Here is a 113684-nt window from a genome sequence, read left to right as displayed (position 1 = left end):
GTAGCGGTTGCAGCCGGAAAAGCCGCTTGCGTGGCGCTGTCCCGTTGCCGTCGAAAGGTCGAGCGTGATGGGCTTGGCGCCTTCGCCCTGCGGAATGTCGCGTGCCGTGCCGTCCGCGTTCTTCCAGCTCGCGAGTTCCCACTGGGTGTCGTCGAGCAGTTGCGTTGCCGCAGGGTTGAACGGATCGGGCGCGGGTGCGGATGCATCGGGATGTTTGGGCAACGCGCAGGCCGCGAGCGCGACGCACACGACAGCGGCGAGCGCCGCCCTGCGCGACACGGTGGCCTGAACGGCCAGGCGCGCAACGCTTCGCGCGCGGAACATGGGGACCATGAAGCTGTTCCTCTTCGAACGGACGAAGGTGTAAGAGTACCCTGGCGGCCTCGCGGCACGCGAGCCGCACCCGTGCCGGAGCAGCGCGGGCGCCGCGCCGGACGGGCCAGCGCCGTGCCGCGCGGCAGACCATCGCACGGGTTTCGTGCGGGGCGCGCATGTTAACATCGGTGGCACTTTCTTTCACATCCGCTTCACACTCTCTGGAGACTTCATGCAGATCGGTCAACGGATCGGCACGCCGCTTTCGGCAACGGCCACGCGCGTCATGCTGCTCGGCGCGGGCGAACTCGGCAAGGAAGTGATCATCGCGCTGCAGCGGCTCGGCGTGGAGGTGATCGCGGTCGACCGTTATCCCAATGCGCCGGGGCATCAGGTCGCGCACCGCGCGCACGTGATCGACATGACGGACCCGCAGGCGCTGCGCGCACTGATCGAGCGGGAAAGGCCGCATCTCGTGGTGCCGGAAATCGAAGCCATTGCCACCGATGCGCTCGCCGCCGTCGAAGCCGACGGTCTCGCGGAAGTCATTCCCACCGCGCGCGCCACCCAGCTCACCATGAACCGCGAGGGCATCCGCCGCCTCGCCGCCGAGGAACTCGGCCTGCCCACGTCGCCGTACGCCTTCGCCGACTCGCTCGAAGAACTGCGCGCCGGCATCGCGAAGGTCGGCTACCCGTGCGTCGTGAAGCCGGTGATGTCGTCGTCGGGCAAGGGGCAGTCGGTGCTGAGGAGCGACGCCGACGTGGAACCGGCCTGGCAGTACGCGCTGGCGGGCGGGCGCGTGAACCGGGGCCGGGTGATCGTCGAAGGCTTCATCGACTTCGAGTACGAGATCACGCAACTGACCGTGCGCGCCGTGGACTCGGCGACGCAAGCCGTCAGCACGTATTTCTGCGACCCGATCGGTCACGTCCAGGTGGCGGGCGACTACGTGGAATCGTGGCAGCCGCAGCCGATGAGCGAAAAGGCGCTGGCGCGCTCGCGCGAGATCGCGCAGAAGGTGACGACAGCGCTCGGCGGCCGGGGCATCTTCGGTGTCGAGCTGTTCGTGCGCGGCGACGAGGTGTGGTTCTCCGAGGTGAGTCCGCGTCCGCACGACACGGGGCTCGTGACGCTCGCCTCGCAGCGCTTCTCGGAGTTCGAGCTGCATGCGCGGGCCATTCTCGGGCTGCCCGTGGATACGGCGCTGCGCGCGCCGGGCGCCTCGGCCGTGATCTACGGCGGGCTCGAAGAGCCGGGCATTGCGTTCGAGGGCGTTGCCGATGCGCTTGCTGTGCCGGGCACGGACCTGCGCCTCTTCGGCAAACCCGAGAGCTTCGTGAAACGCCGTATGGGCGTGGCGCTGGCGACGGGCGCCGATATCGGCGAGGCGCTCGAACGCGCCAAAGAGGCTGCGGCGCGCGTGCGGCCGGTGTCGGGAGAGAGCGGTCAGTAAGCGGCTGCGCGCGGCGAACGAATGAGGCAGCAAGGCGGCCGTGCCCGCCAGGGCTAGGGACGAGGAGGGGAATCGATGAAGCAGGCATCCTGCAACGCCGGCGGCTATAGCCAACCAGCTCGCCAAACAACTCGCCAAATGACCCGCCGAACAGCTCCCCACGCGCCTCGCGTCCTGCGTTTTCTTCGCCTCGCCGGGCGCGCTGTGGCCTGTGCGGCGCTCGGCTTCGGGCTTGCGGCTGGGCTGGGTGGATGCGGACTCGCGGCGGCGCCGTGCCGCATCGCGTCCGCGGGTTTGAAAATCGTACCGGTGGTGGGGCATGCCGCAGCCGCGCCCACCGACGCATGCGCCGACGTCATCGATCCGTAACGATGGATGGCCACGGCAGACAGGCGCCGCATTGGCGCGAGCGGGCGGAGAACGACATGAAGAAGAACCACAAGCCATCTGTAGCACGGGCCGCAGCGCTCGCGACCACGCTGGTGCTGGCCGCCGCGAGCGGCAACGCCGTGGCCGGGCCGCTCAACATCGGCGAGATCCAGACCCAGGCACGTCATACGTTCCGCTACACCTGCTCGAGCGGGCGCACCTTCAAGGTCTCGTATCTGAGCGCGGCCAACGGACAAAGCTTCGCGGTTTTGCCGGTCAACGGCCGCGCCATGCTGTTCGTCAACACGCTCGCCGCTTCGGGCGCGAAGTACCAGGCCGATCGCTACACCTGGTGGACCAAGGGTCGGCGCGCCGATCTCTACGACGCCACGGCGGGCGAGAACGCGCCGCCCATACTCGCCGACTGCGTCACGATCCAGCGCTGACCTGCGCGGCCTGGAGGTTCGGCCTGGAGGTTCGGCCTGGAGGTTTCGGCCGAGAGGTACCACCAGGCGGTACCGCCAGGAAGCTTGCCGCCCAACGCGCACCATTTCCCGCCCGGTAGTAATCTGTGACGCGCCGCGTGCCGATGCCAACCCGCATCGGCACGCGGTGCTGCACGGTTTTCTCCTTTTTCGATCGTCCGGTTGCGGACTCCCGGCGCGGGCATGGGCACGTGGACTGCTGCCTCCTGCGGGCGAACGCGCCGTCACTGACGCGAGACTCCCCATGAAAGCATCGGATCTGTTCGTCAAGGCACTGGAAGCAGAAGGCGTCGAGTACGTGTTCGGCATTCCCGGCGAGGAAAACCTCGACCTGCTCGAATCGCTGCGCCGCTCGAAAATCAGGCTCGTCGTGACGCGCCACGAGCAGGCGGCGGGCTTTATGGCGGCCACTTACGGGCGCCTCACCGGCCGCACGGGCGTGTGTCTCGCGACGCTCGGCCCCGGGGCCACGAACTTCGTGACCGCGGCCGCGTACGCCCAGCTGGGCGGCATGCCCATGCTGATGGTCACGGGCCAGAAGCCGATCAAGACCAGCAAGCAGGGGCATTTCCAGATCGTCGACGTGGTGCGCATGATGGAGCCGCTCACCAAATACACGCGGCAGATCGTTTCCATCGGCAATATTCCAGCGCTCGTGCGCGAAGCGTTCCGGCGCGCCGAGGAAGAACGTCCGGGCGCCGTGCATCTCGAGCTGCCAGAAGACGTGGCCGACGAGGAAGGCGACGGCAAGCCCATTCCGAAGAGCTTCAGCCGCCGCCCGGTTGCCGAGGAAAAAGCGGTGTCGCACGCGGTGAGCGCCATTGCGCAGGCGCGTCATCCGCTGCTGATGATCGGCGCGGGCGGCAACCGCAAGACCACGCGCAAGCAGTTGCGCGAGTTCGTCGACCAGATCGGCATTCCGTTTTTCACGACGCAGATGGGCAAGGGCGTGATCGACGAATCGCATCCGCTGTGGCTCGGCAACGCCACGCTCTCGGACGGCGATTTCGTGCACCGCGCAATCGATCACGCCGACTGCATCATCAACGTCGGGCACGACGTGATCGAGAAGCCGCCGTTCTTCATGCGCAGCGTGGACGCGGGCGAGAAGACGGTGATCCACGTGAACTTCCTCGGCGCCGAAGTTGACCCGGTGTATTTCCCGCAGATCGAGGTGGTGGGCGACATCGCCAACACGCTGTGGCAGATGAAGGAGAACCTGAAGGCGCGGCTGGAACGCGGCGAGCCGCACTGGGACTTCGCGCGCTTCGCCGAGATCAAGCAGCACTTCGAGGAACACCTCGTGCGCGGCCAGCACGACGAGCGTTTTCCGATGTACCCGGTGCGCGTGGTGCACGACGTCTACGAGACGATGCCGGTGGACGGCATCATCTGTCTCGACAACGGCATGTACAAGATCTGGTTTGCGCGCTACTACCGCGCGCACGAACCGAATTCGCTCCTGCTCGACAACGCGCTCGCGTCGATGGGCGCGGGGCTGCCCTCGGCCATCGCGACGAAGATCGTCCACCCCGAACGCAACGTGATGGCCGTGTGCGGCGACGGCGGCTTCATGATGAATTCGCAGGAACTCGAAACGGCGGTGCGGCTGAAGCTCGACCTCGTCGTACTGATCCTGCGCGACGACGCGTTCGGGATGATCCGCTGGAAGCAGGAGAACATGAATTTCCCCGACTACGGCATGACGCTGCACAACCCCGATTTCGTCGAGTACGCGAAGAGCTACGGCGCGCTCGGCCATCGCATCGCATCCGCGGACGAACTCGCGCCGCTCGTGCGCGAGTGCTTTGCGGCGCCGGGCGTGCACGTAATCGACGTGCCGATCGACTACTCGGACAACGAGCGCGTGCTGAACCGCGAGATCAAGCGGCTGTCGGCACAGATCTAGGTGCAGATCAAGGCGTGGGGGCATCCCCACGCTGCTCCTTCAACCCAGGCGTCAAGGAGACATCGACCATGCTGAAACCGACTTATCCGTATTACCTCGCCAACGAGGCGGTGGCGGCCAACACCGACCTCGAAGTCACCGACAAATACAGCGGCGAAGTCGCCACGCGCGTCGCGCTTGCGGATGCGAAGGCGATCGACGCGGCCATCGGCGCCGCTGTCGCCGCGATGCCCGCGCTGCGCGCGTATGCGCCGTTCAAGCGCCAGGCGGTGCTCGAACATTGCGCGAAGCGTTTTCGCGAGCGCTTCGACGAACTCGCGATGGCGTTGTGCATCGAGGCCGGCAAGCCGATCAACGACTCACGCGGCGAAGTGACGCGGCTCATCGATACCTTCAAGGTGGCCGCCGAAGAGTCGGTGCGTATCGACGGCGAGATCGTGAACCTCGAAATCTCGCCGCGCGCGAAGGGCTACCGCGGCTACGTGAAGCGCGTGCCGATCGGTCCGTGCTCGTTCATTTCGCCGTTTAACTTTCCGCTGAATCTCGCCGCGCACAAGGTGGCGCCCGCGCTTGCCGCGGGCGTGCCGTTCGTGCTCAAGCCCGCGAGCCGCACGCCGGTGGGCGCGCTCATCATCGGCGAAGTGCTGGCTGAAACGGATTTGCCGAAAGGCACGTTTTCGATCCTGCCCGCGCATCGCGACGGCGCGGACCTCTTCACCACGGACGAACGGTTCCGCCTGCTGTCGTTCACGGGCTCGCCGGCGGTGGGCTGGGACCTGAAGCGCCGGGCGGGCAAGAAGAAGGTGATCCTGGAGCTGGGCGGCAACGCGGCGGCCATCGTGGATGCCGACCAGCGCGACAAGCTCGACTATGTCGTTGAGCGGCTCGCCTTCGGCGCGTTCTACCAGTCCGGCCAGAGCTGCATCGGCGTGCAGCGCATCCTCGCGCACGAGGCGATTTACGACGCACTGCGCGAGAAGCTGATCGCGAAGACGAAGTCGCTCAAGATGGGCGACCCGAAGGACGAGCAGACCTTCGTCGGGCCGATGATCTCGGAATCCGAGGCGCGGCGCCTCGCGGGCTGGATGGACGCGGCCGTGAAGGGCGGCGCGAAGATCGTGGCGGGCGGGCGCGTGGACGGCGCGATGTTCGAGGCGACGCTGCTCGAGAACGTGGCGCGCGCAAGCGACCTCTACCGCAAGGAGGCGTTCGGGCCGGTCGCGATTCTGGAGCGCTTCCAGGACTTCGGCGAGGCGCTGGATACCGTGAACGACAGCGATTTCGGTCTGCAGGCCGGCGTGTTCACCGATTCGCTCGCCCATGCTCACCGCGCGTGGGACGCGCTCGAAGTGGGCGGCGTGGTGATCAACGACGTGCCGTCGTTTCGCGTCGACAACATGCCGTATGGCGGGGTGAAAGATTCGGGGCTGGGTCGAGAGGGTGTGCGCTATGCCATCGAAGACATGACCGAACTGCGGCTGATGGTGATGCGCGAGACGTGGTAAGGGCGGCGAGAGCGGTGAGCGCTGGAGAGGGCGGCAAGAGTATGGCAAGTGGGTGGCAAGCGCGCGGTGATTGCGGCATGGGCGCCGTCCGGGTGCACACGGGGCACCCCGAGCCGTAGGCGGACGGCTCGGCGCGACGATCGTGGGCCGGCGCCGCGCCCGCCGCCACAGCCGCCTCCCTTGGCCATCCGGCCAGGCGGTGGCACGCGCGCTGCGGTGCTACAATGTCGGCCTTTGAGCGTGCCTGCCGGGATCCTGGGGCCCCGGAGCCTCAGGCTCCGCAGAAAGGCCGCCGCCCGGAGCTTTCGGGCCACGCATGCGCGCTTCACATCCGATTCATGCCTGATTGGCCCGCGCGGGAATTTCGCGGCAGCGAACGGTTCCACCTTCATTCCGATGCTTCGAGCGGCTTCATGCCGCCACGTAGCGGCCGAGGCCCGAGCGGCCGCCGCGCGCCCAAAAGGGGCGCCTTTTTAGCGAAAGCCACCATGTCCGACACAGCTGTCCAGCCCAGCACCTCGACCTTCGACCAGTTCGGCCTTGCGCCCGACATCCTCAAGGCGATTGCCGACCAGGGCTACACGACACCCACGCCCATCCAGGCGCAGGCGATTCCGGTCGTGCTCGCCGGGCGGGACGTCATGGGCGCGGCGCAGACCGGCACCGGCAAGACCGCCAGCTTTTCGCTGCCCATCATCCAGCGGCTGCTGCCGTCGGCCAGCACGAGCGCGTCGCCGGCGCGCCATCCGGTGCGCGCGCTGATCCTCACGCCCACCCGCGAACTCGCCGACCAGGTGGCCGCCAACGTGCGCGCCTACGCCCAGCACACGCCGCTGCGCAGCGCCGTGGTGTTTGGCGGCGTGGACATGAATCCGCAGTCGGCCGAGCTGCGGCGCGGCGTGGAAATCCTGATCGCGACGCCCGGGCGCCTGCTCGACCACGTGCAGCAGAAGACCGCCAACCTGGGCCAGGTGCAGATGCTCGTGCTCGACGAAGCCGACCGCATGCTCGACATGGGCTTCCTGCCGGACCTGCAGCGCATCCTGAACCTGCTGCCGAAGGAGCGCCAGACGCTGCTCTTCTCCGCCACGTTCTCGCCCGAAATCAAGAAGTTGGCGGCCACTTACCTGCGCAACCCGCAGACCATCGAGGTGGCGCGCAGCAATTCGACGGCCACGAACGTCACGCAGATCGTCTACGAGGTCGCCGAGGGCGACAAGACGGGCGCGGTGGTCCAGCTGATCCGCGAGCGCGGCCTCAAGCAGGTGATCGTGTTCTGCAACAGCAAGATCGGCGCGAGCCGCCTTGCGCGCCAGTTGGAGCGCAGCGGCGTGGTGGCCACGGCCATTCACGGCGATCGCACGCAGAGCGAGCGCATGCAGGCGCTTGACGCCTTCAAGCGCGGCGAGATTGAAGCGCTCGTGGCCACGGACGTCGCGGCGCGGGGGCTCGACATCGCGGAACTGCCAGCCGTAATCAACTTTGACCTGCCGTTCAACGCCGAAGACTACGTACACCGCATCGGCCGCACGGGCCGCGCGGGCGCGTCGGGCGATGCCCTGTCGCTGTGCAGCCCGAACGAGCGCAAGCAGCTGGCCGACATCGAAAAGCTCATCAAGCGGCCCATCGAGGTGCAGCGTCTGACCGTGGACGTGCCGGTTGCGCATCATGAGGAACGCGGCGGCCGGCGCGAGCGCGATGGCCGCGGCGAACGGACGGGGCATCGACGTACCGCGTCGTTCGACCGGCCTCACCATCGGCAGGCGGCGCCCGTCGATGACTTCTTCCTCAAGCCTTACGAGCCGCCGGCCTCTGCGAGCCAGCCCGAAGAGAAGCCGGCCCCGGCGCCGCAGAAGAGCGCGTCGAAGCAGCCGCTCGCCGCGCTGCTGGGCGGCTTCGGCATGGCGCGCAAGGGTTCTTCGTCCTGATTCTGAGATAGGGCAAAGCCGGATCACGTCGGCTCGCCCTGGTTTTTGCCGGCTTCATTCGTCGTGTGGTCCGGTCGTCACGCCGTTTACCAGCCACATGCGACGCGGCCGGCCCGAGAGCCGTCACGAGATCTTCATCAGCCGCGCCCACGCTGCCGTGGCGCCGGCCAGAAACGCCGCTGTCGATGCATAGCGCGTCTCGTCCAGATCCAGTCCCAGATGGTTTGCCGCCGCGTGCAGCGCGTCGAGCGGCCGGCTTGCGTCCAGCGCGGTGGCGCCGGTCTGCTTGCTGAGCTTTTCGCCTTCGTCGTTCGTGACGACCGGCACGTGCAGATACGCGGGCGTCGGCACGCCCAGGCACCGCTGCAGGTAGATCTGCCGCGCGGTGGAGTCGAGCAGGTCGGCGCCGCGCACGATGTGCGTGATGCCCGCGTCGGCGTCGTCCACCACCACCGCGAGCTGATACGCCCATTGCCCGTCCGCGCGCAGCAGCACGAAGTCGCCGACTTCCGTCGCCAGATTCTGCGTTTGCAGCCCTTGCCAGCGGTCCACGAACGAGATCACGGCGGGGTCGTCCGCCATGCTTTTTTCATTCGCGACGCTGGGTGCGCCGTCCGGCACACGCAGGCGCCACGCGCGCGGCGTCTTGCCGTGCAAACCTTGGCGGCAGGTGCCCGGGTAGATCAGCGTGGTGTGACGCGTGTGGGCATGCAGCTGCGAGTCGGCAATTTCCTTGCGCGTGCAGCCGCACGGGTAGACGAGTCCGGCTGCCTGCAACTGATCGAACGCCTGCTGGTAGCGCGCCGTGCGCTGGCTTTGCCAGACGGGCGGTTCGTCGGCGCGCATGCCGAATTGCGCGAGCGTGTCGAGGATGTCATCGGCCGCGCCCGGCACGGTGCGCGGCCCGTCCACGTCTTCGATGCGCACGAGCCAGGCGCCGCCGTGCGCACGCGCATCCGCCCAGCTCGCGAGTGCTGCCACGAGGGAGCCGAAGTGCAGCGGTCCGGTGGGCGACGGGGCGAAGCGGCCGCGGTAGGCCATGGTGCGGGCCGCTGTGGTGGGTTGTGGGCGGGTGCTCAACGCGCGGAAGGGGCTTGGCGGTTTAACGGACTCGACCGGCTAGACGGGCTCGGCTGGCTCGATAGGCTCAAGCAGCCTGCGAACGCTCACCGGCAGTCGCCGCCGTGTGCGCCCCGGCTTGAGCGCCGCCGTTGGCACGCGCCGGATGGCATGCGGGACAGCTCTTGCCCGGCGTATAGAGCGGCGAGCGCTGGTCCTCGGCGCTCACCACGGCGCGGCACGCGAAGCATTGCGCGATGTCGGCGGGCTTGAGCGCGGGGTCGAGCGCCGTGCGATGGTCGAACACGAAGCAGGCGCCGTGATAGTGCGCGCCGCCCACTTCCTCGAAGTACTTGAGGATGCCGCCTTCGAGCTGATAGACATGCTCGATGCCCGCTTCCTTCATGTGGATGGCCGCCTTCTCGCAGCGGATGCCGCCCGTGCAGAACGACACCACCGTCTTGCCTTCCAGGTCCGCGCGATGCGCCTCGATCACCGCGGGGAATTCGCTGAACTTCGCGATGCGGTAGTCGAGCGCGTCGTCGAACGTGCCCACGTCCACTTCGAACGCGTTGCGCGTGTCGAGCATCACGACCGGGCGGCCTTCGTCGTCGTGGCCGCGGTCGAGCCATGCCTTCAACGTACGGGCGTCCACGGCGGGCGCGCGGCCCAGCTCGGGCTGGATCGCGGGCTTCTTCATCGTGATGATCTCGCGCTTGAGGCGCACGAGCATGCGGTTGAACGGCCGGTCCTCCGAGAAGCTTTCCTTGAACTGCAGGCTCGCGAACTTGCCTTCGAAGAGCGGGTCGTGGCGCAGGTAATCCATGAACGCGCGGGCGTTGTCGGGCGTGCCGGCGACGAACAGGTTGATGCCTTCGGGCGCGAGCAGGATGGTGCCGCGCAGGTCGAGCGCCTTGCAGCGTTCGAGCATGAGCGGGCGCCATTCGGCGGTCTTGTCGAGCGTGACGAAGTAGTAGGAAGCGAGATTCAGGATGGACATGGCGTTCTGCGATAAGACAGGCCTGCGCAGCGGTGCGGCGGCGAGGTTGCCGCGACGGCGTGACAGCCGCCGGACGCAAGCGGCGCGGGCGCAAACCGCTATTATCCCTCAACTGCGAAGGGGCTCTTCTGCATCGGCCTGGATGCTCCGGGAGCACCTCGTGAGGCCCCTCCGGCACGCAGCTTTTCGCCTCTCTCTCCGTCCCAAATTAGCCGAAGGCCGCAGGCGCCCGGTTGTACAATGTCGCGCATGTCAGATCCCCGCTTCGTTCACCTCCGCGTCCACTCGGAATTCTCGATTGCCGACGGCATCGTGCGCCTCGACGACATCGTCGCGGCGGCGGCCAAAGACGGTCAGGGCGCACTCGCGCTCACCGATCTCGGCAACGCATTCGGTCTCGTTCGTTTCTACAAGGAAGCCCGTGGCAAAGGGGTCAAACCCATTGCTGGCTGCGACGTCTGGATCATGAATCCGGACGACCGCGACAAGCCTTCGCGTCTTTTGCTGCTCGTGAAGGACCGGCGCGGTTACCTGAATCTCTGCGAGCTGCTCACGAAAGCGTGGCTCACGAACCAGTACCGCGGCCGCGCCGAAGTGGATGCGGCGTGGCTCGAAGGCGAGCTTGCCGAAGGGCTGCTCGCGCTGTCGGGCGCGCAGCACGGCGACATCGGTCTTGCGCTTGCCGCCGGCAACGAGGAAGCGGCGAAGCGCCATGCCGAGCGTTGGGCCAAGGTCTTTCCGAACGGGTTCTACATCGAGTTGCAACGTGGCGGCCATCCCGGCGCGGAAGCCTATGTGCAACAGGTGGTGACGATCGCGGCGCAACTGAAGCTGCCGGTGGTTGCCACGCACGCCGTGCAGTTCATGACGCCCGACGACTTCACGGCACACGAGGCGCGCGTCTGTATTTCGGAAGGCGATATCCTTGCCAATCCGCGTCGCCCGAAACGCTTCACCACCGAGCAGTACTTCCGCACCCAGGACGAGATGGCGAAGCTCTTCGCCGACATTCCGTCCGCGCTCGCCAACACCGTTGAAATCGCGAAGCGCTGCAATCTCACGCTCGAACTCGGCAAGCCCAAGCTGCCGCTCTTTCCGACGCCGGACGGCCTCTCCCTCGACGACTACCTCGTGCAGCTCTCGAAAGAAGGGCTCGAGAAGCGCCTCGTGCAGCTCTATCCAAACGAGGCCGAGCGCGAGCAGGAACGCGAGCGCTACTACCAGCGGCTCGACTTCGAGTGCGGAACCATCATCAAGATGGGCTTTCCGGGTTACTTCCTGATCGTTGCGGACTTCATCAACTGGGCCAAGAACAACGGCGTGCCGGTGGGGCCGGGCCGGGGCTCGGGCGCGGGTTCGCTCGTCGCTTACGCGCTCGGTATTACCGACCTCGATCCGCTGCGCTACAACCTGCTGTTCGAACGCTTCCTGAACCCGGAACGCGTGTCGATGCCCGACTTCGACATCGACTTCTGTCAGCACGGCCGCGACCGCGTGATCCAGTACGTGAAGGAAAAGTACGGCGCGGACGCCGTCTCGCAGATCGCCACCTTCGGCACCATGGCGGCGAAGGCGGCGGTGCGCGACATCGGCCGCGTGCTCGACCTCGGCTACAACTTCACGGACGGTGTGGCGAAGCTCATTCCGTTCAAGCCCGGCAAGCACGTCACGATTGCCGACGCGATGAAGGAAGAGCCGCTGCTGCAGGAGCGCAACGACAACGAAGACGAAGTACGCCAGTTGCTCGAACTCGCGCAGCGCGTGGAAGGCTTGACGCGTAACGTCGGCATGCACGCGGGCGGCGTGCTGATTGCGCCCGGCAAGCTCACCGACTTCTGTCCGCTCTACACGCAGGGCGACGAAAGCGGCGTGGTGAGCCAGTACGACAAGGACGACGTGGAAGCCGTCGGCCTCGTGAAGTTCGACTTTCTGGGTCTCACGACGCTGACCATTCTCGACTGGGCGGAGCGCTACATTCGCCGGCTCGATCCGTCGAAGGAGAACTGGTCGCTCGCGCAGGTGCCGCTCGACGACCCGGCGTCGTTCTCGATCCTCAAAAAGGCCAACACGGTTGCCGTGTTCCAGCTGGAAAGCCGCGGCATGCAAGGCATGCTGAAAGACGCCCAGCCCGACCGCTTCGAGGACATCATCGCGCTCGTGGCGCTGTACCGTCCCGGCCCGATGGACCTGATCCCCAGCTTCTGCGCGCGCAAGCACGGCCGCGAGATGGTGGAGTACCCGGACCCGCGCGTCGAGCCCGTCCTGAAAGAGACCTACGGGATCATGGTCTATCAGGAGCAGGTGATGCAGATGGCGCAGATCATCGGCGGCTACTCGCTGGGCGGCGCCGACCTGCTGCGTCGCGCGATGGGCAAGAAGAAGCCCGAAGAGATGGCGCAGCACCGCGAAATCTTCGCCGAGGGCGCGGCGAAGAACGGCCTCTCGCGGGCGAAGTCCGACGAAATCTTCGACTTGATGGAGAAGTTCGCGGGCTACGGCTTCAACAAGTCGCACGCCGCGGCCTACGCGCTGCTCGCGTACTACACCGCGTGGCTGAAGGCGCACCATCCCGCCGAATTCATGGCGGCCAACATGTCGCTCGCGATGGACGACACGGACAAGGTCAAGATCCTGTTCGAAGACTGCATCGCCAACGGCATGACGGTGCTGCCGCCCGACGTCAACCGCTCGGCCTATCGCTTCGAGCCGGTGGGCGAGCCCGACGGCAAGCGCGCGAAGACCATCCGCTACGGCCTTGGCGCCATCAAGGGCAGCGGCCAGAACGCGATCGAGGAAATTCTGCGGGCGCGCGAAGACGGTCCCTTCACGGACCTGTTCGATTTCTGCGCGCGCGTGGATCGCCGCATCGTCAACCGCCGCACCGTCGAAGCCATGATCCGCGCCGGCGCGTTCGACGCGCTGCACGCCAATCGCGCGCAGCTCATCGCGTCGGTGCCGCTCGCCATGGAAGCGGCTGAGCAGGCCGCCGCGAACGCCTTGCAGGCCGGCCTCTTCGACATGGGCGACGCGCCCTCGCAAGGCCACGAACTCGTGGATGAGCCCGCGTGGCCCGAAAAGCGCAAGCTTCAGGAAGAGAAGGGCGCGCTAGGCTTCTATCTCTCGGGCCACCTCTTCGATGCCTACAAGGACGAGGTGCGCCGCTTCGTGCGGCTCAAGATCGGCGAACTGAAGGAGGGCCGCGACCGACTGATTGCGGGCGTGATCGCGTCACTGCGCACGCAGATGACGCAGCGCGGCAAGATGCTGATCGCACTCGTGGACGACGGCACAGGCCAGTGCGAAGTGACCGTTTTCAACGAACAGTTCGAAGCGCACAAGCACCTGTTCAAGGAAGACGAACTGCTCGTCGTGCAGGGCCAGGCGCGCAACGACGCGTTCACGGGCGGCATCCGCTTCACGGCGGAGACGGTGATGGACCTCGAGCGCGCGCGCAGCCGCTATGCCCAGGCGGTGAAGGTACAGATGAACGGCAACGCTGACGCGCTTGCGCTGCGCCGCGTGCTGGAGGCGCATTGCGCCCGTGCCGACGAGGCGCAGGCCGCGGCTGCGCAGGCATCGGCGCCCGCGGGCAGGGGCGGCAACGGCGGGTATGGCCGCAATGGGGCAAACGGCGGAGGCTATGGAGGCAACGGTGGCGGCCACTCCCGCTCAGCACCGGCGCCGATTCCCAACGGCCTCGCGGTGCAGATCGTCTATCGCAGCGACAACGCCGAAGGCGAAGTGCGCTTAGGCGACGCGTGGCGCGTGAAGCCTACCGACGAACTGCTCTCGGCGTTGCGCGGCGAGTTCGCGGGAAGCTCGATCGAAATCGTTTATTGAACGGACTTGCCGGCGTCCTGCGGGGCGGGCCGGCGGTCCGCTTCGTCCAGATGGGCGAGCTTGAGGAAGCGGTAGTAGACCGTTTCCGCATTGAAGACGGCGATCATGAAACCCGCGCGGCCGTCGAGGAACCCTCGCCGCAGAATCCAGGTACGCACGAAGGCCCACAGGCCGCGCGCCACCGCCTTGCCGAAGCTGCCGCGCTGCCCCGCTGCGTGCCGCTGGGCAGCGCCGGCGCTGGAGTAGGCGTCGAGCTTGCGCAGCACGCTCTCGAAGTCTTCGTACGAGTAGTGCAGTAGCCGGCCGTCGAGCCGTTGCGTCGGTCCTTCGAAGACGAGCCGCTCGTGTACGAGGTCGCCGGAAAAGCGCGCCGCGCCGCGCCGGAACAGGCGCGGAATCCAGTCCGGATACCAGCCGCTGTGGCGTACCCACTGGCCGCAGAAGCTCGACAGCCGGTCGATTTCGTAGACGTCCGCGCGCGGCTTTGCGATTGCGGCGCGTATCGAGTCGGCCAGTTGCGGCGAGACGATCTCGTCGGCGTCGATGGAAAGCACCCAGGTCGTGGCAAGCGCATCGAGCGCGCGGTTCTTCTGCGGGCCGAAGCCGGGCCAGTCGAGGTGCTCGATGACGCGGGCGCCGTGGGCGCGGGCGATCTCGAGCGTGGTATCGGTGCTGCCGCTGTCCACCACGACGATCTCTTCGGCGAAGGCCACGGAGGCAAGGCACTCGGCGAGCCGCGCGGCGGCATTGCGGGTGATGATGGCGACGCCGAGCGTAGGCGGGTTCATGCGTGAGTAGCGGGCGGTAGAGGTGAGTGGAGAAGGCGTCGGAAAAGCTCGCGAAAGTATACACAGCGCGCGCGGCCGAGCCGTCGGCACGGTTGAACCCTGATGCCGCAATGCGCACGAAACGCGCGCAAAACGCGAACAGAACGCGAACAGAACGCGAACAGAACGCGAACAGAACGCGAACAGAACGCGTGCAAGCGAATGTATCGGCACTGCTGTGCGGTGCCCCGTGGCCGGCGGTTTACAATGCTGGTCTTTCCGATCGGTCCGCGGCGCAACTGCCCCGGACGCCTGTTTGTCCGTATTTCCCGAGGAACTCTTGAGCGCGAAGCCCACGTTAAGCAAGCCCATAGGCGGTTCCGGCGACGCTTCTTCGCCCGTCGTCGTGTTGCGGCGGTTGCTGCCGTACCTGAAGCCGTTGTGGTGGGTGTTGATTGCCGGCATCGCGGCCATGGCCGTCAGCTCGGCCACCGACGCCGGCATCCCCGCGCTCTTGAAGCCGCTGCTCGACCACGGCTTCGGCGCCAAGGGCAGCCCCAGCGCGAAGTGGTACGTCCCGGCTGCCGTGATCGGCCTCGCATTCGTGCGCGGCGTCTCGCAGTATGCGTCCGGCTACCTGCTGCAGTACGTGTCGAACCGCGTCCTGCTCGAACTGCGCATGAAGATGTTCGACCGGATGATCCATACGAGCGTCGCATTCTTCCAGCGCGAGACCGCGAGTACCGTCATCAACGCCATCGTGTTCGAGGTCAACCAGATCCTCAACGTGCTGGTGAGCGTGATGGTGACGCTCGTGCGCGACTCGCTCACCGTGCTGTTCCTGCTCGCGTACCTGTTCTATCTCAACTGGCGCCTGACGCTGATCGTGGCCGTGCTGCTGCCGGGCATCGGCTGGCTGGTGGGCAAGATCAACCGGCGCCTGCGTCGCCTGAACCGCGAGCACCAGGCGCTCACCAACGAACTGTCGTACATCGTCGAAGAGACCGTGGGCGGCTACAAGGTCGTGAAGGTCCACAACGGCGAGCGATACGAGACCGACCGCTTCAACGCGCTGAGCCGCCGGCTGCGCGGCTACTCGATGCGGATGACCATCTCGGGCGGGCTCGCGCAGCCGCTCACGCAGTTCCTGTCGTCCATTGCGCTCGCGGTGGTCATCACGATCGCCGTGGTGCAGTCGTCGCACGACCAGACCACGGTGGGAGGCTTCGTCGCGTTCGTCACGTCGATGCTGCTCATCATTTCGCCGCTCAAGCATCTGATGGACGTGAACCAGCCGCTGCAACGCGGCATGACCGCGGCCGAGCTGATCTTCGGTCTGATCGACGAGCCGCCCGAGCCCGAAGGCGGCGGGCTGCCGCTCGAACGCGCGACCGGCGAGGTCGAGTTTCGCGACGTGTCGTTCACCTATGGCCTCGCCGGTCAGCCCACGCTCGACCGCGTGTCGTTCAAGGTGGCGCCGGGCGAGATGGTGGCGCTCGCGGGGCCGTCGGGCAGCGGCAAGACCACGCTCGTGAACCTGCTGCCGCGCTTCTTCGACCCGACGGGCGGCGAGATTCTCGTGGATGGCGTCGCGCTGCCCGACTACAACGTGCACGGGCTGCGCAGCCAGATCGCGATGGTGAGCCAGGACGTGACGCTCTTCAACGACACGATCGCGAGCAACGTGGCCTACGGCGAGACCCCCGACCGCGAGCGCGTGGCCGCGGCACTGAAGGCGGCGAACCTGTGGGATACCGTCACGGCGATGCCGGACGGCATCGATACGCTCGTGGGCGACAACGGCATGCGGCTGTCGGGCGGACAGCGGCAGCGCCTCGCCATCGCGCGGGCCATCTACAAGGACGCGCCGATCCTGATTCTCGACGAAGCCACCTCGGCGCTGGACTCCGAATCGGAGCGCCACGTACAGGCCGCGCTGGAAACGCTGATGCGCGGGCGCACGACGCTCGTGATCGCGCACCGGCTTTCCACCATCGAGCGCGCCGACCGGATTCTCGTGATGGAAGCAGGGCGCATCGTCGAGCGCGGCAGCCATCAGCAATTGCTGGCGCAGGGCGGGCTTTACGCGCATCTGCACCGGATCCAGTTTCAGCAGGCGGCGGCGTAGGGCAGGGGGCGGTGTTCCCGCCGGGCCTCTCCGCCGCCCGCAAGTGCGCCGACGCCACAATTGATCGCCCGAATTGTAACGAATTGTTGCAATTTTCGAATCTGTCCCTCATGCTGCGCGCTGGTCTGTGCAACGATGCGGCGCGAGACGCCGCGGCTTCCCGGCATGCTCGCTCACACACGCTTTCCGCTCGTTTCAGTCGCGCTCGCAACCTATAACGGCACACCGCATTTGCCCGAGTTCCTGGCCTCCCTCGAAGCCCAGACCTGGCCCAATCTCGAAGTCGTCGTCTCCGACGACGGCTCCACCGACGGAACCCCCGATCTGCTCCAATCCTACCGCGGCCCGCTTCGCATCCGGGTCGTGGCGGCCGGCGAGCGCGTGGGCATTGCGCGCAACTTCGAACGGGCGATGGCCGGTTGCGAAGGCGAGTTCATCACGCTAGCCGACCAGGACGACGTCTGGGCGCCGGAAAAAATCGCCGACGCCGTTGCGGCGCTGCAGGCCGTGGCCGCGCGGCGCGGCGCCGACACCCCCGCGCTGGCCTTCTGCGACATCGAACTGGTCGATGCGCGTCTTGCCTGCCTGTCCAGGTCGCTGTTTCACATCACGACGAAGTCGGCCAACGCCGCGCGGCTGCGCGACTTCCTTCTGAGCAACCACATTCCCGGCTGCTCGATGCTGCTGAATCGGGCTGCGGTCGAACGCGCGTTGCCGATGCCGCCACAGGTCGTGATGCACGACTGGTGGCTGGCGATGGTGGCGGCTGCGTTCGGCGAGATCGTGCATGTTGCGAAGCCGCATCTGAAGTACCGGCAGCATGGGGGCAACGCGGTGGGGGCAGCCGCCACGGGCAGCTGCCAGGCCGTACGCGACCCGGCTCTCGCGGCGCTCTCATCGGCCGAGCGGCGCGAGCGCGGCCGCCGCCGGCAGATCAATGGCGTGGCGGCGCAGTTGCAGGCATTCGCCTTCCGTTTCGGCGATGAACTGCCGCCGCGCGCTCAGGCCGACATGGCCGCGCTTTCGCGGGGCCTTGCGAACATGGCGGGCGCGTTGTGGTTCGTCACAAATACGCACACCGGCGAGACCTTCCTGCGTTCCCTCAAGATGCTGCGACGCCTGCGGCTCAGCGTGCTGCGCTTCGGCATGGACGCCGGCCGCCGGCGCGGCGGACGTACTGCCGCCGGACTGTCCCGCGTCTGAGCCGGCTTCGCGCTATCCCTTTCTGAAGGTGCGCTTGGCCCAGAGGAGCGGCGCGTAGACGGCGGGGCAGGTGGTGTGGAGGAACATCCTGATCCTGAGCCCCCACTTGACGTCCCGTTGACCAAAGACGAGCGCAAGACGCTCGCCGGTACCCCGCGCCTCGAACATCGCGCGGATGAACTGTTCACGGGCGATCTTCGGCGCGAGCGTGCGCCGCATCCGGTCGCCAAGACCCGCCACCTCCGCATCTCGCTGCAACTGCGCCGCCTCCGATAGCGCGAAGCGATTGCTTTGCTGCACGCGCGCGAGCATCTCTGCCACCGAGCGGTAGCGCCGCTTGCCCGAAAGGCCGCCGCGCCGGTAGCGCACGAGCGGCTCGTGCAAGCTCATGGCGCCGCCCGTGGCGATGGCGCGGAACGTCATGACCTGGTCCTCGGCGGCCGTGCCTGGCTGCATCGGGCCGAAGCGCTCGAAAAGACGACGCGACCACGTGTGTGCCGCGCCCACCAGGAAGGGCCGCTTCTCGAACCAGTCGTCGATGCGGTAGCGGCCGAGGTCGTCGGGCGTGACGCGCCCGTGCGCATCGCCGGCGTCGTCGATGCTCGTGAGATCCGTTGCGATCAGGTCCGGTTGGCGGCCGTGCTCGAGCCAGAACTGCACGACGCGCTCGCAGCGGTCGGGGGCCGAAAGATCGTCGCCGGCGGCAACGAACAGCAGTTCGCCGTGAGCCATGCCGGTGAGGCGCGAAAGGTGCGCGCTGATGCCTTCGTTGACCGTATTGCGGCGCGTGATGACGCGATGCGGGCCGGTGTAGTCGCGCACCGTCGCTTCGATGGCGGCGTACGTCCCGTCGCGCGAGCAGTCGTCGGAAATGATGATCTCGATCGGCTGCCAGGTCTGCGCCAGCACGCTGCGCACGGCATCGGCAATCACGCGTTCCTGGTTGTAGGCGATCAACAGGACGGAGACAAGCGGTCGCGCAGCGGATGCTGTCGTGCCGGCGTCTGCGGGGGCGGCGGGCGATGCCTCAGGTGTGTTCATAAGCGGGTGTCGAAAGGCGAACCGGCAGATTCTACTGGGTCGAGCGTCTCGCGGTTCCATTACAATCGCGCTGGTTCGCCGCGGCGCTTCCACGCGCTCGCGTGACCATTCAATTCATCCCGAACGAGATGCCGTCCTTGCCTGAATCCTCGTCAGATCCCCGCGCCGATGCCCTGACGCATGCGCCCAACGATTCCTTGCGGCTGACCGACATCGCGCTCACGGCTCAGGCGTTGAAAGCGAGCGGCGGAGCGGAGCGTTACACGCGTGACGTCATCGCGGGCTTTCATCGCATGGGGCTGCGGCCCACGCTCTACGCACGCGAGATTGACCGCGCGATGGAGGAAGCTCGCTGGATCGACGCCCAGCCGCTCAACGTGCGCTGGGCGCCGCGCAAGCTGCGCAATCTGGCATTCAACTGGCGGCTCGCGCGGCGGCTGCGGCAACACCGGCCGCAGTGCCTCTTCGCGATCAACCATTCGCCATTCGCCGACGTGGCGTTGTGCGGCGGCACCCACCCGGGCTCGCTGGAAGCGGCAGGACGCAGCGAGCGGCGCAGCGACCGCTGGCAGATCGAACTGGAGCGACGCACCTACACGAACGCGCGGGCGATCGTGGCGCACTCGAAACTGATGGGCCGTGAGTTGCAGCGGTTCTATGGCATTGCGCCCGGGAAGATCTCGGTGATCTATCCGCCCGTCGATACGGGCCGTTTCAAGCCGCTCGCGAACGACGCGCGCATGGAGGCGCGGCGCCGTTTCGGCTTGCCCGAAGACCGCGTGGTTTTCGTGTTCTCGTCCACGAGCCACGAACGCAAAGGGTATGACCTGCTCGAAGCGTTCTTTGCCCAGACGACATTGCCGGTGTGCCTTGCCGTGGCGGGGCGTCCGGTGCCTCGCACGAGCGACACGATTCGCTACGTGGGCTACTGCCGCGACATCGAGACGTTGTTCGCGGCGGCGGACTATACCGTGGTGGCGTCGGCTTATGAGCCCTTCGGCCTCGTGGGCGTGGAGTCGGTGATGTGCGGCACGCCGCTCGTCATCGCGGATAACGTCGGGTCGGCCGAAGCCGTCGCGCAGGGCGGGAAGATCGAGTTCTCGCGCACCACGCCCGGCAGCTTCGAGCACGCGATTCAGGCGGCCATCGAGCAGGTGCGCGCAGGCCATGCGCGTCTCGAACGTCCACTGGAGAACCTCGTCTACGACCCGGGCGTGGATGCGCACGTGGCCGCGCTTTATCGCCTGATGTCAGCCGTTTGAGCCGCGGTGGTGGGTGAAGGATAGGTACCGGCCGCTTCAGTTGCCCGACGCAATCTCCCGGCCGCGCACCTCGATCATGGCAAGCAGCGTCGCCGTGAGCAGCGCAAGGAGCACCGTCACCATGATGGGCACGAGTACGTCGATGGTGAGCCCGAAGATGATGGTGCTGAACGACACGGCGAGCCCTGCATGGGCGGCGGCCCGGATGGTGGGGTCTGCGGCGCGGCGATGACGCCAGAAGTAGACCAGGGTGCCGGAATAGTAGAGCGCGAGGCAGAGCACGCCGACCGTTCCCATCTCCGCGAGCGTCGAGAAGAAGTCGCTGTGGGCGCGTTCATTGACGATCTCGCTCTTCACTTCGCCGCGTTTGGCCATCTCACCGAGCGCATCGACCAGCCGGCCTTTACCCACGCCGTAGACCGGGTGCTGCGAGAAAATCCGCAGTGACGCCTGCCAGAGTTGCAGCCGCAAGCCGACTGAGGTGTCGTCGTTGCCGCGCTGCATGAGTGTGACGTCGGTCGTGGCTTCGTCGAAGCGATGCCGCATGCGCTCCGTCGACAGCAGCGCCGCGGCACAGGCCACCACCACCACCGTGGCGATCGCGAGCCGCTTCCAGTGGGCAAACCAGCCGTATTGCGCGCCGAGCAGTACGACGAAGATCGGCACGGCGAGCCAGCCGCCGCGCGTCCCCGAAAGGTAAGAGACAAACCCGCCGGCCACGAGCGCGAGCAGCTTGATGGAAAGCGTGCGCCAGTCGCGCCGCGGGTCCCAGCCGAAAGTAAAAATGGAGAGGAAAGCGAGCAGCAGCGCGGTGTCGCCGAACGGAATCGCATTCGTGTAAGAGTTGTTGAGGCGCGTTGCGTCGGTCCAGCCGCCGGGCGGGCGCGCCACGATGGCCCACACCGCAACGGCGAGTGCCCCCGCCACGCAGCCCCAGCCCACGGCGCGCAGATACCGCGGCGGCATGCGACACAGCATGAGGAACAGCGGCAGCGCCAGCGCGAAACGCGAAAGGGCGTCGAACTGGCGAGGCAGCCAGTAATGTTCGACCGCTTGCTGGAGCGCGATGGCGAGCGTGAACACCAGCATGCTCGCCGTGTACCACGGGTACTTGCGCAGCGGCGCGAAGTACTCGCGGGAATGCCGGTTGGCGAACGCGACGTACAGCGAGATCGCGACGAGGAGGAAGAAGCAGTAACCAGTGCCGCCACGCCAGACGAGATTCACCGCGGGGGCGAGAAACAGCAGGGCGCCGACAAGCCGCACAAGGCGAGGCGATAAAGTCATAGGGACGAATCAGGGCGGCCACGCCGGCCGGTTTGCGAGCGATGAATCGACGGGTGGCGTGGCGTCAATTTTGATATACGAAGGCGAGCGGCATTATAACCGGCCCTCTACGGGCCACCGCGCTTAGAGCGGGTGGAGGGGAAAGTGCGGCGCCTGGGCAATCCGCACCGACTGGCGGCGGCGGGTACGAGCGCCAGGGACAGAAGGGACGGTATGCACGGGTACAATCGCACCTTCAGTGCGAGGCACGTGCCGCCGATGCGGCGCAACACAAGGATTCCCACTCCCGATGTTCTCCATCATCATCCCCACCTGGAACAACCTGCCCTACCTGCAACTCGTGATCGCAAGCCTGCGGCGGCATTCCGCCCACGCGCACCAGATCATCGTCCACGTCAACGACGGGTCGGACGGCACGCTGGCCTGGGTGCGGGAGCAGGGCATCGAGCACACCGCATCGCCCGCCAACATCGGGATCTGCCATGCCGTGAATCTTGCGGCGGCGCGCGCCAGAGAAGACTACGTCGTCTACATGAACGACGACATGTATTGCTGCCCGGGCTGGGACGTGGCGCTTGCCCGCCGGATCGCGCAGATGCCGTCCGACCTTTTCCTGCTCTCGGGCACGATGATCGAGCCTGTCGATACGGGCAATCCGTGCGTCGTGGTGCGCGACTTCGGCCGCGAGGCCGCAAGCTTCGACGCGCACGCCCTGGTGGAAGCCGCTCCCACGCTCGTGCGCGGCGACTGGCGCGGCGCCACGTGGCCGCCGACGCTCGTTCATCGTGACTGGTGGTTCAAGGTGGGCGGTTACAGCAGCGAGCTGAGTCCGGGCATGAGCAGCGACAACGATTTCTCGATGAAGCTGTGGGATGCCGGGTGCCGGATTTTCCTCGGCGTGGGCGACAGTCTCGTCTATCACTTCCAGCAGAAGAGCACCGGCAAGGTCGTCAAGAACGACGGACGCCGCCAGTTCCTGCACAAATGGGGCATGACCCAGGCGACCTTCGACCGCTTCTATCTGCGGCGCGGTCAGCCCGTCGAGGGCGCGGTTGCGGTGGAGGAACCGCAGCCTGGCGCGAAGCTCAGCCGCGCGCTGTTGAAGTCGCGCATCAAACGCGCGCTGAGCTAGGACGTCCTTCTGCCGGCCGCGCTGCCGGCTAAATTTGCTGGCCTGGCCGCCGGCGGATGAGCGCCTCACACCCCGCTCGTCACGAGGCCCAGCACCGAAAGATCGGGATGCGAGCCTTCCACGATGCTGCGTCCCACGTGCAGGGCTTCGTGCAGCGCATCATCGGTGCTTGCGAACCACTCTTCGCCGTCTGCGTGGAACGGCACCGTGTGTCCGGGCAGCGCCGGATCCGCGCCGGGATGGCAGACGTAGCCCTCATAGGTGTATCGCGCGGGCCGCGCCACGGTGCCGGGCGTCACTTGCTGGACGTCTTCCGGTACGGGACGCACGTGAATTTCGAAGCCCTCGTAATCGGCCTGATGCCAGGCCTCGCGGGCGCGGGGTAGATCGGACATGATCGCCTCCGTGGGTTGCATCGTCGATTACCGTCGTTCAACCTGCATTCGACTGTTCAGTGACGATGCCGCTCGCGTTCCCACCAGCGGTGTCCATCCATGCGGCTCAGCATCCGCTCCCGGTGAATATCGTGCCGGTACCGCGAGGTGAGCATGATGGCAACCAGCGCCAGCACCAGCAACCCGACAACGACGCTTACCATCGACTCAGCCATGGCAGCCTCCGTAGTGTTCAACCCGATAGTTCGATTCTAGGCGATGGGGCGGGAGAAGCAGGTTCGCGCTTTGGATTCGCGCTTTCGGGCCGTGCTTTGGTTTCGCGTTTTTTGGCTCGCGTTTTGCTGCCGCGCGCAGGAGAGCCGCGAAGCGGCTATGCCGACAGATTGCGGGTGGGCTGCCGTTCGCGTGGCGCCGGGAGGCATAGAGCCGTGACGCGGCTTACATCAGCACGATGTCGTACTGCTCCTGGCTCAGATTCGATTCGACCTGCAGCGACACCGGCTTGCCGATGAAATCGATCAGCATCGCCAGATGCTGCGACTCCTCTTCGAGGAACAGGTCGATCACCTGCTGCGATGCCACTACGCGGAATTCGCGCGGATTGAACTGGCGCGACTCGCGCAGAATTTCGCGCAGCACGTCGTAGCAGACGGTACGCGAGGTCTTCACCTGGCCCTTGCCCTGGCACACCGGGCACGGCTCGCACAGCACGTGCGCAAGCGATTCGCGCGTGCGCTTGCGGGTCATTTCCACGAGCCCCAACTGCGAGAAGCCGTTGACCGTCACGCGCGTGCGGTCGCGCGAGAGCGCCTTCTTGAGTTCGCCGAGCACGGCGTCGCGATGCTCGGCGTTTTCCATGTCGATGAAGTCGATGATGATCACGCCGCCCAGGTTGCGCAGGCGCAGTTGCCGCGCGATGGTGTGCGCCGCTTCCAGGTTCGTCTTGAAGATCGTGTCGTCGAAGTTGCGCGCGCCGACGTAGCCGCCGGTGTTCACGTCGATCGTCGTCATCGCCTCGGTCTGGTCGATCACGAGATAGCCGCCCGACTTCAGGTCCACGCGCCGCGACAGCGCCCGCTGGATTTCGGCCTCGATGTTGTAGAGGTCGAAGAGCGGCCGCTCGCCCGTGTAGTGATGGAGTTTCGACGACACCGCCGGCGTGAATTCCGCGGCGAACTCGGTAAGCATCTGGAACGTTTCGCGCGAGTCCACCTGGATACGCGTCGTTTCGTCGTTCACGAAGTCGCGCAGCACGCGCTGCGCGAGGTTGAGGTCCTGGTAGAGCAGGCTCGTGGCCGGCATGCGCTGCGCCTGCGCGAGAATGGTCGCCCACGTTTTGCGCAGATAGGCGACGTCGCCGGCCAGTTCCTCGCTCGTGGCGTCTTCGGCGATGGTGCGCACGATGTAGCCGCCTTTCTCGTCCGCGGGCAGCACGGAGGTGAGCCGTGCGCGCACCGCTTCGCGCTCCGCTTCGCTTTCGATCTTCTGCGAGATGCCGATGTGCGGCTCCTGCGGCAGATACACCAGCGTGCGGCCCGCAATGCTCACCTGGGTGGAAAGCCGCGCGCCCTTGGTGCCGATGGGGTCTTTGACGACCTGCACCATCAACGTCTGCCCCTCGAACACGATCTTCTCGATGGGTTGATGCGGCACGGGCTGCTGCGGCTCGCCCGCTACGCGCGGATGCCAGATGTCGGCGACGTGAAGGAACGCGGCGCGTTCAAGCCCGATGTCGATGAAGGCCGACTGCATGCCCGGCAGCACGCGCACCACCTTGCCGAGATAGATGTTGCCGACGCGCCCGCGCGACAGCGTGCGTTCGACGTGAAGCTCCTGCACTGCGCCCTGCTGGACCAGCGCAACGCGCGTCTCCTGCGGCGTGACGTTGATCAGGATCTCTTCGTTCATGGTGTTGTTCTAGATGTTCTAGAAATCGAGGCGCGCCGTGCGCAACAGCGCGGCGGTTTCGTAAAGCGGCAAACCCATGATACCCGAATAGGACCCTTCGATATGCTCGATGAACTCGGCGGCGCGTCCCTGGATGCCGTACGCGCCGGCCTTGCCGAACGGTTCGCCGTTCGATACGTAGCGCGCCAGCGCCTCGGCCGTCGACGCGGCGAAGCGCACGCGCGAGCGCGAGAGCGCCGTGGGCAGCAACGCACCGCCTGCGTCGATCACGGTCACGGCGGTGAGCACTTCGTGCTCGCGGCCGGCGAGGCGCGCGAGCATGGCGAGCGCGTCGTCGGCGTCGGCGGGCTTGCCGAGAATCGCGCCGTCGATCGTGACGGTTGTATCGGCAACGAGGACCGGCGCCGCGGCATGGCCGCCCCGTTCGAGGCGCAGACGGGCGGCCTCGGCCTTAGCCTCGCAGACGCGCACGACGTAGGCGTCGGCGGCTTCGCCTTCTAGTGTGGCTTCGAGCGCTTCGGCATCTTCATCGGGACGCGGCAGCAGCAGCTCGAAACGCACGCCGAGTTGCTGGAGCAGTTCCTGGCGGCGCGGGCTTTGCGAGGCGAGATAGACGAAGGGCCAGGCAGGTGTGGAAAGCGTGGATGGCGTGCGTGACGTGGACGGCAATGTCATGAACAGATTCCGGGAAGTAGGCGGGGGCGTTCGGTGTTTGCGGCTGAGGTTGGCGCCGACTTTGACGCCGACGTTGCCCGCTGATTCGGACGCTTCGGATGGGGCGCGAGTCGCGTGGGGCGTGTTACATAGCCACTTCACCACCCGCAGCATCGCCGGCGAGCGCCCTGTCACGCAGCGACCGCGAGTCATCGGCATCCGGCTCATCGGCATCCAGCGCGCACCGCGCGTTCGCGCCGACGAGCGCGTCATTCACGCGCGATGATACGGGTGATTCTGCGTGATGGTCCATGCGCGGTAGAGCTGCTCGGCGAGCAGCACGCGCACCATGGCGTGCGGCAGCGTGAGGCTCGAGAGGCGCAGCAGCAGATCGGCACGGGCCTTGAGCGCCGGGTCCAGCCCGTCTGCACCGCCGATCAGGAAGGCCACGTCGCGGCCGTCGCGCTGCCAGTCGGGCAGGGCGGTGGCGAGCTGCATCGTGGTCCAGTCCTTGCCGCGTTCGTCGAGGGCGACGATGCGCGCGTTCTTCGGCAGCGCCGCTTCGATTTTTTGCCGCTCGGCCGCCATCACGCTCTCCGCGGAACGGCCCGACGCGCGCTGCTCCGGCTTCAGTTCGCGCAGTTCGATACGCAGTTCCGGCGGCATGCGCTTCGCGTATTCGTCGAAGCCCGCGGCGATCCAGTCGGGCATCTTGTGGCCGACGGCAACGATGTGCAGTTTCATCGCAACGGTAGCAAGGCGGGAGCGGAGAAGAAGCGTGCAGGACGGCTACGCCGCCCTTAGCTGCGGCGCGCGGCGCTCTTGCGCGCGGGTGTCTTGCGCGGTGCCGGCGCGGCCGCCTCGTCTTCTTCGTCCTCGTCTTCCATCGGCTCTTCGGCGCGCGCACCGCCGAAGCCGCCGCGGCCCGTGAGCTTCACGCGCACCGGCTTGTCGCCCCAGATTTCCTCGAGGTTGTAGTACTGGCGCAGCGCGGGCTGCATGATGTGGACCACCGCGTCGCCGCAGTCCACGAGCACCCATTCGCCGATGTCTTCGCCTTCCGTGCTGATGATCTCGCCGCCCGCTTCCTTGACCTTCTCGCGCACGCTGGATGCAAGCGCCTTCGTCTGCCGGTTCGACGTGCCGCTCGCCACGATCACGCGATCGAAGAGTCCGGTCAGATGGCTGGTGTTGAACACCTTGATGTCTTGCGCTTTCACGTCTTCAAGACCGTCGATGATGGCGCGCTGCAGTTTGCGGATGTCCATGATTACCCGTGGTACAGATGATGTTGAAGAATATAGGTCCAGACTTCGGCGGGCACGAGGCTCGCCTCCGGCATGGCCGCTGTGCCGCCGGCGTCCGCGTGCTGGGCGAGGTGTTCGCGCAGGTGCTTGCGGATGTCGGTGGCCGATACGTCGAACGCGAGCGCCGCGTCGATCAGCAGATGGCCGTGCGGCGTGGCACGCAGCGTGGCCGCATCGGCCTTGCGCATCGCGATTTCGGCCGCAACGGCCGGTGCCGCGGACGCCGGTTCGAAGCCGGGCCGCGTCTCCGCGCAGACGTGCGCGTAGTCGAAAAGACGCCGCCAGTCGTGCCAGGAGTCCAGATGCACGAGCTGGTCCGCGCCGATCAGCAGCGAAAGCGAGGCCGGCGTCCCGGACGCCCCGATTTGCTTTGCTTCGCGCGCGCGCCAGCGTTCGAGCGTGTCCACCGTGTAGGTGGGGCCGCCGTGATCGATCTCGTCGGTGGCCACCGTCACGGTGACGCCGGGCAGCACAAGCGAGCCGGCCGCGGCGCGCGTCATCGCCAGACGATGTTCGGCCGCCGACACGTCCGCCTTCTGCCACGGCTGTCCCGCCGGCAGCAGCACCACTTCCGTGAGTTGCAGCAGTTCGGCAAAGCGCCTCGCAAGCGCAAGATGCCCGTTGTGAATCGGATCGAACGTGCCGCCCAGAAGGCCGACGCGTCGCGGCAGCGCCTGCTGCGTCACACCCATTCGCGCGGCACCAGGAAGTCGGTGTAAAGGCGCGCTTCCGGCGTGCCCGGCTGCGGCTTCCAGTCGTAGCGCCAACTGGCGACAGGCGGCATCGACATCAGGATCGACTCCGTGCGTCCGCCGCTTTGCAGGCCGAACAGCGTGCCGCGGTCGAACACGAGGTTGAACTCGACGTAGCGGCCGCGCCGGTACGCCTGGAAGGCCCGCTCGGCTTCGCCGAAGGGCAGCGCGCGGCGTTTCTCGATGATCGGCACGTAGGCTTTCAGGAACGCCTCGCCCACGCTTTTCAGCATGGCGAACGAGCGCTCGAAACCGCCTTCGGCGTAATCGTCGAAGAAGATGCCGCCAATGCCGCGCGGCTCGTTGCGATGCTTGAGGAAGAAGTACTCGTCGCACCAGCGCTTGAAGCGCGGGTAAAGGTCGTCGCCATGGGGCGCGAGCGCGTCGCGGCACACGCGGTGGAAGTGCGCGGCGTCTTCCTCGAAGCCGTAGTAGGGCGTGAGGTCCATGCCGCCGCCGAACCAGAACACCGGCTCTTCGCCAGCCTTTGTTGCGATCAGCATGCGCACGTTCATGTGCACGGTGGGGCAGTACGGATTGTGCGGGTGCAGCACGAGCGAAACGCCCATCGCCTCGAAGCCGCGCCCGGCCAGCTGCGGACGCGCAGCGCTTGCCGACGGCGGCAGCGCGTCGCCCGCGACGTCGGAAAAGCCGATGCCGCCGCGCTCGAAGAACTCGCCGCCTTCGAGAATGCGCGTGCGGCCGCCGCCGCGCAGGCGTTCGCCGGGCGGGCGCTGCCAGTCGTCGGTGGCGAACGGCTTGCCGTCGAAGGCGCCGAGCGTGTCGGCAATCTGCGTCTGCAGTCCTTGCAGCCAGGTGCTGACGGCCGCGCTGTCTTGAGTCGAGTCGGTCATCGGTATTGAGGGGCGGCGCGCTGCGGCAACCGCGAAGTGGCTCTGTGAGGGTTCGGGCCGTGCCCGCTCTGTGCAGGGCGCCCGATAGCGGGAGTGTAGCGCCATCGCCGCCTGGTGGCTGGTGCGGTAAGGCTCGTCTGCGCGGCCGGTACGTGGCGCCTTGCGGATGCGTCGAGCCACGTGTCCTTCTGTTTCAGCCGATGAATGGCCCCGGCGCCGGGTGCAATGTTCCGCGATGTTCTGCAATGTCGGGCGATGCCGCGCCATACCGTGCGATGCCGCGCGACCTCGCAGCGTGCTCACGCGGGATGCCGCGACGTTCCGGCCGCACGTGGCTCGCCGTCAGGCCACAGGCGGCAGCTTACGCAGCGGCGGGTCACATCGCCCGTGCCCGCGCTCTCCGCCCGCCTGTGCCGCCTCACCCGTGCTTGCGATTTACCGCGCGATACCCGATGTCGCGGCGGTACTGCATGCCGTCGAACGAGATCTGGTTGATCGTCTCGTAGGCGACCGACTGCGCGCTGCGCACCGAGTCCGCGAGTCCCACCACGCACAGCACGCGGCCGCCCGAAGTGACCAGCTTGCCGTCGACGATCGACGTGCCCGCATGGAACGTGACGGAATTTTCCGTCTCGGCCGGAATGCCGTTGATGCGATCGCCCTTGCGCGGCGTGTCCGGATAGTTGTGCGCCGCGAGCACCACGCCGAGCGCCGTGCGGCGGTCCCACTCGAGTTCGACGGTATCGAGCGTGCCGGCGATGGCGTGCTCCACCACCTTCGAGAAGTCGCCCTTGAGACGCGCCATGATGGGCTGCGTTTCCGGGTCGCCCATGCGGCAGTTGAATTCGAGCGTTTTCGGGTTGCCTTGCGCGTCGATCATGAGGCCCGCGTAGAGGAAGCCCGTGTAGCGGATGCCTTCCTTTTCCATGCCGCGCACGGTGGGCAGGATGATCTCGCGCATCACACGCGCATGCAGTTGCGGCGTGACGATGGGCGCGGGCGAGTAGGCGCCCATACCGCCCGTGTTCGGGCCTTCGTCGTTGTCGAGCAGGCGCTTGTGGTCCTGGCTGGAGGCGAGCGGCAGCACGTGCTTGCCGTCCACCATCACGATGAAGCTGGCTTCCTCGCCCGCGAGGAATTCTTCGATCACGACTCGCGCGCCCGCGTCGCCCAGCTTGTTGTCGGCGAGCATCATGTCGATGGCCGCGTGTGCTTCGTCGGCGCTCATGGCCACCACGACACCCTTGCCCGCGGCGAGCCCGTCTGCCTTGATGACGATGGGCGCGCCTTTGGCGTCGATGTACGCGTGGGCGGCGGCGGCATCCGAGAAGGTCTCGTATTCGGCCGTGGGAATGGCGTGGCGCTTCATGAACGCCTTGGCGAAGTCCTTCGAGCTTTCCAGCTGGGCGGCTTCCTTCGTGGGGCCGAACACTTTCAGGCCGCGCGAGCGGAACAGATTGACGATGCCCGCGGCGAGCGGCGCTTCCGGCCCCACCACGGTGAAGGCGACCTGCTCTTTCTCGACGAAATCGGCCAGCGCGTCCGGCGCCGTGATGTCGACGTTGGCGAGCCGCGCGTCCTGCGCGGTGCCGCCGTTGCCGGGCGCGACGTAGACGAGCTGCACGCGCGGCGATTGCGCAAGCTTCCATGCGAGGGCATGTTCGCGGCCGCCAGAACCGACGACGAGTAACTTCATTTGAATCCCCGAAGACTGAAAAACCGTGACGGCCGATGCCAGCGCATCAGCCGTGATATCCGCAAGGTTCGCACGGGGCGAACGTCAGGCCTGTGACACGAAAGGCGCGCGGCGAACGACGACGCATAACACAGGCACGCGGGGCGGACATGGCATACGTCGCAGGCGAGATTGCCGCGCCTTTATGCCTTGTCCTTGCGCGTGGCCCGTGGCGCGTCGTGGCCCTTACGCCTCGTCGATCACCGCGTTGGTGTACACCTGCTGCACGTCGTCGAGATTCTCGAGCGCGTCGAGCAGCTTCTGCATCTTCACCGCGTCTTCGCCGGTGAATTCGACTTCCGTCTGAGGCTTCATGGTCACCTCGGCGTCTTCCGCCTTGAAGCCCGCGGCTTCGAGCGCGGACTTCACCTTCGGGAAGTCGTTGGGCGGGCAGATCACTTCGACGCTGCCGTCGTCGTTGGTCACGACGTCGTCGGCGCCCGCTTCGAGCGCGGCGTCCATGAGCTTGTCTTCGGGCGTGCCCGGCGCGAACAGGAACTGGCCCACGTGATCGAACATGAACGACACCGAGCCGTCCGTGCCCATGTTGCCGCCGAACTTCGAGAACGCGTGGCGCACTTCGGCCACGGTACGCGTGCGGTTGTCGGTCATCGTGTCCACGATGATCGCCGCGCCGCCGATGCCGTAGCCCTCGTAGCGGATTTCCTCGTAGGTGGCGCCGTCCACGCCGCCCACGCCGCGCTGGATCGCGCGGTTGATGTTGTCCTTGGGCATGTTGGCGTCGGTCGCCTTGTCCACGGCGAGCCGCAGGCGCGGGTTGGTGTCGATGTCGCCGCCGCCGAGGCGCGCCGCCACCTGGATTTCCTTGATGAGCCGCGTCCAGACCTTGCCGCGCTTGGCGTCCGCTGCTGCTTTTTTATGCTTGATGTTGGCCCATTTCGAATGACCCGCCATACCTTTCTCCGTGGCGCTCGCCGGCAAGGCGCGCGCATTGTGCAATTGTCGTTGCGTCGTTGCGATTTCGGGCGCGGCGGGCGGCCGTGGGGCACTGGCCTTGCGCGCCTCGATGTCTGTTCGTGCGTTCGCGTGATCGCGCCGTCGTGCGGCGGCGTGGCCGCATGGCCTTCGTGTCCGTCGTGTTGTTACGCGCCGCCCGGCGGGGAAGAAGCCAACCGGTCAGGCGACCCGTCTGCCCGCCGTTAGTTTGCCGCCGTTAGTCCGCCGCCGTTAATGCGTTCTTGGCCGCCCACCAACCCGCTGAAGCGAACATCGATTTTACCACGCCGGGGCGGGCCGACAGCCGCCGTCCGGTGGCCTGAGCGGACGCGGGAAGGACAGAAGAGCGGCCGGATGGCGGGGGGTGTGGGCCTTGAATGGCGGGGTGGTCCGCCCGACCGGGGCAACGCGGGCGGGATAGTTTGCGGACCCGGGAGGGCCGCTGCACCCTGCGGCGACCCCGGCGCACGCGAACGTCGGGGCCGTCGTTCTTTCAGTTCTTCGTACCGAACAGCCGGTCGCCCGCGTCGCCGAGACCCGGCACGATGTAGGCATGCTCGTTCAGATGCGAGTCGAGCGACGCCACGTACAGCTTCACGTCCGGATGCGCTTTCTGGAACACCTCGACGCCCTCGGGCGCCGCGACGAGCGCAAGGAACAGAATGTTCTCGCCGGCCACGTTGCGGCGCTTGAGTACGTCCACGGCGTGCACCGCCGAGTAGCCCGTGGCGACCATCGGGTCGCACAGGATGAAGATGCGGTCTTCGAGATCAGGCAGCCGCACGAGGTATTCGACGGGGCGGTGTGCGTCGTCGCGATAGACGCCGATATGGCCCACCCGCGCCGACGGAATCAGCTCCAGCAGCCCGTCCGACATCCCGACGCCCGCCCGCAGCACCGGCACGATGGCGAGCTTCTTGCCCGCGATCACCGGCGCGTCGATCTCGACGAGCGGCGTCTGCACGCGCCGCGTGGTGACGGGCAGGTTGCGCGTGATCTCGTAGCCCATCAGCAGCGTGATTTCGCGCAGCAGTTCGCGGAACGTGCGGGTGGACGTGTCCCTGTCGCGCATGTGCGTGAGCTTGTGCTGGATCAACGGGTGATCGAGGATAAAAAGGTTCGGAAAGCGGCTGTCCTGTTTCATGACGAAGGCACAAGGCGGCAAGAGGAAATCGGCCGGGCCGGCAGGGCGGGCTCAGCGCCCTGACCGCAGCCCGGTGAAAAGACGCACCGCGGTCCGGCAAGGGGCCGGCAGGCGCGCCACGGCTGCAAGTTTACCGACAAAGCGTGCGGTGGCGATATGGACGGATGCCGCGGCCAACGGCGCCGCGCCGATTCTTCTAGAATCGGCTACTCGGCACCCACCCACGGCACCCCGCCGCCGCACCCCGCAGGCGAAGCGGCCAGCCGGCAAGCACACCAAAGAGGATACATACCGATGGACATGGGCATCGCAGGACGCACCGCGCTCGTCTGCGCGGCGAGCAAGGGACTCGGGCGCGGCTGCGCAGAAGCGCTGGCCGCCGAAGGCGTGAATCTCACCATCGTCGCGCGCACGCAGGAGACGCTCGATGCCACGGCGGCCCAGATTCGCGCGAAGACCGGTGTCGAGGTGAACGCGGTCGCCTGCGACATCACCACGCCCGAAGGCCGCGCGGCGGCGCTCGCCGCGTGCCCGCGCCCGGACATCCTCGTCAACAACGCGGGCGGCCCGCCGCCGGGCGACTTCCGCCAGTTCGGCCACGACGACTGGATCCGCGCGCTCGAAGCCAACATGCTCACGCCGATCGAGCTGATTCGCGCCACCGTGGACGCCATGATCGAGCGCGGGTTCGGCCGCATCGTGAACATTACGAGTTCGTCGGTGAAAGCGCCTATCGACGTGCTGGGGCTCTCCAACGGCGCCCGCTCGGGCCTGACGGGCTTCGTGGCGGGCGTGGCGCGCAAGGTCGCCCCGCACGGCGTGACGATCAACAACCTGCTGCCGGGCCTCTTCGATACCGACCGAATCGTCAGCACGATGGCGGCGCAGGCGAAGGCCGCCAATGTTTCGATCGACGAAGCCCGCCAGCACCGCATGGCATCGATTCCGGCGGGCCGCTTCGGTCAGCCCGACGAGTTCGGCCGCGCCTGCGCTTTCCTCTGCAGCGTGCACGCGGGCTACATCACGGGGCAAAATCTGCTGATCGACGGCGGGGCTTATCCGGGTACCTTTTGACAGCTACCTTTGACGAGCACCTTCTGACGGCCGCCGCCCGCTCGTCACAACCCGAACCGCCCACCTCATCCATCACATTCGACCAGATCAACCAAAGGGAGACCCACCTCATGTCCACACGCGTCGCACTCATTGCGCACGACCACAAGAAAGACGACATCGTGAAGCTGGCCGGCGAGTACGCCGATACGCTGCGCCGCTGCCACCTCATCGCCACGGGCACCACGGGTTCGCGCATCGCGGCGGCGCACGGGCTCGAAGTGGAGCGCATGCTCTCGGGCCCGCACGGCGGCGACCTGCAGATCGGCGCGCAGCTGGCCGAGGGCAGGGTGGACATGGTGATCTTCCTGCGCGACCCCATGACGCCGCAGCCGCACGAACCGGACATCAACGCGCTCGTGCGCGCCTGCGACGTGCACAACGTGCCGTGCGCGACCAACATCTCGACCGCGCGCATGATTCTCGACGTGCTGGCGCTGCGACTCGCGCAGGAAGGCGAGTGACGGCAGCGGATGGCGGATGAGGCCAATCCGCCTTCCCGCTTCGAATGCGGCTTCGAATAACGACTGAACAGGAGACAGAACGAGATGAGCAAGGCAATCCGATTCGAACGCACGGGCGGCCCGGAGGTGATGAAGTGGGTCGACGTGCCCGTGGGCGACCCCGGCGAGGGCGAGATCCGCATCCGTCAGCACGCGGTCGGGCTCAACTACATCGACGTGTACTTCCGCAGCGGGCTCTATCCGCTGCCGTTGCCCGGTGGGCTCGGCATGGAAGCGGCGGGCGAGGTCGCGGCCGTGGGGCCTGGCGTGACGAGTCTCGCCGTAGGCGACCGCGTGGCCTATGTCGCGCGCCCGCCCGGCGCGTATGCCGAGGAACGCGTGCTGGGCGCGGCGCAAGTCGTGAAGCTGCCGGACGCGCTCTCGTACGAGCAGGCGGCCTCGGTGATGCTGCAGGGCCTCACGGCGCAGTACCTGCTGCGCCGCACATACAGGGTGAAGCCCGGCGACACGATCCTGATCCAGGCCGCCGCCGGCGGCGTGGGCCTGCTGGTGTGCCAGTGGGCCAAGGCGCTGGGCGCCACCGTGATCGGCACCGTGGGTTCGGACGACAAGGCCGCCATCGCGAAGGCGCACGGTTGCGACTACCCGATCGTCTACACGCGCGAGAACTTCACGAAGCGCGTGCGCGAGATCACCAACGGCGCGGGCGTGCCCGTGGTCTACGACTCGATTGGCCGCGACACCTTCACCGGCTCGCTCGACTGCCTTGCGCCGCTCGGCCTCTTCGTGAGCTTCGGCAACGCGTCGGGGCCGCTGCCGCCCATCGACTCGTCCGAATTCGCGGGCCGCGGCTCGCTCTTCTTCACGCGTCCCACGCTCTTCACATACATGGCCAAACGCGCGGACTACGAAGCGATGTCGGCCGAACTGTTCGACGTGCTCGCCTCGGGCAAGGTGAAGACGAGCATCAACCAGCGTTATGCGCTTGCCGAGGTCGCCCGCGCGCATGAGGACCTCGAAGCGCGCAAGACGACGGGCTCCACGGTGCTGATGCCCTGAGCGGCGCAAGCTTTCCTTTCCCGTAAAGGGCGGCAGACGTGCCGCCTTTTTTTCGCGTTCCGCCCGCCCGACGAGCGCCGCGCACCCCGCGCATCCCGTGTTTACGCGCTTTTTACACCCGCGCCCCCCACCTTTAACCCGCCCTTTACATCCAACCGACTAACGTTGCATCCATCCGTAATCCATCATCGGAGAACACAAACATGGATGCGCTGTACGTCGGGGGAATCGTGGCTTTCGCCGCGCTGACCTACGCCCTGATTGCCGGTTGCCAGAAGCTCACGCAATACCGGCGTGGCCAGGGGGCACGGTCATGACCTGGATGCTTTGGCTCTCCGGAGCGGCCACGCTGTTGCTGTTCGCCTATCTCATCCATGCGCTGCTGCGCGCGGAGGATCTGGAATGAACCTCGACAACATTCAGCAACCGCTCGTCTATCTCGTCGTTCTGCTGCTGCTCGCCGTGCCCGTTTCGCGTTATCTGACGAAGGTGATGGACGGCACGTCGCGCGTTGTGCGCGTGTTCGCGCCGCTCGAACGGTTCCTGTTCCGCGCGGCCGGCGTCGATGCTCAAGCCGAGATGGGCTGGAAGCAGTACGCGGTGGCAACCATCGCGTTCAACCTGCTGGGCGCGCTGTTCCTCTATTTGCTGCTGCGTGTGCAAGGCTGGCTGCCCGGCAATCCGCAGGGCTTCGGTCCCATGACCGTGGATGGCGCGTTCAACACGGCCGTGAGTTTCGTCACGAACACGAACTGGCAGGACTACTCGCCGGAGCAGACCGTGAGCTACCTCACGCAGATGCTCGGCTTCACCGTGCAGAACTTCCTCTCGGCGGCGACCGGCATCGTCGTGGTGATCGCGTTGATTCGCGGCTTCGCGCGTCACACCGCGAAGACCATCGGCAACTTCTGGGTCGACGTGACGCGGGTCACGCTCTACGTGCTCGTACCGATGTCGGCGCTCATCGCCGCGCTGCTGATGAGCCAGGGCATGATCCAGAACTTCCGTGCGTATGAAGACGTGCCGGTGCTCCAGACCACGACCTACGCGGCGCCGAAGCTCGATGCGTCAGGCAATCCGGTGAAGGACGCGAAGGGCAACCCCGTGACGGTCGACACGAAGGTCACGTCACAGACGCTCGCCATGGGTCCGGTCGCCTCGCAGGTCGCGATCAAGATGCTCGGCACGAACGGCGGCGGCTTCTTCAACGCCAACTCGGCGCATCCGTATGAGAACCCCACGCCGTTCGCCAACTTCGTGGAAGTGATCGCGATTCTTCTGCTGCCCGCGGCGCTGTGCTTGACGTTCGGCCAGATGGTGCTGGATCGCCGCCAGGGCGTGGCCGTGCTCGCCGCGATGACGATTGCATTCGCCATCGGCGTGTGGGGCGAAATCAGCGCCGAGCAGGCGGGCAATCCGCTTTACGCGTCGCTCAACGTCGATCAGCAGGCGAGCGCGCTGCAATCGGGCGGCAACATGGAAGGCAAAGAGACGCGCTTCGGCATCGCGCAGTCCGGCATCTTCACGGTGGCCACCACCGCTGCGTCGTGCGGCGCCGTGAACACGATGCACGACTCGCTCACGCCGTTGGGCGGCCTCGTTCCGCTGCTGCTGATCCAGTTGGGCGAGGTGATCTTCGGCGGCGTGGGTTCGGGCCTTTACGGCATGCTCGTGTTCGCGCTGCTCGCCGTGTTCGTGGCGGGGCTCATGATCGGCCGCACGCCGGAATACGTCGGCAAGAAGATCGAGTCGTACGAGATGAAGATGGTCTCCATCGTCGTGCTGCTCACGCCGCTGCTCGTGCTGGTCGGCACCTCGATCGCGGTGCTCACGAGTGCCGGCACCGCGGGTATCGCCAACCCCGGCCCGCATGGCTTCTCCGAGATTCTCTACGCGTTCAGCTCCGCGGCGAACAACAACGGCAGCGCGTTCGCGGGCCTTTCGGTGAACACGCCGTTCTACAACACGCTGCTCGGCATTGCGATGTGGTTCGGCCGCTTCGGCACCATCGTGCCAGTGCTCGCCATCGCGGGGTCGCTCGCGGAAAAGAAGCGTATCGGCGTGACGGCCGGCACGCTGCCCACGCATGGCGCGCTCTTCGTCGTGCTGCTGCTCGGCACCGTGGCGCTGGTGGGTGCGCTCACGTACGTGCCGGCGCTTGCGCTCGGCCCGGGCGTCGAGCATCTGATGATGGTGGCGGGCCACTGACACGCATTCGGGAACTCAAGAACCATGAATCAACATTCCGCAACCCGTTCCATGTTCGATCCGGCGCTCGTGCGCCCGGCCATCGTGGAGTCGTTCAGGAAACTCGATCCGCGCACGCAGTTGCGCAATCCGGTGATGTTCTGCGTCTACGTGGGCAGCGTGCTCACCACGATCCTCTGGATCGCCGCGCTGGGCGGCGAGGCCGAGGCGCCCGCGGGCTTCATTCTCGCCGTCGCACTGTGGCTGTGGTTCACGGTGCTCTTCGCCAACTTCGCGGAGGCGCTCGCCGAGGGCCGCTCGAAGGCGCAGGCCGCTTCGCTGCGTCAGGCGAAGAAAGACGTAATGGCCAAGAAGCTCAACGAGCCGCATCCGAAGGCGCCCGTGCGCATCACCACGGCCACGGACCTGCGCAAGGGCGACGTCGTGCTCGTCGAAGCGGGCGACGTGATTCCGGCGGACGGCGAAGTGATCGAAGGCGTAGCCTCGGTGGACGAGTCGGCCATCACGGGCGAATCCGCGCCGGTGATCCGCGAGTCGGGCGGCGATTTTTCGTCGGTGACGGGCGGCACGCGCGTGCTTTCGGACTGGATTGTCGTGCGTGTTTCGGTGAACCCGGGCGAGGCGTTTCTGGACCGCATGATCGCGATGGTGGAAGGTGCGAAGCGCCAGAAGACGCCGAACGAAGTCGCGCTCACCATCCTGCTCGTCGCGCTGACCATCGTGCTGCTGCTTGCCACGGCCACGCTGCTGCCGTTCTCGATGTTCTCGGTCGCGGCCGTGAAGGCCGGCCACGTCGTGACGATCACGGCGCTCGTCGCGTTGCTGGTGTGCCTGATTCCGACCACCATCGGCGGGCTGCTCTCGGCTATCGGCGTGGCGGGCATGAGCCGCATGATGCAGGCCAACGTGATCGCCACCTCGGGCCGCGCCGTGGAAGCCGCGGGCGACGTGGACGTGCTGCTGCTCGACAAGACCGGCACGATCACCCTCGGCAACCGCCAGGCGTCGACCTTTCTGCCTGCGCCGGGCGTTTCCGAAGAAGCGCTCGCGGACGCGGCGCAGCTTTCGTCGCTCGCCGACGAAACGCCTGAAGGCCGCAGCATCGTCGTGCTCGCGAAGCAGCGCTTCAACATCCGTCAGCGCGACATGGCCGCGCTCAACGCGGTGTTCATCGCGTTCAGCGCGCAGACGCGCATGAGCGGCGTGGACCTCGCACCCACGGCTCCCGGCACGCCACCGCGCGAGATTCGCAAGGGCGCGTCCGACGCCGTGAAGCAGTACGTCGAAGCGAACGGCGGCCACTATCCCGCCGAGGTGAATCACGCAGTGACCGAAGTGGCCCGCCGCGGCAGCACGCCGCTCGTGGTCGCGGAAAAGAGCGCGAACGGCACGCGCGTGCTCGGCGTGATCGAACTCAAGGACATCGTGAAGGGCGGCATCAAGGAGCGCTTCGCGGAGCTGCGCAAGATGGGTATCAAGACCGTGATGATCACGGGCGACAACCGCCTCACGGCGGCGGCCATCGCGGCGGAAGCGGGCGTGGACGACTTCCTCGCCGAAGCCACGCCCGAAGCGAAGCTCAAGATGATCCGCTCGCACCAGGCCGAAGGCCGGCTCGTGGCGATGACGGGCGACGGCACCAACGACGCGCCCGCGCTCGCCCAGGCCGATGTCGCGGTGGCGATGAACACGGGCACGCAGGCCGCGAAGGAAGCGGGCAACATGGTCGACCTCGATTCGAACCCGACCAAGCTCATCGAGATCGTGGAGATCGGCAAGCAGATGCTCATGACGCGCGGCTCGCTCACCACGTTTTCCATTGCGAACGACGTGGCGAAGTATTTCGCCATCATTCCCGCGGCGTTCGCCACCACCTACCCGCAGTTGCGCGTGCTCGACGTGATGCATCTGAGCTCGCCGTCGTCGGCGATCATGTCCGCGGTGATCTTCAACGCGCTCATCATCGTCGCGCTCATTCCGCTCGCGCTGAAGGGCGTGAAGTACCGGCCGCTCGGCGCGGCCGCTATCCTGCGCCGCAATCTGCTGGTCTATGGTCTGGGCGGCCTGTTGCTGCCGTTCCCGTTCATCAAGCTCATCGACATGGCGCTCACCGCGTTCGGGTGGGTGTGAAACATGCCGGACATCGAAGGATCGACCCTCATGAAATCGCTATTTCGTCTGCTTCGCCCGCTCGCTGTGCTCTTTGCCGTGCTCACGGCGCTCACGGGGCTCGCGTATCCCGCCGTGATGACGGCGTTCGGCCAGGCCGTGTTTCCGCACGAGGCCAACGGCAGCCTGATCGAAGTGAACGGCAAGCCGGTGGGCTCGGAATTGATCGGCCAGCAGTTTGACGCGCCGCAGTACTTCTGGGGGCGGCTCTCGGCTACGACGCCCATGCCGTATAACGCGCAGGGCTCGTCGGGCTCGAATCTGGGGCCGACCAACCCCGCACTCGCCGACGAGATCAAGGGGCGCCTCGACGCGCTCAAGGCCGCAGGCACGGATATGTCGAAACCGGTGCCCGTGGATCTCGTGACGTCGTCGGCGAGCGGCCTCGACCCGGAGATCTCGCCGGCCGCCGCCGCGTACCAGGTGGAACGCGTGGCGAAGGCGCGCCACCTGAACGCAAACGACGTGCAGGCGCTCGTGGACCGCTATACCGCAGGCCGCCAGTTCGGTCTCTTCGGCGAGCCGCGCGTGAACGTGCTCAAGCTCAATCTCGCGCTGGACGCTGCGCAGCACGGTTGACGCGGCGGGTGAGGCTTCGGGGCAAGCTGGCCCACGCCAGCTCCAGCCGGCACGCTCAGGCAGACAGGCGGCGCCCCTCAAGGCGCCGCCGCGTTGCCATTTTCGCGGCGCGGTGCGACGATGGCCGCGGCGATGCGCCTGCGCCATACGACTCAAGAAGCCTGACGCACGCACCCGCTCACGCATCCGCTTAACGGCGGGCCACCCCTCGACCCCCCTCGCGTATGAACCGACCCGATCCCGACGAACTGCTCGACCGCCTGCAGCGCGACGAAGAGAAGCGCCAGCGCGGCAAGCTGAAGGTGTTCTTCGGCGCGTCGGCGGGCGTCGGCAAGACGTACGCCATGCTCCAGGCGGCGCGTCGGCGCAAAGAGGAGGGCGCTGACGTCGTAGTGGGCATCGTGGAAACGCACGGGCGCCGCGAAACCGCGGCGCTGACGGAAGGGCTCGACGTGCTGCCGCTCCAGCAGATCGAGTACCGCGGCCGCACGCTCGGCGAGTTCGATCTGGACGCCGCGCTCGCGCGCAAGCCGCAGCTCGTGCTGGTGGACGAACTCGCGCATTCGAACGTGCAGGGCGCACGCCACCTGAAGCGCTGGCAGGACGTCTACGAACTGCTCGACGCGGGCATCGACGTCTACACCACCGTCAACGTCCAGCACCTGGAAAGCCTCAACGACGTGATCGGGCAGATTACCGGCATCCGCGTCTGGGAGACCGTGCCCGACCGCGTGTTCGACCGCGCGGACGAAGTCACGCTCGTGGACCTGCCCGCCGAGGAACTGCTGGACCGCATGCGCGACGGCAAGGTGTATATGCCCGCGCAGGCCGAACGCGCGGTGCGCAACTTCTTTCGCAAGGGCAACCTCATCGCGCTGCGCGAGCTCGCACTGCGCCGCACGGCCGACCGCGTGGATGCGCAGATGCGCGAGTACCGCGCCGACCGCTCCATCCAGCGCATCTGGCAGGCGCGCGAACGTCTGCTGGTGTGCATCGGGCCGGGGCCGGAGGCGCCCACGCTCGTGCGCGGCGCGGCGCGTCTTGCGGCGAGCCTGAAGGCCGACTGGATCGCCGTCTATGTGGAAACGCCGAAGCTGCAACGGCTACCCGACGCGCGCCGCGAACGCACGCTCGCCGCGCTCAAGCTCGCGGCGGACCTCGGCGCCGAAACGGTCACGCTCGCTGGTGACGACGCCGTGGATACGTTGCTCGGCTACGCGCGCGTACGCAACGTCTCGAAGCTGGTAGCGGGCGGCTCGCTGCGTTCGGGCTTCTCGCGCCGCCTGCGGCGGCCGTTCGGCGAACGTCTCGCGGAACGGTCGGGCGACCTCGATCTCACGCTGATCCGCGCCGCTGCTGACGAACATGGCCGCGACCGCGACGCGCACCCCGACACGCTCGCCAGCGCCTGGCGCGACGCGCTCTCGGCGGCACGCGAGCGCCGCTCGCCGCCGCGCGCCTATGCGATTGCGTTCGCCATCTGCGTGGCCATCACGGCGGTGGCGAGCCAGTTGAGGACGCACATCGACCTCACGAACCTCGTGATGCTGTATCTGCTCGGTGTGATTTTCGCGGCGGCGAAGCTGGGCCGCGGGCCGGGCGTGCTGCTCTCGTTCGCGAGCGTGGCGGCGTTCGACTTCTTCTTCGTGCCGCCGCGCATGTCGTTTTCGGTGTCGGACACGCAGTACCTGCTGACCTTTCTCGGCATGCTGCTCACGTCGCTCGTGATCAGTCATCTCACGTCGAGCCTGAGTCGCGAGGCGGCGGTTGCCCAGCGTCGCGAACAGCGCACCGGCGCCATGTACGCGATGGCGCGCGAACTGGCGGCGGCGCTCACGATGGAGCAGATCGTGGCTATCGGCAGCCGTCATGTGAGCGAGGTGTTCCGCGCGCGCGTGGCGCTGCTTTTGCCCGACAGCCAGGACAAGCTGCAGCAGAAGGTGGAAGAGCCGGACCCGGCCATCATGCTGGAAGGCGAGGCGCTCGACATCGACGTGGGGCAGTGGGTGTACGACCAGCAGCAGCCGGCCGGACGCGGCACCGACACGTTGCCCGCGGCCCGCGCGCTGTATCTGCCGCTGAAGGCGCCCATGCGCACGCGCGGCGTGCTCGCGGTAGAGACGCACGATGCACACGAACTCGACGTGCCCGAACAGCAGCGCATGCTGGAAGCGTTCGCCGCGCAGATCGCGCTCGCCGTGGAGCGCGTGCACTACGTGGAAATTGCCCGCGACGCGCTCGTGAACATGGAGTCGGAACGGCTGCGCAACTCGCTGCTCTCGGCGATCTCGCACGACCTGCGCACGCCGCTCACGGCAATCGTCGGCTTTTCGTCGATGCTCGCGCAGATGCATGAGGCGGGCGTTGGCGGCGATATGCCTGATGTGGCCCATGCAGCCGACCCGCGCGCCGAGAAGTCCGGCGAACTCGTGGAAGCGATTCACGACGAGGCGCTGCGCATGACGGGCATCGTCACGAACCTGCTCGACATGGCTCGGCTGCAGGCGGGTAGCCTCAATCTGAACCGCCAGTGGACGCTGCTCGAAGAGACCGTGGGCGCTGCGCTGCGCGCGTGCCGCCGCGTGTTGCAGCGGCATCCCGTGCAGACGAAGCTGCCGGCTGACCTGCCGCTGCTGCAGCTCGATGCCGTGCTGATGGAGCGCCTCTTCTCGAACCTCTTCGAGAACGCGGCGAAGTACACGCCGCTCGATACGCCGCTCGTGATCGGCGCCGAGCGCATCGAGGAGGGCGGCCGGCCGTTCGTGCGCGTGACGGTGGACGACGCGGGGCCGGGGCTGCCCGTGGGCATGGAAGCGCGCGTGTTCGAGAAGTTCACGCGCGGCGAGAAAGAGTCGGCGAAGCCGGGCATCGGGCTCGGGCTTGCGATCTGCCGCGCGATCGTGGAGGCGCACGGCGGCGCGATCGGCGCGTTCAACCGGCTTGCCCCGGACGGCCATGTGGAAGGCGCGCGCTTCTGGTTCACGCTGCCGGTGGAGACGCCGCCCGCGACGATGGAGGCGTTGGAGGCGGAAGAGGCGGGGCAGGAGGTCGTTCGGGAAACGGTGCAGGAAGCGACTCAGGCAGCCACTCAGGAAGCCACTCAGGAAGCGCTTCGCGAAGCAACACAGCAGACGCACGGGCCTCGCGCCGGTGAAGCCGCTGCCCCGGAGGCGGGCGGCGGCACAGAACAAGCCGCTGAACAAACCCGATCCGCCGCGCCGCCCACGGAGATGCCCGGGGCCTCATCCTCTACCTCGCCATCTGGCCCCGTGCCGGGCGATACTACGGCCTCCGGCGCCGGGGTTGCATCGCCCGCCGCCGACCGCTCGCCCAACCTGGACCGGCCGGACCCGCTTTCGGGGCCCACGCCCTCTCCCCACTCTCACTCATGAACGAGCCGCGCATCACCGTCGTCCTGATCGAAGACGAAAAGCAGATTCGCCGCTTCGTGCGCGCGACCCTGGAAGCCGAAGGCATCGCCGTGCACGACGCCGACACGGGCCGCCAGGGTCTCGTGGAGGCAGCCACGCGCAAGCCCGACCTCGTGATCGTGGACCTCGGGCTGCCCGACACCGACGGGCTCGACGTGATCCGCGAGCTGCGGGGCTGGAGCGACCTGCCCGTGATCGTGCTCTCGGCGCGCAGCCAAGAAAGCGAGAAGGTGGCCGCGCTCGACGCGGGCGCCGACGACTACCTCACGAAGCCGTTCGGCGTCTCCGAACTGCTCGCGCGGATTCGCGCGCACCTGCGCCGCCGCAACCACGGCGGCTCGAACGAGACGCCGCAGGTTCATTTCGGCGGCGTGACCGTGGATCTTGCGCTACGCCAGGTCTCGCGCGACGGGGCGCCCGTGCATCTCACGCCCATCGAGTACCGGTTGCTCGCCACGCTGGTGCGCCACGCCGGCCGCGTGCTGACCCACCGGCAACTGCTGCGCGACGTCTGGGGGCCGTCGCACGTGGAGAGCAGCCACTACCTGCGCATCTACATGGCACACCTGCGCCAGAAGCTGGAACGCGATCCCGCCCAGCCCGAGCACATCGTCACCGAGACGGGCGTGGGGTATCGGCTCATCGGCACGAGCTGAGGCCGCAGCGGGTTCGCGCAACCACGCGGCGGAACGCGAATCTCCGTGGCTATAATGCAGCGATCCGGTCTTGAAATTGGCTCGCGCCCCATGCGGCGCGGGTTCGGCGGTTCGATACGCGCTTGATGCGCGCCCGATGCATCCTTGATGCCCCGCTTGAGGCCCTGCGTGAGGCCCAATTGACACCCGATTGATACGCGACGCCCCGCCTCGATTGGCCGGTCCGCTCCATTCGAGGACGCGCTCGCGAACAGCCGCAGCCGCGCCGGCCGCGCGCAAGGAGGGGGCAATGCTTGAACCACTATCGCTGGCAGCAGGCCTTGCCTGGGGCAGCGGCTTGCGCCTCTATCTCACGGTGCTGATCGCGGGCGTTCTGGAGCGCCTCGGCTTCATCCATCTGCCCGACACGCTCGCGGTGCTCGCTTCGCCCTGGGTGCTGACGGCGGCGGCCGTGCTGACCATCGCTGAATTTCTCGCCGACAAGATTCCCGCCTTCGATTCGCTCTGGGACGCCGTGCACACCTTCATCCGCATTCCCGCGGGCGCGGTGCTCGCGGCGGGCGCGCTCGGTCACGCCGACCCGGCGGTGCTCACGGTGGCGGCGCTCGCGGGCGGCACGCTCGCTGGCACGACCCATCTCGCCAAGGCGGGCACGCGCGCACTGATCAATCTCTCGCCGGAACCGGTGTCGAACGTCGTGACCTCCACCGCCGAAGACGGCCTCACGTTCACCGGCGTGCTGCTCGCGCTCTTCGTGCCGCTGCTCTTTCTGGTGCTGCTTGCGGGCTTCCTCGCCGTGGCGCTGTGGGCGCTGCCGCGGCTGTGGCGCGGCGTGCAGGGCGGTTTCAGGGGGATGGCGACGCATATGGTGTCGCGTTTCGGAACGTTGAGGAGCCGACACGATTGAGCGAAGCACAGAAGGTCAAGGCAAGCCTGCCGAAAGACGCGGCGCCGCGCCGCTACCGATGGTTCGACGTGGTCCGCCAGGCCGCGCGCATGACGGCCCGCGACTGGCGCGCGGGCGAACTGACCATGCTTGCGCTCGCGCTGGTGCTGGCCGTCACCGCGCTTTCGAGCGTCGGCTTTCTCGCTGACCGGCTGCAACAAGGGCTGGAACGCGACGCGCGACAAATGATCGCGGCCGACTTCATCGTGCGCGCCGACCATCCCGTCGATCCCCAATTCGCCCGCGAGGCCGAGACGCTCGGCTTGCGTACCGCATCGACAGCGATTTTTCCGACGATGGTGAGCGGCGGTGCGGCTTCGGCGTCGGGGGCGGCTGCACCTACGGGCGCAACTTCGGGCTCAACTTCGGCCTCAAGCCCGGCTGCGGCCGCGACGCGCGCGCAGCCGGGCGGCGACGTCGCTCAGTCGCAACCGGCAGCCGAGGCCGCCCAGCCTGCGCCCACCCTCGCACGCCTCTCCGCCGTGAAGGCCGTCTCGCCGGGATATCCGTTGCGCGGCGCGCTGCGCATCGCGTCCGGGCCCAACGCGCCGGATCACGCCGCGACCGGCATCCCCGCGCCCGGCACCGTCTGGGTGGACGAACAATTGCTCGATACGCTCAAGCTGCGCGTGGGCGACACGGTGCTGGTGGGCGGGCGCACCTTCAAGGTGGCCGCGATGATTACGCGCGAGCTGGATCGCGGCTTCTCGTTCGTCAATTTCTCGCCGCGTCTCATGATGCGTGCCGACGAGCTTTCGTCCACCGGCCTGATCGGCTACGGCAGCCGGGTCACCTGGCGGCTGCTCGTGGCGGGGCCCGATGCCGCCGTGGCGCGTTTTGCCGGGTGGGCTCATGCGCGCGTGGACGGCGGCAAGATGCGCGGCGTCGCGCTCGAATCGTTGCAGGACGGGCAGCCGCAGGTGCGGCAGACGCTCGATCGCGCGGGCCACTTCCTCACGCTCGTCGCGCTGCTCACGGCCTTGCTCGCGGCGGTCGCCATCGCCATGACCGCGCACCGCTACACGCGCCGCCATCTGGACAGTTGCGCGCAGATGCGCTGCCTCGGCGTGAGCCAACGCACGTTGCGCGTGCTGTTCACGCTCGAGTTCCTGACGGTGGGGCTCGTGGGCGGCATCGCGGGCCTCGCGCTTGGTTTCGGCGGACACCTCGCTTTGCTCGCGTGGCTCGGTAGTCTGATCGACGTCGCGCTGCCGTATCCGCGTGTGTGGCCCGCGCTCGAAGGACTGGCGGCCGGTCTCGTGCTGCTGCTCGGCTTCGCGCTGCCGCCGCTGTTGCCGCTCACGCGCGTGCCGCCGGTGCGGGTGCTGCGTCGCGAGTGGGGCGAGGCGGGGCGCACGGCGTGGGCCGCTTACGCGCTCGGCATCGCGCTCTTCGCCGGCCTGCTCGTGCTCGCGGCGGGCGAACTCAAGCTGGGCGGCATCGTGGCGGGCGGCTTCGCGGGCGGGCTGCTGCTGTTCTCCATCGTCGCGCGGCTCGCGCTCTGGGCCGCCGCGCACGTGGCGCGCAGCGAGCGCGTGAACGCGAGCGTCGGCTGGCGTTATGCGCTGGCTTCGCTGGAGCGGCGGGCGGGCGCGAGCGCACTGCAGATCACGGCGCTCGGCATCGGGCTGATGTGCCTGCTGCTCATCGCGATGACGCGCAACGACCTGATTGACGGCTGGCGCAAATCGACGCCGCCCGACGCACCGAACGAATTCATCATCGACATTCAGCCCGACCAGCGCGCAGGCGTGCTCGACTACCTGAAGGCGCACGGCTTTGCCGACGTGACGCTTGAACCGATGGTGCGCGCGCGGCTCGTCGCCATCAACGGCAAGCCGGTCAATCCGGACAGCTACAAGAGCGAAGACGCGCGGCGCCTCGTTGACCGCGAATTCAACCTCTCGTACACGACGAAGCTGCCCGACGACAATCGCATCGAAGCGGGCAAGTGGTATGGCGACTCGAAGGCGCCGCAGCTTTCCATGGAGCAGGGGCTCGCCAAAATCCTCAACGTGAAGCCCGGCGATACGCTGCGCTTCGACGTGACGGGCATGACTGTCGATGCGCCCATCACGAGCACGCGCAAGCTCGACTGGGGATCGTTCAAGGTGAACTTCTTCGTGCTGATGCCGCCCGCGCTGCTGCAGGATTTTCCGTCGATGTTCATCACGAGCTTTCACGTGCCGCGCGAGCAGCGCGGCGTGATCGACGGACTCGTTGCCGCGTATCCGAACGTCACCGCCATCGACACCGCGCCCATCCTCTCGCAGGTGCAGCGCGTGATCGGCCAGGTGATCGGCGCCGTGCAGTTTCTGTTCGCGTTCACGCTGGCGGCGGGGCTGCTCGTGCTGTACGCAGCGCTCGCCGGGACCCGCGACGAACGTGTGCGAGAATCCGCGCTGCTGCGCGCGCTGGGGGCCTCGCACCGCCAGGTGCTCACGGTGCAGTTCGCTGAATTCGCCGTGGTGGGCGCGCTCGCGGGGCTCATGGGCGCGGCAGGCGCGCAGGCCGTGGGCGTGGTGCTCGCCACGCGCGTGTTCGACTTCTATCTCGCCTTCGACCCGTGGCTGCTGCCGGCCGGCGTGGTGGCCGGCGTGGCGTGCGCGGCGGTGGGCGGCTGGCTCAGTCTGCGCAACGTGCTGGCGCGGCCGGCACTGCAATCGCTGCGGGACGCGTGAGACGCGATGCATCAGGGGCGTGATGCGGTCTTATCGCCGAGGCTTCATTGAAGCCGCGTCAATGAAGCCGTGCTTTCCCGCCCGCATTTTTTTCCGACTTCCTTTCTTGACCGTATGACCGATCCGAACGACGAAGCGCCGACCCAACCCACGGCCTTCGAACTCGTGGGCGGCGAGGCGCGCGTGCGCGAACTCGTCGACCGCTTCTATGACCTGATGGACCTCGAGCCCGAATTCGCGGGCCTGCGCGCGCTGCATCCGCCGACGCTCGACGGCTCGCGCGACAAGCTCTTCTGGTTCCTCTGCGGCTGGCTGGGCGGCCCGGACCACTACATCAGCCGCTTCGGGCATCCGCGGCTGCGCGCGCGGCACCTGCCGTACGCCATCGCATCGGACGAGCGTGACCAGTGGCTGCGCTGCATGGCCTGGGCGATGGAGGACGTCGGTTTGCCCGAGCCGCTGCGCGAGCGTCTGCTGCATTCGTTTTTCGAGACCGCCGACTGGATGCGCAACCGTCCGGGCTGATCTCCGGGCTGATGTGCTGGTTGATGTGCAGGCTGAGGTCCTGGCTGATGGCGCGCTGCGCCGGCGGTTCAGTGCTGGCCTGTTCGTCGGAACAGTACAGTCCGGTGACAGTTGGCCTGGAGGCGGCCTGTCCCCCGCAGCGCGGGCGACGCAATAATGGCCGCCATGCCGCATGGTTGGTGTGGCGCGCCGGTGGTACGCAAGTCGCACGCTTGTGGCACCTTTATGGCACCTTGAGCGCCCGCCGCCTCCATGAAGCCCCACGAAACCGACAGGAAACGATCATGACCACGAAGGCGCTCTTTCGCGACGACGCTTATCTCACGCAATGCGACGCGTTGATCACCGCGATCGACGAGCAGGGCATTCATCTCGACCAGACGGTGTTCTATCCGCTCGGCGGCGGCCAGGCGGGCGACACGGGTGCGCTCACGCTCGAAGACGGCACGCGCATCGCGATTGCGGACACGCGCAAGGCGAAATTCGACGGCGCTACACCGGACGACGCTGTCCACGTGCCCGCGCCGGAACAGGAGGCGCTGCTAGCGCGCCTGCGTGTGGGCGAACGCGTGCGCGCGGAGATCGACTGGGCGCGCCGCTACCGGCACATGCGCCTGCATACCGCGAGCCACCTGATGTGCGCGGTGCTGCCGTATCCCGTGGATGGTTGCAGCATCACGGCGGACTACGCGCGGCTCGACTTCGCGACCGTGGAGCCGATCGAACGCGACAGGGTGGAAGCGCGCCTGGGCGACCTGGTGGAAGGCTCGCATGCGGTGGCCACCGTCTGGATCACCGACGACGAAATGCAGCAGCGTCCCGAACTGGTGCGCACGATGAGCGTGAAGCCGCCCATGGGACTGGGCCGCGTGCGGCTGCTGCGCATCGAAGACGTGGACCTTCAGCCCTGCGGCGGCACGCACGTGCGCAATACGAGCGAGATCGGCGCGCTGCGCGTGGCGAAGCTCGAAAAGAAGAGCGCGCGTACGCGGCGGCTCGTGCTGGAGTTCGCATGAGCGCGTCAGTCGCAGCAGGCAGCGACTGGAGCCGCGATTACGCGCAGCTCGATGCCCGCGCGAAGGCGGTGCTCGACTTCTGGTTCGGCGAGCCGGATTTGCCCGGCTACGGCGCGAAGCGAAAGATCTGGTTCGCACGCGACGAAGCGTTCGACAGCGAGCTTCGCGAGCGCTTCGGCGAACTGATCGTGCTGGGCCGCGAAGGCGCGCTCGATGCGTGGACCGCCACGGCGCCCGGCGCATTGGCGCTCGTCATCGTGCTCGACCAGTTCTCGCGCAACTGCCATCGCGGCACGCCGCACGCATTCGCGGGCGATCCAAAGGCGCTCGCTGTCGCGAGGCAGATGGTGGCGAGCGGCGCGGACCGTCTGCTGCCCAGCGTGCATCACCGCGCGTTTGCGTACCTGCCGTTCGAGCACGACGAGTCGGAGGCGAGCCAGCACGAATCGCTGCGGCTCTTTCGCGCGCTCGCCGACGAACCGGGCGGTGACGACTACTACCGGTACGCGGTGCGGCACGCGCAGGTGATCGAGCGCTTCAGGCGCTATCCGCATCGGAATGCGGCGCTCGCGCGGCCCTCCACGCAGGAGGAAGAGGCGTTCCTGCGCGAGCCGGGGTCTTCGTTTTAGGGGTTTCGGCGGGTTTGCCGTGGTAGTGGCCCGCGGTGGTGGATTCGCGGGCCAGCGCTTCACACTGGGCTCAAACGATATTCAATCGAGTGGCGGCATCGCATCGGGCGTGCGCACGAACACGCGCAGCAGTTCGTCCGTATCGCCGGGACGCGCGCCCGACCAGAACAGCTGCCAGCCGTCGCCGGGCGAGCGCGCGTCGTTCCTGCGGCTCTCCACGATGAGCCACGTGCACTCGGTGGTCGCCGGGTCGGTGGGTACGTGTTCGATGCCCGCGAAGTAATACAGCATGGGCGCTTCAGATTCGCCGAGCCCGCTGCTCGCCATGCAGTCGCCCTCGTTCCATTCGACGGCGAGATGCGCGGAGAGGTCTTCGAACACCGAGCGGTAGCTCTTCGCTTCATCGAGCCACGGCAGCAGCAGCGTGCTGATGAGCCCCCACACGGCGGTTGCGCCGAGGCACCAGCTGAGCGCGCCGCGCCAGCGGCCGCTGTGCTTGAGCGCGGGCAGCAGCCAGAGCCAGCCCGCGGTCAGCGCGATGCCGGCGGCGACGAGCGTCGGTCGCACCGGCATCGTCCAGTCGAGCGGCAGCCAGCGGCCGAGCCGTGCGAGCGAGGCGTGCGTGCCGACCGGGCCCGTCATCGTCGACCAGATGATCCACGCGAGCAGCACGAGGGAGCCGAACAGCACGCGGCCCGTCATGTCCCAGATCACGGCAAGACGCGCGGGCAGCCGGCGGATGCCGTCGGCGGCGAGCACCGCGAGCGCCGGCATGAACGGCAGGATGTACAGCACGCGCACCGTGGCCGACGTCTGCAGCACGGCCACGCCGACGCCTGCGAAAAGCGTGGGCAGCGCCACCTGGGGCTCGCGCCAACGCCGCCAGGTGCCCGTTGCCAGCGCGACGAAGGCGAGCGGCCCCGCCGGGAAGCCCGCCGTGAGCAGCGCGCGCAGGGCGAACAGATGTCCGTCGTTTTCCGAGCCCAGTTCGGGCACCGAAAAACCGAGGAAGCGGCCGACGTTGTTGTCCCAGAACCAGACCTTGAAGAGCGCCTCGGAGCGCAGATAGAAACAGACCGGCCAGATCAGCGCGAACGGCGCGCACACCAGCGCGGCTACGGCAAGCGAGCGCATGAACGCGCGGCTGCGGCAGGCCGGATAGAGCGCGAGCACGCCGCAGACGGTGGCGCCGAACACGAGCGGCAGGAACAGTCCCTTGGTCATCAGCGTGATGCCCACGCCTGCGCCGAGCAGGGCGGCGGGCACGCGCGTGTTGGTCTGCGTGTCGGGTTGCGACCGTGTCTTTGTCCGTGCTTCTGTCTGTACCCCGGCCGTGGCTGTGCCGCCGTTCGTTTGCGCCTGATTGGCCGGACGGGCGGCCAGATGCGCGACCACCAGCTCGTAGAGTCCGCACAGACCCATCGCCGCGCCAGCCATCAGCGCGACGTCGGTCATCATGTCGTGAACGTGCTTGATGACGACGAGGCTGCCCGCAAAGAGCGCGACCGTACCGATTACGCGCAGGTCGAGCCAGCGGGCGGCGCCGGTCGTGCGCTTCGCGAGGCGCGCCGTGAAATAGAGCGCCAGCGCGGCGAACAGCGCGCTCGCGAGACGAGCCGCGTCGTGCAGGGGCAGATACCGTCCGAGGCTCCACGCGAGTCCCGCTGCGACCCAGTCGTAGAGCGGCGGCTTTTCGACGAACGGCTGCCCCGCGTTGGTCGGCACGACGAGGTCGCCCGTTTCCAGCATGTGCTGGACGATGCCGAACGTGTAGGTCTCGTCCTGCTTCCACGGGTCGTGGCCCAGCGTGCCGGGCAGCAGCCACGCGCAGACAAGCGCAATGGCGACGAGCCAGATCAGCCGACGCGACCATGCGAGCGCCCGCGTGCCCGAAGCGGGCGCGAGCGGCGGACCGAGTGGATCGGCAGGAACGGGCGCGACGGCTTCGCCTTGCGAGGCGAGCGCAATGGGTCGCGCGGGGGACGCCGTGCCTTCGGCGGATGGCGTGCCGGCAGACGCTTCGGGGGCCATGGCCGTTGATGCCGCGACCGGAAGGACGGCTGCGGCCAGACCGGACGCCGGCGAGCCGGCATCGGGCGTACCCGCCGCCGGCCCTCCCACAAGCCCGGCGACGGGGTGATTCGGTTGACGCATCTAAAGATCTCACTCTCGCTCCCGGCTGCTTTGGCGAGGAGCTGTGTGCATAGGGTCTTGTCCACCGGCGGTGCGCGTGTGGCGCGCAGGTCCGTGTCGCGCGGTGGACAAACTGTCCCGCGATTCTATAGGGGGATTATTACAGCAGGTTACGAAAAGCGAAGGACAGTCGTAATCAAGCGACGGTGGGAAGGCAGGCCGGCGAGAGGTGATTGGAGCGGGTCGCGTAGACCGGGTCGCGCCAGACCGGGTCACGTGAACCGGGTCGCGTAGACCGCGTCTGCTTGCGCGAGACGCGGTCGTGAAAGGCCGGTGGAGTGACGCAGCCCGTCAGCGGCCGGCGCTGACGTCGAGCAGGGCGCCCGTTACGTAGGAAGCGGCGTCGCTGAGCAGCCAGACGATGGCTTCGGCCACCTCGTCGGCGGTGCCGGGCCGGCCTAGCGGCGTCTGCGCGCCGAGCACCGCGGCGCGCTCGGGGCGTCCGCCGCTCGCGTGAATGTCGGTGTCGATCAGGCCAGGCCGCACCGCGTTGACCCGCACGCCTTGCGGCCCGAGTTCCTTGGCGAGGCCGATGGTCATGGTGTCGACCGCGCCTTTCGACCCTGCGTAGTCGACGTATTCGTTCGGCGAGCCAAGGCGCGCCGCAGCCGACGACACGTTGACGATCGCACCGCCGTCGCCGCCGCGGTCCTTCGACATGCGGCGCGCCGCTTCGCGCGCGCAGAGGTAGGCGCCGTAGACGTTGACGTCGAACATGCGCCGCAGGCGCTCCGCGCTCATGTCGGCGAGCGGCAGGGAGGGCGCGACGATGCCTGCGTTGTTGACGAGCGCATCGATGCGGCCGAACGCCTTTTCGAGCGTATCGAACATGGCGATGACGTCGGCCTCGTTCGCCACGTCGCCGCGTATCAGGCGGGCGTGGCCACCGGCGCGGCCCACTTGCGCGGCGACTTCCTGGGCGGCGGCTTCGTTGTGGGCGTAGTTGACGCCCACGGTCCAGCCCCGCGCGCCGAGCAGCCTTGCCGTCGCGCGGCCGATGCCGCGGCTCGCGCCCGTGATCAGAACGACTTTCGACATTGCGGCCTCCCGCCAGTCAGGTTCACGACGTCACATCGCGTGATTGCAGAAGCTTCGGACGGGTTCAAACGGCTTCGCGCGCCGTCGTCCATTTGTCGGCGACGGGCGGCTGGTAGCGCTGCAGTTTCGCGATCAGCGCATGCGGATCGGCTTCGACCTGCAGGATGTCGAGCCAGTTCTGCCGCATGAAGCCTTCCTGCACGGTGTGCCGGAGCAACGCCATCAGCGGATCGTAGAACCCCTGAATGTTGAGCAGCGCGACCGGCTTCTGGTGATAGCCGAGCTGCGCCCACGTGAATACCTCGAACAGTTCCTCGAGCGTGCCGGCGCCGCCGGGCAGCGCGACGAAGGCGTCGGCGAAGTCGGCCATCATCTTCTTGCGCTGATGCATGTCGGGCACGACGTGCAGTTCGGAGAGGCCGGTGTGGCCCACTTCCTTGTTGACGAGCAGCTCCGGAATCACGCCGATGGCGCGGCCGCCCTGGGCCAACACTTCGTCGGCGATAGCGCCCATCAGGCCGACCTTGCCGCCGCCGTAGACGAGCGCCAGATCCGCTTCCACGAGCGCGCGGCCGAACGCCCGCGCCGCCTCCCGATAATCGTTCCTCACACCGAATGAGGAGCCGCAATAAACACAAACCGACTTCATTGCCGAACGTTCCTGTTTTCGTTGCCGTCGAGCGGGCGGGCCGCCGCAGCGGCCGTGCCCAGGGGGTGTCATGCGCCGCCCGTCGCGTTTTCGCGTGGCGGCAGGTAGTCGTAGAACTCGCGCCGCGGCAGCCGTCCCGAGACGAGGTCGTCGAAGATCTGGCGCGAGCGGCCGCGCAGGTACGGCGCCATCAGCGACACGATCTGCACGCTCACCTGGTGCAGCTCGGCGCGGATCGCTTCCTGATCGTTGTACTTGCGCGGGTTCATCACGAACTGATACGACAGCCAGTAGGTGCCGATAAGCCCGATGTTGGTGCCGATGACGTTGATCTCGTCGGGCGTGGCGACCATCTCGCCGTCCGAGACCAGTTGCTCGCAGAACTGGCCGGCGAAGCGCACCTTGTGGCTGATGATCTGCTTGAAGTGCATCTCCAGCGTGCGGTTGCGCGCGAGCAGGTCGTTGAGGTCGCGATAGAGGAAGCGGTAGCGCCACATGAAGTCGACCATGTACTGAAGGTACGACCACATTTCGTCGATGGTGACCCGATGGTCGTCGGGAAAGCGCAGCCGCTTTTCGATCTCCTGCTCGAACTGGCTGAAGATGCTGTTGATGATGTCGTCTTTGTTGCGGAAGTGGTAGTACAGGTTGCCTGGACTGATCTCCATTTCCTCGGCGATCGTCGTCGTGGTGACGTTCGGTTCACCGATCTCGTTGAAGAGTTTCAGAGAGAGCTCGAGAATCCGCTCACGGGTGCGGCGGGGAGGTTTGGCTTCCATGTCGTCCGGCCCTGGTTCTTGCCGGGCAGGCGCGCGGCGGCGGGCCGTTCGCGCGCCTGCCCGGACACGGTTGGTCTTTTTTAAGACTATCGTTCGATTATAAACCGACCATTTCCCGCCGAAGCTCAGGGTTCCCACGCAGTGCGGCGATGCGCCGTCCGGTGCACGCGAGCGTCTTTTCCACCGTTTTGCGCCACTTTTGCGCGGCGCTTCGGTCCGCCTTCTACCGTGCGCCTACGGCAGCGCCGCGAGCCAGCGCGAGAGCAGCGGGCCGACGAGCGGGGCCAGGATCAGCACCCACGTCATCACGCAGACGAACAGCGCCACCATCACGGCGGCGCTGCCCAGGTCCTTGGCGCGCCGCGACAACTCGTGACGCTCGAGCGAAATGCGGTCGATGGCCGCTTCCAGACTCGAATTGAGCAGCTCGACGATCAGCACCAGCAGCACGGAGCCGAGCAGCAGCACGCGCGCGACCGGCTCGACGGGCACCAGCAGTCCGATGGGCAGCAGGATCGCGGCGAGCGTGAGCTCCTGGCGAAATGCGCTTTCCACGCGGATGGCCACGCGAAAGCCGGCCAGCGAGTTCTTGAGCGCATGCCACGCGCGCGTCACGCCGCGGTTGCCCTTGTACGGGTTGAATGGCAGCGGGGCGAGCGGATCGTCGGGGCCGAGCGGCTCGTGCATTTCGGCGTGGTCCGCGTGGTTAGCCTCTACGCGGTGGGCGGGCTGGGCGGGGGAGGGGCGCATGGTGTGCCGCGAGGGCGCGTGCTCGTGGTCGGGTTGCCCAGCATGATACGCGCCGGGCTCGCCGCCACCCGGCTTGCGGCCGGACATCGGCGGGTCACGCCGAACGCCGGGGCCGGCCAATGCGTCAGCTGCCGCCGCATTGGCCGTGGCAGCCGTGGCGTCCGGTGCCTCGCGTTCGCGCTCCTCGCTTGCGGAAGAAGGCATGGGAGAAGGCACAGGAGAAAGTCGTCGCATGGTGGAAGGTTGGCGGCAGTAGCAGGGCCGCCGTCACGCGGTGGCGCTGCGCTCCTCGACGGTCGCGCGCGGCAGCGGTTTCAGGTGTGCCGCGAACTGCGCCGACGCGGCGCTCCACGAGAACCGCTCGGCCCACGCGCGCGCGGCGTTCCGGTCGATCTTCAGCGCTTCGAGGCAGGCTTCGCGCAGGTCTTCGTTCATGGCGCCCGCGCCGCCGTCGCCGAGCACGTCGATCGGCCCCGTCACCGGGTAGGCCGCGACCGGCGTGCCGCATGCAAGCGCTTCGAGCAGCACGAGGCCGAACGTGTCGGTGCGGCTCGGGAACACGAATACGTCGGCGGCCGCGTAGACCTTTGCGAGCTCGGCCTGGCTCAGCACACCGAGGTAGTTCGCCTGCGGGTAGCGCGACTTCAGTTCGCCGAGCGCCGGACCTTCGCCCGCCACCCACTTCGAGCCGGGCAGATCGAGCTTGAGAAATGCCTCGACGTTCTTTTCGACGGCGACACGACCGACGTACAGGAAGATCGGCCGCGCCGTGTTGAGCACCTTCGAGTCCATCTGATGAAAGATGTCGAGGTCGACGCCGCGCGTCCACAGCACGACGTTCGTGAAGCCGAACTTTTCGAGATCGGCCTTGACGACCGGCGTAGGCGCCATCACGGCAAGCGATGGCTTGTGGAACCAGTGCAGGAAGCGGTAGGTGGCCGCGAGCGGAATGCCGAAGCGGGCCTGCACGTATTCGGGAAAGCGCGTGTGGTACGCGGTCGTGAACGGCAGCCGATGCGTGATCGCGTAGCGGCGCGCTGCGAGGCCGAGCGGACCTTCGGTCGCGATGTGCAGCGCGTCGGGTGCGAAGTCGTCGATGCGACGGTGCAGCTTGCCCTTCGGGAACAGCGACAGGCGGATTTCCGGGTAGGTGGGACACGGTACCGTGCGGAACTCCAGCGGCGTGACGATCTCCACGCGGTGGCCGAGCGCGGTGAGCTCGCGCGTCGTGTTCTTCAAAGTGCGCACGACGCCGTTTACCTGCGGCTCCCATGCGTCCGTCACGATCATGATCTTCATCGGTGTCTGGCCCTCTCGAGTGTCTTGCGCGTGCTGCGCCGGTGGTGGCTGCTGCGGGTGCCCGTGGGGCGCGTGGATCATGCCGCGGCCTTCGCCTTGCCGGTCTTCGCCGGTACGCCTTGCGGGCTGCGCATCACGGTCCAGTAGATGACCTTGAGTTCGCCCTCGAAGGTCTCGACGAGCGCCGAGAGGCTCTCCACCCAGTCGCCGTCGTTGCAATAGAGCACGCCGTCGATGTCGCGGATCTCGGCCTTGTGAATGTGTCCGCACACCACGCCGTCGCAGCCTCGGCGGCGCGCTTCCTCGGTCATCACACGTTCGAACGACGAGATGAAGTTCACCGCGTTCTTCACCTGGTGCTTCAGATACTGCGAGAGCGACCAGTACTGGAAGCCGAGCCGGCTGCGGATGCGGTTGAACCAGCGGTTGAGCACGAGGATCAGCGTGTACAGCGTGTCACCGAGGTAAGCGAGCCACTTCGCGTGCTGGATCACGCCGTCGAAGAGGTCGCCGTGCACGATCCACAGGCGCTGGCCCGCGATGGTGGTGTGAAATGCCTCGCCGCGCACGTGGATGTCGCCGAACGCGAGGTCGCAGAATTGCCGCGCGCCTTCGTCGTGATTGCCGGGGATGTAGACCACGTGCGTGCCCTTGCGCGCCTTGCGCAGGATCTTCTGCACCACGTCGTTGTGCGCCTGCGGCCAGTACCAGCCCTTTTTCAACTGCCAGCCGTCGATGATGTCGCCCACGAGATAGAGGTATTCGGACTCGTTGTGACGCAGGAAGTCGAGCAGATAGGGCGCCTGGCAGCCGTTCGAGCCCAGATGGATGTCGGAGAGCCAGATGGTGCGGTAGCGGTGCGACGCGGGGTGGTCGTCGTCGTGATGCGGTGCATCCGGTGCGTTCTGGTGCGTGAGCGGATGCGGCGGCTGAGGCGGCAAGGGCAGGGAGCCTGCCGGCGCGCCTGGCGTGAAGGCGACGGGTTCGCCACCCTGGCCGGTCTGACGGAAAAAGGAACTCACGGACGTCTTCGTGGCCATGGCTCGCGCGGCGTGTTTCGGTATGCGAATTCGGCCACGCGCGCGTGACCGAGCCGTGACAGTCACGAGAATTTCTTATTACGCGGCGGGAAGTGCGGCTGGGTTTGCCGCGCGTGTGCGGTGCGTTGTGCGCCTCGTGGTCGTCACGCATCGAGCGGTTCGATCCGCTCGACGACGGGCGAGGCGCTTAGCGTACGACCGCGACGATGCGGGTGCCGGCGAGCCGGTCGTGCAGGAACTGACGGCTCGCGCCGATGCGGCCCGTTGCGGCCCACAGCACGAACCAGAGCGCGGCGACGAGGAGGGTGTGCGGCAGCGTGAGGCCCGCGACAGGATGCAGCGCAAGCGGCGGCAGGAACCACAGCAGCGCAAGCAGATAGCGCGCGATGGCGCGCGGCACGGAGAGGGGCGTGTTGTTCGGGCCGACGACGCGCAGGCGCCAGGTTTTCATCGGCAGCGTCTGTCCGCCGTGCGTCCAGAACCAGACGAAGTAGATGCCCACGACAAGGCCGATCCACGCGGCAAGCAGGTTGTGATGCGTGAGCCCGTTGCGCTGCTGCGTGAGCGTACTGAAGAGATAACCGGCGAAGAAAACCACGCCGAAGAGAATCATGGCCTCGTAGAGGAGCGCGGCGAGGCGGCGGCGCACGGTGGGGGGGACGTCGCCGGCCGCGATGCCCTGCGGCGAAGGCGATTCAGTGACGGTCGGGGAGCGGGAGGTGTTCAGGCCGGACACGATGGCGGGTCGATCACGTCGGAGAGCGATGGCCGCTCAGGAGCCGTTGAAAACCGACGGCGCTTCAGAGGGCGAGACGGGCACCGGTGTGGGCGGCAGGCTGCTGCTCGATGGAAGCGGCATGGCCGGTGTGGCGGGCGATGCACTCGCCGCCTGCGAGGTCGCGGCGGCCGGCACGGCGCTGCCCGGCTGCACGGCGCTCGCGCCCGCTGCGCGCTCGCGGGCGCTCAGCAGCCGGTTGATGCCGCGTATTTCGCTCTTGCCGCTCGGCGGGGCGCTCACCACGGTCGGGCGACGCTTGCGTTCGGTGGCGGCGAGCCGCTCCTTCTGCTCCTCGGAGAGCGCCTGATACGCCTTCCAGGCGTTCTGCCGCGCCTGCGGCGGCAGCTCCTTCGATACCTGATAGTTTTCGCGTGCCACGCGCCGCTGCTCGGGCGTCATGCGGACCCACTCGCTCATGCGCTCCTGGAGTCTTTTTTGCGCTTCCGGCGACATCTTCGCGTAGCGGGACGCAATCTTGAGCCACTTGCGCTTGCGTTCCTCGCTGAACCGATCCCATTCGCCGGCGAACGGCGCGAGCGCCGTGTGCTGCGCGTCGCTGAGGCGCGCCCACGAGAGCGGGCTGGTGCTGGTATTGAGCGGCGGAAAGTCGACAGTGAGCGACGGCTCGCCCGCGCCGGCCTTGGCCGGCGTGCTGAGGGCCGGCGCGGCGGCGCCCGGATGGAACCGTGGGTAAGTTGCGGCGTACGACACGAGCGCCGCGATCACGCACCCGAAGACTACGGCGAGGCCGCGCTTGTAACTCACCCGATCGGTCCCCCGGTTAGCGTGCGCGCGAAAGATAGGCGTTGAAACCGTGGTCGAGATACGCGTTGAGCGGCAGGTCGTCGCTCAGCATGGCGGCGTCGATGTCCGCGAGTTCGGCCGTGCGCTGGTAGTCCTCCCAGTACGCAATGGCGACGAGACCCACAACGAGCGCGACGAGCGGCCATGCGAATGCGAAGCGGCGCAGCCGCGAACGCTGGCGCGGCGCCAACGGCGCCGGCATGGCACCGGGCATGCCGGCTGCGACGAGCACGGGCGCGACGACGCGCACCTCGGCCGGTTCGGCTTTTTTGCGGGCGAGGGCAGCGCGGCGGGCCGCGGCAAGGCGATCGACAGTAACGGGCGGGATGCTGGCGGCGTTTTCGTCGAGCGCACGGCGCAGCTGCCGCGCAAACTCGAGTTCTTTAGTTTCGAGAGCGGAGCTCATAGCGTGATTCCTTTGGCCTTGAGCGCCTGCGCCAGCGTGTGGGTGGCCCGCGAGCAGTGCGTTTTTACGCTACCCTCGGAGCAGCCCATGGCGGCGGCAGTCTCGGCGACATCCATATCTTCCCAGTAACGCATCAGAAACGCCTCCCGTTGACGTGCCGGCAGTTTCTGGATCTCCTCCTCGATCAGCTTGAGCACCTGCTCGCGCTCGAGCTGTTGTTCGCCGCTCTCCGCGCCGGACGGGCTGCCTTCGGCCTCGAATGTTTCCAGCGGATCGAATTCCTCGTCTTCGGCGTTGCCGAGCGAGGAAAAGAGTGTCACCCACGTATTGCGTACTTTTTGCCGACGGAAAAAGTCGTGCGTCGCATTCTGAAGAATACGCTGAAACAAAAGTGGCAGTTCGGCCGGGGGACGGTCGCCGTATTTCTCGGCGAGCTTGATCATCGCGTCCTGCACGATGTCGAGTGCCGCGTCGTCGTCCCGCACGGCGTAGACCGTCTGCTTGAACGCGCGCCTTTCGACGCCCGCCAGAAAATCGGCGAGTTCCTTGTCTGATGCCATCCGCTGAAGGTCGGCGCAGCCAGCGTGCGCGTAATCGTTCGAAAAATGTCGTAAAACCCGCGGATGCTAGCAAATTTTCGCGCCTTCCAGGGGACAGACGGGCCGCTTCCGTGCCACCGGCGCGCCTCTGACGGCCGCCCGGACGGGCCGGGCCGGGCAAAAACGCTTGTCTGGAGCGAGTGCAGGAAGGATTTACTTGACCGCGCGCGCGCCAGCAGATATCGTCGCTGGTTCGCAACATAAGTGACTTGTCTCAATTGAGGCGTGGCCCACAAAGCTCGCCTATCAACTGGACGCGCCGCTTGAACCCGAGCCACAAGCCCGGCAGAGAGCACCCGATCAATTTTTTGCCGAAAATTTGAAAGGTGAATAATGAATATGCCCAGCGCGGAATTCTCCACGTCGGATACCTCTACTCTCCCTGAAACCGACTCTATCGGCGCCACCGTGCTCATGAAGGCACTGGCCGACGAAGACGTCGAATTCGTGTGGGGCTATCCCGGCGGCTCGGTACTCTACATCTACGACGAACTCTACAAGCAGGACAAAGTCCAGCACGTCCTCGTGCGCCATGAGCAGGCCGCAGTCCATGCGGCGGACGCCTATGCGCGCTCCACGGGCAAGGTCGGCGTATGCCTCGTGACCTCGGGTCCGGGCGTCACCAACGCGGTGACCGGTATCGCCACGGCGTACATGGACTCGATTCCGCTTGTCATCATCAGCGGCCAGGTGCCCACGTCGGCCATCGGCCAGGACGCCTTCCAGGAGTGCGACACGGTCGGCATCACGCGGCCTTGCGTCAAGCACAACTTCCTCGTGAAGGACGTGCGCGAGCTTGCGGCAACGGTGAAGAAGGCGTTCTACATTGCGCGCACGGGCCGGCCGGGTCCGGTGCTGATCGACATTCCCAAAGACGTCTCGAAGACGCCGTGCGCCTACGAGCCCGTCAAGACCGTTTCGCTGCGCTCGTACAACCCCGTCACCAAGGGGCACTCGGGCCAGATCCGCAAAGCCGTGGCGTTGCTGCTCTCGGCAAAGCGTCCGTACATCTACACGGGCGGCGGCATCATCCTCGCCGACGCATCGCGTGAACTCAATCAGTTCGCGGATCTGCTCGGCTACCCCGTGACGAACACGCTGATGGGACTGGGCGGCTACCGTGCCAACGATCGCAAGTTCCTCGGCATGCTCGGCATGCACGGCACTTACGAAGCGAACATGGCCATGCAGCACTGCGACGTGCTGATCGCCATCGGCGCGCGGTTCGACGATCGCGTGATCGGCGACCCGGCGCATTTCGCGTCGCGTCCGCGCAAGATCATTCACATCGACATCGACCCGTCCTCCATTTCGAAGCGCGTGAAGGTGGACATTCCGATCGTCGGCGACGTGAAGGAAGTGCTGAAGGAATTGATCGAGCAGCTCCAGCACGCCGAGCACGGCCCGGACACCGAGGCGCTTGCCGCCTGGTGGAAGGACATCGAAAGCTGGCGCGAGAAGAACTGCCTCAAGTACGACCGCGCAAGCGAGATCATTAAGCCGCAGTACGTCGTCGAAAAACTCTGGGAGCTCACCGACGGCAACGCATTCGTCTGTTCCGACGTGGGCCAGCACCAGATGTGGGCCGCGCAGTTCTACCGCTTCAACAAGCCGCGCCGCTGGATCAACTCGGGCGGGCTCGGCACGATGGGCTTCGGGCTGCCCGCGGCGATGGGCGTGAAGATGGCGCATCCGGACGAGGAAGTGGTCTGCATTACGGGCGAAGGCTCCATCCAGATGTGCATCCAGGAGCTGTCCACCTGCAAGCAGTACGACACGCCGGTCAAGATCATTTCGCTCAACAACCGCTATCTGGGCATGGTGCGCCAGTGGCAGCAGATCGAGTACAGCAAGCGCTATTCGCATTCCTACATGGACGCGCTGCCGGACTTCGTGAAGCTCGCCGAGGCGTATGGCCATGTCGGCATGCGCATTGAAAAAAGTTCGGAAGTGGAGCCGGCGCTGAAGGAAGCGCTGCGTCTCAAGGACCGCACGGTATTTCTCGATTTCCAGACCGATCCCACCGAAAACGTCTGGCCGATGGTTCAGGCGGGCAAGGGCATCACCGAGATGCTGCTTGGCGCGGAGGATCTGTAGCGGCAGCGGGCGGTGAGCCTCGTGCCGGCCCTGCCGCACACGCCTTCACGAAAGGCGAACGCGCGGGCAGCGGCGGCACCGCTGCGCTGCGCGCCATGCAGTGCGCTCGATGAAGAGCGAGGCGCGCAACTCGACTAACTGGAAAACGAAGCGGGAAACACCATGCGACACATCATTTCCGTTCTGCTGGAAAACGAGCCGGGCGCGCTTTCGCGTGTGGTCGGTCTCTTTTCCGCACGCGGCTACAACATCGAAACCTTGACGGTGGCGCCGACCGAAGACCATTCGCTGTCGCGCATGACCATCGTTTCCATTGGCTCGGACGACGTGATCGAACAGATCACGAAGCATCTGAACCGCCTGATCGAGGTGGTGAAAGTGGTCGACCTGACCGAGGGCGCCCACATCGAACGCGAGCTGATGCTGATCAAGGTGAGGGCGGTCGGCAAGGAAAGGGAGGAGATGAAGCGGATGTCGGATATCTTCCGCGGCCGCATCATCGACGTCACCGAGAAGACCTATACGATCGAGCTGACGGGCGCGAGCGACAAGCTCGACGCGTTCATCGAGGCGCTCGACGCAACCGCGATTCTCGAGACAGTCCGCACGGGCGGCTCGGGCATCGGACGCGGCGAGCGCATTCTGAAGGTGTGATGCGCCGGACTCGCACCAGACAACCCACCGGTTTTTTTTGAATACCCTGAATATCGTCAAGGAACAGACATGAAAGTTTTCTACGACAAGGACGCCGACCTCTCCCTCATCAAAGGCAAGCAGGTCACGATCATCGGCTATGGCTCGCAAGGCCATGCGCACGCGCTGAACCTGAAGGAAAGCGGCGTGCACGTCACGGTCGGCCTGCGCCGCAACGGCGCGTCGTGGAGCAAGGCGGAAAACGCCGGCCTCACGGTGAAGGAAGTGGCCGAAGCGGTGAAGGGCGCCGACGTCGTGATGATGCTGCTGCCCGACGAGCAGATCGCCGAGGTCTACAAGAACGAAGTGCACGCCAACATCAAGCAGAACGCGGCGCTCGCGTTCGCACACGGCTTCAACGTGCACTACGGCCAGGTGATTCCGCGCGCCGACCTCGACGTGATCATGATCGCGCCGAAGGCCCCGGGCCACACTGTGCGCGGCACCTACACGCAAGGCGGCGGCGTGCCGCACCTGATCGCCGTGGCGCAGGACAAGTCCGGCGCGGCGCGCGACATCGCGCTCTCGTACGCGGCAGCGAACGGCGGCGGCCGTGCCGGCATCATCGAAACGAACTTCCGCGAAGAAACGGAAACCGACCTGTTCGGCGAACAGGCCGTGCTGTGCGGCGGTACGGTGGAGCTCATCAAGGCCGGCTTCGAAACGCTGGTCGAAGCGGGCTATGCGCCGGAAATGGCGTACTTCGAGTGCCTGCACGAACTGAAGCTGATCGTCGACCTGATCTATGAAGGCGGCATCGCGAACATGAACTACTCGATCTCGAACAACGCCGAATATGGCGAGTACGTGACAGGTCCGCGCGTCGTCACCGAAGAAACCAAGAAGGTGATGAAGGATGTGCTGAAGGACATCCAGACGGGCGAGTACGCGAAGAGCTTCATTCTCGAAAACCGCGCCGGCGCGCCGACGCTGCAATCGCGTCGCCGCATCACGGCCGAGCACCAGATCGAGCAGGTGGGCAGCAAGCTGCGCGCGATGATGCCGTGGATCGCGAAGAACAAGCTGGTCGATCAGTCGAAGAACTAAGCCGGCCGCATGTGGGGAAAGCGGGCGGCCTGGCGGGACGGTTGCAGGTCCAGTCTGCTGCCCGTTTGCCCGGCATGGCGCGCACGCATGTGAAGCGCATGAAGTACCCGGAAGCCGCCCAGGTGTGCAGAACCCTGGGCGGCTTTTGCTATCCTACGGTTTTACAAAAATACCGAAGCCATCAATGAATTACCCTCATCCGATCATCGCGCGCGAAGGCTGGCCGTTCATCGCCATCGCCGCCGTCGTTGCGTTGTTGATCCACGCCATCGCGGGGCTCGCCCTCGCATGGCCATTCTGGTTGATCCTCGTTTTCGTCGTCCAGTTTTTCCGCGATCCGCCGCGTCCCATTCCGCAGCAGGCGAACGCCGTGCTGTGCCCGGCCGACGGCCGGATCGTCGCCGTCGAAACGGCGCACGACCCCTATGCGAATCGCGAGGCACTCAAGATCAGCGTGTTCATGAACGTGTTCAACGTGCACTCGCAGCGCTCGCCCGTGGATGGCGTCATTTCGAAGGTCGAGTATTTTCCCGGCGCGTATCTGAACGCGGCAGTCGACAAGGCATCGCTCGAAAACGAGCGCAACGCCCTCGTGATCAATACGGCGAGCGGGCATACGGTGACCGCGGTGCAGATCGCCGGCCTGATTGCGCGCCGCATTCTCTGCTACGTGCGTGCGGGCGAACCGCTCACGCGCGGCCAGCGTTACGGCTTCATCCGCTTCGGCTCGCGCGTCGATGTGTACCTGCCCATGGGAAGCCGGCCGCGCGTGTCGATCGGCGAGAAGGTTTTCGCGTCGTCGACCATTCTGGCCGAGCTCTAACGCGGCATAGGGAGGTTCTTCGATGGCCGCATTCAAACGCCGACCTCGCAACAGCGGCGGCGCACCTCTGCCGCGTTCCTTTCGCCGCAACAAGAGCGTCCAGGAAACGGTCGCTGTGGACGCGGGCCGGCGGGCCGCGCGTCAGCAGTTCCTGAGAAAGCGCGGCATCTACCTGCTGCCCAACGCATTCACCACGGCCGCGCTGTTCTGCGGCTTCTTCGCCGTGGTGCAGGCGATGAACGTGCGCTTCGAAGTGGCGGCCATCGCCATTTTCGTCGCGATGGTGCTGGACGGCATGGATGGCCGCGTCGCCCGCATGACGCATACGCAGAGCGCCTTCGGCGAGCAGTTCGACAGCCTCTCGGACATGGTGTCGTTCGGTGTGGCTCCGGCGCTCGTGATGTACGAATGGATTCTCAAGGACCTTGGGCGCTGGGGCTGGCTTGCCGCGTTCGTCTACTGCTCCGGCGCTGCGCTGCGGCTCGCGCGCTTCAACACCAACATCGGTGTGGTCGACAAGCGCTTCTTCCAGGGCATGCCGAGCCCGGCAGCGGCCGCGCTCATTGCCGGCTTCGTCTGGCTTGCCACCGACAACCGCGTGCCGCTCAAACTCGGCTGGCTGCCGTGGGTGGCGTTCGCGCTTACCGTCTACGCCGGCGTCACGATGGTGTCGAATGCGCCGTTCTACAGCGGCAAGGCGCTCGACGTGCGGCACCGCGTGCCGTTCGCGGCCACGCTGCTCGTCGTGGTGGCGTTCGTGCTGGTGTCGTCGGACCCGCCGCTGATGCTATTCGGCCTCTTCGTGCTGTACGGCCTTTCCGGCTACGTGTTCTGGGCATACCAGACGCTGCGCGGCCGCACCAACCCGGCGCGTTCGCTGCCTCGCGAACGCTGAGCGGCGCGGGGATTTTCGGCCTCGCGCGGTCCGGCAACAGACGTATGCCGGGCCGCGGTTTTGGCCCCCGGATCGCCCACAGACCGGTGCCGGCGCCAATTGCACGTTTGGCTGAATCCCGCTATAGTCGCCCGCATGGTGACCTTCAAGTTCCCCCTCCTTTCCCTTCTAGCCGGCGCGCCGCTACGCGTGCTAGCGCTAGCGCGCCTGCCGCGCTGATCGTTTCCGCCCTCCGTCTGCCCGTACGTTGTCAGCGTCGCCAGCGGTGGCGCAAACAACCGTATTCCGTACTCCCTTTCCGTTCCTGAGCGAATCCCTGGAGACCCAAGATGGCAGACAAGCTGATTATTTTCGATACGACGTTGCGTGACGGCGAGCAGTCGCCCGGCGCGTCGATGACGAAAGAAGAAAAAGTCCGTATCGCGAGGCAGCTCGAACGCATGCGCGTGGACGTGATCGAAGCAGGCTTCGCCGCGAGTTCGAACGGCGATTTCGATGCCATTCATACGATCGCGTCGATGGTGAAGGAAAGCACGGTTTGCTCGCTCGCCCGCGCGAACGACAAGGACATTCAGCGTGCCGCCGACGCGCTCGCGCCCGCGAACCGCTTCCGCATTCACACGTTCATCGCCACTTCGCCGCTGCACATGGAGAAGAAGCTGCGCATGACGCCGGATCAGGTCTACGAACAGGCTCGGCTCGCCGTGCGCTTCGCGCGCAAGTTCACCGACGACGTCGAGTTCTCTCCGGAAGACGGCAGCCGCTCGGACATGGACTTCCTGTGCCGTGTGCTCGAAGCCGTGATTGCCGAAGGCGCAACCACGATCAATATCGCGGACACCGTCGGCTACGGCGTGCCCGAGCTGTACGGCAATCTCGTGAAGACGCTGCGCGAGCGCATTCCGAACTCGGACAAGGCGATCTTCTCGGTGCACTGCCACAACGACCTGGGCATGGCCGTGGCGAACTCGCTTGCCGGCGTGAAGATCGGCGGCGCGCGCCAGGTGGAATGCACGATCAACGGCCTCGGCGAGCGTGCAGGCAATACCTCGCTCGAAGAAGTCGTGATGGCGGTGAAGACGCGCAAGGACTACTTCGGGCTCGACGTCGGTATCGATACGACGCAGATCGTGCCCGCCTCGAAGCTCGTCTCGCAGATCACGGGCTTCGTGGTGCAGCCGAACAAGGCGGTGGTGGGCGCCAACGCGTTCGCGCACGCGTCCGGCATTCACCAGGACGGTGTGCTGAAGGCGCGCGACACCTACGAGATCATGCGCGCGGAAGACGTGGGCTGGAGTGCGAACAAGATCGTGCTCGGCAAGCTGTCGGGCCGCAACGCGTTCAAGCAGCGTCTCCAGGAACTCGGCATCACGCTCGACAGCGAGACCGATCTCAACAACGCGTTCGCACGCTTCAAGGAACTGGCCGACCGCAAGGCTGAAATCTTCGACGAAGACATCATCGCGATCGTCAGCGAAGAGTCGGCCGAGGCGCAGGAAAAAGAGCACTACAAGTTCATCTCCCTCGCGCAACATTCGGAGACGGGCGAGCGGCCGCACGCGCGCATCGTGTTCACGGTGAACGGCAAGGAAACCACGGCCGAGGCGAACGGCAACGGTCCCGTCGACGCCACGCTCAACGCGATCGAAACCGAAGTGGGCAGCGGCTCCGAGCTCATGCTGTATTCGGTGAATGCCATCACGACCGGCACGCAGGCGCAGGGCGAAGTGACCGTGCGACTCTCGAAGGCCGGGCGCATCGTGAACGGCGTGGGCACGGACCCGGATATCGTCGCGGCTTCGGCGAAGGCTTACATCTCGGCGCTCAACAAGCTGCATGCCGATACGGACAAGCTCAATCCGCAAAGCGGCGGCATCTGACTCACTGCTCCTGTGACGAGGACGCTGCCAGGCGCCCTCGTCGTATTTCTCTTCATGCTTCTCGTGCGGCCGCTTGTAGTTTCAGCGGCCGCTTTCTATTTCAGCGCCCGCCTGTCTGCTGTGCGAGCCCACGGTTCCAGCTCCAGCCGCGCGTCGCGGTGGGCAGCACCGGCGTGGCATGCCGCATCTCGACAGCGATCGCGCGTTCCGGCGCGTCCTCAATGAAGCGGTCGAGCAGTTCCCGTACGTCGTGATCGATGAAGTCGGCACGCGTCGTATCGACGATCACGGTCGCGCGATCCGGAATGCGCGAAAGCATCTGCTTGAGCGGTACCTTGCCGAGAAACGAAACGTCTTTGCGAAACGACAGCAGAAAATGATCGTCGTGCTGCGCAAGCGCGATGGGCCGATGCAGATTCGCCCACAACGCGAGCGCAACGCTGCATGCCACGCCAAGCAGAATGCCCATCAGCAGATCGGTGGCGAGCACGCCGCCCACCGTCGCGACGAACGGCACGAACGGCGCCGCACCTTGCTTCGCCATGGCGACGAACAGCGACGGCTTCGCGAGCTTGATGCCCGTGAAGATCAGAATCGCCGCGAGGCAGGCGAGCGGAATCAGATTGATGACATCCGTGAGCGCAAACAGGCTGACGAGCAGCAGCACCCCATGAAAGATCGCCGACAGACGGCTCTGCGCGCCGGCATGCACATTGGCCGAACTGCGCACGATGACCGACGTGATCGGCAGCCCGCCGATAGCGCCCGCGACCAGGTTGCCCACGCCTTGCGCTTTCAGCTCGCGGTCAGGCGGCGCAGGCCGGCGCTGCGGATCGATCTGCTCCACGGCTTCGAGGCTCAACAGCGATTCGAGGCTCGCGACAACGGCCAGCGTGATCGCGACGATCCATACGGCAGGGTCGGCGAGCCGGGCGAGGCCCGGACCGAAGTCGATGAAGCTGAGCGCGTTGCCGAGTGCCGCAAGCGACGCGAGTTCGGGAAGTGCGACGCGATGCTCGACGGGCAGGGCGAACGAGGCGCCGAGCGCTTCGCCCGCGAGCGTTGCCGCGATGCCGATCACCACGACGGCAAGCGGCGCCGGCACGAGCCGCACCAGCTTGAAGCGGCGCAACGCGCGCGTTTCCCAGCCTGCCAGCAGCGCGAGCGACAACACCGCGACGGCGCACGCCATGGGCGAGACGGCGCCGAACGGCGTGGCGATGGAGCCGGCGTGCGCGACGGCAGATGCCGCGTCGCTTCCTGGGCCCGAGGTGAGCCCGAGTGCGAGCGGCAACTGCTTGATGATGAGCAGCAGCCCGATGGCCGCGAGCATGCCTTTGATGACGGGCGAGGGCACATAGGCCGCAAGCCGTCCGGCCTTGAGCATGCCGAAGACGAACTGGATCGCGCCCGACAGCAGCACGGCGACGAGAAACGCCGAAAAGCTGCCGAGGCGCGCGATACCGTCGATCACGATCACGACGAGGCCCGCGGCCGGGCCGCTCACGCTCAATCGCGAACCGCTCAGCGCGGCAACGATGAGCCCGCCGACGATGCCCGACACGAGTCCGGCGAAGGGCTCCGCGCCGGAGGCTTTGGCGATGCCGAGACAGAGCGGCAGCGCAACGAGGAACACGACGGTGCCGGCGGCAAGGTCGCGCGGTAGCGAAGATAGATAATCTTTCGGGGTCATGGCGAAGTGGGCGGTGAAAGGTGGTGTGCGTGATGCGGTGAGCGTATGTGCGCGCTGAAAGTCTCGAGAGAACTCAAGCCCGTTTGAGCGCGAGTTCGAGCCCTAGGGCGGCCGTGGCAGACACGTGTTCGTATCCCGATTCGAGTTCGCGCAACTGGCCGTCTGCGAGCGAAAAGATCCAGCCGTGCACGAGCGGTGGCGGCTCGCTTCGCGCGACGATGGGATGCTCGCGCAGGCGCTGCACCTGAGCGATCACGTTCAGTTCGGCGAGCCGGTCGATGCGTGCCTGCTCTGGCGCAATGCCGTCGAGCTCCGTGCGATGTGTCTGCGCGAGTTCGCACAGCGGCCGGATGCGCCGGTTCACGTGCGGCAGATGCGGTGCCGGGGGCATGAACGAGGCGCGTACGCCGCCGCATCCGTAATGTCCGCAGACGATGATGTGCTTCACGCGCAACACCTCGACGGCGTATTCGAGCACGCTCATGGAGTTGTCGTCGCCGGCGTCGAACAGGTTGGCAATGTTGCGATGGACGAAGAGGTCGCCGGGTGCGCAATGAGTGACACTTTCGGCGGGCACGCGACTGTCGGAGCAGCCGATCCACAGCACTTGAGGATTCTGGCCCTGAGCGAGCGTGGCAAAGAATTGCGGGTCGCGCCGGGCGATTTCCTGCGCCCAGGCGACGTTCGCGACGAGCATGCGTTTCGGAAGGTTCATAGGAAGTGACTCCACGTTGAGCGGGAGCGCTGTTTGACCATTACAAAACGCTTTCTATCAGAAAAAATTCAGACAAAATCCGAAAAAAATCGGTTTCATGCCGGGCGAATAAAAAATGCCGCCCGGTGGGCGGCATTTGGCGGTGTGGTGAAAGACAGCGGGTGACGCGGTGAAGGGCGCGCCGTGCAGGTGTCAGAACAGATTACGGCGGTCAGGATCGTGGAGCGGATCCGGCGTCTTCTGCGTGAGGCGCAGTGTGCCGTTGTCGTCGAAGTAGAAGCTGTAGAGCATGTACCAGACGTTGTCTTCCAGGTAGCGATAGGTCCACACCTCGCGCTTCATCAGCGGGAAATACGACGTTTCCACCGGCCGGCCAAAATTCACGAGCACGTCGGCGCGGGTCCACTTGCCGATCTCGGCGCGATAGAACTCGTTGGGTTGCAGGACCTGGCGCACGCTCACGATCTTGCCCGAGGCGTCGATGTCCGCCGCGGTGGTCGTTTCGCCCATCGGCTGGGTCGGCCACATCAGGCGGTGTCCGCCATTCGGGAGATCGTAGACTTCGCGCGGCGCGCCCAGTCGTGCAACGATCGTCGACTGGTCCGCCCCCGGCTGCACCTGCTGCCAGGGCTGCGCGCAACCCGCGAGCGTCAGTGCGCCGAAGCAGGCGGCAAGCGCTGCAAGCAAGGTGCGCGGTCGCGCGGTGGTCGTTGAAATACGCATGAAAGCCTCCGGGAGCATGGGCAGAACGTGTGGCGTCGAACCTCGTCATTTTGACACGGGCCCCGTCAGAGGGGCGGTGGCGCGGGCGGTCCGGACGTGCCGCCGCCGTACTTGCCGCTCGCCTGCCTGCGGCCTATGATCCGCGCTTCCAAGGCTTTCCGGGAGTTGCGATGAGGTACGGTGGGGCAGGGTCGAGTGTGGCGCCGAGGGCGGCACTGAAGGTGGCACTGAAGGTGGCGGTCGCTGCGATGACGCTCGTTGCATCGCTGGCAACGTGGCCGGGCGTCACCGCAGAGGCGGCAACGCCGGTGCCGGGAGCCAGCCATGCCGGTGAGCCGATCCGCCTTGCCCTGATCGAAGGCATGTCGGGTCCGTTCGCAAATGCCGGCGCGGCCGTGGAGCGCAATCTCCGGTTCGGCGTCGAGCGCGTGAACGCACGCGGCGGCGTGCAATTGGCCGACGGCACTCATCCGCTCGAACTCGTCGTGCTGGACAGCAAGGGCAGTGCCGAGGCCGCGCTCGTCCAGCTGCGCGCGGCGGCCGACCGGCACATCGGCTTCATCCTGCAGGGCAACAGCTCGGCGGTGGCGGCCGCGCTCCTCGATGCCATCGAGAAGCAGAACAGCCGCAATCCCGACAATCGCGAGCTGTTTCTCAACTACTCCGCCGACGACCCCGCGCTCACGAACGCCAATTGCAGCTTCTGGCACTTCCGTTTCGACGCCCACGCCGGCATGCGCATGGACGCGCTCGCCGACGTGATCGCGCGTGACGCCTCCGTGAAGAAGGTGTACCTGCTGAATCAGGACTACAGCTTCGGCCACGACGTGAGCGCGCTTGCCCGAACCGCGCTGGCGTCGAAGCGGCCCGACATCGCGGTGGTGGGCGACGAGTTCCACGCGATTGGCCGCATCAAGGATTTTTCGCCCTATATCGCCAAGATTCGCGCGAGCGGCGCGGATGCCGTCGTGACAGGCAACTGGGGCAACGATCTGACGCTGCTCGTGAAAGCGGCGCGCGAACAGGGCTTCGACGCGAAGTTCTATACGTTCTACGGCAACAGTCTCGGTGCACCGGCGGCCTTGGGCGATGCCGGCGTCGGACGCGTATTTGCGGTTGCGGACTGGCATCCGAATGCAGGCGGTGCGCAGTCGGATGTCTGGTACGCGGCGTTTCGCGCGCGTTATCCCAACGCCGCCGACGACTACCCCGTGCTGCGCATGAGCCTGCTTGTCGAGATGCTGGCCGACGCGATGGGGCGAGCCCGTTCCGCCGATCCGGCGGCCGTGGCGCGCGCGCTGGAAGGCATGAAGTTCGACAACGGCTTTCACGCCGAATGGATGCGCGCTGAGGATCATCAGCTGATCCAGCCCCTTTACGTGATGGCCATGGAGAAAGCCGGTGTGCCGGGCGTGCGCTACGACAACGAGGGCTCGGGCTACGGTTTTCGCACGGTGCTGGCACTGCCCGCACAGCGTACTGTGCCGCCCACCACGTGCCAGATGAAGCGTCCATGATTGGGGTTTCGGTTTGGCGCGGTCGCTGTGCTACAATATCGCCCTTGCTGTAACCCCCACGGCACGGCCTTTCTTCCGTGACCGCCCGTTCGATTCAAAGGAAATCAAATGTCTGTAGCAGATATCAAGAAGTCCGACGTAGTCGCGCAATTCGCGCGTGGCACCAACGACACGGGTTCGCCCGAAGTTCAGGTGGCGCTTCTCACGTCCCGTATCAACGAACTCACCGTTCACTTCAAGTCCCACGCGAAGGATCACCACAGCCGCCGCGGCCTGCTGCGCATGGTGAGCCGCCGCCGCAAGCTGCTCGACTACCTGAAGGGCAAGGACGCTGATCGTTACCGCGCGCTGATCGAAAAGCTTGGTCTGCGCAAGTAACCGGACGGTTTTTCAACAAGATGCCTGTGTCAGTCAGCTGATGCAGGCATTTTGTTTTTGAACGGTGCGCTTCATGTGCTGCGCACCGGCAGGCCACTGGGTAGCACCAGGCAGTACGCCTCGATGACCGGGCTTTCTGGGTAGAGCTTTGTGTCATTCCAGCGGTTCATGCGATCGCGGTTCGCCCGCCTCGCGCGAACGTGATCCGCTGGAATGGCATAACACTCCTCTAGCCATGCGGTGCCGGTCCTCGCGTAGCCGCGCCCGAGGGTGCGCGGTATAACAACGAACGAGTCAAGGAGTGACTTCTATGTCCATGTTCAACAAAGTCGTGAAGGAATTCAAATGGGGCCAGCATAACGTTCGCCTCGAAACGGGTGAAATCGCCCGTCAGGCGAGCGGCGCCGTCCTCGTCGACGTCGAAGATACGGTCGTGCTCGCGACCGTGGTCGGCGCGAAGTCGGCCAAGCCCGGCCAGGATTTCTTCCCGCTCACCGTCGACTACATCGAGAAAACGTATTCGGCCGGCAAGATTCCCGGCGGCTTCTTCCGCCGCGAAGGCCGTCCCTCGGAAGGCGAAACGCTCATTTCGCGCCTGATCGACCGTCCGCTGCGCCCGCTTTTCCCTGAAGGCTTCTACAACGAAGTGCAGGTCGTCATTCACGTGTTGTCGGTGAATCCGGACATTCCGTCGGACATCCCGGCCCTGATCGGCGCATCGGCTGCACTCGCGGTGTCGGGCCTGCCGTTCAACGGCCCGGTGGGCGCCGCGCGGGTTGCGTACATCAACAACGAATACGTGCTGAACCCCACGCGCGCGCAGATCAAGGAATCGCGCCTCGACCTCGTCGTGGCGGGTACGGAGCGCGCCGTGCTGATGGTGGAATCCGAAGCGGACCAACTGCCGGAAGACGTGATGCTGGGCGCAGTCGTGTTCGGCCACGAGCAGATGCAAACCGCGATCGACGCGATTCACGAACTCGTGCGCGAAGGCGGCAAGCCGGAGTGGAACTGGCAGCCGGCACCGAAGAACGAGCCGCTGATCGCGCGCGTGACGGAACTCGCGCTGGCCGACCTGCAGGCGGCCTACCAGATTCGCGAAAAGCAGGCCCGCTCGGCGAAGGTCAAGGAAATCTACTCGGCCGTGACGGCGAAGCTGGCGGAAGACGCCGTGACGTCGGCTGGCGAAGCGCCGGATGCCGCGACTGTCGGCAACATCCTGTTCGACCTGGAAGCGAAGATCGTTCGCGGCCAGATCCTGAACGGCGAACCGCGCATCGACGGCCGCGATACGCGCACCGTGCGTCCGATCGAAATCCGCACCGGCGTGCTGCCGCGTACGCACGGCTCGGCGCTCTTCACGCGCGGCGAAACGCAGGCGCTCGTGGTGGCGACGCTCGGCACGAAGGGTGACGAGCAGATCATCGACGCGCTCGAAGGCGAGTACCGCGACCGCTTCATGCTCCACTACAACATGCCGCCGTTCGCGACCGGCGAAACCGGCCGGGTGGGCTCGCCGAAGCGCCGCGAAATCGGCCACGGCCGTCTTGCCAAGCGCGCGCTCGTCGCGTGCCTGCCGAGCGCCGAAGAGTTCGGCTACTCGATTCGTGTGGTGTCCGAAATCACGGAATCGAATGGTTCGTCGTCGATGGCTTCGGTGTGCGGCGGCTGTCTCGCACTGATGGACGCCGGCGTGCCGATGAAGGCGCACGTCGCGGGCATCGCGATGGGGCTGATCCTCGAAGACAACAAGTTCGCGGTGCTGAGCGACATTCTCGGCGACGAGGACCACCTGGGCGACATGGACTTCAAGGTGGCCGGTACGGCCGACGGCGTGACCGCGCTGCAGATGGACATCAAGATCCAGGGCATCACGAAGGAAATCATGCAGGTCGCGCTCGCGCAGGCGAAGGAAGGCCGCATGCACATCCTCGGCAAGATGACGGCCGCGGTGTCGGGTGCGAACACGGAACTGTCGGCGTTCGCGCCGCGCATGATCACCGTGAAGATCAACCCGGAGAAGATCCGCGACGTGATCGGCAAGGGCGGTTCGGTGATCCGCGCGCTGACCGAAGAAACCGGCACGACCATCGACATCTCCGACGACGGCGTCGTGACGATTGCGAGCACGAGCAGCGAAGGCATGGCCGAAGCGAAGCGCCGCATCGAAGCGATCACGGCGGAAGTCGAGGTCGGTCAGATCTACGAGGGCACGATTCTCAAGCTGCTGGACTTCGGCGCGATCGTGAACCTGCTGCCGGGCAAGGACGGCCTGCTGCACATCTCGGAAATTGCCAACGAGCGCATCAAGGACATCAACGACTATCTGAAGGAAGGCCAGGTCGTGAAGGTCAAGGTCATCCAGACGGACGAGAAGGGTCGCGTGCGCCTGTCGGCCAAGGCGTTGCTCAACGACTCGCCCTCCGGCGCGCCGCAGGGCGAGCCGGCTCCGCAGCAGTAACGCGGTAGCATGACGACGGCCGGCAGCGCGCAAGCGTGCCGGCCGTTTTTCTTGATGGCACGCGAAACGCGAGCGCGGATCGCGCTGCATGCAACGTTAATCCAGGGCATGCTGTCTGCCGTTTGCAGTGCAATCCAGACTCAGGGGAACGCGGATGAAAGCGATCGAAATTACGGAGTTCGGCGCGCCTGACGTGCTCAAGCTTGCCGAGCGGCCCATGCCGGAACCCAAGGCCGGTGAGGTCTTGATCAAGGTGGCGGCTTCGGGCGTGAACCGTCCGGACGTCTTCCAGCGCAAGGGCGCTTATGCGCCGCCGCCCGGCGCTTCGGACTTGCCGGGCCTGGAGGTGGCGGGTGTGATCGCCGGCGGCACGATCGATCCCAAACGCAATCCGTTCGGCCTGAAGGAAGGTGACCGCGTATGCGCACTGCTCGCGGGCGGCGGTTATGCCGAGTACGCCGCGGTGCCGCTCCAGCAATGTCTGCCGGTGCCGGGCGCACTGTCGGACGTCGAGGCCGCGTCTTTGCCCGAGACGTTCTTCACGGTGTGGAGCAATGTCTTCATGCGCGCGCAACTGGGCGCGGGCGAGGGCGGTGCGAACGAGACGCTGCTCGTTCAGGGCGGCTCGAGCGGCATCGGCGTGACGGCCATCCAGATTGCGCACGCGCTGGGCTTTCGCGTCTTCGCGACGGCGGGTTCCGAAGACAAGTGCCGCGCATGCGAGCAACTGGGTGCCGAGCGCGCCATCAACTACCGGACCGAAGACTTCGTCGAAGTACTCAAGTCGCTCACGAACGATCGTGGCGTCGACGTGATTCTCGACATGGTGGGCGGGAGCTACATTCCGCGCGAGCTTTCGGCACTCGCGGATGGCGGACGCATCGTGCTGATCGCCATGCTCGGCGGCGCGAAGGCGGAAGTTAACCTCAACGAAATCCTGCGGCGTCGGCTGACCATCACCGGCTCGACGCTGCGCCCGCGTCCCGTGGAGTTCAAGGCGCAAGTGGCTGCGCAACTGAAGGAGCGCGTGTGGCCGCTGATCGACGAGGGTCGCATCAAGCCGGTCGTCTACCGTGTGTTCGAGGCCGCGCGTGCGGCCGAGGCGCATGCGCTCATGGAGAGCAGCGAGCACATCGGCAAGATCGTGCTGAACTGGCAGGGGGCTTGACATGTGCGGTTTGACCGGCTTGGCGGTCGCACAGTAAAATTGCGCGTTTTTGCTTTCGCTGCCCCGGCAACGGACCGCGGGCAGCCCGCGACACGAGAGGACACGACGAGACGATGTCGAAACAACGAGCGAAACTGGTAGTCGGTAACTGGAAGATGCACGGTCGCCTCGAAGCGAACGCCACGTTGCTGCAGGCGATCGCAAAGCGGGCCGCAGCGCTTCCCGCCGATGTCCGCGTTGGTGTTTGCGTGCCGTTTCCGTATCTCGCGCAGGTGCAGTCCCTGCTCGAGGGCAGCTGCGTCGCGTGGGGCGTGCAGGACGTGTCGGCCAACGCGCAAGGCGCCTACACCGGCGAAGTGGCTGCCGAGATGGCGCGCGAATTTGGCGCGTCGTTCGCGATCGTCGGGCATTCGGAGCGCCGTGCATATCACTACGAAAGCGCGGAACTCGTGGCGGTCAAAACGCAGCGCGCGCTCGAGGCGGGTTTGACCCCAATCGTGTGTGTGGGCGAAACGCTCGAGCAGCGTGAAGCCGGGACCACTGAGCAGGTGGTGGACGTGCAGCTTGGCGAAGTGCTCGCAAAGCTCTCGTCCGACGAGGCGGCGCGAATCGTCGTGGCCTATGAGCCGGTGTGGGCGATTGGTACCGGGCGCAGCGCTACGGCGGCGCAGGCTCAGCAGGTGCACGCGTTCCTGCGCGCGCAGCTGGCGGCGAAAGGCGCCACCGTGGCGGACGTGCCGCTGCTGTATGGCGGTAGCGTGAAGCCCGACAACGCGGAAGAGTTGTTCCGCGAAAGCGATATCGATGGTGGCTTGATCGGCGGCGCTTCGCTCAAGGAGGCCGATTTCATCGCGATCTGCGAGGCCGCTGCCGCGGCGAGCGCCGCTCAGGCTTCGTAAGGCGTTTCGGTTGCCGCAGCATCGCGGCACCCATGCTTCCATGCGCGTGACGGCTTGATGTCACCGCTTTAACAGAACCTCAGGTGAGTGTAATGCTGTATTTGAAGACGTTGATCATTGTCGTCCAGCTGCTGTCGGCGCTTGGCGTTATCGGCCTCGTGCTGCTACAACACGGCAAGGGTGCGGACATGGGCGCCGCGTTCGGCAGCGGCGCGTCGGGCAGTCTGTTCGGTGCAAGCGGTTCCGCGAATTTCCTTTCGCGTACAACCGCCGTGCTTGCAACAGTCTTTTTCGTATCGACGCTGGCGCTTACTTATCTCGGCTCGTATCATTCGAAGCCTTCAGCGGGTGTGTTGGGCGCTGCAACAAATGCGCCTGCGGTTGCCTCCGCTGCGTCGGTTGTTGCGCCGGCTTCGTTGCCTGCCGCGGCTTCGGCTGCATCGACTCCGGGCCAGGACGTGCCGAAATAAATTTTCGACAGACCCGCTTTGATGCGTTGAACAATCTGTTTAGACAGGTTAGAATTCAAGTCTTGAAGCGATTCGCGGGTTTCAACAAGTTGTTTTCCCGGATTGCATACAGTGCCGACGTGGTGAAATTGGTAGACACGCTATCTTGAGGGGGTAGTGGCGAAAGCTGTGCGAGTTCGAGTCTCGCCGTCGGCACCAATGTTATCTAATGCCAGCCGCTGCTTCGCTTCGGCTGGCATTTTTACTTCTGGCGTCGTATTTGTTCGTTTGGCGGCGTCCGTCAAGCTTCTGAAGTAATATGCCGCGGGCCGCACAGCGCTCGCGGAATCCAGAACCAACCGATTGAGGATAGTCTTGAACCTCGCAGCCTATTTCCCCGTCTTGTTGTTCCTCCTTGTGGGCACCGGTTTGGGTATAGCGCTGGTCAGCATTGGCAAGATTCTTGGTCCCAACCGGCCTGACGCCGACAAGAACGCGCCGTACGAGTGCGGCTTCGAAGCTTTCGAAGACGCCCGCATGAAATTCGATGTGCGGTACTACCTCGTGGCCATCCTCTTCATCATCTTCGATCTCGAGACCGCATTCATGTTCCCGTGGGGCGTTGCCCTGCGCGACATCGGCTGGCCGGGCTTCATCGCGATGATGATTTTTCTGCTCGAATTCCTGCTGGGCTTCGCCTATATCTGGAAGAAAGGCGGCCTCGACTGGGAGTAACGGGTTAATTGCCGGTTTGCATGGGTGGCAGCGCCATGCCGCCCGCCTGGAGTGGAAAGCAAATGAGTATCGAAGGGGTCTTGAAGGAAGGGTTTGTCACCACCACGGCTGACAAGCTGATCAACTGGACGCGCACTGGCTCGCTGTGGCCGATGACGTTCGGTCTTGCATGTTGCGCGGTAGAGATGATGCATGCGGGCGCAGCCCGCTACGACCTCGACCGCTTTGGCGTGGTGTTTCGCCCGAGCCCGCGTCAGTCGGACGTGATGATCGTAGCCGGTACGCTGTGCAACAAGATGGCACCGGCTCTGCGCAAGGTGTACGACCAGATGGCCGAGCCGCGCTGGGTCATCTCGATGGGCTCGTGTGCCAACGGTGGCGGCTATTATCACTATTCGTATTCGGTGGTGCGTGGCTGCGATCGCATCGTACCTGTCGACGTGTACGTGCCGGGCTGTCCGCCCACGGCCGAAGCCCTGGTCTACGGGGTGATCCAGCTGCAGGCGAAGATCCGCCGCACCAACACCATCGCCCGTCAATAAGGCCTGAGCCTCCCCCACAATATGGCAAGCAAACTCGAGACCCTGAAAGCGAACCTCGAGGCGGCCTTTGGCGGCCGCCTCGTGAGCATTACCGAGGCGATCGGCGAGCTGACGATCGTCGTGAAAGCAGGCGAATACCTCGACGTGGCGAAGCAGCTGCGCGACGATCCGAAGCTGCGTTTCGAACAACTGATCGATCTGTGCGGCGTCGACTATCAGGCGTACGGCGACGGTGCCTACGAGGGCCCGCGTTTTGCAGCCGTGCTGCATCTGCTCTCGGTGACGAACAACTGGCGTCTGCGCGTGCGCGTGTTCGCACCGGACGACGAAGTCCCCATTGTCCCCTCCGTCGTGGATATCTGGAACTCGGTCAACTGGTACGAGCGCGAAGCGTTCGACCTTTACGGCATTGTGTTCGAGGGCCATCCTGACCTGCGCCGCATCCTCACCGACTATGGCTTCATCGGCCACCCGTTCCGCAAGGACTTCCCGGTTTCCGGCTTTGTCGAAATGCGCTACGACCCGGAAGAGAAGCGCGTCGTCTACCAGCCGGTGACGATCGAGCCGCGCGAAATCACGCCGCGCGTGATCCGCGAGGATCGCTATGGCGGTCTGAAACACTAAGAGGGTGCCATGGCAGAAATCAAAAACTACACGCTCAATTTCGGCCCGCAGCACCCGGCAGCGCACGGTGTGCTGCGCCTCGTGCTCGAGCTCGATGGTGAAGTGATCCAGCGTGCCGATCCGCACATCGGCCTTCTGCATCGCGCGACCGAAAAGCTCGCCGAAAGCAAGACGTTCATTCAGTCCGTTCCGTACATGGACCGTCTCGACTACGTGTCGATGATGGTCAACGAGCACGGCTACGTGATGGCGATCGAAAAGCTGCTCGGCATCGACGTGCCGGTTCGCGCCCAATACATTCGCGTGCTGTTCGACGAAATCACGCGCGTGTTGAACCACCTGATGTGGATCGGCGCGCACGCGCTCGACGTGGGCGCGATGGCGGTGTTTCTCTACGCGTTCCGCGAGCGTGAAGACCTGATGGACGTGTACGAAGCCGTGTCCGGCGCACGGATGCACGCGGCGTACTATCGTCCTGGCGGCGTCTATCGCGACCTGCCGGATGCGATGCCGCAATACAAGGCGTCGAAGATCCGCAACGAGAAGGCGCTCGCCAGAATGAACGAAGCGCGCCAGGGTTCGGTGCTCGACTTCATCGACGATTTCTTCACCCGCTTCCCCAACTGCGTCGACGAATACGAAACGCTGCTCACCGATAACCGCATCTGGAAGCAGCGTCTTGTCGGCATCGGTGTGGTGAGTCCCGAGCGCGCCCTGCAGATGGGTCTCACGGGTCCGATGATCCGCGGCTCCGGTATCGAATGGGATCTGCGCAAGAAGCAGCCGTACGAGGTGTATGACCGCCTCGACTTCGACATCCCGGTCGGCGTGAACGGTGACTGCTACGACCGCTACCTGGTACGCGTCGAGGAAATGCGCCAGTCCACCCGCATTGCGAAACAGTGCATTGAATGGCTGCGCAAGAATCCGGGTCCGGTGATGACCGACAATCACAAGGTTGCGCCGCCGTCGCGCGTGAACATGAAGTCGAACATGGAAGAGCTGATTCACCACTTCAAGCTCTTCACGGAAGGCTTCCACGTGCCGGAAGGCGAGGCCTACGCCGCCGTCGAGCATCCGAAGGGCGAGTTCGGCATCTATCTCGTCTCCGACGGCGCGAACAAGCCGTACCGGCTCAAGATCCGCGCTCCCGGCTACGCGCACCTGGCGGCACTCGACGAAATGGCGCGCGGCCACATGATTGCCGATGCCGTGACCATCATCGGCACGCAGGACATCGTGTTCGGGGAAATCGACCGGTAAGCGGTTTCGCAACACGGCGCGTGCCTCGGGGCAGAAGCAGTCCGGCGCGCGCTGCGCATCATGCAAGGAACGCCACGTCTGTCGCAGCAAGCGGTTCGCGACAGGTTTTCGTTCGGTAGGAATTGAAAGAGTCGTGTCTGAAAATGATCTCAGCTGAAGGCCTGAAAGAAATCGATCGCTCGATCGCGAAATATCCCGCCGACCAGAAGCAGTCCGCGGTGATGGCGGCGCTGGCCGTCGCGCAGGAAGAGCACGGCTGGCTGTCGCCCGAACTCATGCAGTTCGTCGCCGACTATCTGGGCATGCCGGCGATCGCCGTGCAGGAGGTCGCGACCTTCTACACGATGTACGAGACGAAGCCCGTCGGCAAATACAAGATCACGCTCTGCACGAACCTGCCGTGCCAGCTGGGCCCGGACGGCGGCTCGGAGAGCGCGGCCGAATACCTGAAGCAGAAGCTCGGCATCGACTTTGGCGAAACCACGCCGGACGGCAAGTTCACCCTGAAAGAGGGCGAGTGCATGGGCTCGTGCGGTGACGCGCCCGTGATGCTTGTGAACAACCATCGCATGTGCAGCTTCATGAGCCGCGAGAAGATCGACCAGCTGCTCGAGGAACTTTCGAAATGACGTCTTTGCACGATCGGCACATCAAGCCGCTGATTCTCGCCGGGCTGAACGGCGACAACTGGCATCTCGAAGACTACGTTGCGCGCGGCGGTTACAAGCAGCTGCGCCGTATTCTCGAAGAGAAGATTCCGCCCGAGCAGGTCATTGCGGACGTGAAGGCGTCGGGTCTACGCGGCCGCGGCGGTGCGGGTTTCCCGACCGGCCTCAAGTGGAGCTTCATGCCGCGTCAGTTTCCCGGCCAGAAGTATCTCGTCTGCAACTCGGACGAAGGCGAACCGGGCACGTTCAAGGATCGCGACATCCTGCGCTGGAATCCGCATTCGCTGATCGAGGGCATGGCCATCGGCGCGTACGCGATGGGCATTACCGTGGGCTACAACTACATCCACGGCGAGATCTGGGAAGTCTACAAGCGCTTCGAAGAGGCGCTGGAAGAAGCGCGCCGCGCGGGCTTTCTCGGCAAGAACATCCTGGGGACGGACTTCTCGTTCGACCTCTTCGCGCACCACGGTTACGGCGCGTACATCTGCGGCGAAGAAACGGCGCTGCTCGAGTCGCTGGAAGGCAAGAAGGGCCAGCCGCGCTTCAAGCCGCCGTTCCCGGCGAGCTTCGGCGTGTACGGCAAGCCGACCACGATCAACAACACCGAAACGTTCGCGGCCGTGCCGTTCCTGCTGGCCATCGGTCCGCAGAATTACCTCGAACTCGGCAAGCCCAACAACGGTGGTACGAAGATCTTCTCGGTGTCCGGCGACGTCGAACGTCCTGGCAACTACGAAGTGCCGCTCGGCACCCCGTTTGCCACGCTGATGGAGCTTGCGGGCGGCATGCGCGGCGGCAAGAAGATCAAGGCGGTGATTCCGGGCGGCTCGTCGGCGCCGGTGATCCCGGGTGACATCATGATGCAAACCGACCTCGACTACGATTCGATCGCGAAGGCCGGTTCGATGCTCGGCTCGGGCGCCGTGATCGTGATGGACGAGACGCGCTGCATGGTGCGCTCGCTGCTGCGTCTGTCGTACTTCTATTACGAAGAGTCGTGCGGTCAATGCACGCCGTGCCGCGAAGGCACGGGCTGGCTCTACCGCGTGGTGCACCGTATCGAGCATGGTCTTGGCCGCAAGGAAGATCTGGATCTCCTGAACTCCGTGGCGGAAAACATCATGGGCCGTACGATCTGCGCGCTCGGCGATGCAGCCGCCATGCCGGTGCGCGGCATGCTCAAGCACTACTGGGACGAATTCGAATATCACGTGGCCAACAAGCGTTGCCTCGTTGGCGGTCATGCCGGTGCACCGGCGGCGCCGGAGACGGTGGCTGCGTAAGCGGTGTTCCTGAGGCCGCCGCGAAGCGAGCGGTCGGCAGGAGCGGGCCAGTGAGCAGCCGGCGGGAACAGCAACGAATGCAACGCGCGCAGCAGACACGGCCAGCGCGCCACACCGCGAATTCATCGCTGCAGCAGGCGATGGACGGGGCGAACGATTGAGCGGTAACAGGTTAAGGATGATTGACCATCATGGTTGAACTCGAAATAGACGGCAAGAAGGTCGAGGTGCCTGAAGGCAGCATGGTGATCCAGGCTGCGCACAAGGTCGATACCTACATTCCTCACTTCTGCTATCACAAGAAGCTGTCGATTGCGGCCAATTGCCGGATGTGTCTCGTCGAGGTCGAGAAGATGCCGAAGGCCGTGCCGGCGTGCGCCACGCCGGTGTCGCCCGGCATGGTCGTGCGCACCACCTCCGACAAGGCCGTGAAGGCCCAGCAGTCGGTGATGGAATTCCTGCTCATCAACCACCCGCTCGACTGCCCGATCTGCGATCAGGGAGGCGAATGCCAGTTGCAGGATCTCGCGGTCGGCTACGGCAAATCGTCGTCGCGCTACAGCGAAGAAAAGCGCGTGGTGTTCCACAAGAATGTCGGTCCACTGATCTCCATGGAAGAGATGACGCGCTGCATCCACTGCACGCGTTGCGTCCGCTTCGGCCAGGAAGTTGCCGGCGTGATGGAACTCGGCATGCTGGGTCGCGGCGAGCATTCGGAAATCACGTCGTTCGTCGGCAAGACCGTGGACTCGGAACTGTCGGGCAACATGATCGACCTGTGCCCGGTCGGCGCGCTCACGAGCAAGCCGTTCCGCTACAGCGCCCGCACGTGGGAACTGTCGCGCCGCAAGTCGGTGAGCCCGCACGATTCCGTCGGCGCAAACCTCGTGGTGCAGGTGAAGAACAACCGCGTCATGCGCGTGCTGCCGCTCGAAAACGAAGCGATCAACGAGTGCTGGATTTCCGACAAGGACCGCTTCTCGTACGAGGGCCTCAACAGCGACGATCGCCTCACGCGCCCGATGGTGAAGCAAGGCGGCCAGTGGATCGAGACGGATTGGCAGACGGCGCTCGAATACGTGATGAAGGGCCTGAAGGGCATCACCGCCGACCATGGCGCGAATGCGCTCGCCACGCTCGCAAGCCCGCACAGCACGGTTGAAGAGCTTTATCTGCTGAAGCAACTGGCCAACGCCGTCGGTACGCCGAACGTCGATTTCCGTCTGCGCCAGTCGGATTTCTCGGCCCCGCTCGCGGGCGCACCGTGGCTCGGCACGAAGATCGCCGACCTCTCGACCCTCGACTCGGCGTTCGTGATCGGTTCGTTCCTGCGTCGCGATCATCCGCTGCTGGCCGCGCGTCTGCGCCAGGCCGCCAAGGGTGGCGCAAAGCTCACGCTGCTGCAGGCCACGAACGACGACTCGCTCATTCCGACCGCACAGCGCATCGTGGCGGCACCGTCGGCATGGCTCGACGAGCTGGCCGGCATCGCGGCAGCCGTTGGTCAAGCGCGCGGCGTGAGCGTGCCCGAAGCGTTCGCGGGCGCCCAACCGTCCGAGGCGGCAAAGCAGGTTGCGGCATCGCTCGCAGCCGGCGAACGGCGTGTCGTGCTGCTTGGCAACAGCGCCGTGCAGCACCCCGAATTTGCACGCCTGCACGCCGCAGCACAGTGGATTGCGGAGAACACCGGCGCAACGCTCGGTTTCCTCACCGAGGCGGCGAACACCGTTGGCGCGTATCTCGCCGGCGCGCTGCCGGGCGAGGGCGGCCTGAACGCGCGCGAAGCGTTCGAGCAGCCGCGCAAGGGCTACGTGCTGCTCAACGTCGAGCCCGAGTTCGATACGGCCAATCCGGCAGCGGCGCTGTCTGCGCTGAATCAGGCCGAGATGGTCGTCGTGCTGTCGCCGTTCAAGACCGGCGCGGAATACGCCGACGTCCTGCTGCCCATCGCGCCGTTCACGGAAACGTCCGGCACGTTCGTCAACGCCGAAGCCACGGTGCAGTCGTTCAACGGTGTCGTGCGTCCGCTTGGCGACGCCCGCCCGGCCTGGAAGGTGCTGCGCGTGCTCGGCAGCCTGCTTGGCAAGCCGGGTTTCGAGTTCGATACGTCCGAAGAAGTGCGCACGGCTGCGCTGGGCGACGGCGACCTCACGTCGCGTCTGTCGAACAAGGCAAACGGTGCGATCGCGGGTTCTGCGGCGAAGCCGGCCAACGGCGGCTTCGAACGCGTGTCCGATGTGCCGATCTACCACGCCGACCCGCTCGTGCGTCGTGCGCCGTCGCTGCATCTGACGATGGCGGCGAAGGCGGCCGGTACGGTGGGCCTGCCGGCAGCGCTCTTCGATCAGCTGGGTTTGAAGGACGGCGACGCGGTGCGCGTGCGCCAAGGCGATCGCTCGGTGCAGGCACCGGCGGTGCGCGACGCGAATCTTGCGCAGACGGTGGTGCGCGTGCCGGCGGCAACGCCCGCCGGTGCGGCGCTGGGCAGCCTGTTCGGTGAACTGCTGGTGGAGAAGGCGTAAATGAGCTTGTTCGATACGATCAACGCAGGCGGCAGCCAGTTGCTAGGTGTGGCGTGGCCCACGGTGTGGGCACTCGTGCGCATCCTGGTGGTGGCGGTGGTGATCCTGCTGTGCGTCGCGTACCTGATCCTCTGGGAGCGCAAGCTCATCGGCTGGATGCACGTGCGTATTGGCCCGAACCGTGTGGGTCCCGCAGGTCTTCTGCAGCCTATCGCAGACGTGCTGAAGCTGCTGCTGAAGGAAGTGATCCAGCCGGCGCAGGCAAGCCGCTGGACTTACCTGATCGCTCCGATCATGACGGTGGTGCCGGCGTTCGCCGTGTGGGCCGTGATTCCGTTCCAGGCAGGCGCTGTGCTCGGCAACATCAACGCGGGTCTGCTGTACGCAATCGCGATCTCGTCGATTGGCGTCTACGGCGTGATTCTCGCCGGCTGGGCGTCCAACTCGAAGTACGCCTTCCTTGGCGCCATGCGTGCCGCAGCGCAGATGGTCTCGTACGAAATCGCCATGGGCTTCGCGCTCGTGGTCGTTCTGATGACCTCGGGCAGCCTCAACCTCTCGGACATCGTGAACTCGCAGGAACGCGGTTTCTTCGCCGATCACGGCGTGGCACTGCTTTCGTGGAACTGGCTGCCGCTCCTGCCGATGTTCGTCGTGTACTTCATCTCGGGCATCGCCGAAACGAACCGCCACCCGTTCGACGTGGTGGAAGGGGAGTCGGAAATCGTCGCGGGCCACATGATCGACTACTCGGGTATGGCGTTCGCGCTGTTCTTCCTCGCCGAGTACATCAACATGATCGTGATCTCGGCCTTGGCTTCGACGCTGTTCCTCGGCGGCTGGAGCGCACCGTTCGGCTTCCTGTCGTTCATCCCGGGCGTGTTCTGGCTGGTGCTGAAAGTCTTTTTCCTGCTGTCGGTATTCATCTGGGCGCGTGCCACGTTCCCGCGCTACCGCTACGACCAGATCATGCGTCTCGGCTGGAAGGTGTTCATTCCGGTGTGCTGTGTCTGGCTGGTGGTGGTCGGCTTCTGGATCATGTCGCCGCTGAATATCTGGAAATAAAGGGCGGATGAACCCATGACCGCAATCCAAAACTTCTTCAAGACCTTCTTTCTCACCGAGCTGCTCAAGGGCCTCGCGCTGACGGGACGTTACACGTTCCGACGCAAGTTCACGGTGCAGTTCCCCGAGGAAAAGACGCCTATTTCGCCGCGCTTTCGCGGGCTGCACGCACTGCGCCGCTACGAGAACGGCGAAGAGCGCTGCATCGCGTGCAAGCTGTGCGAAGCGGTGTGCCCGGCGCTCGCCATCACGATCGAGTCTGAAACGCGCGCGGACAACACGCGCCGCACGACGCGCTACGACATCGACCTGACCAAGTGCATTTTCTGTGGCTTCTGCGAAGAGAGCTGCCCCGTCGATTCGATCGTCGAGACGCACATTCTCGAATATCACGGCGAGAAGCGCGGCGATCTGTATTTCACGAAAGACATGCTGCTGGCCGTGGGCGATCGCTATGAAGCGCAGATCGCCGCGAACAAGGCAGCGGACGCGCCGTACCGTTGATTTCAGTTTGATGCTCGATCGGCCCGCGGTCCGGGCCGGCTGCAGGGCCCGCGCGGTGTAGCTCACGCGCGAAGCCTCAGCCCGACCGCCGCGGCGCGGTGCCCCTGTGCCAGCCCGTGCCGCGCGTCCGACGACAACAAGCCTCACGATGGCCTAACGATGAACCGGTAATCATGGAATTCACGACCGTACTGTTCTACATCTTCGCGCTGCTCCTGACGGTGTCAGGGCTGAAGGTGATCACCTCGCGCAACCCGGTGTCCTCCGCGCTGTTCCTCGTGCTCGCGTTCTTCAACGCGGCCGCGATCTGGATGCTGCTCGAGGCCGAATTCCTCGCCATCCTGCTGGTGCTCGTCTACGTGGGCGCGGTGATGGTGCTGTTCCTGTTCGTCGTGATGATGCTCGACATCAATCTCGACGTACTGCGGCGCGACTTCCGGCGCTTCGTGCCGATGGCGACCGTGGTAGGCGCGATCATCGTGATCGAGACCGCGCTGATCCTCTGGCACGGCTACGGCGCCACGACCACGCCGGTGCGCGATACGGCTGCGGCCGCCGCACTCGGCTCCATGCCGAATACGCGCCTGATCGGCCGGATCATTTACTCGGAATACATCTTCGCATTCGAAGTGGCGGGCCTCGTGCTGCTCGTGGCGATCATTGCCGCGATCGCGCTGACCGCGCGCCATCTCAAGACCCGCAAGCGTCAGGTGGTGTCGGAGCAGGTGCACGTGCGGCGTGAAGACCGCGTGCGCCTTGTGAAGATGCCGGCCGAGAAGGCCGCACCCGAACCGGTTGCGGGAGAAACTGCGCCCGGCAGCAACAACTGAGCGAGGAGGAGAAAAACATGTTGACCCTTGCCCATTACCTCGTGCTCGGCGCGATCCTGTTCGCGATCGCTGTCGTCGGCATTTTCCTGAACCGTCGCAACATCATCATCATCCTGATGGCGATCGAGCTGATGCTGCTGGCGGTGAACACCAATTTCGTCGCGTTCTCGCATTACCTCGGCGACGTGCATGGCCAGATCTTCGTGTTCTTCGTGCTGACAGTGGCAGCAGCGGAGGCGGCGATCGGTCTCGCCATTCTGGTGACCCTGTTCCGTAGCCTCGACACGATCAACGTCGAGGACCTCGATCAGCTCAAAGGTTAATTTCAGGCAAGGCTGTTATGTCCACGACACTCAATGAAAACCTGCTGCTGGCCATCCCGCTCGCGCCGCTTGTCGGGTCGCTGATCGCGGGTCTGTTCGGCAAGACAGTGGGGCGGGCGGGTGCCCACACGGTCACGATTCTCGGCGTCGCGATCTCGTTCGTGCTTTCGGCCATCGTGTTCCTCGACGTACTGAACGGCGCAAGCTTCAACGCGACGATCTACGAGTGGATGTCGGTGCATGGCCTGAAGTTCGAGATCGGCTTCCTCGTCGATTCGCTCACGGCGATGATGATGTGCGTGGTGACCTTCGTGTCGCTGATGGTGCACATCTACACCATCGGCTACATGGCGGAAGAAGACGGCTACCAGCGCTTCTTCTCGTACATCTCGCTGTTCACGTTCTCGATGCTGATGCTCGTCATGAGCAACAACTTCCTGCAGCTGTTCTTCGGCTGGGAAGCGGTGGGTCTTGTGTCGTACCTGCTGATCGGCTTCTACTTCACGCGTGAAAGCGCGATCTACGCGAACATGAAGGCGTTCCTCGTGAACCGCGTGGGTGACTTCGGCTTCCTGCTCGGCATCGGCCTGCTGCTCGCGTTCGCCGGTTCGCTCAATTACGGCGACGTGTTCGCGAAGCGCAACGAACTGGCCGCACTCGCGTTCCCGGGCACGCACTGGGGCCTCCTGACCGTCGCCTGTATCTGCCTCTTCATCGGCGCGATGGGTAAGTCGGCGCAGTTCCCGCTGCACGTCTGGCTGCCGGACTCAATGGAAGGCCCGACGCCTATCTCCGCGCTGATTCACGCGGCGACCATGGTGACGGCCGGCATCTTCATGGTGACGCGCATGTCGCCGCTCTTCGAACTCTCCGATGCGGCGCTCTCGTTCATCACCGTGATCGGTGCCATTACGGCGCTCTTCATGGGCTTCCTCGGCATCGTGCAGAACGACATCAAGCGTGTGGTGGCGTACTCCACGCTCTCGCAGCTCGGCTACATGACGGTCGCGCTGGGCGTGTCGGCCTACCCGGTCGGCGTGTTCCACCTCATGACCCACGCGTTCTTCAAGGCGCTGCTGTTCCTCGGCGCCGGTTCCGTGATCATCGGCATGCACCACGATCAGGACATGCGCAACATGGGCGGCCTGCGCAAGTACATGCCGATCACGTGGATCACGTCGCTAATCGGCTCGCTCGCGCTGATCGGTACGCCGTTCTTCTCGGGCTTCTACTCGAAAGATTCGATCATCGACGCGGTCAAGCTCTCGCATCTGCCGGGCTCGGGCTTCGCCTACTTCGCCGTGACGGCGAGCGTGTTCGTGACGGCGCTGTACTCGTTCCGGATGTATTTCATGGTGTTCCACGGCGAGGAGCGTTTCCGCCATCCGAAGGACTACGGCAATGGCCATGGCGCTGAGTCGTCCGCGCACGGCCACGAGCATGAGCACCACGTTCACGTGCCGCACGAAACGCCGTGGGTGGTGTGGCTGCCGCTCGTGCTGCTGGCGATTCCGTCGGTGGTGATCGGCGCGATTGCGATTGGCCCGATGCTGTACGGCGACTTCTTCCAGCACGGCGTGGCGTTCGACAAGGTGATCGAAATTTCGTCGAGCCACCCGGCGCTGGCCGAGATGGCCGAAGAATTCCACGGCTGGCTGGATCTGGGTCTGCACGCGGTGACGGGGCTGCCCATGTGGCTCGCGCTGGCCGGCGTGGTGGTGGCCTGGTTCCTGTACCTGAAGCGTCCTGATCTGCCGGCGGTGATTCGCAGCAAGTTCGGCCCGATCTACACGCTGCTGGACAACAAGTACTACATGGACAAGATCAACGAAGTCGTGTTCGCGCGGGGTGCGGTGGCGATTGGCCGCGGACTCTGGAAAGAGGGCGACGTCGTGGTCATCGACGGTCTCGTCAACGGGAGCGCGCGTTTTATCGGCTGGTTTGCGAGCGTGATCCGTTTCCTCCAATCCGGCTACATCTATCACTACGCGTTTGCCATGATTATCGGCATGTTGGGGCTCCTGACCCTGTTTGTAACGCTTAGCGGCAAATAAGGCGAGGGACACGAATGCATACTTATCCGCTTCTCAGTATCGCCATCTGGATGCCGATTGTTTTCGGGCTCGTCATCCTGGCGATCGGGTCCGACAAGAATCCGGGGCCGGCGCGATGGATCGCGCTCGTGGGGTCGATCCTGAGCTTCATCGTCACGATTCCGCTGTTCACGCAGTTCGACGCCAGCACGGCGGCGATGCAGTTCGTCGAGCAGTCCACCTGGATCGAACGCTTCAACATTTCGTACCACCTGGGCGTGGACGGCATCTCGATGTGGTTTGTGGTGCTGACCGCGCTGATTACGGTGATCGTCGTGATCGCCGGATGGGAAGTGATCACGAAGAACGTCTCGCAGTACCTGGCGGCCTTCCTGATCCTCTCCGGCATCATGGTGGGCGTGTTCAGCGCGCAGGACGGCATGCTGTTCTACGTGTTCTTCGAAGCCACCCTGATTCCGATGTACATCATCATCGGCGTGTGGGGCGGCCCGAACCGCGTTTATGCCGCGTTCAAGTTCTTCCTGTACACGCTGGCCGGCTCGCTCCTGATGCTGGTCGCGCTGCTGTACCTGTACACGCAGACGGGCACGTTCGACCTCGCCTCGTGGCAGGCCGCGAAGATCGCGATGACGCCGCAGATCCTGCTCTTCATTGCCTTCTTCCTTGCCTTCGCCGTGAAGGTGCCGATGTGGCCGGTGCACACGTGGTTGCCTGACGCCCACGTGGAAGCGCCCACGGGCGGCTCGGTCGTGCTGGCGGCGATCATGCTGAAGCTCGGTGCGTACGGTTTCCTGCGTTTTTCGCTGCCGGTCACGCCGGACGCGAGCCACTTCCTCGCGCCGGTCATCATCACGCTTTCGCTGATCGCGGTGATCTACATCGGCCTCGTGGCGATGGTGCAGGCCGACATGAAGAAACTGGTCGCGTATTCGTCGATCGCGCACATGGGCTTCGTCACGCTCGGCTTCTTCATCTTCAGCCAACTGGGTGTGGAAGGCGCGATCGTGCAGATGATCTCGCACGGCTTCGTGTCGGGCGCCATGTTCCTGTGCATCGGCGTGCTCTACGACCGCGTGCACTCGCGTCAGATCGCGGACTACGGTGGCGTCGTGAACACGATGCCGAAGTTTGCGGCGCTCGCCATGCTGTTCTCGATGGCCAACTGCGGCTTGCCGGGTACCTCGGGTTTCGTGGGCGAATTCATGGTGATTCTGGCCGCTGTCCAGTTCAATTTCTGGATTGCGTTCGGCGCAGCGTTCACGCTGATTCTCGGCGCGGCCTACACGCTGTGGATGTACAAGCGCGTCTACTTCGGCGCCGTGGCCAACGATCACGTGAAGGAACTCAAGGACGTGAACCGCCGCGAGTACTTCATGCTGGCTATCCTCGCGCTGCTGACGCTGTATATGGGCATCTATCCGAAGCCCTTTACCGATGTGATGCACGTCTCCGTGGATAACCTCCTCTCCCACGTGGCGCAGTCGAAGCTGCCGTTGTCGCAGTAATACAGAGCGGAGGATCTAAGACATCATGCAAAACGCACCTATGACCGTTCTGTTGCCCGACGCGCTGCTGATGGTCGCCGTCATCGTCGCGTGGCTGAACGACACGTTCGTCGGCGACAGCGGCCGGCGCACGACCTACTTCATCGCCTTGCTGTCGAGCCTCGTGGCCGGCATCTGGTTCGCGGTGAACGCGGCCGACAACAACGTCTATTATTTCTTCTCGCACATGTACGTGGTGGACGCGTTCGCCAGTGCGATGAAGGCTGTCGTGACGCTGGGCTTCGCCGTGTCGATCGTCTACTCGCGTCGTTATCTGGAAGAGCGCGACCTGTTCCGCGGCGACTTCTTCCTGCTCGGCATGTTCTCGCTGCTCGGTCAGCTGGTGATGATCTCCGGCAACAACTTCCTGACGCTGTACCTCGGTCTGGAACTGATGTCGCTGTCGCTCTACGCCGTGATCGCCCTGCGCCGCAGCGCCTCGACGTCGAACGAAGCGGCGATGAAGTACTACGTGCTGGGCGCGCTGGCTTCGGGCTTCCTGCTCTACGGCATTTCGATGCTGTACGGCGCAACGGGCTCGCTCGACCTCAACGATGTGGTGAAGGCCATTGCTTCGGGCCGCATCAACGACGTCGTGCTGCTCTTCGGCGTGATCTTCGTCGTGGCCGGTGTGGCGTTCAAGATGGGCGCGGTGCCGTTCCACATGTGGGTACCCGATGTGTATCAAGGCGCCCCCACGGCGATGACGCTGCTCACGGGCGGCGGCCCCAAGGTGGCCGCATTCGCGTGGGCTCTGCGCTTCCTCGTGATGGGTCTGTTGCCGCTCGCAGTCGACTGGCAGGAAATGCTGGTGATTCTCGCCGCGCTCTCGCTGATCGTCGGCAACATCACGGGTATCGTGCAGCGTAACGTGAAGCGCATGCTCGCGTACTCGGCGATCTCGAACATGGGCTTCGTGCTGCTGGGGCTGCTCTCCGGCATCGTGGACGGCAAGGCGAGCGGGGCGGCCGGCGCCTACGGTTCGGCCATGTTCTACAGCATCGTCTACCTGATCACGACGCTGGGCACATTCGGCATGGTGATGCTGCTCGCGCGCCGCGACTTCGAAGCCGACACGATCGACGACTTCAAGGGTCTCAATCAGCGCAGCCCGGTGTTCGCGTTCGTCATGATGGTGATGATGTTCTCGCTCGCCGGCATCCCGCCGACGGTCGGCTTCTACGCGAAGCTTGCCGTGCTCGAGGCCACGGTGAATGCCGGTCTCACGTGGCTTGCGGTGCTGGCCGTGATCACGTCGCTGTTCGGCGCGTTCTACTACCTGCGTATCGTCAAGCTCATGTACTTCGACGCGCCGCAGGACACCACGCCGATCCAGTCGGGCATGTGCAACCGCGCGCTGCTCGCGCTCAATGGCCTCGCCGTGCTGGTGCTCGGCCTCGTGCCGGGGCCGCTGATGACCGGTTGCCTGCAGGCCATCTCGCACACGCTCTCGCTCTGATGTCCGCAGCGGGCTGGTTTATCGTGTTGTTGGCGCTCGCGGGCGCCAACCTGCCTTTTCTGAATCAGCGCCTCTTCTGCGTGGTCCCACTCAGGGCGACGAAGAAGAGCGCCTGGTGGCGGATCGGCGAATTGATCGTGCTCTATTTCGTGGTCGGCGCACTCGGTTTCATGCTCGAATCGCGCGCAGGCAATCGCTTCGACCAGGGCTGGCAGTTCTACGCGATCACGTTCAGTCTCTTCATCGTCTTCGCCTTTCCAGGCTTCGCCTGGCAGTATCTCGTCAAACGGCACTGACGGCGCGAGCCATCGCGCCTCGGTCTTCCAGCGTTGCACAGAGGGTTTGCATATGGCCGCCGAACTCCCCGATCACGACGACGCGCTCTACGAGCGATGCGTTGAAAGCACCACGATCCACAACGGCAAGTTCCTCACGCTCAAGTGCGATACGGTGGAATTGCCGGACGGCAAGCACGCCACGCGCGAATACGTGCAGCATCCGGGCGCGGTCATGGTGATTCCGCTGTTCGACGACGGCCGCGTGCTGATGGAAAGCCAGTACCGCTACCCGATCGGTAAGGTGATGTACGAGTACCCGGCCGGCAAGCTCGATCCGAACGAAGGCGCGCTTGCGTGCGCAAAGCGCGAACTGCGCGAGGAAACGGGCTATACGGCGCGCGAATACATCTACGTCACGCGTATCCACCCGATCATTTCGTACTCCACCGAGTTCATCGACATCTATCTGGCACGCGGACTCACCGCGGGCGAGCGCAATCTGGACGACGGCGAATTTCTCGAGCTTTTCACGGCGACTGTGCCCGATCTCTCGGAGTGGGTGCGCACGGGCAAGATCACGGACGTGAAGACGATCATCGGCACGTTCTGGCTCGAAAAGGTGCTCTCGGGTGCCTGGCCGCTCGGGCCGGCGGAGACTGGCGGCGACGCGTAAGCGTCGCGTTCCGTTGCGGCAGATGGAGGCTGCGGAAAGACCGCTATCTCCACGGTGAATCATCGTCGGTGTTGACGCGTCGCGTAGACCTCAGGCACCGGCTTTTGACTACCTCGGCAGCACGCGGCCCGAGGCGCTACAATCGCCGGACACGTCATGCGTCATTCATAAACAGGCCGATTTTTTGCCGGCACGAGAGAACGTCCCGTGCCGCGCGGTAGCGCGTCGCCGCCACACCGCGAACACTAAGCGCCGTTTTGCGAACGATCGTTCATAAAACAGCGAATTGCGCTAAACTCGCACGTAAGCCCCGATTCCACATGAAGGTCCTCGATCTACAATGCCCGGGCGGCCATCGCTTCGAAGGCTGGTTTGCCTCGGCAGACGACTTCGAATCGCAGCTGTCTCGCAAGCTCGTTGAATGTCCGATTTGCGGTGCCACCGAAGTGAGCCGCCTGCCGTCCGCGCCGCGCCTGAATCTTTCGGGAGCGGCCGAGCCGGCGCAGCAAGGCACACCGGACATAAACGAACTGCAGGCGCGGGTCATGCGCGCGCTGCGCGAGGTCCTCGACAAGACCGAGAACGTGGGCGACCGCTTCGCCGAGGAAGCCCGGCGCATCCACTACAACGAGGCGCCCGCACGCAATATTCGCGGGGTCACGACGCCTGAGGATGCACGCGCGCTCGTCGAAGAAGGCATCGACGTGATGCCGCTGCCGATCCCGGCCGCGTTGAAGGAGCCGTTGCAGTAACGCGGCGTCTTCCTTGCGGCGGCGCTCGCTGCGGCAAGGAGACACTGCGCATGGACCTCGATTATTCCGCCGCCGACGGCGCCTTTCGCGCCGACATTCGCGCCTGGCTCGAAGCGAATCTGCCTTCGTCGCTGCGCGACAAAGTCCTCAATCACAAACGTCTGAATCGCGACGACTTCGCGCGCTGGCACAAGCTGCTCGGCGCGCGCGGTTGGTCCGCGCCCGCATGGCCCGTCGAATACGGCGGACCCGGCTGGAACGCAACACAACGCCATATCTGGGAGGAGGAGTGCGCGCGGGCCGGCGCGCCGATGGTGCTGCCTTTCGGCGTGTCGATGGTTGCGCCCGTCCTCATGAAGTACGGCAGCGAGGCGCAGAAACGCCACTACCTGCCGCGTATTCTCGATGGCACCGACTGGTGGTGCCAGGGCTACTCCGAACCCGGTTCGGGGTCCGATCTGGCTTCGCTGCGAACACGCGCCGAACGCCACGGTGACCACTATGTTGTGAACGGGCAGAAGACCTGGACTACGCTCGGCCAGCACGCCGACATGATGTTCTGCCTCGTGCGCACCGACTCGTCCGCGAAAAAGCAGGAAGGCATCTCGTTCCTGCTGATCGACATGAAGACGCCAGGCATCACGGTTCGTCCCATCATCACGCTCGACGAAGATCACGAAGTCAACGAGGTGTTCTTCGAAGACGTGAAGGTGCCGGTCGAAAATCTGGTCGGTGAGGAGAATCGCGGCTGGACGTACGCGAAGTATCTGCTCGGGCACGAGCGCACCGGCATTGCGCGCGTGGGCCAGTCGAAACGCGAACTGCTCTTTCTGAAGCGCTTCGCATTCGCGCAGCAAAAGAACGGCAAGCCGCTGCTGCATGATCCGCTATTCGCCGCGAAGGTGGCGGCGCTCGAGATCGAACTCATGGCGCTCGAAGTCACGGTGCAGCGCGTGGTGAGCAGCGAAACCGGCGGACGTGGACCGGGGCCTGAAGCATCGATGCTGAAGATCAAAGGCACCGAGGTCCAGCAGGCGCTCACCGAACTGATGTTCGAAGCCGCTGGTCCGCTCGCCGCGCCGTTCGACGTGCCGTTCCTCGAAGGCGAACGCGAACACAGCATCGCCGGCGACGACGACGCGGCGCCGCTCGCCGCCTACTACTTCAACTTCCGCAAGACGTCGATCTACGGCGGCTCGAACGAAATCCAGAAGAACATCATCGCGCAGATGATTCTGGGCCTTTGAGGAGCAGCGCATGGACTTCACCTTCACGGACGAACAACAGCAATTCGCCGACGCGCTGCGCCGCTATCTCGACCGGCAATACGGCTTCGAAGCGCGTCAGGCGATTGTGCGCTCCGAGGCCGGCGTATCGGATACCCACTGGCAGGCGCTCGTCGAACTGGGTCTCACGGCGTTGCCCGTGCCGCAGGCGCAAGGCGGGTTCGATGGCACGCCGTTCGACATGCTCGTCGTCATGCAGGAACTGGGCCGCGCGCTGGTCGTGGAGCCCTACTGGGCAACCGCGGTGGGCATCGAGGCATTGAAGCTTGCCGGTTCGGGCGATGGCGAAGACGCGACGCTGCTCGAACGTGCCGCGGCAGGCGAGCTCAAGCTCGCGGTGGCGTTTAATGAGCCTGCTGCGCGATACGACCTGTTCGCGGTCGAGGCGGTCGCGACACCGCGCGATGGCGGCTTCGTGCTGAGCGGCAGCAAGTCGGTGGTGCAGCACGGCGCGCAGGCGGACTACTGGATCGTCCCGGCGCGGCTCGCGGGCGGCGAAGCGCCCGGCGAGCTGGCACTCTTCGTCGTGGGACGCGATGCAGCGGGCGCGACCGCTACGGACTACCGCACCATCGACGGCCAGCGCGCTGCAACGCTCCTTTTAGAAGCCACACCGGCACGCCGGCTCGCTGCGGATGGCTCGCATGAAGTGGGTGCCGCAACGCTCGAACGCATCGCCGACTACGGCATCGTTCTGCTCTGCGCAGAGGCAATCGGTGCGCTCGACGCGCTCAACCATGCTACCGTCGAGTACACGAAGACGCGCCAGCAGTTCGGCGTGCCCATTGCCCGTTTTCAGGCACTGCAGCACAGGATGGTCGAGATGCTGATCCACACGGAACAGGCGCGCTCGCTCACTTATCTGGCCGCGGCGCGCTACACGAGCGCGGACACCGACGAGCGGCGCCGCGCGATAAGCGCGGCGAAGGTGCGGGTCGGGCAGGCCGCGCGCTTCGTGGGACAGCAGGCGGTCCAGCTGCACGGCGGGATGGGCGTCACCAACGAAGTGGGCGCGGCGCATCTGTTCAAGCGGCTCGCGATCATCGAAACGACGCTCGGTGACGTCGACCATCACCTGGCGCGCTTTACGGCGTTACCTGGCTTCACCGCCTGCGACGCGTGAACATCAACAAAAGACGTTTGCCAACGAGGATCAAGCGATGGGATTGAGCTACGAGGATATAGAAGCGGGCACGGCGGCCGAAATCGGTTCGCACACGTTCGGGCATGCCGAGATCGTGGAGTTTGCGCAGCGGTTCGATCCCCAGCCCTTCCATGTGGACGACGAGGCAGCGAAAACGTCGCCCTACGGCAAGCTGATCGCGAGCGGCTGGCATACGTGCTCGGTGATGATGGGGCTCTTCGTGCGCAGCACGCTGGCGGGATCCACTTCGATGGGCTCGCCCGGCGTGGACGAGATTCGCTGGCTCAGGCCCGTCGCGGTCGGCGACACCATCACGATGAAAGTCTCCGTGCTCGATAAACGCGTGCTGGCGAGCCGGCCGGATCGCGGCATCGTCTCGATGCAGTGGGAAGGCATCAACCAGAACGGTGAGACCGCCATCATCGTACGTTCGAAGGGCATCTTCGGTCTGCGTCATCCGGGCGCGAGCGGGGCGGCAGCATGAGCGAGGTCGCCCCGCAGATCGATGCAGACGCGCTGCGTGCACTCGTGGGTGCGCCGGCACTCGTCAGCGAGTGGATCGAGGTCGATCAGGCGCGGGTGGACCGCTTTGCAGCCGCAACAGGCGACCATCAGTGGATACATGTCGACCCGGAACGGGCGCGGCGCGAGTCGCCGTTCGGCGGGCCGATCGCGCACGGGTTCCTCACGCTCTCGCTCATCCCCGCGCTGCTGGAACGGACGGTCGCGCTACGTCAGCGCATGGGTCTCAACTACGGGCTCAATCGCGTGCGCTTCACATCGCCGTTGCCCGTTGGCGCCAGGGTGCGCGCACATTTCGCTGTGGCCGAGGTCACCGACGTGGACGGCAACGGCGTGCAGGTCATCTGGAAGGTGACGCTCGAACGTGAAGGAAGCGAGCGGCCTGTGTGCATCGCGGAATTCATCACGCGCCACTACTTCTGAGCATCCGGGGGCCGCCATCGAGCGGCGGCCCCCGGTAACGTCCACGTCTTTCGCGAGATTCAGTGCGTCAGTGCTTCGCGTACTGCGTCGCGCCGAACAGCACTTCCTTGGCCTTCTCGTCGATGAGCGGCTGGCGCGCGGCGGCGAGCACCTCCACGCCGCGCTGCACCGCGGGCCGTGCGGCGATTTCTTCGTGCCAGCGCTTCACATGCGGGAAGGCATCGAGATCGATGCCCTGGTTTTGCCACGAGCGCGTCCACGGGAACGCGGCGATGTCGGCAATCGTGTACTTGTGTCCCGCGAGATACGCGGTTTTGGCGAGCTGCGTGTTCATCACACCGTAGAGGCGCTTCGCTTCATTCGTGTAGCGCGTGATCGCGTAATCGATCTGCTGTGGCGCATAAATGCGGAAGTGATGCGCCTGGCCGAGCATCGGGCCGAGCCCGCCCATCTGGAACATGAGCCACTGAAACGTTGCATACCGTTCTGCCGGATCGGTAGGCAGGAAGCGGCCGCTTTTCTCGGCGAGATAGATCAGGATCGCGCCGGATTCGAACAGCGAAAAAGGCTGGCCGTCGGCGCGCTTCGGGCCTTCGGAATCGACGATCGCGGGAATCTTGTTGTTCGGGCTGATGGCGAGAAACTCGGGCTTGAACTGATCGCCTGCGCCGATATCGATGGGGTGCACGCGGTACGCGAGCCCGGTCTCCTCCAGCATGATGTGGACCTTGTGGCCGTTGGGTGTCGCCCAGCTGTAGACGTCGATCATCGTGGCTCCTTTCGTGCTTGAAAGTGGCGCCGCGTCTTTCTGGTGCGGCGCCGGAACAGGCAAAAATTAGAGCATAGATCGCGCGACGGTGCAGGGCGCCATCCTGTGCGCCCGCACGCTGCGGCGGATGTGCGGGGCAGATGTGGCTCCGGGGCGACTCAGGTGCGGCTCAGGTACGGCTCAGGTACGAGTAACCGGCATCTCGACGCGCGAGGCCGCGTCCGCATCCATGTAGCGCGCGAGTTCGAGCTTCGCGATGGCGTTGCGATGCACCTCGTCGGGACCATCGGCAAAGCGCAGCGTGCGTGCCGACGTGTATGCATAAGCCAGCGGGAAGTCGTCGCTCATGCCCGCCGCGCCGTGCACCTGCATCGCCCAGTCGATCACCTGACAGGCCATGTTGGGTGCGACCACCTTGATCATGGCGATCTCGCCGCGTGCGCCCTTGTTGCCGACGGTATCCATCATGTAGGCGGTCTTGAGCGTGAGCAGCCGCGCCTGCTCGATGAGGCAGCGCGCTTCGGCAATACGCTCCTGCGTCACGGTTTGCGACGCGATGGGTTTGCCGAACGCGACGCGCTGCAGCGCGCGCTTCGTCATCAATTCGAGCGCACGTTCGGCGAGCCCGACGAGCCGCATGCAGTGGTGAATGCGGCCCGGCCCGAGGCGTCCCTGTGCGATTTCGAAACCGCGTCCTTCGCCGAGCAGCAGGTTCGTCGCGGGCACACGCACGTTCTCGAGCGTGATGTCCATGTGGCCGTGCGGTGCGTCGTCGTAGCCGAACACGGTGAGCGGGCGATGCACGGTGATGCCGGTGGCGTCGGCGGGCACGAGGATCATCGACTGCTGGCGGTGCCGCGGTGCGTCGGGATCGGTCTTGCCCATCACGATATAAACGGCGCAGCGCGGATCGCCTGCACCCGACGACCACCACTTGTGACCGTTGATCACGTAGTGGTCGCCGTCGCGTTCGATGCGCGTCTGGATGTTGGTGGCATCCGATGAAGCGACCTCGGGCTCCGTCATGAGAAAGGCCGAGCGAATCTGGCCGTCGAGCAGCGGGTCGAGCCATTGCCGCTTCTGGCTCTCGGTGCCGTAGCGTTCGATCGTTTCCATGTTGCCCGTGTCGGGCGCGTTGCAGTTGAAGACCTCGGGCGCCCAGGGCACGCGTCCCATGATCTCGCACAGCGGCGCGTATTCGAGATTCGTGAGCCCGGCGCCGCGCTCCGAGCCGGGCAGGAACAGGTTCCACAGGCCCGCCGCGCGCGCCGTTTCCTTGAGCTTTTCGACGATTTCGGTGGGCACCCACGCGTTGCCGTTCGCGCGATTGCGCGCGACCTCGGCCAGAAAGACCGACTCGTTCGGGTAGATGTGCTCGTCGAAGAACGCGAGCAGCTTTTCGCGCAACGCCTGAACCTTGGGGGTGTAGTCGAAATTCATCGGATACCTCGCGAAAGGGAAAGGGATAGCTCAGCGCACTTTCTGCGCGTAGCGCCAGGCCAGTTCGGCCATGGGCCGCGCGCGGCGGCCGGCGTCCGCGGCCTGGGCGCTCGCGGCCGTGCCGTCCACGACGCGTTTCATGATGCCTTGCAGGATCGCGGCGATACGGAACATGTTGTAGGCCAGATAGAAGTTCCAGTCGCCGCGAACGTCGAGCCCCGTGCGCTCGCAATAGCGCCGCACATAAGCGGCTTCGTCCGGAATGCCGAGCGCCGCGAGGTCGAGGCCCGCAATGCCGCGGAACTGCGCGGGGTCGACGTGCCATGCCATGCAGTGGTAGGCGAAGTCCGCGAGCGGGTCGCCCAGCGTGGAAAGCTCCCAGTCGAGCACGGCCAGCACGCGAGGTGCGTGACGGTCGAAGATGAGATTGTCGAGCCGGTAATCGCCATGAACGATGGTGGTTCGCGCAGCGGCGTCGTCGGGCATGTGCTGCGGCAGCCATTCGATGAGGCGTTGCATGGCCTCGATAGGCTCGGTCTCCGAGGCCTGATACTGACGGCTCCAGCGGTCGATCTGGCGTGCGAAATAGTTGCCTGCCTTGCCGTAATCGGCGAGGCCCACGTCGGCCGGCACCACGTTGTGCAGCGTGGCGATCACGCGATTCATCTCGTCGTAGATCGCGGCGCGCTCGTCAGTCGACATGCCGGGCAGCGAGGGGTCCCAGAGCACCCGGCCCTCGACGAACGCCATCACGTAGAACGCCCTGCCGATCACCGCTTCGTCCTCGCACAGCGCGAGCATCGTCGCGACCGGCACGCCGGTGCCCGCGAGCGCATCCATCACGCGGTATTCGCGTTCGATCGCGTGTGCGGAAGGCAGCAGCTTCGCCTTCGGTCCAGGCTTCGCGCGCATCACATAGCTGCGCGACGGAGTGACAAGCTTGAACGTGGGGTTCGACTGACCGCCAGCGAACTGCTCGACGGTAAGCGGGCCGGAGAATCCGTCGACATGGCCTGCGAGCCACGCTTCGAGCGCAGCCGCATCGAAACGCTGGCGCTCGGCCACGGGCCGCGTGCCTTCGAATGCCGAGTAGTCCGCCTGTTGTGCTGTGTTTTCTGCCGGGGTGGCGTGTGCCATTGTCTCCTCCAGGTCGGGCGCCTTGCGTTGCGTATCTTGAGTGTGTTGGGCGCGCTAGCGGTGCTTCATGTATTCGACGTATTGCGCGTAGAGCATTTCCATCGTCGTGTGGCGCACGTCGCGGTGCAGCGGCGAGGGAGGCGAGTGGTTGAGCGCGCGAATGACCCAGTCGCGTGGCTCGGCGCCGAGGTCGAGCGCATTGATGCAGCCGGTGGCCTGCGCAAGGTGGCCGAAGAATGCGCGGCCGCCCGCGGTGATCGCGTGCGAAAGAATTGCGCGGTTCACGCCGCCGTGCAGCACGAGCAATACGGTGTCCCAGGCGGCGTCGCGGCGCAGGGTATCGATGGCTGGCAGCACGCGGTCAAGCAGTTCGCCAATGCTCTCGCCGCCTAGAAAGCGCGTGCTTTCCGCAACCACGCCATCGAACACGCTGAGAAACGAGGCCTCGATGTCTTCGGGCGCGAGATGAGCCAGCTTGCCGCCGCGAATTTCCTCCCACGCGGGCTCGATCTCGGGCTCGATGGTCTGGCCGGTCTGCGCGAGCACACGTCGCGCCGTCTCCATCGTGCGCGGCAGGCCGCTCACGATCACGCGATCGAAGCGGATGCCTTGCGCCGCGAACAGATCGCCCGCGGCCGTGGCCTGGACGCGGCCATTCGCGTTGAGCGGCACGCTTTCGGGATCGATCGCGCGGCCCGATGCATCGAAGTACGTCACGTCGCCGTGACGCATCAGATAGATGCGGCGGCGTTTGGGCAGGGTGAATCCGCTCATGGCGTGGCCTCGCTCACTTGTAGACGGGGGCGCGTTTCTCGAGAAACGCCGTGATGCCTTCCAGCCCGTCGCGATGATGCAGCGACGCCACGAAGCTGTCGCGTTCGGCCACAAGGTGCGCTTCGAGCGTCTGCGTGCCCGCTGCATCAATGAGCGCCTTGATGCGCGCGGTCGAATTCGGCGAGAGCTTGCCGAGGTCGTCGGCCCAGTCGATGGCGGTGTCGAGTGCGCTTCCCGGCTTCGCGAGCCGGTTCACCACGCCGACTTCGGCGAGGCGCGTCGCGCCGATGGGCTTGCCTTCGATCAGCACCTCGGTGGCGAGCGGGCGCGGCAGCGCCTGCGCGAGGAACCAGGAGCCGCCGCCATCGGGCGTGAGGCCGACACGCGCGTACGACATCACGAACTTCGCGTCGTCGGCGGCGACGAGCAGGTCGCACGCGAGCGCGAGCGAAAAACCCGCGCCGGCCGCGGCGCCTTCCACGGCCGCGATCACAGGCTTGCTCGACTGGCGCAGTGCCGTGATCCACTCGGCGAGCAGGTCGATGCTTTCGGCCTGCACGGAGGGATCTTTCGCGCGGTTTTCCAGCAGCCGGTTGAGATTGCCGCCGGCGCAGAAAAAGTTGTCGGCGCCCGTGATCACGATGGCGCGCAGCGACGAATCGCGTTCGGCCGAATCGAGCGCTTCGATGCCCGCCGCGTACATGTCGGGATGCAGCGCGTTGCGCGCGCCCGGGTTCGACAGCGTCATCACGAGCGTGGATTCGCTGCCGGCCGGCCGCGATGTGAGCAGTTCGGCGGTCATCGGGCGGCTCCTGCGGCTTGGGCGCTGTCGGCGGCATCGGGTTGCGCGAGCGACATGCCGAGCTGCGCGCGCCGAGCGAGCCAGGGCGACGGCCGGTAACGCGGATCGCCGAGCACGCGATGGATGTTCTGGAGAATCGTGAGGATGGTCTTTGCGCCCAGCGCGTCGCCAAGTGCGAGCGGCCCGCGCGGGTAGCCGAGGCCCAGCGTGACGGCGAGGTCGATGTCTTGCGGGGATGCAATCTGCTGCTGCGCGATATCGCAGCCGATGTTCACGATGGTCGCGACCACGCGCTGCGCCACGAAGCCCGTCGAGTCGCGGATCACGGTGACCGGTACACCGTCCGACGCAAAGAGCGCGTGGCCTGCATCGCGTGCCTCGCGCGTGGTAGCGGGCGTGGTCATGACCGTGCGCCGCTGGGCACTAACGAGCGGGAAGAGCGCGTCTACGGCTACGACGCGGCTCGCATCGAGCCCTTCCTCGACGGCTGCGGTGGTGGCGTCGAGCCCGAACGGCGTAACGACGAGCAGCGAGTTGGCGGCGGGGTGTGCGCCGTCGTCGAGTGCGACATCGGCTTTGGCGAGAAACTGCAGTACGGCCTCCCGTGCTTCGGGGTGGCTTCGGCTCACCCACACGCGTTGCGGTAGCGTGGAGGGCGCAGGCGCTTCTTCAGGAGCCTGCTGCTTGCCATCCGCGTAACGATAAAAGCCCTCGCCGGCCTTGCGCCCGATGAGCCCACCGGCCAGCCGCACGCCCGTGATCGGCGACGGTGTGAAGCGCGGCTCCTCGTAGAACTGGTGGTAGATGGACTCCATCACGGGATGCGATACGTCGAGCGCGGTGAGGTCGAGCAGCTCGAACGGTCCCAGCCGAAAGCCCGCCTGCTCGCGCATGATGCGATCGATCTCGACGAAGCTCGCGACACCTTCGCTCGCCACGCGCAGACCTTCGGTGTTCATGCCGCGGCCCGCGTGGTTCACGATGAAACCGGGCATGTCCTTCGCGCGCACCGGCGTGTGTCCCATGCGGCGGGCGAGGTCCATCAGCGCGTCACCGGCGGCCGGGTTCGTGCGCAGTCCGTCGATCACCTCGACCACTTTCATCAGCGGCACGGGATTGAAGAAGTGATAGCCGGCCACGCGCGAGGGATCGGTGCACGCCGCGGCAATCGCCGTAATGGAGAGCGACGACGTGTTCGACACGAGGATGCAGCGGCCGCTCACCACCGCTTCGAGATCGCGGAACAGCTTGCGCTTCACTTCGAGGTTTTCGACGATGGCTTCCACGACGAGGTCGCAATCCGCGAGGCCTTCGATGGATGGGGTACCCGTCACGCGTTCGAGCGCCGCGCGGCCTTCAATGTCGTTGAGCTTGCCTTTGGCCGTGAGCTTCGCGAACGTTTCGCCGAGGTAAGTGCGTGCCGCTTCGATAGCCTCGGGATTCGTGTCGAAAAGACGGACCGTGAGGCCCGCGAGCGCGGCAATCTGCGCGATGCCGCGGCCCATGGCGCCGGTGCCTACGATTCCGATGGTCTCGATGTTGACGTGCGGTGAATTCATCTGATGCTCGACTCCATGTCCGGTTTAGAATAGCACGCTCGTGCATTTTTATGATGTGAGGGCCAGCCTTGGCCATAGACACTAACAGGCACGATTCGCAGAGCGGTTCCGGCCGTCCTGCCCACCCGGAAGGAAACCCTATGATTCGTCTGCATGGCTTTGCGCTGTCCAATTACTACAACAAGGTGAAATTCGTCCTGCTCGAACACGACATCCCGTTCGAGGAAGTGTCCGTGCAGCCGTCGCAGGAAGCGGCGGTGCTCGCGCACTCGCCGCTCGGCAAGGTGCCGTGGCTCGAAACCGCCGAGGGCGATCTGTGCGAGTCGGCGGTGATCGTCGAATACCTCGCGGCGCGCTACCCGGACCGGCAGATCTTCTCCGCGGACCCGTGGGAGGCCGCGAAGGAACGAGAACTCATTGCGTTCGTGGAGACGCATCTCGAACTCGTCGCGCGCAATCTGTACAAGGAAGCGTTCTTCGGCGGCACGATCACGGACGCCACGAAGGCGCGCACCGAGAAACTGTTGACGCATCACATCGCGGGCTTCATGCGACTGGCGCAGTTCGCGCCTTATTTGCGCGGCGAGCGGTTCTGCGTGGCCGATACGGCGGCGTTCGTGAGCCTGCCGCCCGTCGGCATGGCCACGCAGACCATCTACGGGCGTGACTTCCTGCTCGATGCGGGCATCGACTGGAAGCGCTATGTGAAGGTGGTGGGCGAGCGCCCGGCGGCGCAGCGGGTCAGCGCGGACCGCAAGGCTTATGTGGAGGCCATGCAGCAGCAACGTACGTGAAGGGGCGCTGCGCGACGGCGGGAACGGCAGGGCCGGTCTGATCGTCGTCGCGCTCATTGCATCGGGCCGGCGTCAGAGCCGCGCGAGCCGCTCGAGCGCCGTCGCGAGCGTGCTTTCCTTCTTCGCGAAACAGAAGCGCACGACGCCCGATTCGTGCGGCTCGTGATAGAAGGCCGACACCGGGATTGCGGCCACGCCGATTTCGGTCGTCAGCCACTTCGAGAATTCCGCTTCGGGTAGATCGCTGATCGCGGAGTAATCCACGCACTGGAAGTAAGTGCCTTCGCAGGGCAGCAGGCGAAAGCGCGTGTTCGCGAGCCCGGCGCGGAAGAAGTCGCGCTTGCGCTGGTAGAACGCGGGCAGCTCGAGATAGGGCGCCGGATCGCGCAGGTACTGTGCAAGGCCGATCTGCATCGGCGTGTTCACCGTGAACACGTTGAACTGGTGCACCTTGCGGAACTCGGCGCTGAGCGCGGCGGGCGCCGCGACGTAGCCCACTTTCCACCCTGTCACGTGATAGGTCTTGCCGAAGCTCGACACGATGAAGCTGCGCGCGGCGAGCTCCGGGTAGCGGGCGACGCTCTCGTGCGGCTCGCCGTCGTACACCATGTGCTCGTAGACCTCGTCGGAGAGGATCAGCACGTTGGTGCCGCGCACGATCTCCTGCAGCCGCTGCATGTCTTCAGCGCGCCAGACGGTGCCCGTCGGGTTGTGCGGCGTATTGATGAGGATGAGCCGTGTCTTCGGCGTGATGGCGGCGGCGAGCCGGTCGAACGGAATCGCGTACTCCGGCGCCTCGAGCGTGACGAACACCGGCTTGCCGCCCGCGAGTTCGATGGAGGGCAGGTAGCTGTCGTAGGTCGGCTCGATCACGATCACTTCGTCACCGGGATGAACCGTGGCGAGGATGACCGTGAGCAGCGCCTGCGTGGCGCCGGCCGTGACGGTGATCTCGGTGGCCGCGTCGTAGCGGCGACCGTAGACGTTCGCGATTTTGTCCGCGATCGCTTCGCGCAGCGGTGCGACGCCGGCCATGGGCGGGTACTGGTTGTGACCGTCGCGCATGGCCGTTGCGACGGCGTCGACGATGCGCGGATCGCAGTCGAAGTCGGGAAATCCCTGGCCCAGGTTCACCGCGCCTCGTTCTGCGGCGAGCGCGCTCATCACGGTGAAGATGGTCGTGCCGACATTCGGCAGGCGGGACGGGAAGACGGGCGTCGTCGGCGGCGTGTCGTGCGGTGCGTTCATGGCGCGGTGTGGCGGATGGCTCGGGGTGGAAAGTCGGTGGAAAGCAACGTCGATTGTAGGGAATCGCCGCGCATCGTGCGCTGCCGTCCCCGTGCGGCGCTCATGCCGGCACGGGCTCGTGGGGCCCGGTGGACTCGACGACCGCAAGACAGGCCGCGACGAACTGCGCGGGTGGAGCGATCTGCAGGCCGAAGTCGCGCGTCATGCGTTTGGCGAGCTTGAGCACGGCGCGGTCTTTCGAGACCAGCCATGCGGCGCCGCTGCCATGCGCGAGTTCGAGAAACTTCTGATCGTCACGGTCTTTGCATTGCGGCAGCGGTTTTGCGCCTTCCACTGGCGAGGCACGCTCGACGCGCAGCGTCAGCCGCTCGACGATGGCGAGCGCGGCTGCCTTGTCGACCGCACGCTGCGCGAACTGCGGATACTCGAGCACGCGTGCCAGTTCCGCGAAGCAGCGTCCGTCCACGACGGCTTGCAGTGCGCCTGTTTCCAGCGCGGCATGAATGGGCCGCGTGTGTGGGTCGTCGAATACGAGGATGTCGATCCAGACGTTCGAATCGAGTACGACGCGCGGCGGGCGAGTCGGGTGGGTTGGAGTCGGATCTTGGGAACCGGGCATTCGTCACATTCGCTACAATCGGGCTTTCGTCTTTGTCCTGCAGGCACGGCGTGCCTGAAAGCTTCTATGATAATCGTTCTGTCGCCGGCCAAATCGCTGGACTACGAAACGCCTCCGCACATCCGCAAGCACACCATTCCCCATTTCGTCGATGACGCAGCCGAGCTGATCGACGGTCTGCGCCGCCTCTCGCCGCAACAGATCGCTACGCTGATGAAGATTTCGGACCCGCTCGCGCAGCTGAACTTCCAGCGCTTCGCGGACTGGTCGCCGGCATTCGGTACGCACAACGCGAGGCAAGCGGTGCTCGCATTCAATGGCGACGTGTATGAGGGTTTCAGCGCGAGGACGCTTTCAGCCGCCGACCTCGATTACGCCCAGAAGCATGTGCGCGTGTTGTCGGGCCTTTATGGGCTGCTGCGCCCGCTCGACTTGCTGCAGCCGTATCGCCTCGAAATGGGCACGCCGTTCGCCAATGGGCGCGGCAAAGACCTGTACGCGTTTTGGGGCGAGCGCATCACGCATGCACTGAACGAACAGTTCGTGCGCAACGAGAAGGCGGGGACGAAGGCTGCGCGCGTGCTCGTCAATTGCGCCTCGAACGAATATTTCCGCTCGGTGCGACCGAAATTGCTGGATGCGCCCGTCATCACGCCCGTGTTCGAAGACTGGAAGGGCGGGCGCTACAAGATCATCAGTTTTCACGCCAAGCGCGCGCGTGGCTTGATGGCACGCTACGCAGTCGAGAACCGGATAGACGAGCCGACCGCGCTCAAGGGTTTCGACGCTGAAGGCTACGCGTTCGACAAGGCAGCATCGAACGATTCGACATACGTATTCCGCCGCCGGGCGGCCGATTGACGCACCGGCCAAGGAGCAGTTATCCCATGACGCTTTCCATCACCAGCAATTTCGACGCGGGTGCCATCGAAGTGGTGTCCTGCACCGCCGCCGCCGATATCCGTCTGCGCGTGCGGCCCGACAATCAGTCGGAGTTCGCGCAATGGTTCTACTTTCGTCTCTCTGGCGCGCGCGGCGAACGCTGCGTGATGACGTTCGAGAACGCGTCGGCGTGCGCATTCGCCGAGGGCTGGCGGGACTACCAGGCCGTTGCGAGCTACGACCGCGTGAACTGGTTCCGCGTGCCGACCTCGTACGACGGGCGGGTACTGACCATCGATCACACGCCGGAATTCGACCGCGTCTACTACGCGTATTTCGAGCCGTATAGCGAGGAGCGCCACTCGGAGTTTCTGGGCGCGGTTCAGCAGATGCCGCACGCGGCGCTGATGGAACTGGGTACGACGTTCGAAGGGCGTCCGGTCTCCCTGCTGACGCTCGGTACGCCGGAAGCGGCGCGCGCCAACGGCAAGCCGAAGAAGAAGGTTTGGATCATCGCGCGGCAGCATCCGGGCGAAACCATGGCCGAATGGTTCGTCGAGGGACTCGTGAAGCGGCTGGCCGGTTGGGGCGACTGGGCCGGCGACCCCGTGGCGCGCAAGCTCTACGATCATGCGGTGTTCTACATCGTACCGAACATGAATCCGGACGGCAGTGTGCACGGTAACCTGCGCACGAACGCCGTGGGCGCGAATCTGAACCGCGAATGGATGGAGCCCGACGCCGCGCGCAGTCCTGAAGTGCTGCACGTGCGCGACGCGATTCATGCGACAGGCTGCGATCTGTTTTTCGATATCCACGGCGATGAAGCGCTACCGTATGTGTTCGTGGCGGGGTCCGAGATGCTGCCCGGATTCACTGATCGGCAGCGTACGGAGCAGCAGGCGTTCATCGAGTCCTTCAAGCTGGCGAGCCCGGACTTCCAGGACAAGCATGGTTACGCCGCGAGCAAGTATCGCGAGGACGCGTTGAAACTTGCGTCGAAGTACATCGGCAATGTCTTCGGCTGTCTTTCGCTCACGCTTGAAATGCCGTTCAAAGACAATGCAAACCTGCCGGACGAGCGCGTGGGATGGAACGGCGAACGCAGTGCGGCGCTGGGTGCCGCACTGCTGCAGGCAGTCTTGCGACACGTCGAGACGTTCGATTGACCGCGTTTGGCGATAGCGCCAGAGAACCAACGGGGAATCTGCAGGAGGCGGATTCCCCGTTTTATTTCTGAGGTGGAGGTAGATGTGGCCGGCGGCGGGTGGGTCGCCACGTTGCCCGTCGCGCGAGAAGCGGTGACGCGGCGCGGCGCTCCGCTGCCGCGTTTATTTGCGGCCTTGCGAGGCGGCAGGGCAACGGTGGAGATCTTGAAGCCTCGTGCTCAGTGCTTCTTTTTCGTGCCTGAGCTGTTCTTTCTGGCGTTTTTCCGTGTGGATCCGTTGCCCGTCGCGGCGTGCTTGCCTTTCCCCTTCTTGCTCACGGAGTGGGTTGCGCGTGGCTTCGCGGGCGGCACGGGGTCGTTCCAACTGAACGCCAGCATCTGTTGGCCGACGTAGCCGCAGCGGAACTTGAGCTGGAACGGACCGTTGGAGCCATTCTGCGAAACGCCCAGTCCTTCCACGGTCACGATCGTATCGACCTTGACGCGCTGCTTGCCTTCATCGAACGAATCGTTCCAGGGGGTGACGGAAGAGTGCGAGCTGTCGAACGAACTGGGCGGGAATTCGACGTGGTCGAATGCGGTCGAGGTGCTCGCGACGAAGTTGCCATGCGCAGCACAGTCCGCAACGAGCGGATCCGCGTGCATCTGGTTCACGAATTGATTGACGAGTTCGTTGTGCTGTTCGAGCTGATCGGCCCATGCAGGCTTGGCGCATACAAGCGAAAGGCTTGCCGCGAAAGCCGCCAGCGGGCCGACCAACCGCAGCCACCGGCGGTGTGCTTGGGTTCGATCCATCTAGTTAGAGGCGGGGTGGAACGTCAGAAGACATAAGATGCCGGGTCGGCAAAGGTAGTTCAATCCCCATTCGAATTTTTTGTGTTTCTGTGTGTTGGCTCGTCTCGTGATGGTTTTGATCGAAGGTTGGCGGTGGCGAAACGCTCCATCCACAGTGGCAGTGCACCTCTTGTATGGGTAGTGCCGAAGAACGCTTACCGAAGTTCCACGAAGGGGCGCACTAATACGAGCCTTGCGTCCCCGCGTGTCAGGTGCGAGGGCCGCCGAGCCTGTAGCGTCGCACGTCGTACGTAGTGACCCAAGCCGGGCGATAGACAGCGATCAGCGCGGTGGACATCCCGGTGAACCACGCTTCACCCGAGGCGAGCACGAGTACGCTGAAGGCGTAGCCCGCCGGCACGACCAGCATCGAGCCGTTCGCCAGGCCGATGTGCGTGCCGAGCGCAGCGTATGCCGCGACGGTAACGGCAATCGCGGGTGCCACGAAACCTTGGCTCACGATGAAGACGAGCAGGTTGCGTGGCAACCATGCAACTGCCGCGCGCTGGAGCAGCGCCGAAACACCAACGGGTAGCGCGCCGAACACGAGGAATGTCAGCGCGATACCTTGCCACGATGCGTCGAAGACGAGCGCGGCAAGGCCGGTGACTACCGCCATCGCGACGAGCGCAAGCGCCCAGTCGAACAGCGTAACGACAAGCGTAGCGCCGAGGACGTGCATGACCGTGCCGTCCTCAAGCCACGCGTTGGTCGCCCAGAGCACCGATACCGCGACGATGATCGCGAGCCAGACGTGTTGCAGCGTGGCGTCGTGCAGACGTTTGAAAGGGTTTCGCCACAACGCGAGCGCAAGCAGACCAGCGGCGGTGATCCAGGCACCGGCGGCGACCCATAGCGGAAGCGGTGTGTAGAGGAAACCCATGTGTCTCATATTACTCGTTGGACGACAAAACGTGTGAGCGCATTCCATGCCAGCCACAGCCGTCTGTGCGCGCGATCATTCTTCCTTCGTCTCCTCGTCCGGGTTTGGCGCCGATGCATCGAAGGGTGGCGTCGGCTCAGCGGCCATCGGCAGATCTTCTGCGATGTTGTCGTCTGGCAACGGATACGAGAAAGACGGCTTCCTTCGTTTGCGCAACGGCACGGGACCTGGCTCGCCCGGCACTGGCTTCGGTGTCAGTGCGGCATCGTCACTCAGCACCTGAAGCTGCGACGAAAGCCAGCCGTTGTAGATGGCCACGGCCGCAGCGCGGTTGGGCGCGCCAAGTTGCTGGAAAATGCACGCGAGGTGGATCTTCACCGTACCTTCGCTGATACCCAAAGTTTTCGCGATCATCTTGTTCGTGCTGCCCATGTGGACGCATCGCATGATCTGCTCCTGCCGGGGTGACAAGCCGCCTGAAAGTCTGGCTCGTTTTGGTGGGACCGACAGTTGGGATCCGCGCCGTTGAAGGCGGTCGCCATTCCCTGCCGCTCCCGGCTTCAGTACGTCAGCGGGCAAGTACTCTCCGCCCAGCATCACCATTTCGAGCGCACGCAAAATGAGGCGCGCGTCCATAGAGCGCGGAATCACGCCCGGTACGCCCTTGTCGATCAGGCTTCGGGCCAGTCCCGGCGATCCTCTGTCTATGACGACTGCGAGGCGCAGGCGTGGATATGCGCTCACGAAGGCCTGTACGTCGCCGAGGCGCATGCCTTCGTGCCAGTCAATGACAATCAGATCCAGGGTGCAGTGGCGCACGGCCCGATCGGCGCTGCGCCAGTCCACTACGTCCATGAAGCGCGCCTGTCGGTCGATTTGTCTCAACAGCGCCTTAAGTCCCTCGCGCCGTTCTGCGTCAGGGTTAAATACAGCGAATCGCATTGCGTTCGTTCTCCTATTTGCCATGCCATGTGTCGCGATGCGCGCATCCCCGGGGAATCCGGGAGCTCGCGATGTGGCACCGCAAGGATTATGACAAAAAGCTTTCGGAAAATCGGCCTGGCCAGAAGGCATAGGATCAATTAATGTAAAAGAAAAAGCCCCGCACTCGGCGGGGCTTGCGTCAGATTATGCGCAATTAATGAAAATGTGGTTGTGCAGGCTCTGCGTCTTCCGGCATTTCGGCGTGTACGATTTCGCCTAGCGGATCAGCATAGAGCGGCACTCCGCAATCGTCGCAATATTCCGGTTCGAAGCGACCCGCATGCCGGCGGATATCGGTGACACCCGTTTCCTTCAGGAGGGCGACGATTTCTTCGAGCGGGCCGTCGGCGGCTTGCTCTTCGCCCGGTTCCTCATCAATCTCCGCTTCGCCGTTTTCGCGTCCATACAGCGGCCAGACGACGCCGTAGATCACGTCATTGCTGCCGCGTCGCGTGAAGCCAATGCGGTATTCGTCGATGCGACGCTCGCCAAAGCCGGCGACGACCGCACGCAGTTCCTGTGGCGCAGCGCCAATGGTGTCGAACAGATAACGCACGGCGGTGCGCACGGTATGTGGGCGAACGCGCTCGTCGGCGTCGCGGCAAGCCGAGTAGTACGCGTCCGGCAACAAGCATTCGAATTCGCAGCCGGGCAGGACGAGCGCCAGATTGGCGCCGCCTTGCGTAGCCCATTGCTCGAGGCACTGACTGCGCTCGATTCGCACGCCGTGCTCTTCCTCTTGCCAGCGAAAGAGCGGAGCACCCACCGGTGCCGCGACCACAGCCAGCAGGAAGCGCGGGTCCGCGAGAATGGGCGACGTTTCGGGCAGTTCTCCGAAATTGATTCGCGCGTTGTTGCCGCTCATTGCCGCTTGCGCGAGCTGCTGCGCGATGCGCCAGGTTTCGACGTGGTGGCGCGGCAACTGGTCGATGCTATACAGATACGGTGCCATGGCGACGCGCGTGTCGCCTGCGAGCACGTGTGCCTGGAGATGCGCGCGCAGCGCATCCGCCGGCTCGGTTTTCAGCGGGCCGGACGGGATCACATAGCGCGTCCAGGCGAGCACGGGCGCCGCGATGAGGAGCGCCTCGTACTGGACGCCCTCGTGCTCGACGATGAACGACTCGCTGTGCGTTTCGGCCATGTCGGCAAGCGCGCCGTAGGCGTCGGGATGGTTTTGCTGGAGATGGTCGAGCGCGGCGTCGAGCGTCGTCTGGTTACCGTTGCGGACGATCTTCGCAAGCAGCGTGTCGAGCTTCGTCTCCCAGAAGCGGTCTTCGGTGCGACTGCCCGACGCGAACAGCGCGAGCGAGAGGCCGACGAGCTTGTCGGCATCAGGGGGGAGGCGTTTGGCGATTCGCGAGCGCATAAATCCAGTCAGTGAGGTGCGAAGAACGACTATTCTAGACGGTTCCACGAACTGCATCGTGCGCGCTTGGCAATATGCGGAAGAGTGCTGAGGAACAGGGTGGCAGCATGCCGCGAAGGGTTCCAGGGCGGGCGAGTGAGCTGGGTATGTTGAGGCGCCGCAGCCTGCTCGGTCGCCTTCGAACGCCCCGCATGCTGCGGAAGTCGGCCGGCTTTAGGAGTGCAGATGGGGCGGAGGGACGGCCACGGTTGCGTCACATTGGACCGCCGCAGTAGTGAGAGGCA

General features: G+C 65.5%; 106 protein-coding genes and 1 tRNA gene (1 of these 107 running past the window's edge). 64 read left to right on the top strand and 43 right to left on the bottom strand.

All coding sequences use genetic code 11. The features are described 5' to 3' along the window. A protein-coding gene (locus PXJ20_RS17880) for an META domain-containing protein (RefSeq protein ID WP_413213406.1) crosses the window boundary here: on the bottom strand, positions 1–333 show its 5' portion. 216 nt of this gene lie to the left of the window's left edge; the window shows 333 of its 549 coding nt (coding positions 1–333); its start codon is at positions 331–333; the stop codon falls past the left edge of the window. A 214-nt stretch (positions 334–547) separates the two neighbouring features. Between PXJ20_RS17880 and purT the strand changes: the two genes are divergently transcribed. The 6 genes from purT (at position 548) to PXJ20_RS17850 (ending at position 7967) form a co-directional block, all read left to right on the top strand. Beyond that, positions 548–1771 (top strand): formate-dependent phosphoribosylglycinamide formyltransferase, encoded by a 1224-nt coding sequence (purT, locus tag PXJ20_RS17875; RefSeq protein ID WP_421030572.1) that lies wholly within the window; start codon positions 548–550, stop codon positions 1769–1771. Positions 1772–1909: 138 nt separating this feature from the next. Continuing rightward, positions 1910–2140: a DUF6726 family protein gene (locus tag PXJ20_RS17870; protein WP_126878474.1), complete on the top strand. Its 231-nt coding sequence runs from the start codon at positions 1910–1912 to the stop codon at positions 2138–2140. A gap of 56 nt (positions 2141–2196) precedes the next feature. Further along, positions 2197–2586 (top strand): MliC family protein, encoded by a 390-nt coding sequence (locus PXJ20_RS17865; protein ID WP_421030573.1) that lies wholly within the window; start codon positions 2197–2199, stop codon positions 2584–2586. Positions 2587–2869: 283 nt separating this feature from the next. Continuing rightward, complete coding sequence (locus PXJ20_RS17860) at positions 2870–4534, top strand: acetolactate synthase large subunit (protein ID WP_421030574.1); 1665 nt, start codon at positions 2870–2872, stop codon at positions 4532–4534. Positions 4535–4602: 68 nt separating this feature from the next. Further along, positions 4603–6039: an aldehyde dehydrogenase family protein gene (locus PXJ20_RS17855; RefSeq protein ID WP_421030575.1), complete on the top strand. Its 1437-nt coding sequence runs from the start codon at positions 4603–4605 to the stop codon at positions 6037–6039. A gap of 488 nt (positions 6040–6527) precedes the next feature. Next, the gene (locus tag PXJ20_RS17850) at positions 6528–7967 is read left to right on the top strand and encodes a DEAD/DEAH box helicase (protein ID WP_277597585.1); all 1440 of its coding nucleotides are present in this window, start codon (positions 6528–6530) and stop codon (positions 7965–7967) included. Between the two features lie 123 nt (positions 7968–8090). Here PXJ20_RS17850 and gluQRS read toward each other — a convergent pair whose 3' ends face one another. Together gluQRS and PXJ20_RS17840 are read right to left on the bottom strand one after the other, a co-directional pair. After that, entirely contained in the window at positions 8091–9008 is a 918-nt protein-coding gene (gene gluQRS, locus PXJ20_RS17845; RefSeq protein ID WP_421030576.1) for a tRNA glutamyl-Q(34) synthetase GluQRS, read from the bottom strand. 106 nt (positions 9009–9114) lie between these two features. Next, entirely contained in the window at positions 9115–10026 is a 912-nt protein-coding gene (locus PXJ20_RS17840) for a sulfurtransferase (protein ID WP_421030577.1), read from the bottom strand. A 240-nt stretch (positions 10027–10266) separates the two neighbouring features. Between PXJ20_RS17840 and dnaE the strand changes: the two genes are divergently transcribed. Then, complete coding sequence (dnaE, locus tag PXJ20_RS17835) at positions 10267–13866, top strand: DNA polymerase III subunit alpha (protein ID WP_421030578.1); 3600 nt, start codon at positions 10267–10269, stop codon at positions 13864–13866. On the opposite strand, the gene PXJ20_RS17830 is transcribed toward dnaE, so the two are convergent. Next, a complete protein-coding gene (locus PXJ20_RS17830; RefSeq protein WP_421030579.1) occupies positions 13860–14654 on the bottom strand; it encodes a glycosyltransferase family 2 protein in 795 nt (264 codons plus the stop codon). The genes dnaE and PXJ20_RS17830 overlap by 7 nt on opposite strands. Before the next feature lie 319 nt (positions 14655–14973). Here PXJ20_RS17830 and msbA point away from each other — a divergent pair, with 319 nt between their 5' ends. After that, positions 14974–16761: a lipid A export permease/ATP-binding protein MsbA gene (gene msbA, locus PXJ20_RS17825; RefSeq protein WP_017774350.1), complete on the top strand. Its 1788-nt coding sequence runs from the start codon at positions 14974–14976 to the stop codon at positions 16759–16761. 165 nt (positions 16762–16926) lie between these two features. After that, entirely contained in the window at positions 16927–17964 is a 1038-nt protein-coding gene (locus PXJ20_RS17820) for a glycosyltransferase family 2 protein (RefSeq protein WP_421030580.1), read from the top strand. A 12-nt stretch (positions 17965–17976) separates the two neighbouring features. Here the strand turns inward: PXJ20_RS17820 and PXJ20_RS17815 are convergent, their stop codons facing one another. Continuing rightward, positions 17977–19005: a glycosyltransferase family 2 protein gene (locus tag PXJ20_RS17815; protein ID WP_421030581.1), complete on the bottom strand. Its 1029-nt coding sequence runs from the start codon at positions 19003–19005 to the stop codon at positions 17977–17979. Between the two features lie 128 nt (positions 19006–19133). Between PXJ20_RS17815 and PXJ20_RS17810 the strand changes: the two genes are divergently transcribed. Then, entirely contained in the window at positions 19134–20267 is a 1134-nt protein-coding gene (locus PXJ20_RS17810) for a glycosyltransferase (RefSeq protein ID WP_244144216.1), read from the top strand. A gap of 36 nt (positions 20268–20303) precedes the next feature. Here PXJ20_RS17810 and PXJ20_RS17805 read toward each other — a convergent pair whose 3' ends face one another. After that, positions 20304–21554 carry an O-antigen ligase family protein gene (locus PXJ20_RS17805; RefSeq protein ID WP_421030583.1) on the bottom strand — a complete coding sequence of 417 codons (1251 nt, stop codon included), beginning with the start codon at positions 21552–21554 and terminating at the stop codon, positions 20304–20306. 289 nt (positions 21555–21843) lie between these two features. Here PXJ20_RS17805 and PXJ20_RS17800 point away from each other — a divergent pair, with 289 nt between their 5' ends. Next, a complete protein-coding gene (locus PXJ20_RS17800) occupies positions 21844–22686 on the top strand; it encodes a glycosyltransferase family 2 protein (protein ID WP_413213417.1) in 843 nt (280 codons plus the stop codon). Positions 22687–22751: 65 nt separating this feature from the next. Here the strand turns inward: PXJ20_RS17800 and PXJ20_RS17795 are convergent, their stop codons facing one another. The 11 genes from PXJ20_RS17795 to upp form a co-directional block, all read right to left on the bottom strand. Further along, on the bottom strand, positions 22752–23081 hold the full coding sequence (locus PXJ20_RS17795) for a hypothetical protein (RefSeq protein WP_413213418.1): 330 nt from the start codon (positions 23079–23081) through the stop codon (positions 22752–22754). Between the two features lie 56 nt (positions 23082–23137). After that, entirely contained in the window at positions 23138–23296 is a 159-nt protein-coding gene (locus PXJ20_RS17790; RefSeq protein ID WP_017774357.1) for a hypothetical protein, read from the bottom strand. Between the two features lie 223 nt (positions 23297–23519). Next, complete coding sequence (gene rng, locus PXJ20_RS17785) at positions 23520–24989, bottom strand: ribonuclease G (protein ID WP_017774358.1); 1470 nt, start codon at positions 24987–24989, stop codon at positions 23520–23522. A gap of 18 nt (positions 24990–25007) precedes the next feature. Then, positions 25008–25664: a Maf family protein gene (locus PXJ20_RS17780; protein WP_421030584.1), complete on the bottom strand. Its 657-nt coding sequence runs from the start codon at positions 25662–25664 to the stop codon at positions 25008–25010. Positions 25665–25916: 252 nt separating this feature from the next. Next, complete coding sequence (gene rlmH / locus PXJ20_RS17775) at positions 25917–26387, bottom strand: 23S rRNA (pseudouridine(1915)-N(3))-methyltransferase RlmH (RefSeq protein WP_017774360.1); 471 nt, start codon at positions 26385–26387, stop codon at positions 25917–25919. Positions 26388–26443: 56 nt separating this feature from the next. Next, a complete protein-coding gene (gene rsfS / locus PXJ20_RS17770) occupies positions 26444–26911 on the bottom strand; it encodes a ribosome silencing factor (protein WP_421030585.1) in 468 nt (155 codons plus the stop codon). 2 nt (positions 26912–26913) lie between these two features. Then, entirely contained in the window at positions 26914–27642 is a 729-nt protein-coding gene (locus PXJ20_RS17765; RefSeq protein ID WP_421030586.1) for a nicotinate-nucleotide adenylyltransferase, read from the bottom strand. After that, the gene (gene hemF, locus PXJ20_RS17760; RefSeq protein ID WP_277598052.1) at positions 27633–28556 is read right to left on the bottom strand and encodes an oxygen-dependent coproporphyrinogen oxidase; all 924 of its coding nucleotides are present in this window, start codon (positions 28554–28556) and stop codon (positions 27633–27635) included. Before hemF ends, PXJ20_RS17765 begins: the two co-directional genes overlap by 10 nt. A 418-nt stretch (positions 28557–28974) precedes the next feature. Continuing rightward, positions 28975–30252, bottom strand: a complete 1278-nt coding sequence (gene purD, locus PXJ20_RS17755; protein ID WP_017774364.1) for a phosphoribosylamine--glycine ligase — start codon at positions 30250–30252, stop codon at positions 28975–28977. 225 nt (positions 30253–30477) lie between these two features. Then, on the bottom strand, positions 30478–31206 hold the full coding sequence (locus tag PXJ20_RS17750; RefSeq protein ID WP_017774365.1) for a YebC/PmpR family DNA-binding transcriptional regulator: 729 nt from the start codon (positions 31204–31206) through the stop codon (positions 30478–30480). Between the two features lie 535 nt (positions 31207–31741). After that, positions 31742–32392: a uracil phosphoribosyltransferase gene (gene upp / locus PXJ20_RS17745; protein ID WP_017774366.1), complete on the bottom strand. Its 651-nt coding sequence runs from the start codon at positions 32390–32392 to the stop codon at positions 31742–31744. 294 nt (positions 32393–32686) lie between these two features. Here upp and PXJ20_RS17740 point away from each other — a divergent pair, with 294 nt between their 5' ends. The 15 genes from PXJ20_RS17740 (at position 32687) to PXJ20_RS17670 (ending at position 49868) form a co-directional block, all read left to right on the top strand. Then, a complete protein-coding gene (locus PXJ20_RS17740) occupies positions 32687–33466 on the top strand; it encodes an SDR family oxidoreductase (RefSeq protein WP_017774367.1) in 780 nt (259 codons plus the stop codon). Between the two features lie 110 nt (positions 33467–33576). Next, on the top strand, positions 33577–33969 hold the full coding sequence (locus PXJ20_RS17735; protein WP_042301892.1) for a methylglyoxal synthase: 393 nt from the start codon (positions 33577–33579) through the stop codon (positions 33967–33969). A gap of 84 nt (positions 33970–34053) precedes the next feature. After that, positions 34054–35028, top strand: a complete 975-nt coding sequence (locus PXJ20_RS17730; RefSeq protein ID WP_421030587.1) for a quinone oxidoreductase family protein — start codon at positions 34054–34056, stop codon at positions 35026–35028. Between the two features lie 203 nt (positions 35029–35231). Further along, entirely contained in the window at positions 35232–35345 is a 114-nt protein-coding gene (locus PXJ20_RS17725; RefSeq protein ID WP_081601790.1) for a potassium ABC transporter ATPase, read from the top strand. Next, the gene (locus PXJ20_RS17720; RefSeq protein WP_017774370.1) at positions 35342–35434 is read left to right on the top strand and encodes a potassium-transporting ATPase subunit F; all 93 of its coding nucleotides are present in this window, start codon (positions 35342–35344) and stop codon (positions 35432–35434) included. The genes PXJ20_RS17725 and PXJ20_RS17720 overlap by 4 nt, the downstream gene beginning before the upstream one ends. Beyond that, complete coding sequence (gene kdpA / locus PXJ20_RS17715; protein WP_126878494.1) at positions 35431–37236, top strand: potassium-transporting ATPase subunit KdpA; 1806 nt, start codon at positions 35431–35433, stop codon at positions 37234–37236. Before PXJ20_RS17720 ends, kdpA begins: the two co-directional genes overlap by 4 nt. 24 nt (positions 37237–37260) lie before the next feature. Continuing rightward, entirely contained in the window at positions 37261–39366 is a 2106-nt protein-coding gene (gene kdpB / locus PXJ20_RS17710; protein ID WP_421030588.1) for a potassium-transporting ATPase subunit KdpB, read from the top strand. A gap of 30 nt (positions 39367–39396) precedes the next feature. Next, positions 39397–39984 carry a potassium-transporting ATPase subunit KdpC gene (gene kdpC, locus PXJ20_RS17705; protein ID WP_421030589.1) on the top strand — a complete coding sequence of 196 codons (588 nt, stop codon included), beginning with the start codon at positions 39397–39399 and terminating at the stop codon, positions 39982–39984. Between the two features lie 224 nt (positions 39985–40208). After that, positions 40209–43376, top strand: coding sequence for a DUF4118 domain-containing protein (locus tag PXJ20_RS17700; RefSeq protein ID WP_421030590.1), 3168 nt, complete (start codon positions 40209–40211; stop codon positions 43374–43376). Then, positions 43373–44071, top strand: coding sequence for a two-component system response regulator KdpE (kdpE, locus tag PXJ20_RS17695; RefSeq protein ID WP_042301897.1), 699 nt, complete (start codon positions 43373–43375; stop codon positions 44069–44071). Before PXJ20_RS17700 ends, kdpE begins: the two co-directional genes overlap by 4 nt. Before the next feature lie 289 nt (positions 44072–44360). Continuing rightward, the gene (locus tag PXJ20_RS17690; protein WP_421030592.1) at positions 44361–44978 is read left to right on the top strand and encodes a DUF4126 domain-containing protein; all 618 of its coding nucleotides are present in this window, start codon (positions 44361–44363) and stop codon (positions 44976–44978) included. 89 nt (positions 44979–45067) lie between these two features. Then, entirely contained in the window at positions 45068–47698 is a 2631-nt protein-coding gene (locus tag PXJ20_RS17685) for an ABC transporter permease (protein ID WP_421030995.1), read from the top strand. A gap of 114 nt (positions 47699–47812) precedes the next feature. Further along, positions 47813–48223, top strand: coding sequence for a group II truncated hemoglobin (locus tag PXJ20_RS17680; protein ID WP_126878499.1), 411 nt, complete (start codon positions 47813–47815; stop codon positions 48221–48223). 284 nt (positions 48224–48507) lie between these two features. Further along, the gene (locus tag PXJ20_RS17675; protein ID WP_421030593.1) at positions 48508–49239 is read left to right on the top strand and encodes an alanyl-tRNA editing protein; all 732 of its coding nucleotides are present in this window, start codon (positions 48508–48510) and stop codon (positions 49237–49239) included. Further along, positions 49236–49868: a DUF924 family protein gene (locus tag PXJ20_RS17670; protein WP_421030594.1), complete on the top strand. Its 633-nt coding sequence runs from the start codon at positions 49236–49238 to the stop codon at positions 49866–49868. The genes PXJ20_RS17675 and PXJ20_RS17670 overlap by 4 nt, the downstream gene beginning before the upstream one ends. Before the next feature lie 81 nt (positions 49869–49949). Here the strand turns inward: PXJ20_RS17670 and PXJ20_RS17665 are convergent, their stop codons facing one another. The 11 genes from PXJ20_RS17665 to PXJ20_RS17615 all read right to left on the bottom strand — a co-directional run bounded on the left by PXJ20_RS17665 (position 49950) and on the right by PXJ20_RS17615 (position 60164). Continuing rightward, positions 49950–51899 (bottom strand): ArnT family glycosyltransferase, encoded by a 1950-nt coding sequence (locus PXJ20_RS17665; RefSeq protein WP_421030996.1) that lies wholly within the window; start codon positions 51897–51899, stop codon positions 49950–49952. A gap of 453 nt (positions 51900–52352) precedes the next feature. Continuing rightward, positions 52353–53099 carry an SDR family oxidoreductase gene (locus PXJ20_RS17660; protein ID WP_017774382.1) on the bottom strand — a complete coding sequence of 249 codons (747 nt, stop codon included), beginning with the start codon at positions 53097–53099 and terminating at the stop codon, positions 52353–52355. A 64-nt stretch (positions 53100–53163) separates the two neighbouring features. After that, the gene (locus PXJ20_RS17655; protein WP_277597608.1) at positions 53164–53748 is read right to left on the bottom strand and encodes a TIGR00730 family Rossman fold protein; all 585 of its coding nucleotides are present in this window, start codon (positions 53746–53748) and stop codon (positions 53164–53166) included. Positions 53749–53816: 68 nt separating this feature from the next. Continuing rightward, positions 53817–54527: a TetR/AcrR family transcriptional regulator gene (locus tag PXJ20_RS17650; RefSeq protein ID WP_421030595.1), complete on the bottom strand. Its 711-nt coding sequence runs from the start codon at positions 54525–54527 to the stop codon at positions 53817–53819. A 234-nt stretch (positions 54528–54761) separates the two neighbouring features. Further along, positions 54762–55481, bottom strand: coding sequence for a diacylglycerol kinase (locus tag PXJ20_RS17645; RefSeq protein WP_421030596.1), 720 nt, complete (start codon positions 55479–55481; stop codon positions 54762–54764). Between the two features lie 63 nt (positions 55482–55544). Next, positions 55545–56576, bottom strand: coding sequence for a glycosyltransferase family 4 protein (locus PXJ20_RS17640; protein ID WP_126878502.1), 1032 nt, complete (start codon positions 56574–56576; stop codon positions 55545–55547). Positions 56577–56653: 77 nt separating this feature from the next. Then, on the bottom strand, positions 56654–57616 hold the full coding sequence (locus PXJ20_RS17635) for a UDP-2,3-diacylglucosamine diphosphatase (protein WP_421030597.1): 963 nt from the start codon (positions 57614–57616) through the stop codon (positions 56654–56656). A gap of 187 nt (positions 57617–57803) precedes the next feature. Continuing rightward, positions 57804–58292 carry an RDD family protein gene (locus PXJ20_RS17630; RefSeq protein WP_413213849.1) on the bottom strand — a complete coding sequence of 163 codons (489 nt, stop codon included), beginning with the start codon at positions 58290–58292 and terminating at the stop codon, positions 57804–57806. A gap of 96 nt (positions 58293–58388) precedes the next feature. Beyond that, a complete protein-coding gene (locus tag PXJ20_RS17625; RefSeq protein ID WP_277597611.1) occupies positions 58389–59159 on the bottom strand; it encodes a DUF3106 domain-containing protein in 771 nt (256 codons plus the stop codon). Positions 59160–59175: 16 nt separating this feature from the next. Then, positions 59176–59604 carry a DUF3619 family protein gene (locus PXJ20_RS17620; protein WP_017774389.1) on the bottom strand — a complete coding sequence of 143 codons (429 nt, stop codon included), beginning with the start codon at positions 59602–59604 and terminating at the stop codon, positions 59176–59178. Further along, a complete protein-coding gene (locus tag PXJ20_RS17615) occupies positions 59601–60164 on the bottom strand; it encodes an RNA polymerase sigma factor (protein ID WP_017774390.1) in 564 nt (187 codons plus the stop codon). The genes PXJ20_RS17620 and PXJ20_RS17615 overlap by 4 nt, the downstream gene beginning before the upstream one ends. A 372-nt stretch (positions 60165–60536) precedes the next feature. Between PXJ20_RS17615 and PXJ20_RS17610 the strand changes: the two genes are divergently transcribed. The 6 genes from PXJ20_RS17610 (at position 60537) to PXJ20_RS17585 (ending at position 67638) form a co-directional block, all read left to right on the top strand. Then, positions 60537–62300, top strand: coding sequence for an acetolactate synthase 3 catalytic subunit (locus PXJ20_RS17610; RefSeq protein WP_026121352.1), 1764 nt, complete (start codon positions 60537–60539; stop codon positions 62298–62300). A gap of 162 nt (positions 62301–62462) precedes the next feature. Further along, positions 62463–62954: an acetolactate synthase small subunit gene (gene ilvN, locus PXJ20_RS17605; RefSeq protein ID WP_017774392.1), complete on the top strand. Its 492-nt coding sequence runs from the start codon at positions 62463–62465 to the stop codon at positions 62952–62954. Positions 62955–63023: 69 nt separating this feature from the next. Continuing rightward, the gene (gene ilvC, locus PXJ20_RS17600) at positions 63024–64040 is read left to right on the top strand and encodes a ketol-acid reductoisomerase (protein ID WP_017774393.1); all 1017 of its coding nucleotides are present in this window, start codon (positions 63024–63026) and stop codon (positions 64038–64040) included. A gap of 184 nt (positions 64041–64224) precedes the next feature. Then, positions 64225–64863 carry a phosphatidylserine decarboxylase gene (locus PXJ20_RS17595; RefSeq protein ID WP_017774394.1) on the top strand — a complete coding sequence of 213 codons (639 nt, stop codon included), beginning with the start codon at positions 64225–64227 and terminating at the stop codon, positions 64861–64863. A 22-nt stretch (positions 64864–64885) separates the two neighbouring features. Continuing rightward, positions 64886–65758: a CDP-diacylglycerol--serine O-phosphatidyltransferase gene (pssA, locus tag PXJ20_RS17590; RefSeq protein ID WP_017774395.1), complete on the top strand. Its 873-nt coding sequence runs from the start codon at positions 64886–64888 to the stop codon at positions 65756–65758. 329 nt (positions 65759–66087) lie between these two features. Next, positions 66088–67638, top strand: a complete 1551-nt coding sequence (locus PXJ20_RS17585) for a 2-isopropylmalate synthase (RefSeq protein WP_017774396.1) — start codon at positions 66088–66090, stop codon at positions 67636–67638. Positions 67639–67738: 100 nt separating this feature from the next. Here PXJ20_RS17585 and PXJ20_RS17580 read toward each other — a convergent pair whose 3' ends face one another. Beyond that, positions 67739–69331 carry a SulP family inorganic anion transporter gene (locus PXJ20_RS17580; RefSeq protein WP_421030598.1) on the bottom strand — a complete coding sequence of 531 codons (1593 nt, stop codon included), beginning with the start codon at positions 69329–69331 and terminating at the stop codon, positions 67739–67741. 73 nt (positions 69332–69404) lie between these two features. Next, positions 69405–70046 carry a carbonic anhydrase gene (locus PXJ20_RS17575; RefSeq protein WP_421030599.1) on the bottom strand — a complete coding sequence of 214 codons (642 nt, stop codon included), beginning with the start codon at positions 70044–70046 and terminating at the stop codon, positions 69405–69407. A gap of 33 nt (positions 70047–70079) precedes the next feature. Here PXJ20_RS17575 and PXJ20_RS17570 point away from each other — a divergent pair, with 33 nt between their 5' ends. Then, positions 70080–70211 carry a hypothetical protein gene (locus tag PXJ20_RS17570; protein WP_421030601.1) on the top strand — a complete coding sequence of 44 codons (132 nt, stop codon included), beginning with the start codon at positions 70080–70082 and terminating at the stop codon, positions 70209–70211. A 27-nt stretch (positions 70212–70238) separates the two neighbouring features. Here PXJ20_RS17570 and PXJ20_RS17565 read toward each other — a convergent pair whose 3' ends face one another. After that, positions 70239–70769, bottom strand: a complete 531-nt coding sequence (locus tag PXJ20_RS17565) for a hypothetical protein (protein ID WP_199543934.1) — start codon at positions 70767–70769, stop codon at positions 70239–70241. Positions 70770–71017: 248 nt separating this feature from the next. Between PXJ20_RS17565 and PXJ20_RS17560 the strand changes: the two genes are divergently transcribed. The 28 genes from PXJ20_RS17560 (at position 71018) to PXJ20_RS17425 (ending at position 98138) form a co-directional block, all read left to right on the top strand. Further along, positions 71018–72286 (top strand): branched-chain amino acid ABC transporter substrate-binding protein, encoded by a 1269-nt coding sequence (locus PXJ20_RS17560; RefSeq protein WP_421030997.1) that lies wholly within the window; start codon positions 71018–71020, stop codon positions 72284–72286. A gap of 108 nt (positions 72287–72394) precedes the next feature. After that, positions 72395–72664, top strand: a complete 270-nt coding sequence (gene rpsO / locus PXJ20_RS17555) for a 30S ribosomal protein S15 (protein ID WP_017774401.1) — start codon at positions 72395–72397, stop codon at positions 72662–72664. 310 nt (positions 72665–72974) lie between these two features. Continuing rightward, entirely contained in the window at positions 72975–75125 is a 2151-nt protein-coding gene (pnp, locus tag PXJ20_RS17550; RefSeq protein ID WP_126878508.1) for a polyribonucleotide nucleotidyltransferase, read from the top strand. A 154-nt stretch (positions 75126–75279) separates the two neighbouring features. Next, positions 75280–76293 (top strand): NAD(P)H-quinone oxidoreductase, encoded by a 1014-nt coding sequence (locus tag PXJ20_RS17545; RefSeq protein ID WP_017774403.1) that lies wholly within the window; start codon positions 75280–75282, stop codon positions 76291–76293. A 113-nt stretch (positions 76294–76406) separates the two neighbouring features. Continuing rightward, complete coding sequence (gene tpiA / locus PXJ20_RS17540; RefSeq protein WP_421030602.1) at positions 76407–77192, top strand: triose-phosphate isomerase; 786 nt, start codon at positions 76407–76409, stop codon at positions 77190–77192. A gap of 92 nt (positions 77193–77284) precedes the next feature. Then, positions 77285–77662 carry a preprotein translocase subunit SecG gene (gene secG / locus PXJ20_RS17535; RefSeq protein WP_017774405.1) on the top strand — a complete coding sequence of 126 codons (378 nt, stop codon included), beginning with the start codon at positions 77285–77287 and terminating at the stop codon, positions 77660–77662. Positions 77663–77775: 113 nt separating this feature from the next. Further along, positions 77776–77860, top strand: a tRNA-Leu gene (locus PXJ20_RS17530). Between the two features lie 156 nt (positions 77861–78016). Beyond that, entirely contained in the window at positions 78017–78376 is a 360-nt protein-coding gene (locus PXJ20_RS17525; RefSeq protein ID WP_017774406.1) for an NADH-quinone oxidoreductase subunit A, read from the top strand. A 62-nt stretch (positions 78377–78438) separates the two neighbouring features. Then, a complete protein-coding gene (locus PXJ20_RS17520) occupies positions 78439–78918 on the top strand; it encodes a NuoB/complex I 20 kDa subunit family protein (protein ID WP_006052903.1) in 480 nt (159 codons plus the stop codon). A 21-nt stretch (positions 78919–78939) separates the two neighbouring features. Further along, positions 78940–79542, top strand: coding sequence for an NADH-quinone oxidoreductase subunit C (locus PXJ20_RS17515; RefSeq protein ID WP_017774407.1), 603 nt, complete (start codon positions 78940–78942; stop codon positions 79540–79542). A 9-nt stretch (positions 79543–79551) separates the two neighbouring features. Continuing rightward, a complete protein-coding gene (locus tag PXJ20_RS17510) occupies positions 79552–80805 on the top strand; it encodes an NADH-quinone oxidoreductase subunit D (RefSeq protein ID WP_126878512.1) in 1254 nt (417 codons plus the stop codon). Between the two features lie 143 nt (positions 80806–80948). Beyond that, positions 80949–81434: an NADH-quinone oxidoreductase subunit NuoE gene (gene nuoE / locus PXJ20_RS17505; protein WP_017774409.1), complete on the top strand. Its 486-nt coding sequence runs from the start codon at positions 80949–80951 to the stop codon at positions 81432–81434. Next, positions 81431–82759, top strand: a complete 1329-nt coding sequence (gene nuoF, locus PXJ20_RS17500; RefSeq protein WP_017774410.1) for an NADH-quinone oxidoreductase subunit NuoF — start codon at positions 81431–81433, stop codon at positions 82757–82759. Before nuoE ends, nuoF begins: the two co-directional genes overlap by 4 nt. A 191-nt stretch (positions 82760–82950) precedes the next feature. Continuing rightward, entirely contained in the window at positions 82951–85281 is a 2331-nt protein-coding gene (gene nuoG / locus PXJ20_RS17495) for an NADH-quinone oxidoreductase subunit NuoG (RefSeq protein WP_421030605.1), read from the top strand. Beyond that, entirely contained in the window at positions 85282–86346 is a 1065-nt protein-coding gene (nuoH, locus tag PXJ20_RS17490; protein WP_126878514.1) for an NADH-quinone oxidoreductase subunit NuoH, read from the top strand. Positions 86347–86361: 15 nt separating this feature from the next. Further along, positions 86362–86850, top strand: a complete 489-nt coding sequence (gene nuoI, locus PXJ20_RS17485; protein WP_017774413.1) for an NADH-quinone oxidoreductase subunit NuoI — start codon at positions 86362–86364, stop codon at positions 86848–86850. A gap of 173 nt (positions 86851–87023) precedes the next feature. Further along, positions 87024–87680 (top strand): NADH-quinone oxidoreductase subunit J, encoded by a 657-nt coding sequence (locus tag PXJ20_RS17480; protein ID WP_421030606.1) that lies wholly within the window; start codon positions 87024–87026, stop codon positions 87678–87680. A gap of 17 nt (positions 87681–87697) precedes the next feature. Continuing rightward, positions 87698–88003: an NADH-quinone oxidoreductase subunit NuoK gene (gene nuoK, locus PXJ20_RS17475; protein ID WP_017774415.1), complete on the top strand. Its 306-nt coding sequence runs from the start codon at positions 87698–87700 to the stop codon at positions 88001–88003. Positions 88004–88020: 17 nt separating this feature from the next. Continuing rightward, a complete protein-coding gene (gene nuoL, locus PXJ20_RS17470) occupies positions 88021–90057 on the top strand; it encodes an NADH-quinone oxidoreductase subunit L (protein ID WP_017774416.1) in 2037 nt (678 codons plus the stop codon). 14 nt (positions 90058–90071) lie between these two features. Next, on the top strand, positions 90072–91562 hold the full coding sequence (locus PXJ20_RS17465) for an NADH-quinone oxidoreductase subunit M (protein ID WP_017774417.1): 1491 nt from the start codon (positions 90072–90074) through the stop codon (positions 91560–91562). 25 nt (positions 91563–91587) lie between these two features. Then, complete coding sequence (nuoN, locus tag PXJ20_RS17460) at positions 91588–93060, top strand: NADH-quinone oxidoreductase subunit NuoN (RefSeq protein ID WP_126878515.1); 1473 nt, start codon at positions 91588–91590, stop codon at positions 93058–93060. Continuing rightward, positions 93060–93356: a DUF2818 family protein gene (locus tag PXJ20_RS17455; protein ID WP_017774419.1), complete on the top strand. Its 297-nt coding sequence runs from the start codon at positions 93060–93062 to the stop codon at positions 93354–93356. The genes nuoN and PXJ20_RS17455 overlap by 1 nt, the downstream gene beginning before the upstream one ends. Before the next feature lie 52 nt (positions 93357–93408). Continuing rightward, complete coding sequence (locus tag PXJ20_RS17450; RefSeq protein ID WP_277597621.1) at positions 93409–94011, top strand: NUDIX domain-containing protein; 603 nt, start codon at positions 93409–93411, stop codon at positions 94009–94011. Positions 94012–94331: 320 nt separating this feature from the next. Next, complete coding sequence (locus PXJ20_RS17445; RefSeq protein ID WP_413213850.1) at positions 94332–94763, top strand: DUF1178 family protein; 432 nt, start codon at positions 94332–94334, stop codon at positions 94761–94763. 50 nt (positions 94764–94813) lie between these two features. Then, entirely contained in the window at positions 94814–96010 is a 1197-nt protein-coding gene (locus PXJ20_RS17440; protein ID WP_421030607.1) for an acyl-CoA dehydrogenase family protein, read from the top strand. Positions 96011–96020: 10 nt separating this feature from the next. Then, positions 96021–97172, top strand: coding sequence for an acyl-CoA dehydrogenase family protein (locus tag PXJ20_RS17435; protein ID WP_421030608.1), 1152 nt, complete (start codon positions 96021–96023; stop codon positions 97170–97172). A gap of 37 nt (positions 97173–97209) precedes the next feature. Then, positions 97210–97677, top strand: a complete 468-nt coding sequence (locus PXJ20_RS17430) for a MaoC family dehydratase (RefSeq protein WP_421030609.1) — start codon at positions 97210–97212, stop codon at positions 97675–97677. Next, complete coding sequence (locus PXJ20_RS17425; RefSeq protein WP_421030610.1) at positions 97674–98138, top strand: MaoC family dehydratase; 465 nt, start codon at positions 97674–97676, stop codon at positions 98136–98138. The genes PXJ20_RS17430 and PXJ20_RS17425 overlap by 4 nt, the downstream gene beginning before the upstream one ends. A gap of 67 nt (positions 98139–98205) precedes the next feature. Here the strand turns inward: PXJ20_RS17425 and PXJ20_RS17420 are convergent, their stop codons facing one another. From PXJ20_RS17420 to PXJ20_RS17395, 6 genes are all read right to left on the bottom strand, one after another. After that, positions 98206–98907, bottom strand: a complete 702-nt coding sequence (locus PXJ20_RS17420; protein WP_017774426.1) for a glutathione binding-like protein — start codon at positions 98905–98907, stop codon at positions 98206–98208. 180 nt (positions 98908–99087) lie between these two features. Beyond that, positions 99088–100347: an acyl-CoA dehydrogenase family protein gene (locus PXJ20_RS17415; RefSeq protein WP_421030611.1), complete on the bottom strand. Its 1260-nt coding sequence runs from the start codon at positions 100345–100347 to the stop codon at positions 99088–99090. Positions 100348–100377: 30 nt separating this feature from the next. Beyond that, on the bottom strand, positions 100378–101484 hold the full coding sequence (locus tag PXJ20_RS17410; RefSeq protein WP_421030612.1) for a phosphotransferase family protein: 1107 nt from the start codon (positions 101482–101484) through the stop codon (positions 100378–100380). Between the two features lie 54 nt (positions 101485–101538). After that, entirely contained in the window at positions 101539–102258 is a 720-nt protein-coding gene (locus PXJ20_RS17405) for a histidine phosphatase family protein (protein WP_421030613.1), read from the bottom strand. A gap of 13 nt (positions 102259–102271) precedes the next feature. Further along, the gene (locus PXJ20_RS17400; protein WP_199543915.1) at positions 102272–103060 is read right to left on the bottom strand and encodes an oxepin-CoA hydrolase, alternative type; all 789 of its coding nucleotides are present in this window, start codon (positions 103058–103060) and stop codon (positions 102272–102274) included. Then, complete coding sequence (locus tag PXJ20_RS17395; protein WP_421030614.1) at positions 103057–104619, bottom strand: 3-hydroxyacyl-CoA dehydrogenase; 1563 nt, start codon at positions 104617–104619, stop codon at positions 103057–103059. Before PXJ20_RS17395 ends, PXJ20_RS17400 begins: the two co-directional genes overlap by 4 nt. Before the next feature lie 140 nt (positions 104620–104759). On the opposite strand from PXJ20_RS17395, the gene PXJ20_RS17390 reads away from it, so the two are divergent. Then, on the top strand, positions 104760–105413 hold the full coding sequence (locus tag PXJ20_RS17390) for a glutathione S-transferase (RefSeq protein WP_413213443.1): 654 nt from the start codon (positions 104760–104762) through the stop codon (positions 105411–105413). Between the two features lie 72 nt (positions 105414–105485). Here PXJ20_RS17390 and PXJ20_RS17385 read toward each other — a convergent pair whose 3' ends face one another. Together PXJ20_RS17385 and PXJ20_RS17380 are read right to left on the bottom strand one after the other, a co-directional pair. Continuing rightward, complete coding sequence (locus PXJ20_RS17385) at positions 105486–106661, bottom strand: pyridoxal phosphate-dependent aminotransferase (protein ID WP_421030615.1); 1176 nt, start codon at positions 106659–106661, stop codon at positions 105486–105488. A gap of 100 nt (positions 106662–106761) precedes the next feature. Then, complete coding sequence (locus PXJ20_RS17380) at positions 106762–107280, bottom strand: putative toxin-antitoxin system toxin component, PIN family (protein WP_199543912.1); 519 nt, start codon at positions 107278–107280, stop codon at positions 106762–106764. Between the two features lie 66 nt (positions 107281–107346). Here PXJ20_RS17380 and yaaA point away from each other — a divergent pair, with 66 nt between their 5' ends. Together yaaA and PXJ20_RS17370 are read left to right on the top strand one after the other, a co-directional pair. Continuing rightward, on the top strand, positions 107347–108141 hold the full coding sequence (yaaA, locus tag PXJ20_RS17375) for a peroxide stress protein YaaA (RefSeq protein WP_017774435.1): 795 nt from the start codon (positions 107347–107349) through the stop codon (positions 108139–108141). A 26-nt stretch (positions 108142–108167) separates the two neighbouring features. Then, positions 108168–109331 (top strand): M14 family metallopeptidase, encoded by a 1164-nt coding sequence (locus tag PXJ20_RS17370; RefSeq protein ID WP_421030616.1) that lies wholly within the window; start codon positions 108168–108170, stop codon positions 109329–109331. 218 nt (positions 109332–109549) lie between these two features. On the opposite strand, the gene PXJ20_RS17365 is transcribed toward PXJ20_RS17370, so the two are convergent. From PXJ20_RS17365 to PXJ20_RS17350, 4 genes are all read right to left on the bottom strand, one after another. Then, a complete protein-coding gene (locus PXJ20_RS17365; protein WP_421030617.1) occupies positions 109550–110125 on the bottom strand; it encodes a BspC domain-containing protein in 576 nt (191 codons plus the stop codon). Positions 110126–110372: 247 nt separating this feature from the next. Next, a complete protein-coding gene (locus PXJ20_RS17360) occupies positions 110373–111047 on the bottom strand; it encodes an energy-coupling factor ABC transporter permease (RefSeq protein WP_017774438.1) in 675 nt (224 codons plus the stop codon). Between the two features lie 75 nt (positions 111048–111122). After that, a complete protein-coding gene (locus PXJ20_RS17355) occupies positions 111123–111989 on the bottom strand; it encodes a helix-turn-helix transcriptional regulator (RefSeq protein ID WP_421030618.1) in 867 nt (288 codons plus the stop codon). A gap of 196 nt (positions 111990–112185) precedes the next feature. Continuing rightward, complete coding sequence (locus tag PXJ20_RS17350; protein WP_126878532.1) at positions 112186–113400, bottom strand: DUF2863 family protein; 1215 nt, start codon at positions 113398–113400, stop codon at positions 112186–112188. Between the last annotated feature and the right edge of the window lie 284 nt (positions 113401–113684).

It is taken from the genome of Paraburkholderia sp. A1RI_3L (assembly GCF_048957895.1).
In the GTDB taxonomy this organism is placed as follows: domain Bacteria; phylum Pseudomonadota; class Gammaproteobacteria; order Burkholderiales; family Burkholderiaceae; genus Paraburkholderia; species Paraburkholderia kururiensis.
Note: the sequence above shows the minus strand (reverse complement) of the source record. Positions and strands in the feature narration are given on the sequence as shown.

Coding starts and splice junctions, on each gene's coding strand:
- PXJ20_RS17390 (WP_413213443.1), top strand. CDS start 104,760: ATGATTCGTCTGCATGGCTTTGCGCTGTCCAATTACTACAACAAGGTG.
- PXJ20_RS17350 (WP_126878532.1), bottom strand. CDS start 113,400: ATGCGCTCGCGAATCGCCAAACGCCTCCCCCCTGATGCCGACAAGCTC.
- PXJ20_RS17855 (WP_421030575.1), top strand. CDS start 4,603: ATGCTGAAACCGACTTATCCGTATTACCTCGCCAACGAGGCGGTGGCG.
- purT (WP_421030572.1), top strand. CDS start 548: ATGCAGATCGGTCAACGGATCGGCACGCCGCTTTCGGCAACGGCCACG.
- PXJ20_RS17425 (WP_421030610.1), top strand. CDS start 97,674: ATGAGCGAGGTCGCCCCGCAGATCGATGCAGACGCGCTGCGTGCACTC.
- PXJ20_RS17860 (WP_421030574.1), top strand. CDS start 2,870: ATGAAAGCATCGGATCTGTTCGTCAAGGCACTGGAAGCAGAAGGCGTC.
- PXJ20_RS17720 (WP_017774370.1), top strand. CDS start 35,342: ATGACCTGGATGCTTTGGCTCTCCGGAGCGGCCACGCTGTTGCTGTTC.
- PXJ20_RS17520 (WP_006052903.1), top strand. CDS start 78,439: ATGAGTATCGAAGGGGTCTTGAAGGAAGGGTTTGTCACCACCACGGCT.
- PXJ20_RS17795 (WP_413213418.1), bottom strand. CDS start 23,081: ATGTCCGATCTACCCCGCGCCCGCGAGGCCTGGCATCAGGCCGATTAC.
- purD (WP_017774364.1), bottom strand. CDS start 30,252: ATGAAGTTACTCGTCGTCGGTTCTGGCGGCCGCGAACATGCCCTCGCA.
- hemF (WP_277598052.1), bottom strand. CDS start 28,556: ATGACCGACTCGACTCAAGACAGCGCGGCCGTCAGCACCTGGCTGCAA.
- PXJ20_RS17685 (WP_421030995.1), top strand. CDS start 45,068: ATGACGGCCCGCGACTGGCGCGCGGGCGAACTGACCATGCTTGCGCTC.
- PXJ20_RS17670 (WP_421030594.1), top strand. CDS start 49,236: ATGAGCGCGTCAGTCGCAGCAGGCAGCGACTGGAGCCGCGATTACGCG.
- PXJ20_RS17405 (WP_421030613.1), bottom strand. CDS start 102,258: ATGAGCGGATTCACCCTGCCCAAACGCCGCCGCATCTATCTGATGCGT.
- nuoI (WP_017774413.1), top strand. CDS start 86,362: ATGACCGCAATCCAAAACTTCTTCAAGACCTTCTTTCTCACCGAGCTG.
- PXJ20_RS17355 (WP_421030618.1), bottom strand. CDS start 111,989: ATGCGATTCGCTGTATTTAACCCTGACGCAGAACGGCGCGAGGGACTT.
- rsfS (WP_421030585.1), bottom strand. CDS start 26,911: ATGGACATCCGCAAACTGCAGCGCGCCATCATCGACGGTCTTGAAGAC.
- PXJ20_RS17680 (WP_126878499.1), top strand. CDS start 47,813: ATGACCGATCCGAACGACGAAGCGCCGACCCAACCCACGGCCTTCGAA.
- kdpE (WP_042301897.1), top strand. CDS start 43,373: ATGAACGAGCCGCGCATCACCGTCGTCCTGATCGAAGACGAAAAGCAG.
- PXJ20_RS17800 (WP_413213417.1), top strand. CDS start 21,844: ATGTTCTCCATCATCATCCCCACCTGGAACAACCTGCCCTACCTGCAA.
- nuoG (WP_421030605.1), top strand. CDS start 82,951: ATGGTTGAACTCGAAATAGACGGCAAGAAGGTCGAGGTGCCTGAAGGC.
- rng (WP_017774358.1), bottom strand. CDS start 24,989: ATGAACGAAGAGATCCTGATCAACGTCACGCCGCAGGAGACGCGCGTT.
- kdpA (WP_126878494.1), top strand. CDS start 35,431: ATGAACCTCGACAACATTCAGCAACCGCTCGTCTATCTCGTCGTTCTG.
- PXJ20_RS17740 (WP_017774367.1), top strand. CDS start 32,687: ATGGACATGGGCATCGCAGGACGCACCGCGCTCGTCTGCGCGGCGAGC.
- nuoH (WP_126878514.1), top strand. CDS start 85,282: ATGAGCTTGTTCGATACGATCAACGCAGGCGGCAGCCAGTTGCTAGGT.
- kdpC (WP_421030589.1), top strand. CDS start 39,397: ATGAAATCGCTATTTCGTCTGCTTCGCCCGCTCGCTGTGCTCTTTGCC.
- nuoK (WP_017774415.1), top strand. CDS start 87,698: ATGTTGACCCTTGCCCATTACCTCGTGCTCGGCGCGATCCTGTTCGCG.
- PXJ20_RS17805 (WP_421030583.1), bottom strand. CDS start 21,554: ATGACTTTATCGCCTCGCCTTGTGCGGCTTGTCGGCGCCCTGCTGTTT.
- PXJ20_RS17450 (WP_277597621.1), top strand. CDS start 93,409: ATGGCCGCCGAACTCCCCGATCACGACGACGCGCTCTACGAGCGATGC.
- PXJ20_RS17380 (WP_199543912.1), bottom strand. CDS start 107,280: ATGCCCGGTTCCCAAGATCCGACTCCAACCCACCCGACTCGCCCGCCG.
- pssA (WP_017774395.1), top strand. CDS start 64,886: ATGGCCGCATTCAAACGCCGACCTCGCAACAGCGGCGGCGCACCTCTG.
- PXJ20_RS17750 (WP_017774365.1), bottom strand. CDS start 31,206: ATGGCGGGTCATTCGAAATGGGCCAACATCAAGCATAAAAAAGCAGCA.
- PXJ20_RS17815 (WP_421030581.1), bottom strand. CDS start 19,005: ATGAACACACCTGAGGCATCGCCCGCCGCCCCCGCAGACGCCGGCACG.
- PXJ20_RS17780 (WP_421030584.1), bottom strand. CDS start 25,664: ATGACATTGCCGTCCACGTCACGCACGCCATCCACGCTTTCCACACCT.
- PXJ20_RS17545 (WP_017774403.1), top strand. CDS start 75,280: ATGAAAGCGATCGAAATTACGGAGTTCGGCGCGCCTGACGTGCTCAAG.
- PXJ20_RS17480 (WP_421030606.1), top strand. CDS start 87,024: ATGGAATTCACGACCGTACTGTTCTACATCTTCGCGCTGCTCCTGACG.
- PXJ20_RS17465 (WP_017774417.1), top strand. CDS start 90,072: ATGCATACTTATCCGCTTCTCAGTATCGCCATCTGGATGCCGATTGTT.
- ilvN (WP_017774392.1), top strand. CDS start 62,463: ATGCGACACATCATTTCCGTTCTGCTGGAAAACGAGCCGGGCGCGCTT.
- yaaA (WP_017774435.1), top strand. CDS start 107,347: ATGATAATCGTTCTGTCGCCGGCCAAATCGCTGGACTACGAAACGCCT.
- PXJ20_RS17675 (WP_421030593.1), top strand. CDS start 48,508: ATGACCACGAAGGCGCTCTTTCGCGACGACGCTTATCTCACGCAATGC.
- PXJ20_RS17430 (WP_421030609.1), top strand. CDS start 97,210: ATGGGATTGAGCTACGAGGATATAGAAGCGGGCACGGCGGCCGAAATC.
- PXJ20_RS17730 (WP_421030587.1), top strand. CDS start 34,054: ATGAGCAAGGCAATCCGATTCGAACGCACGGGCGGCCCGGAGGTGATG.
- gluQRS (WP_421030576.1), bottom strand. CDS start 9,008: ATGGCCTACCGCGGCCGCTTCGCCCCGTCGCCCACCGGACCGCTGCAC.
- rlmH (WP_017774360.1), bottom strand. CDS start 26,387: ATGAAACTGCACATCGTTGCCGTCGGCCACAAGATGCCCGACTGGATC.
- PXJ20_RS17360 (WP_017774438.1), bottom strand. CDS start 111,047: ATGGGTTTCCTCTACACACCGCTTCCGCTATGGGTCGCCGCCGGTGCC.
- PXJ20_RS17560 (WP_421030997.1), top strand. CDS start 71,018: ATGACGCTCGTTGCATCGCTGGCAACGTGGCCGGGCGTCACCGCAGAG.
- PXJ20_RS17565 (WP_199543934.1), bottom strand. CDS start 70,769: ATGCGTATTTCAACGACCACCGCGCGACCGCGCACCTTGCTTGCAGCG.
- PXJ20_RS17410 (WP_421030612.1), bottom strand. CDS start 101,484: ATGGCACACGCCACCCCGGCAGAAAACACAGCACAACAGGCGGACTAC.
- PXJ20_RS17575 (WP_421030599.1), bottom strand. CDS start 70,046: ATGAACCTTCCGAAACGCATGCTCGTCGCGAACGTCGCCTGGGCGCAG.
- upp (WP_017774366.1), bottom strand. CDS start 32,392: ATGAAACAGGACAGCCGCTTTCCGAACCTTTTTATCCTCGATCACCCG.
- PXJ20_RS17420 (WP_017774426.1), bottom strand. CDS start 98,907: ATGATCGACGTCTACAGCTGGGCGACACCCAACGGCCACAAGGTCCAC.
- PXJ20_RS17655 (WP_277597608.1), bottom strand. CDS start 53,748: ATGAAGTCGGTTTGTGTTTATTGCGGCTCCTCATTCGGTGTGAGGAAC.
- rpsO (WP_017774401.1), top strand. CDS start 72,395: ATGTCTGTAGCAGATATCAAGAAGTCCGACGTAGTCGCGCAATTCGCG.
- PXJ20_RS17435 (WP_421030608.1), top strand. CDS start 96,021: ATGGACTTCACCTTCACGGACGAACAACAGCAATTCGCCGACGCGCTG.
- PXJ20_RS17365 (WP_421030617.1), bottom strand. CDS start 110,125: ATGGATCGAACCCAAGCACACCGCCGGTGGCTGCGGTTGGTCGGCCCG.
- PXJ20_RS17610 (WP_026121352.1), top strand. CDS start 60,537: ATGAATATGCCCAGCGCGGAATTCTCCACGTCGGATACCTCTACTCTC.
- PXJ20_RS17395 (WP_421030614.1), bottom strand. CDS start 104,619: ATGAATTCACCGCACGTCAACATCGAGACCATCGGAATCGTAGGCACC.
- PXJ20_RS17865 (WP_421030573.1), top strand. CDS start 2,197: ATGAAGAAGAACCACAAGCCATCTGTAGCACGGGCCGCAGCGCTCGCG.
- PXJ20_RS17455 (WP_017774419.1), top strand. CDS start 93,060: ATGTCCGCAGCGGGCTGGTTTATCGTGTTGTTGGCGCTCGCGGGCGCC.
- PXJ20_RS17735 (WP_042301892.1), top strand. CDS start 33,577: ATGTCCACACGCGTCGCACTCATTGCGCACGACCACAAGAAAGACGAC.
- PXJ20_RS17370 (WP_421030616.1), top strand. CDS start 108,168: ATGACGCTTTCCATCACCAGCAATTTCGACGCGGGTGCCATCGAAGTG.
- PXJ20_RS17830 (WP_421030579.1), bottom strand. CDS start 14,654: ATGAACCCGCCTACGCTCGGCGTCGCCATCATCACCCGCAATGCCGCC.
- PXJ20_RS17640 (WP_126878502.1), bottom strand. CDS start 56,576: ATGAAGATCATGATCGTGACGGACGCATGGGAGCCGCAGGTAAACGGC.
- tpiA (WP_421030602.1), top strand. CDS start 76,407: ATGTCGAAACAACGAGCGAAACTGGTAGTCGGTAACTGGAAGATGCAC.
- PXJ20_RS17595 (WP_017774394.1), top strand. CDS start 64,225: ATGAATTACCCTCATCCGATCATCGCGCGCGAAGGCTGGCCGTTCATC.
- PXJ20_RS17515 (WP_017774407.1), top strand. CDS start 78,940: ATGGCAAGCAAACTCGAGACCCTGAAAGCGAACCTCGAGGCGGCCTTT.
- PXJ20_RS17385 (WP_421030615.1), bottom strand. CDS start 106,661: ATGAACGCACCGCACGACACGCCGCCGACGACGCCCGTCTTCCCGTCC.
- kdpB (WP_421030588.1), top strand. CDS start 37,261: ATGAATCAACATTCCGCAACCCGTTCCATGTTCGATCCGGCGCTCGTG.
- PXJ20_RS17620 (WP_017774389.1), bottom strand. CDS start 59,604: ATGAGCTCCGCTCTCGAAACTAAAGAACTCGAGTTTGCGCGGCAGCTG.
- PXJ20_RS17445 (WP_413213850.1), top strand. CDS start 94,332: ATGAAGGTCCTCGATCTACAATGCCCGGGCGGCCATCGCTTCGAAGGC.
- secG (WP_017774405.1), top strand. CDS start 77,285: ATGCTGTATTTGAAGACGTTGATCATTGTCGTCCAGCTGCTGTCGGCG.
- ilvC (WP_017774393.1), top strand. CDS start 63,024: ATGAAAGTTTTCTACGACAAGGACGCCGACCTCTCCCTCATCAAAGGC.
- PXJ20_RS17810 (WP_244144216.1), top strand. CDS start 19,134: ATGCCGTCCTTGCCTGAATCCTCGTCAGATCCCCGCGCCGATGCCCTG.
- PXJ20_RS17580 (WP_421030598.1), bottom strand. CDS start 69,331: ATGACCCCGAAAGATTATCTATCTTCGCTACCGCGCGACCTTGCCGCC.
- PXJ20_RS17415 (WP_421030611.1), bottom strand. CDS start 100,347: ATGAATTTCGACTACACCCCCAAGGTTCAGGCGTTGCGCGAAAAGCTG.
- PXJ20_RS17400 (WP_199543915.1), bottom strand. CDS start 103,060: ATGACCGCCGAACTGCTCACATCGCGGCCGGCCGGCAGCGAATCCACG.
- nuoN (WP_126878515.1), top strand. CDS start 91,588: ATGCAAAACGCACCTATGACCGTTCTGTTGCCCGACGCGCTGCTGATG.
- PXJ20_RS17510 (WP_126878512.1), top strand. CDS start 79,552: ATGGCAGAAATCAAAAACTACACGCTCAATTTCGGCCCGCAGCACCCG.
- PXJ20_RS17765 (WP_421030586.1), bottom strand. CDS start 27,642: ATGGGTGTGACGCAGCAGGCGCTGCCGCGACGCGTCGGCCTTCTGGGC.
- PXJ20_RS17870 (WP_126878474.1), top strand. CDS start 1,910: ATGACCCGCCGAACAGCTCCCCACGCGCCTCGCGTCCTGCGTTTTCTT.
- PXJ20_RS17700 (WP_421030590.1), top strand. CDS start 40,209: ATGAACCGACCCGATCCCGACGAACTGCTCGACCGCCTGCAGCGCGAC.
- PXJ20_RS17440 (WP_421030607.1), top strand. CDS start 94,814: ATGGACCTCGATTATTCCGCCGCCGACGGCGCCTTTCGCGCCGACATT.
- nuoE (WP_017774409.1), top strand. CDS start 80,949: ATGATCTCAGCTGAAGGCCTGAAAGAAATCGATCGCTCGATCGCGAAA.
- PXJ20_RS17585 (WP_017774396.1), top strand. CDS start 66,088: ATGGCAGACAAGCTGATTATTTTCGATACGACGTTGCGTGACGGCGAG.
- PXJ20_RS17650 (WP_421030595.1), bottom strand. CDS start 54,527: ATGGAAGCCAAACCTCCCCGCCGCACCCGTGAGCGGATTCTCGAGCTC.
- PXJ20_RS17840 (WP_421030577.1), bottom strand. CDS start 10,026: ATGTCCATCCTGAATCTCGCTTCCTACTACTTCGTCACGCTCGACAAG.
- PXJ20_RS17850 (WP_277597585.1), top strand. CDS start 6,528: ATGTCCGACACAGCTGTCCAGCCCAGCACCTCGACCTTCGACCAGTTC.
- PXJ20_RS17660 (WP_017774382.1), bottom strand. CDS start 53,099: ATGTCGAAAGTCGTTCTGATCACGGGCGCGAGCCGCGGCATCGGCCGC.
- PXJ20_RS17635 (WP_421030597.1), bottom strand. CDS start 57,616: ATGGCCACGAAGACGTCCGTGAGTTCCTTTTTCCGTCAGACCGGCCAG.
- pnp (WP_126878508.1), top strand. CDS start 72,975: ATGTCCATGTTCAACAAAGTCGTGAAGGAATTCAAATGGGGCCAGCAT.
- PXJ20_RS17690 (WP_421030592.1), top strand. CDS start 44,361: ATGCTTGAACCACTATCGCTGGCAGCAGGCCTTGCCTGGGGCAGCGGC.
- PXJ20_RS17615 (WP_017774390.1), bottom strand. CDS start 60,164: ATGGCATCAGACAAGGAACTCGCCGATTTTCTGGCGGGCGTCGAAAGG.
- PXJ20_RS17645 (WP_421030596.1), bottom strand. CDS start 55,481: ATGCCTTCTTCCGCAAGCGAGGAGCGCGAACGCGAGGCACCGGACGCC.
- nuoL (WP_017774416.1), top strand. CDS start 88,021: ATGTCCACGACACTCAATGAAAACCTGCTGCTGGCCATCCCGCTCGCG.
- PXJ20_RS17820 (WP_421030580.1), top strand. CDS start 16,927: ATGCTCGCTCACACACGCTTTCCGCTCGTTTCAGTCGCGCTCGCAACC.
- PXJ20_RS17665 (WP_421030996.1), bottom strand. CDS start 51,899: ATGGCCCCCGAAGCGTCTGCCGGCACGCCATCCGCCGAAGGCACGGCG.
- nuoF (WP_017774410.1), top strand. CDS start 81,431: ATGACGTCTTTGCACGATCGGCACATCAAGCCGCTGATTCTCGCCGGG.
- dnaE (WP_421030578.1), top strand. CDS start 10,267: ATGTCGCGCATGTCAGATCCCCGCTTCGTTCACCTCCGCGTCCACTCG.
- PXJ20_RS17790 (WP_017774357.1), bottom strand. CDS start 23,296: ATGGCTGAGTCGATGGTAAGCGTCGTTGTCGGGTTGCTGGTGCTGGCG.
- PXJ20_RS17725 (WP_081601790.1), top strand. CDS start 35,232: ATGGATGCGCTGTACGTCGGGGGAATCGTGGCTTTCGCCGCGCTGACC.